This window comes from Arthrobacter sp. 05N429 (genome assembly GCF_056397045.1).
In genome coordinates this window covers 449,994-563,149 of the sequence record NZ_JBFTMQ010000002.1, presented here as the reverse complement: position 1 = coordinate 563,149, position 113,156 = coordinate 449,994, and the positions used below count along the sequence as shown (strand labels likewise).

General features: G+C 66.4%; 107 protein-coding genes, 2 tRNA genes and 1 pseudogene (1 of these 110 only partly in view). 44 read left to right on the top strand and 66 right to left on the bottom strand.

What is annotated here, in order from left to right:
- Nucleotides 1-6: 6 nt before the first annotated feature.
- The 8 genes and pseudogenes from AC1DF4_RS06555 to AC1DF4_RS06520 form a co-directional block, all read right to left on the bottom strand.
- Nucleotides 7-225 (bottom strand): annotated as a pseudogene (locus AC1DF4_RS06555) (VanZ family protein); the annotation flags it as partial.
- A gap of 173 nt (nt 226-398) precedes the next feature.
- On the bottom strand, nt 399-1,496 hold the full coding sequence (locus AC1DF4_RS06550; RefSeq protein WP_476912109.1) for a DegT/DnrJ/EryC1/StrS family aminotransferase: 1,098 nt from the start codon (nt 1,494-1,496) through the stop codon (nt 399-401).
- 32 nt (nt 1,497-1,528) lie between these two features.
- A complete protein-coding gene (locus AC1DF4_RS06545; protein ID WP_476912108.1) occupies nt 1,529-2,188 on the bottom strand; it encodes an acetyltransferase in 660 nt (219 codons plus the stop codon).
- Nucleotides 2,181-3,311 carry a DegT/DnrJ/EryC1/StrS family aminotransferase gene (locus tag AC1DF4_RS06540; protein WP_476912194.1) on the bottom strand — a complete coding sequence of 377 codons (1,131 nt, stop codon included), beginning with the start codon at nt 3,309-3,311 and terminating at the stop codon, nt 2,181-2,183. Before AC1DF4_RS06540 ends, AC1DF4_RS06545 begins: the two co-directional genes overlap by 8 nt.
- Nucleotides 3,312-3,349: 38 nt before the next feature.
- The gene (locus tag AC1DF4_RS06535) at nt 3,350-4,345 is read right to left on the bottom strand and encodes an NAD-dependent epimerase/dehydratase family protein (protein WP_476912107.1); all 996 of its coding nucleotides are present in this window, start codon (nt 4,343-4,345) and stop codon (nt 3,350-3,352) included.
- Entirely contained in the window at nt 4,342-5,454 is a 1,113-nt protein-coding gene (locus AC1DF4_RS06530; protein ID WP_476912106.1) for a Gfo/Idh/MocA family protein, read from the bottom strand. The genes AC1DF4_RS06535 and AC1DF4_RS06530 overlap by 4 nt, the downstream gene beginning before the upstream one ends.
- A gap of 17 nt (nt 5,455-5,471) precedes the next feature.
- On the bottom strand, nt 5,472-7,067 hold the full coding sequence (locus tag AC1DF4_RS06525; protein ID WP_476912105.1) for a sugar transferase: 1,596 nt from the start codon (nt 7,065-7,067) through the stop codon (nt 5,472-5,474).
- Nucleotides 7,068-7,527: 460 nt separating this feature from the next.
- Nucleotides 7,528-8,502, bottom strand: a complete 975-nt coding sequence (locus AC1DF4_RS06520; RefSeq protein ID WP_476912104.1) for a diacylglycerol/lipid kinase family protein — start codon at nt 8,500-8,502, stop codon at nt 7,528-7,530.
- Between the two features lie 221 nt (nt 8,503-8,723).
- Between AC1DF4_RS06520 and AC1DF4_RS06515 the strand changes: the two genes are divergently transcribed.
- Nucleotides 8,724-8,963, top strand: a complete 240-nt coding sequence (locus AC1DF4_RS06515) for a hypothetical protein (RefSeq protein ID WP_476912103.1) — start codon at nt 8,724-8,726, stop codon at nt 8,961-8,963.
- 6 nt (nt 8,964-8,969) lie between these two features.
- On the opposite strand, the gene AC1DF4_RS06510 is transcribed toward AC1DF4_RS06515, so the two are convergent.
- The 12 genes from AC1DF4_RS06510 to AC1DF4_RS06455 form a co-directional block, all read right to left on the bottom strand.
- A complete protein-coding gene (locus AC1DF4_RS06510; protein ID WP_476912102.1) occupies nt 8,970-9,785 on the bottom strand; it encodes an IclR family transcriptional regulator domain-containing protein in 816 nt (271 codons plus the stop codon).
- Between the two features lie 47 nt (nt 9,786-9,832).
- Nucleotides 9,833-10,513 (bottom strand): 3-oxoacid CoA-transferase subunit B, encoded by a 681-nt coding sequence (locus AC1DF4_RS06505; protein ID WP_476912101.1) that lies wholly within the window; start codon nt 10,511-10,513, stop codon nt 9,833-9,835.
- Between the two features lies 1 nt (nt 10,514).
- Complete coding sequence (locus AC1DF4_RS06500) at nt 10,515-11,174, bottom strand: 3-oxoacid CoA-transferase subunit A (protein ID WP_476912100.1); 660 nt, start codon at nt 11,172-11,174, stop codon at nt 10,515-10,517.
- An 11-nt stretch (nt 11,175-11,185) separates the two neighbouring features.
- Nucleotides 11,186-12,409 carry a thiolase family protein gene (locus tag AC1DF4_RS06495; RefSeq protein ID WP_476912099.1) on the bottom strand — a complete coding sequence of 408 codons (1,224 nt, stop codon included), beginning with the start codon at nt 12,407-12,409 and terminating at the stop codon, nt 11,186-11,188.
- Nucleotides 12,406-12,846 carry a 4-carboxymuconolactone decarboxylase gene (gene pcaC / locus AC1DF4_RS06490; protein WP_476912098.1) on the bottom strand — a complete coding sequence of 147 codons (441 nt, stop codon included), beginning with the start codon at nt 12,844-12,846 and terminating at the stop codon, nt 12,406-12,408. The genes AC1DF4_RS06495 and pcaC overlap by 4 nt, the downstream gene beginning before the upstream one ends.
- Nucleotides 12,843-13,661, bottom strand: coding sequence for an alpha/beta fold hydrolase (locus tag AC1DF4_RS06485; RefSeq protein WP_476912097.1), 819 nt, complete (start codon nt 13,659-13,661; stop codon nt 12,843-12,845). The genes pcaC and AC1DF4_RS06485 overlap by 4 nt, the downstream gene beginning before the upstream one ends.
- Complete coding sequence (locus AC1DF4_RS06480; protein WP_476912193.1) at nt 13,654-15,144, bottom strand: lyase family protein; 1,491 nt, start codon at nt 15,142-15,144, stop codon at nt 13,654-13,656. Before AC1DF4_RS06480 ends, AC1DF4_RS06485 begins: the two co-directional genes overlap by 8 nt.
- A 59-nt stretch (nt 15,145-15,203) precedes the next feature.
- A complete protein-coding gene (pcaG, locus tag AC1DF4_RS06475) occupies nt 15,204-15,785 on the bottom strand; it encodes a protocatechuate 3,4-dioxygenase subunit alpha (protein WP_476912096.1) in 582 nt (193 codons plus the stop codon).
- Nucleotides 15,778-16,674: a protocatechuate 3,4-dioxygenase subunit beta gene (gene pcaH, locus AC1DF4_RS06470; protein WP_476912095.1), complete on the bottom strand. Its 897-nt coding sequence runs from the start codon at nt 16,672-16,674 to the stop codon at nt 15,778-15,780. The genes pcaG and pcaH overlap by 8 nt, the downstream gene beginning before the upstream one ends.
- 49 nt (nt 16,675-16,723) lie before the next feature.
- Complete coding sequence (locus AC1DF4_RS06465; RefSeq protein WP_476912094.1) at nt 16,724-18,637, bottom strand: bifunctional sugar phosphate isomerase/epimerase/4-hydroxyphenylpyruvate dioxygenase family protein; 1,914 nt, start codon at nt 18,635-18,637, stop codon at nt 16,724-16,726.
- On the bottom strand, nt 18,637-19,518 hold the full coding sequence (locus AC1DF4_RS06460) for a shikimate dehydrogenase (protein ID WP_476912093.1): 882 nt from the start codon (nt 19,516-19,518) through the stop codon (nt 18,637-18,639). The genes AC1DF4_RS06465 and AC1DF4_RS06460 overlap by 1 nt, the downstream gene beginning before the upstream one ends.
- Nucleotides 19,519-19,666: 148 nt before the next feature.
- Entirely contained in the window at nt 19,667-20,524 is an 858-nt protein-coding gene (locus AC1DF4_RS06455; RefSeq protein ID WP_476912092.1) for an IclR family transcriptional regulator, read from the bottom strand.
- Nucleotides 20,525-20,749: 225 nt separating this feature from the next.
- On the opposite strand from AC1DF4_RS06455, the gene AC1DF4_RS06450 reads away from it, so the two are divergent.
- Nucleotides 20,750-22,069, top strand: coding sequence for an MFS transporter (locus AC1DF4_RS06450; RefSeq protein WP_476912091.1), 1,320 nt, complete (start codon nt 20,750-20,752; stop codon nt 22,067-22,069).
- A 147-nt stretch (nt 22,070-22,216) separates the two neighbouring features.
- On the opposite strand, the gene AC1DF4_RS06445 is transcribed toward AC1DF4_RS06450, so the two are convergent.
- A complete protein-coding gene (locus AC1DF4_RS06445; RefSeq protein ID WP_476912090.1) occupies nt 22,217-23,293 on the bottom strand; it encodes an ATP-dependent DNA ligase in 1,077 nt (358 codons plus the stop codon).
- Between the two features lie 105 nt (nt 23,294-23,398).
- Here AC1DF4_RS06445 and AC1DF4_RS06440 point away from each other — a divergent pair, with 105 nt between their 5' ends.
- The 3 genes from AC1DF4_RS06440 to AC1DF4_RS06430 all read left to right on the top strand — a co-directional run bounded on the left by AC1DF4_RS06440 (nt 23,399) and on the right by AC1DF4_RS06430 (nt 26,510).
- Nucleotides 23,399-24,394, top strand: a complete 996-nt coding sequence (locus AC1DF4_RS06440; RefSeq protein WP_476912089.1) for a TIGR03885 family FMN-dependent LLM class oxidoreductase — start codon at nt 23,399-23,401, stop codon at nt 24,392-24,394.
- The gene (locus AC1DF4_RS06435) at nt 24,391-26,085 is read left to right on the top strand and encodes an alpha-amylase family protein (protein WP_476912088.1); all 1,695 of its coding nucleotides are present in this window, start codon (nt 24,391-24,393) and stop codon (nt 26,083-26,085) included. The genes AC1DF4_RS06440 and AC1DF4_RS06435 overlap by 4 nt, the downstream gene beginning before the upstream one ends.
- Nucleotides 26,086-26,273: 188 nt before the next feature.
- Nucleotides 26,274-26,510 carry a hypothetical protein gene (locus tag AC1DF4_RS06430; protein WP_441405268.1) on the top strand — a complete coding sequence of 79 codons (237 nt, stop codon included), beginning with the start codon at nt 26,274-26,276 and terminating at the stop codon, nt 26,508-26,510.
- A gap of 5 nt (nt 26,511-26,515) precedes the next feature.
- On the opposite strand, the gene AC1DF4_RS06425 is transcribed toward AC1DF4_RS06430, so the two are convergent.
- The 4 genes from AC1DF4_RS06425 to AC1DF4_RS06410 form a co-directional block, all read right to left on the bottom strand.
- Nucleotides 26,516-26,803, bottom strand: a complete 288-nt coding sequence (locus tag AC1DF4_RS06425) for a MoaD/ThiS family protein (RefSeq protein WP_476912087.1) — start codon at nt 26,801-26,803, stop codon at nt 26,516-26,518.
- 6 nt (nt 26,804-26,809) lie between these two features.
- Nucleotides 26,810-27,958, bottom strand: a complete 1,149-nt coding sequence (locus AC1DF4_RS06420; protein WP_476912086.1) for a WD40/YVTN/BNR-like repeat-containing protein — start codon at nt 27,956-27,958, stop codon at nt 26,810-26,812.
- A 62-nt stretch (nt 27,959-28,020) separates the two neighbouring features.
- Nucleotides 28,021-28,221, bottom strand: a complete 201-nt coding sequence (locus AC1DF4_RS06415) for a hypothetical protein (protein ID WP_476912085.1) — start codon at nt 28,219-28,221, stop codon at nt 28,021-28,023.
- Nucleotides 28,222-28,296: 75 nt separating this feature from the next.
- On the bottom strand, nt 28,297-28,647 hold the full coding sequence (locus tag AC1DF4_RS06410; protein ID WP_476912084.1) for an ArsR/SmtB family transcription factor: 351 nt from the start codon (nt 28,645-28,647) through the stop codon (nt 28,297-28,299).
- 138 nt (nt 28,648-28,785) lie between these two features.
- Between AC1DF4_RS06410 and AC1DF4_RS06405 the strand changes: the two genes are divergently transcribed.
- The 5 genes from AC1DF4_RS06405 to AC1DF4_RS06385 all read left to right on the top strand — a co-directional run bounded on the left by AC1DF4_RS06405 (nt 28,786) and on the right by AC1DF4_RS06385 (nt 33,326).
- A complete protein-coding gene (locus tag AC1DF4_RS06405; protein ID WP_476912083.1) occupies nt 28,786-29,295 on the top strand; it encodes a universal stress protein in 510 nt (169 codons plus the stop codon).
- Between the two features lie 24 nt (nt 29,296-29,319).
- Nucleotides 29,320-29,886, top strand: coding sequence for a DinB family protein (locus AC1DF4_RS06400; RefSeq protein WP_476912082.1), 567 nt, complete (start codon nt 29,320-29,322; stop codon nt 29,884-29,886).
- 256 nt (nt 29,887-30,142) lie between these two features.
- The gene (locus tag AC1DF4_RS06395) at nt 30,143-30,466 is read left to right on the top strand and encodes a metal-sensitive transcriptional regulator (protein ID WP_476912192.1); all 324 of its coding nucleotides are present in this window, start codon (nt 30,143-30,145) and stop codon (nt 30,464-30,466) included.
- A 64-nt stretch (nt 30,467-30,530) separates the two neighbouring features.
- A complete protein-coding gene (locus AC1DF4_RS06390) occupies nt 30,531-30,761 on the top strand; it encodes a heavy-metal-associated domain-containing protein (protein WP_476912081.1) in 231 nt (76 codons plus the stop codon).
- A 66-nt stretch (nt 30,762-30,827) separates the two neighbouring features.
- Nucleotides 30,828-33,326, top strand: a complete 2,499-nt coding sequence (locus AC1DF4_RS06385; RefSeq protein ID WP_476912080.1) for a heavy metal translocating P-type ATPase — start codon at nt 30,828-30,830, stop codon at nt 33,324-33,326.
- Nucleotides 33,327-33,347: 21 nt separating this feature from the next.
- Here AC1DF4_RS06385 and AC1DF4_RS06380 read toward each other — a convergent pair whose 3' ends face one another.
- On the bottom strand, nt 33,348-33,620 hold the full coding sequence (locus AC1DF4_RS06380; RefSeq protein ID WP_441405277.1) for a DUF2277 domain-containing protein: 273 nt from the start codon (nt 33,618-33,620) through the stop codon (nt 33,348-33,350).
- Nucleotides 33,621-33,796: 176 nt separating this feature from the next.
- On the opposite strand from AC1DF4_RS06380, the gene AC1DF4_RS06375 reads away from it, so the two are divergent.
- Entirely contained in the window at nt 33,797-34,060 is a 264-nt protein-coding gene (locus AC1DF4_RS06375; RefSeq protein ID WP_056432770.1) for a hypothetical protein, read from the top strand.
- A 60-nt stretch (nt 34,061-34,120) separates the two neighbouring features.
- Here AC1DF4_RS06375 and AC1DF4_RS06370 read toward each other — a convergent pair whose 3' ends face one another.
- Nucleotides 34,121-35,152: an EamA family transporter gene (locus AC1DF4_RS06370; protein ID WP_476912191.1), complete on the bottom strand. Its 1,032-nt coding sequence runs from the start codon at nt 35,150-35,152 to the stop codon at nt 34,121-34,123.
- A gap of 111 nt (nt 35,153-35,263) precedes the next feature.
- On the opposite strand from AC1DF4_RS06370, the gene AC1DF4_RS06365 reads away from it, so the two are divergent.
- Complete coding sequence (locus tag AC1DF4_RS06365) at nt 35,264-35,806, top strand: CGNR zinc finger domain-containing protein (RefSeq protein WP_476912079.1); 543 nt, start codon at nt 35,264-35,266, stop codon at nt 35,804-35,806.
- 58 nt (nt 35,807-35,864) lie between these two features.
- Here the strand turns inward: AC1DF4_RS06365 and AC1DF4_RS06360 are convergent, their stop codons facing one another.
- From AC1DF4_RS06360 to AC1DF4_RS06350, 3 genes are all read right to left on the bottom strand, one after another.
- Entirely contained in the window at nt 35,865-36,245 is a 381-nt protein-coding gene (locus AC1DF4_RS06360; protein ID WP_476912078.1) for a hypothetical protein, read from the bottom strand.
- An 84-nt stretch (nt 36,246-36,329) separates the two neighbouring features.
- Nucleotides 36,330-36,923, bottom strand: coding sequence for a hypothetical protein (locus AC1DF4_RS06355; protein WP_476912077.1), 594 nt, complete (start codon nt 36,921-36,923; stop codon nt 36,330-36,332).
- Between the two features lie 17 nt (nt 36,924-36,940).
- Complete coding sequence (locus AC1DF4_RS06350; RefSeq protein ID WP_476912076.1) at nt 36,941-38,296, bottom strand: MATE family efflux transporter; 1,356 nt, start codon at nt 38,294-38,296, stop codon at nt 36,941-36,943.
- A gap of 147 nt (nt 38,297-38,443) precedes the next feature.
- Between AC1DF4_RS06350 and AC1DF4_RS06345 the strand changes: the two genes are divergently transcribed.
- Complete coding sequence (locus AC1DF4_RS06345; RefSeq protein ID WP_476912075.1) at nt 38,444-38,878, top strand: DoxX family protein; 435 nt, start codon at nt 38,444-38,446, stop codon at nt 38,876-38,878.
- 160 nt (nt 38,879-39,038) lie between these two features.
- Nucleotides 39,039-40,013, top strand: coding sequence for an acyl-CoA thioesterase (locus AC1DF4_RS06340; protein ID WP_476912074.1), 975 nt, complete (start codon nt 39,039-39,041; stop codon nt 40,011-40,013).
- A 10-nt stretch (nt 40,014-40,023) separates the two neighbouring features.
- Here AC1DF4_RS06340 and dnaB read toward each other — a convergent pair whose 3' ends face one another.
- The gene (dnaB, locus tag AC1DF4_RS06335) at nt 40,024-41,406 is read right to left on the bottom strand and encodes a replicative DNA helicase (protein WP_224048010.1); all 1,383 of its coding nucleotides are present in this window, start codon (nt 41,404-41,406) and stop codon (nt 40,024-40,026) included.
- Between the two features lie 647 nt (nt 41,407-42,053).
- On the opposite strand from dnaB, the gene AC1DF4_RS06330 reads away from it, so the two are divergent.
- Both AC1DF4_RS06330 and AC1DF4_RS06325 read left to right on the top strand, forming a co-directional pair.
- Nucleotides 42,054-42,521 (top strand): hypothetical protein, encoded by a 468-nt coding sequence (locus AC1DF4_RS06330; RefSeq protein ID WP_476912073.1) that lies wholly within the window; start codon nt 42,054-42,056, stop codon nt 42,519-42,521.
- Between the two features lie 4 nt (nt 42,522-42,525).
- Nucleotides 42,526-43,098 carry a hypothetical protein gene (locus AC1DF4_RS06325; RefSeq protein WP_476912072.1) on the top strand — a complete coding sequence of 191 codons (573 nt, stop codon included), beginning with the start codon at nt 42,526-42,528 and terminating at the stop codon, nt 43,096-43,098.
- Between the two features lie 18 nt (nt 43,099-43,116).
- On the opposite strand, the gene AC1DF4_RS06320 is transcribed toward AC1DF4_RS06325, so the two are convergent.
- The 3 genes from AC1DF4_RS06320 to AC1DF4_RS06310 form a co-directional block, all read right to left on the bottom strand.
- Nucleotides 43,117-43,497 carry a TFIIB-type zinc ribbon-containing protein gene (locus tag AC1DF4_RS06320; RefSeq protein WP_476912071.1) on the bottom strand — a complete coding sequence of 127 codons (381 nt, stop codon included), beginning with the start codon at nt 43,495-43,497 and terminating at the stop codon, nt 43,117-43,119.
- A 67-nt stretch (nt 43,498-43,564) separates the two neighbouring features.
- Nucleotides 43,565-44,191, bottom strand: coding sequence for a CE1759 family FMN reductase (locus AC1DF4_RS06315; protein WP_476912070.1), 627 nt, complete (start codon nt 44,189-44,191; stop codon nt 43,565-43,567).
- A gap of 165 nt (nt 44,192-44,356) precedes the next feature.
- The gene (locus tag AC1DF4_RS06310; protein ID WP_476912069.1) at nt 44,357-45,217 is read right to left on the bottom strand and encodes a PhzF family phenazine biosynthesis protein; all 861 of its coding nucleotides are present in this window, start codon (nt 45,215-45,217) and stop codon (nt 44,357-44,359) included.
- Between the two features lie 65 nt (nt 45,218-45,282).
- Between AC1DF4_RS06310 and AC1DF4_RS06305 the strand changes: the two genes are divergently transcribed.
- Nucleotides 45,283-45,741, top strand: a complete 459-nt coding sequence (locus AC1DF4_RS06305) for a DUF1801 domain-containing protein (protein ID WP_476912068.1) — start codon at nt 45,283-45,285, stop codon at nt 45,739-45,741.
- A gap of 92 nt (nt 45,742-45,833) precedes the next feature.
- Here AC1DF4_RS06305 and rplI read toward each other — a convergent pair whose 3' ends face one another.
- From rplI to rpsF, 4 genes are all read right to left on the bottom strand, one after another.
- Nucleotides 45,834-46,286: a 50S ribosomal protein L9 gene (rplI, locus tag AC1DF4_RS06300; protein WP_476912067.1), complete on the bottom strand. Its 453-nt coding sequence runs from the start codon at nt 46,284-46,286 to the stop codon at nt 45,834-45,836.
- A 17-nt stretch (nt 46,287-46,303) separates the two neighbouring features.
- Nucleotides 46,304-46,543, bottom strand: coding sequence for a 30S ribosomal protein S18 (gene rpsR / locus AC1DF4_RS06295; RefSeq protein ID WP_003800144.1), 240 nt, complete (start codon nt 46,541-46,543; stop codon nt 46,304-46,306).
- 125 nt (nt 46,544-46,668) lie between these two features.
- Nucleotides 46,669-47,259: a single-stranded DNA-binding protein gene (locus tag AC1DF4_RS06290; protein WP_224048018.1), complete on the bottom strand. Its 591-nt coding sequence runs from the start codon at nt 47,257-47,259 to the stop codon at nt 46,669-46,671.
- 56 nt (nt 47,260-47,315) lie between these two features.
- Complete coding sequence (gene rpsF / locus AC1DF4_RS06285) at nt 47,316-47,621, bottom strand: 30S ribosomal protein S6 (protein WP_056428835.1); 306 nt, start codon at nt 47,619-47,621, stop codon at nt 47,316-47,318.
- A gap of 240 nt (nt 47,622-47,861) precedes the next feature.
- Here rpsF and AC1DF4_RS06280 point away from each other — a divergent pair, with 240 nt between their 5' ends.
- The 5 genes from AC1DF4_RS06280 (at nt 47,862) to AC1DF4_RS06260 (ending at nt 53,680) form a co-directional block, all read left to right on the top strand.
- The gene (locus tag AC1DF4_RS06280; RefSeq protein WP_476912066.1) at nt 47,862-48,536 is read left to right on the top strand and encodes a DUF1345 domain-containing protein; all 675 of its coding nucleotides are present in this window, start codon (nt 47,862-47,864) and stop codon (nt 48,534-48,536) included.
- A gap of 335 nt (nt 48,537-48,871) precedes the next feature.
- The gene (locus tag AC1DF4_RS06275; RefSeq protein ID WP_476912065.1) at nt 48,872-50,335 is read left to right on the top strand and encodes an oligosaccharide flippase family protein; all 1,464 of its coding nucleotides are present in this window, start codon (nt 48,872-48,874) and stop codon (nt 50,333-50,335) included.
- Nucleotides 50,332-51,612, top strand: a complete 1,281-nt coding sequence (locus AC1DF4_RS06270; RefSeq protein WP_476912064.1) for a glycosyltransferase — start codon at nt 50,332-50,334, stop codon at nt 51,610-51,612. The genes AC1DF4_RS06275 and AC1DF4_RS06270 overlap by 4 nt, the downstream gene beginning before the upstream one ends.
- Nucleotides 51,609-52,757, top strand: a complete 1,149-nt coding sequence (locus tag AC1DF4_RS06265) for a glycosyltransferase (protein ID WP_476912063.1) — start codon at nt 51,609-51,611, stop codon at nt 52,755-52,757. Before AC1DF4_RS06270 ends, AC1DF4_RS06265 begins: the two co-directional genes overlap by 4 nt.
- The gene (locus AC1DF4_RS06260) at nt 52,754-53,680 is read left to right on the top strand and encodes a glycosyltransferase (protein ID WP_476912062.1); all 927 of its coding nucleotides are present in this window, start codon (nt 52,754-52,756) and stop codon (nt 53,678-53,680) included. Before AC1DF4_RS06265 ends, AC1DF4_RS06260 begins: the two co-directional genes overlap by 4 nt.
- Nucleotides 53,681-53,782: 102 nt before the next feature.
- On the opposite strand, the gene AC1DF4_RS06255 is transcribed toward AC1DF4_RS06260, so the two are convergent.
- The 8 genes from AC1DF4_RS06255 to AC1DF4_RS06220 form a co-directional block, all read right to left on the bottom strand.
- Nucleotides 53,783-55,099, bottom strand: a complete 1,317-nt coding sequence (locus AC1DF4_RS06255) for a M18 family aminopeptidase (protein ID WP_476912061.1) — start codon at nt 55,097-55,099, stop codon at nt 53,783-53,785.
- 39 nt (nt 55,100-55,138) lie between these two features.
- Nucleotides 55,139-56,047 carry an intradiol ring-cleavage dioxygenase gene (locus AC1DF4_RS06250; RefSeq protein ID WP_476912060.1) on the bottom strand — a complete coding sequence of 303 codons (909 nt, stop codon included), beginning with the start codon at nt 56,045-56,047 and terminating at the stop codon, nt 55,139-55,141.
- 200 nt (nt 56,048-56,247) lie between these two features.
- Nucleotides 56,248-57,684, bottom strand: coding sequence for an amino acid permease (locus AC1DF4_RS06245; protein WP_476912059.1), 1,437 nt, complete (start codon nt 57,682-57,684; stop codon nt 56,248-56,250).
- 266 nt (nt 57,685-57,950) lie between these two features.
- Nucleotides 57,951-58,706: a response regulator gene (locus AC1DF4_RS06240; protein WP_476912058.1), complete on the bottom strand. Its 756-nt coding sequence runs from the start codon at nt 58,704-58,706 to the stop codon at nt 57,951-57,953.
- Nucleotides 58,703-60,031, bottom strand: a complete 1,329-nt coding sequence (locus tag AC1DF4_RS06235) for a sensor histidine kinase (protein WP_476912057.1) — start codon at nt 60,029-60,031, stop codon at nt 58,703-58,705. The genes AC1DF4_RS06240 and AC1DF4_RS06235 overlap by 4 nt, the downstream gene beginning before the upstream one ends.
- 31 nt (nt 60,032-60,062) lie before the next feature.
- Nucleotides 60,063-60,944, bottom strand: coding sequence for an ABC transporter permease (locus AC1DF4_RS06230; RefSeq protein WP_476912056.1), 882 nt, complete (start codon nt 60,942-60,944; stop codon nt 60,063-60,065).
- A gap of 2 nt (nt 60,945-60,946) precedes the next feature.
- Nucleotides 60,947-61,891, bottom strand: a complete 945-nt coding sequence (locus tag AC1DF4_RS06225; RefSeq protein WP_476912055.1) for an ABC transporter ATP-binding protein — start codon at nt 61,889-61,891, stop codon at nt 60,947-60,949.
- Between the two features lie 130 nt (nt 61,892-62,021).
- Nucleotides 62,022-63,518, bottom strand: coding sequence for a phosphatase PAP2 family protein (locus AC1DF4_RS06220; RefSeq protein ID WP_476912054.1), 1,497 nt, complete (start codon nt 63,516-63,518; stop codon nt 62,022-62,024).
- A 110-nt stretch (nt 63,519-63,628) separates the two neighbouring features.
- Between AC1DF4_RS06220 and AC1DF4_RS06215 the strand changes: the two genes are divergently transcribed.
- Nucleotides 63,629-64,342, top strand: coding sequence for a phosphatase PAP2 family protein (locus AC1DF4_RS06215; protein WP_476912053.1), 714 nt, complete (start codon nt 63,629-63,631; stop codon nt 64,340-64,342).
- On the opposite strand, the gene AC1DF4_RS06210 is transcribed toward AC1DF4_RS06215, so the two are convergent.
- The 6 genes from AC1DF4_RS06210 to AC1DF4_RS06185 form a co-directional block, all read right to left on the bottom strand.
- On the bottom strand, nt 64,278-65,465 hold the full coding sequence (locus AC1DF4_RS06210) for an MFS transporter (protein ID WP_476912052.1): 1,188 nt from the start codon (nt 65,463-65,465) through the stop codon (nt 64,278-64,280). The two genes, AC1DF4_RS06215 and AC1DF4_RS06210, sit on opposite strands and share 65 nt — an antisense overlap.
- Complete coding sequence (locus AC1DF4_RS06205) at nt 65,462-66,235, bottom strand: DeoR/GlpR family DNA-binding transcription regulator (protein WP_476912051.1); 774 nt, start codon at nt 66,233-66,235, stop codon at nt 65,462-65,464. The genes AC1DF4_RS06210 and AC1DF4_RS06205 overlap by 4 nt, the downstream gene beginning before the upstream one ends.
- A gap of 191 nt (nt 66,236-66,426) precedes the next feature.
- Nucleotides 66,427-68,109 carry an ABC-F family ATP-binding cassette domain-containing protein gene (locus AC1DF4_RS06200; RefSeq protein WP_476912050.1) on the bottom strand — a complete coding sequence of 561 codons (1,683 nt, stop codon included), beginning with the start codon at nt 68,107-68,109 and terminating at the stop codon, nt 66,427-66,429.
- A 49-nt stretch (nt 68,110-68,158) separates the two neighbouring features.
- A complete protein-coding gene (locus tag AC1DF4_RS06195; protein ID WP_476912049.1) occupies nt 68,159-70,168 on the bottom strand; it encodes a penicillin-binding transpeptidase domain-containing protein in 2,010 nt (669 codons plus the stop codon).
- A 115-nt stretch (nt 70,169-70,283) separates the two neighbouring features.
- The gene (locus AC1DF4_RS06190) at nt 70,284-70,940 is read right to left on the bottom strand and encodes a response regulator (protein WP_476912048.1); all 657 of its coding nucleotides are present in this window, start codon (nt 70,938-70,940) and stop codon (nt 70,284-70,286) included.
- Nucleotides 70,937-72,283, bottom strand: coding sequence for a sensor histidine kinase (locus AC1DF4_RS06185; RefSeq protein WP_476912190.1), 1,347 nt, complete (start codon nt 72,281-72,283; stop codon nt 70,937-70,939). Before AC1DF4_RS06185 ends, AC1DF4_RS06190 begins: the two co-directional genes overlap by 4 nt.
- Nucleotides 72,284-72,469: 186 nt before the next feature.
- On the opposite strand from AC1DF4_RS06185, the gene AC1DF4_RS06180 reads away from it, so the two are divergent.
- Both AC1DF4_RS06180 and AC1DF4_RS06175 read left to right on the top strand, forming a co-directional pair.
- A complete protein-coding gene (locus tag AC1DF4_RS06180; protein WP_476912047.1) occupies nt 72,470-73,582 on the top strand; it encodes an ABC transporter permease in 1,113 nt (370 codons plus the stop codon).
- Nucleotides 73,583-73,623: 41 nt separating this feature from the next.
- Nucleotides 73,624-74,325: an ABC transporter ATP-binding protein gene (locus AC1DF4_RS06175; RefSeq protein WP_476912046.1), complete on the top strand. Its 702-nt coding sequence runs from the start codon at nt 73,624-73,626 to the stop codon at nt 74,323-74,325.
- 30 nt (nt 74,326-74,355) lie between these two features.
- Here AC1DF4_RS06175 and AC1DF4_RS06170 read toward each other — a convergent pair whose 3' ends face one another.
- The 5 genes from AC1DF4_RS06170 to AC1DF4_RS06150 all read right to left on the bottom strand — a co-directional run bounded on the left by AC1DF4_RS06170 (nt 74,356) and on the right by AC1DF4_RS06150 (nt 80,274).
- Nucleotides 74,356-75,795: a phytoene desaturase family protein gene (locus tag AC1DF4_RS06170; protein ID WP_476912045.1), complete on the bottom strand. Its 1,440-nt coding sequence runs from the start codon at nt 75,793-75,795 to the stop codon at nt 74,356-74,358.
- A complete protein-coding gene (locus AC1DF4_RS06165; protein WP_476912044.1) occupies nt 75,788-77,257 on the bottom strand; it encodes a glycosyltransferase family 87 protein in 1,470 nt (489 codons plus the stop codon). Before AC1DF4_RS06165 ends, AC1DF4_RS06170 begins: the two co-directional genes overlap by 8 nt.
- Nucleotides 77,258-77,429: 172 nt before the next feature.
- Nucleotides 77,430-77,570: a hypothetical protein gene (locus AC1DF4_RS06160; RefSeq protein WP_346925904.1), complete on the bottom strand. Its 141-nt coding sequence runs from the start codon at nt 77,568-77,570 to the stop codon at nt 77,430-77,432.
- 652 nt (nt 77,571-78,222) lie between these two features.
- Complete coding sequence (locus AC1DF4_RS06155; RefSeq protein WP_476912043.1) at nt 78,223-78,807, bottom strand: histidine phosphatase family protein; 585 nt, start codon at nt 78,805-78,807, stop codon at nt 78,223-78,225.
- Nucleotides 78,808-80,274, bottom strand: coding sequence for a CCA tRNA nucleotidyltransferase (locus tag AC1DF4_RS06150; protein ID WP_476912042.1), 1,467 nt, complete (start codon nt 80,272-80,274; stop codon nt 78,808-78,810).
- 170 nt (nt 80,275-80,444) lie between these two features.
- Between AC1DF4_RS06150 and AC1DF4_RS06145 the strand changes: the two genes are divergently transcribed.
- The 5 genes from AC1DF4_RS06145 to trxA all read left to right on the top strand — a co-directional run bounded on the left by AC1DF4_RS06145 (nt 80,445) and on the right by trxA (nt 86,374).
- Nucleotides 80,445-80,993: an NUDIX hydrolase gene (locus tag AC1DF4_RS06145; RefSeq protein ID WP_476912041.1), complete on the top strand. Its 549-nt coding sequence runs from the start codon at nt 80,445-80,447 to the stop codon at nt 80,991-80,993.
- Between the two features lie 69 nt (nt 80,994-81,062).
- Nucleotides 81,063-83,111, top strand: coding sequence for a murein biosynthesis integral membrane protein MurJ (gene murJ / locus AC1DF4_RS06140; protein WP_476912040.1), 2,049 nt, complete (start codon nt 81,063-81,065; stop codon nt 83,109-83,111).
- A gap of 171 nt (nt 83,112-83,282) precedes the next feature.
- Nucleotides 83,283-84,875 carry an ABC transporter substrate-binding protein gene (locus AC1DF4_RS06135; RefSeq protein WP_476912039.1) on the top strand — a complete coding sequence of 531 codons (1,593 nt, stop codon included), beginning with the start codon at nt 83,283-83,285 and terminating at the stop codon, nt 84,873-84,875.
- Between the two features lie 176 nt (nt 84,876-85,051).
- Nucleotides 85,052-86,008, top strand: a complete 957-nt coding sequence (gene trxB, locus AC1DF4_RS06130) for a thioredoxin-disulfide reductase (RefSeq protein WP_476912038.1) — start codon at nt 85,052-85,054, stop codon at nt 86,006-86,008.
- A 39-nt stretch (nt 86,009-86,047) separates the two neighbouring features.
- Nucleotides 86,048-86,374: a thioredoxin gene (trxA, locus tag AC1DF4_RS06125; RefSeq protein WP_224048054.1), complete on the top strand. Its 327-nt coding sequence runs from the start codon at nt 86,048-86,050 to the stop codon at nt 86,372-86,374.
- A 5,200-nt stretch (nt 86,375-91,574) separates the two neighbouring features.
- Here trxA and AC1DF4_RS06120 read toward each other — a convergent pair.
- From AC1DF4_RS06120 to rpmH, 8 genes are all read right to left on the bottom strand, one after another.
- On the bottom strand, nt 91,575-92,801 hold the full coding sequence (locus AC1DF4_RS06120) for a ParB/RepB/Spo0J family partition protein (protein ID WP_476912037.1): 1,227 nt from the start codon (nt 92,799-92,801) through the stop codon (nt 91,575-91,577).
- Nucleotides 92,802-92,869: 68 nt separating this feature from the next.
- Nucleotides 92,870-93,937 carry a ParA family protein gene (locus AC1DF4_RS06115; protein ID WP_441404739.1) on the bottom strand — a complete coding sequence of 356 codons (1,068 nt, stop codon included), beginning with the start codon at nt 93,935-93,937 and terminating at the stop codon, nt 92,870-92,872.
- A gap of 86 nt (nt 93,938-94,023) precedes the next feature.
- Nucleotides 94,024-94,674: a 16S rRNA (guanine(527)-N(7))-methyltransferase RsmG gene (rsmG, locus tag AC1DF4_RS06110; protein ID WP_476912036.1), complete on the bottom strand. Its 651-nt coding sequence runs from the start codon at nt 94,672-94,674 to the stop codon at nt 94,024-94,026.
- A gap of 16 nt (nt 94,675-94,690) precedes the next feature.
- A complete protein-coding gene (locus AC1DF4_RS06105; RefSeq protein ID WP_476912035.1) occupies nt 94,691-95,293 on the bottom strand; it encodes a Jag family protein in 603 nt (200 codons plus the stop codon).
- The gene (yidC, locus tag AC1DF4_RS06100; protein ID WP_476912034.1) at nt 95,293-96,273 is read right to left on the bottom strand and encodes a membrane protein insertase YidC; all 981 of its coding nucleotides are present in this window, start codon (nt 96,271-96,273) and stop codon (nt 95,293-95,295) included. The genes AC1DF4_RS06105 and yidC overlap by 1 nt, the downstream gene beginning before the upstream one ends.
- Nucleotides 96,274-96,289: 16 nt before the next feature.
- Nucleotides 96,290-96,685: a membrane protein insertion efficiency factor YidD gene (gene yidD / locus AC1DF4_RS06095; protein WP_476912033.1), complete on the bottom strand. Its 396-nt coding sequence runs from the start codon at nt 96,683-96,685 to the stop codon at nt 96,290-96,292.
- Complete coding sequence (rnpA, locus tag AC1DF4_RS06090) at nt 96,678-97,088, bottom strand: ribonuclease P protein component (RefSeq protein ID WP_476912032.1); 411 nt, start codon at nt 97,086-97,088, stop codon at nt 96,678-96,680. Before rnpA ends, yidD begins: the two co-directional genes overlap by 8 nt.
- Before the next feature lie 40 nt (nt 97,089-97,128).
- Entirely contained in the window at nt 97,129-97,266 is a 138-nt protein-coding gene (rpmH, locus tag AC1DF4_RS06085; RefSeq protein ID WP_003800212.1) for a 50S ribosomal protein L34, read from the bottom strand.
- A gap of 460 nt (nt 97,267-97,726) precedes the next feature.
- Here rpmH and dnaA point away from each other — a divergent pair, with 460 nt between their 5' ends.
- From dnaA to AC1DF4_RS06025, 12 genes are all read left to right on the top strand, one after another.
- On the top strand, nt 97,727-99,148 hold the full coding sequence (dnaA, locus tag AC1DF4_RS06080) for a chromosomal replication initiator protein DnaA (RefSeq protein ID WP_056428740.1): 1,422 nt from the start codon (nt 97,727-97,729) through the stop codon (nt 99,146-99,148).
- Between the two features lie 530 nt (nt 99,149-99,678).
- A complete protein-coding gene (gene dnaN, locus AC1DF4_RS06075) occupies nt 99,679-100,803 on the top strand; it encodes a DNA polymerase III subunit beta (protein ID WP_476912031.1) in 1,125 nt (374 codons plus the stop codon).
- Between the two features lie 123 nt (nt 100,804-100,926).
- Complete coding sequence (gene gnd, locus AC1DF4_RS06070) at nt 100,927-101,811, top strand: phosphogluconate dehydrogenase (NAD(+)-dependent, decarboxylating) (protein ID WP_476912030.1); 885 nt, start codon at nt 100,927-100,929, stop codon at nt 101,809-101,811.
- A gap of 26 nt (nt 101,812-101,837) precedes the next feature.
- Nucleotides 101,838-103,055, top strand: coding sequence for a DNA replication/repair protein RecF (gene recF / locus AC1DF4_RS06065; protein ID WP_476912029.1), 1,218 nt, complete (start codon nt 101,838-101,840; stop codon nt 103,053-103,055).
- Nucleotides 103,048-103,611, top strand: coding sequence for a DciA family protein (locus AC1DF4_RS06060; protein ID WP_476912028.1), 564 nt, complete (start codon nt 103,048-103,050; stop codon nt 103,609-103,611). Before recF ends, AC1DF4_RS06060 begins: the two co-directional genes overlap by 8 nt.
- A gap of 412 nt (nt 103,612-104,023) precedes the next feature.
- Entirely contained in the window at nt 104,024-106,108 is a 2,085-nt protein-coding gene (gyrB, locus tag AC1DF4_RS06055; protein ID WP_476912027.1) for a DNA topoisomerase (ATP-hydrolyzing) subunit B, read from the top strand.
- 61 nt (nt 106,109-106,169) lie between these two features.
- Complete coding sequence (gene gyrA, locus AC1DF4_RS06050) at nt 106,170-108,881, top strand: DNA gyrase subunit A (protein WP_476912026.1); 2,712 nt, start codon at nt 106,170-106,172, stop codon at nt 108,879-108,881.
- Nucleotides 108,878-109,528, top strand: a complete 651-nt coding sequence (locus AC1DF4_RS06045) for a DUF3566 domain-containing protein (protein ID WP_476912025.1) — start codon at nt 108,878-108,880, stop codon at nt 109,526-109,528. The genes gyrA and AC1DF4_RS06045 overlap by 4 nt, the downstream gene beginning before the upstream one ends.
- 98 nt (nt 109,529-109,626) lie before the next feature.
- Nucleotides 109,627-109,700 (top strand) — tRNA-Ile (locus AC1DF4_RS06040).
- Between the two features lie 64 nt (nt 109,701-109,764).
- Entirely contained in the window at nt 109,765-109,887 is a 123-nt protein-coding gene (locus AC1DF4_RS06035; RefSeq protein ID WP_442853887.1) for a DLW-39 family protein, read from the top strand.
- A 72-nt stretch (nt 109,888-109,959) separates the two neighbouring features.
- A tRNA-Ala gene (locus tag AC1DF4_RS06030) sits at nt 109,960-110,035 on the top strand.
- Nucleotides 110,036-111,023: 988 nt separating this feature from the next.
- Nucleotides 111,024-111,992 (top strand): hypothetical protein, encoded by a 969-nt coding sequence (locus AC1DF4_RS06025; RefSeq protein ID WP_476912024.1) that lies wholly within the window; start codon nt 111,024-111,026, stop codon nt 111,990-111,992.
- Between the two features lie 146 nt (nt 111,993-112,138).
- Here the strand turns inward: AC1DF4_RS06025 and AC1DF4_RS06020 are convergent, their stop codons facing one another.
- The gene (locus AC1DF4_RS06020; protein ID WP_476912023.1) at nt 112,139-112,375 is read right to left on the bottom strand and encodes a type II toxin-antitoxin system Phd/YefM family antitoxin; all 237 of its coding nucleotides are present in this window, start codon (nt 112,373-112,375) and stop codon (nt 112,139-112,141) included.
- A 331-nt stretch (nt 112,376-112,706) separates the two neighbouring features.
- Between AC1DF4_RS06020 and AC1DF4_RS06015 the strand changes: the two genes are divergently transcribed.
- Nucleotides 112,707-112,991 carry a hypothetical protein gene (locus AC1DF4_RS06015; RefSeq protein ID WP_476912022.1) on the top strand — a complete coding sequence of 95 codons (285 nt, stop codon included), beginning with the start codon at nt 112,707-112,709 and terminating at the stop codon, nt 112,989-112,991.
- A 69-nt stretch (nt 112,992-113,060) separates the two neighbouring features.
- Nucleotides 113,061-113,156, top strand: the beginning of a protein-coding gene (locus AC1DF4_RS06010) for a toll/interleukin-1 receptor domain-containing protein (protein WP_476912021.1). 609 nt of this gene lie beyond the right edge of the window; only the first 96 of its 705 coding nucleotides appear in the window; the start codon lies at nt 113,061-113,063; the stop codon falls past the right edge of the window.

Sequence of the window (113,156 nt, the reverse complement as noted above, 5' to 3'; positions counted from 1 at the left end):
CCGAATGGCCGCTGCCCCCAGCAGGGCGCCCAGTGTGTTGTTCAGAACGTCCCCCAGACTCGCCGTGCGCTGGCTCAAGGCCAGGTACTGGACGGTTTCTATTCCGGCTGAGGTCAGCGCGCCGGCGACCGCCGCGAGCCACCACCGGCGGGTCGGCAGCAGCAGGGCGACGATCAGCCCAAACGGAACAAAGAGCAGGACGTTGGCTGCCCCCTCGACGTGCATGTACGTGATGCCGGCCGTCAGGGGGTAACCCCGCACCGCGTCAATGACCTGCCGCAGGAGGCCTGCCAGGGGGCGGTCCACCGGCGTCGGCCAGCCGCCGACAAACGCCAGGCCAACCAGGTACAGGGCCAAGGCGGCGAGGAGGATCCCCCGGCGTGTCTTCGGGCTCATCGTCACGGCCGGCCCAGGGCTGCCCGCAACTGGTCCGCCACGTACTGCTGTTGCGCTTCGCTGATGTGCGGAAAGATCGGCAGCGACAAGATTGCCCCGGCGGCCTGCTCTGCGACAGGGAAGGACCCGGGGCCAAGCCCCAGTCCCCGGTAGGCGCCGCTGAGGTGTACCGGAACCGGGTAGTGGATTCCGGCGCCGATGCCGGCGTCGTTCAAGGCCGCAAGCACGCGGTCCCGTTCCGCGACGCGGATGACGTACAAATGCCAGACGTCGATGTTTCCCTCGGCGCTGCGCGGAAGCACGACGCCGGGCAGGTCCGCGAGGAGTTCCTGGTAGCGGTCCGCGGCCTGCCGCCGTCGTTCGTTCCAGCCGGCCAGCCGGCGCAGTTTGGCGTTGAGCACCACCGCCTGGATGGTGTCGAGGCGCGAGTTCATGCCGACCGCGTCGTGCTGGTACTTCTGTTCGCTGCCGTGGGCGCCGAACATCCGCACCCGGGCCGCAATGTCCTCGTCGTCCGTCATTACCGCTCCTGCGTCCCCGGCGGCACCGAGGTTCTTGCCCGGATAGAAGCTCGTGCCGGCCACCGACCCCAGCGTGCCGGCGAAGCGGCCATTGCGGGTGGCGCCCTGGGACTGGGCGGCATCTTCGACTATGACGGCGCCGCAGGATGCCGCAATCGGCACCAGCCGCTCAACAAAAGCCGTTTGACCGAACAAGTGGACGGGCATGATGGCCTGGGTCCGGGATGTCACAGCCGCAGCCACACGGCCGGGATCGATCAGCAGGTGCTCCGGGTCGACGTCGACGGGCACCGGAACCGCGCCGATCCGGCTCACTGCCTCGGCGGTGGCGATGAAGGTGTTGGCGGGGAGGATGACTTCCCCGCCCGCCGTGACCCCGGAAGCCCGCAGTGCCAGTTCGAGGGCATCGGTTCCGTTGGCCACCCCCACGCAACTGCCGGCGCCGAGGAACCGGGCATAGGACTGCTCGAATTCGGCCACGGCGGGGCCTCCAATGAACGAGGCCTGCGTGAAGACGTCCTTCAGCCCCGCCTCGACTTCATCCGCAATCTCGTCCTGCTGGGCTCCCAGGTCAACCATCGGGACGGAAACTTTGACGCTCAGGGGCCGGGTCATCGCGCACCGCCGGCCACGGCCGCTGCGGGCTCCAGCACCCGTGCCGGGACACCGGCCCAGGTCTCACCGTCGGGCACGTCGCCCAGAACGGCGGCTCCCATGCCGATCCTGCTTCGGGCCCCCACCCGGGTGCCTTCCCGCACGGACGAGTTCATGCCCAGATACGCCGCGCGCCCGATCCGGACGCCGCCGCCCAGCGACACACCGGCAGCGAGGGTGGCGAAGTCCTCCACGACGTCGTCATGGGTCAGCGTCACACCCGGCATCATCACAACATGGCTCCCCACCGTGATTCCGGTGGTCAGTGTGACATTGCCGAGCAGAATGCTCCCGGGACCGATGTCGCAGCAGGACGGGATCCGGACCGAAGGTTCGACCACCGTCGCGTAGCGGTGGCTCGGAAAACCCAGGCCGGCGAGTCTGGCGACAACCCGTTCGCGGCCCCTCCCCGCACCGATGCAGACGACCACCCGCGCTTCCGGGTAGCGCAGGGCGTGGCTGGCGGGACCAAGGATCGGGGCGCCGTCCAGGGTTGACCCCGCCCTGGATTCGTCGTCGTCGAGGACGCCGACGACGTCGAATTGGCCGTTTTCGCGCACACAGGCCAGCACCTCGCGGGCCAGGCCGCTGGCGCCGATCAGCAGCAGCTCAGTCATAGGATTTCCCCGCAGCCTTCAGAATCGAATGGATGACCCTGGACTGCTCGTCCAGGGTCAACTGGTGGTAGACCGGCAGGATCACGGTGTGGTCCGTGAGCCGTTCCGTCACGGACAGGTCCGCCCCGCCCGTGTCCCGCCCTGCGTAGGCGGGTTGCCGGTGTGCGGCCATGATGCCGCGCCGGGCAGAGATCCCGTCCAGCGCCAGCCGTTCCAGCAGTCCCTCCCGTCCGAGGCCGAAGTCCGGCAGGACTTCCACCCAGAAGGACTGGAAGTTGCTGGTGCCGTAGAGCGGATCCTGGCTGAAGCGCAGGCCTTCCACGCCGGCGAGTGCCTTCCGGTACGCGGCGGCGATTGCCCGGCGGCGGGACACCGCCTCCCCCAGCCGGTCCAGTTGCACGAGTCCGACGGCGGCCTGCATGTCCGTCATCCGGTAGTTGAACCCGATCTCCGCGTATTCCTCGGCCGGGGCCAGGACCGCGGCGTGCCGGTCGTTGGCCGAGACGCTCATGGCGTGTTCGCGGAGCTTCCGTGCACGGTCCGCCCAGGCCGGGTTGCGGGTGGTCAGCATTCCGCCTTCCCCGGTGGTGAGGATTTTGCGCGGGTGGAATGACCAGGCAGCGAGCTCGGCACCAGCTCCGACGGGCCGGCCCCGATAGGTGGAGCCCGCGGCGCAGGCCGCGTCCTCGATGACGGTGATGCCCAGACCGTCGCAGAGCGCCCGGATCGGGTCCAGGTCCACCGGCATGCCGCCCTGGTCCACCACGATCACGGCGCGGGTGGCAGGCGTCAGGGCCGCGGCGAGTGTCCGCACGGACACGTTCCCGCTGTCCGCCTCGACGTCGGCGAAGACCGGCCGGGCACCCACGTAGGTGACGGCGTTGGCGGTGGCAATGAAGGACAGGGAAGGCACCACGACGTCGTCACGGGGTCCGATGCCGGCGACTTTCAGGGCCAGGTGCAGGGCAGTGGTGCAGTTGGAGACCGCGACGGCGTGGCTGGCCTGCTGAGCGGCGGAGAAGGCTTCCTCGAAGCGCACCACGCGGGGTCCCTGGGCCACCCAGCCGGAGGCGATCACTTCGGCCACCGCCGCGGCTTCCTCCGGCCCGAGCCACGGCTTCATCACGTTGATCCGGCTCAGGGCCTGGTCCTGGTTGACGGTCACCGCGCACCGCCGACCCGGGCGTCCGCGATCTCAGCGCGCAGCGGCCGCCACCATTCGACGAGTTCGCGCAGGCCTTCCTCGAGTCCGGTTTCGGCACTGAAGCCGAGGTCGTTCCGGGCCGCGGAGGTATCCGCCTGGCGCCTGACGACGCCGTTGACGGCCCGCTCCGGGCCGTGCTCCACGGGCAGTTCCGAATCCATGGCCCGCAGCAGCGCCCGGGCGAGTTCCAGCAGGCTGGTCTCTGCACCGCTGGCGACGTTGTACACGCCCTCGTCCACCCCGCTGCCCGCGGCCAGGATGTTGGCCCGGGCCACGTCCCTGGTGTGGACGAAATCCATGGTCTGCAGTCCGTCGCCCAGGATCAGCGGCGGCAGCCCGTCCTCGATCCGCTCCATCCAGCGCACCAGCACCTCGGTGTAGAGGCCATGGACGTCCATCCGCGGCCCGTACACGTTGAAGTAGCGCAGCAGAACATAGTCCAGGCCGGACATGGCCCGGAAGCTGCGTGCCATGGCTTCGTTGAACGATTTGGCCGCGCCGTAGAACGTGTCGTTGTTGTGGTGGTGGTGGCGTTCCGGCGTCGGAAACGTCTCCGCCATGCCATAGACCGAAGCGCTGGATGCCGCCACGAGTTTGCCGACCCGATGGGCCGCCGCGGCTTCGAGCACGGTGAACGTTCCGTCCACGAGTACCTCGAGGGCGAGCCGGGGTTCTTCGGCACACTGCGTGATCCGGATCGCCGCCTGGTGGAAGACGATGTCCTTGCCCCGGGTCAGGTCGTGGACCAGGTCCCGGTCCTGGAGGTCCCCTTCGACGAGTTCGACCCGCCCGCTGGCGATCGCCGCGTCGAGGTTGGCGCGCCGGCCACGGACCAGGTTGTCGAGCACGTCGACCCTGCCGGCGCCGGCGTCGAGCAGGTGGTCCACGACCGTGGACCCGATGGTTCCCGCCCCGCCCGTGACCAGGACCTGCGCGCCCTGCAGGATGCTCATCTGCTTGCCTCCAGCTGGGGTTCATTTCCGACGACGATGCTGGCTTTCCCGTCAGCGCTGAGGCTGTCGCTGACGGCCTCCAGCACGGACAGCACGCGGAGGCCGGAAGCTCCGCTGGTCCGGGCGGGCCGCTGCTGCCAGATGCTGTTGGCAAACTCGGCCACCATCTCGCCAAGCGCCTCGTGTTCGGGCAGTGCCGGCGACCACGTGTCACCCAGCCGGTAGGAAATGGCGGACTTCTTTCGGTCCGCCGCCGACGGCGACTGCCGGTCAAGGCTGACCCCGCGGTCGTAGACGCTGAGCCGCTGCTGCGGATTCAGGTCATCCCAGACCAGGGTGCGCCGGGAGCCGCCCACCACGAGCTGACGGATCTTGGTGGGGCTCAGCCAGTTGACGTGGACGTGGGCCATGGCGTCGTTGGCGAGGGCGAACGTCAAGTGCCCGACGCAGGCCTGACCCGTTCCCAGAGGGTCCGCTCCGTGCGCTGTCACCTCCACCGGCCGCAGCCCGTCGGGAAGAATGAAGTCGAGAATGGACAGATCATGCGGGGCGAGGTCCCAAAAGACGTCCACGTCCGGCTGCACGAGGCCCAGGTTAATCCTGACGGAGTCGATGAACAGGATGTCGCCGAGGGACCCGTCGGCGATCAGCTCCCGGATCTTCAGCACGGCCGGCGTGTAGCAGTAGGTATGGTCCGCCATCAGGACCAGACCGCGTCCCTCCGCTTCCTCGACCATCTCCAGCCCCTTGGTCCGGCTGTCCGCGAGGGGCTTCTCGACCAGCACATGCTTCCCTGCCTTCAGTGCAGTCAGGGCAATGCCGTGGTGCGTGTGGGCCGGCGTCGCAATCGCAACGGCGTCGACGTCGGCCATGTCCAGCAGCTCGTCAATGGACCTGAAGACGGGAACGCCGCCCTGGGCGGCGGCGAGCTTGGCGGCACGTCGCTGGTCCAGGTCCACGATTCCGGCCAGCTCCCAGTCAGGGCTGGCCGTGAAATTCCGTGCCAGGTTGGGTCCCCAGTAGCCGGCGCCGATCACGGCCACCTTCAGCTGCATCTCGGATGCCACCGGGTCCAGGCCGCGGGAGTACCCCGAGCGTGATTCAGTCATTTTGTATCCTTACTCAGTCAGTACGCGCCCGCGGGCGCGCACATAGCCCTGAAGGTGCGCCACATGATGATGACGTCGCCCATGATCGACCAGTTTTCGACGTAATAGAGATCCAGCCGCACGGCCTCATCCCACGGCAGGTCCGAGCGGCCATTGACCTGCCACAGCCCGGTGATTCCCGGTTTGATCAGCAGCCGGCGGTGCGTGTGCCGTTCATAGCCGCCCACCTCGCGCTGCAGCGGCGGGCGGGGCCCGACCAGGCTCATCTCGCCGGTCAAGACGTTCCAGAACTGCGGCAGTTCGTCCAGCGAGTAGCGGCGCATCCAGCGTCCGCAGCCGGTGACCCGGGGATCGTTGTGCATTTTGAACAGCACACCAGCGCCCTCGTTCTGTGCTCCCAGCCCGGCCAGCGCAGCTTCGGCGTTGACCACCATGGACCGGAATTTGAGCATCCGGAAAGGACTCCCGGCTTTGCCGACGCGCTCCTGCCGGAACAGGACCGGCCCCGGGCTGTCGCGTTTGACGATGATCGCGAGGGTGAGGAGCACTGGCGAAAGCAGGACCAGCGCTGTCCCGGCCACCGCGATGTCCAGCAGCCGCTTGCAGGCATGCTTGGCGCCCTCGTAGCGGGGCACATCCACGTGCATCAACGGCAGTCCTTCCACCGGACGCCAGTGGATCCGGGGACCGGCAACATTGGTCAGGGACGAGGCCAGCACAAGCTCCGCTTGGTGCTCTTCCAGCCCCCAGCCCAGTTCGCGGATGTATTGGTTGCCGCCGGGCACCGGGCCGGCCACGATGACCGCCTCCGCCCCGCAGCGGCCAACCGTCCGTACGACGTCATCCGTGGAGGAGAGCACCGGGACGCGGCGGCCCTCGACGTCCAGCGTCGTCCCCCTCCGCCCGCCGGGCATCGACACGCCGAGGATTTCGTAGAAGGCGCCGGACTTGCGGGCGATTCGCTTGAGCACGTACCGCACATCCTCGGCCTGGCCAATCACAATCGCCTTGACGAGGAACTGCCCCTGGGCCTGCCGTGCGTTGTACCAGCGGCGGGCAATCCAACGGCTGCCCGGCAGGAGGATGAGACCCAGCGGGAGGGACACGAGGTAAAACGCCGACGCCGGCTGGATGCGGAACGCCACGATCAGGACGGCAAGCAGCCCGAAGACCGCACCGCTGGCGGCTGCCACCCGCTTGTATTCGCTGCTCCCGGCGCCCAGGATCTTCGCGTCCCTCGTACGGTAGAGGTCCAGGGCTGCAACCCACATCACGCCAAGGACGGCCGCGATGAAGGACCCGGTAACGTCTGCGGACGTTCCGGCGAAGGGCTGGCCGCCCTCGACGTGGATGAGGAACCCAGCCATGACCGAGACGATGACCAGCAGGGAATCCGTGCCGCGCAGGAGGCGGCGCAGGAACTGCGCCCATTCCCGTCCGGAGAGCCTCGCCCGAGTGGACTGCGCAGCGGCTGGTACGCCGGCCGGCGTGCCGGAGGCGGCCGCAGGGGGTCGCGCGGCGGAGGGCCACCGCTGGGGCGCCAGCGTTGCGGTGGCGCTGTGGGCGGCAAGGGGCGTGCGAAGGGTGTGCGACGCGTAAGCGAGGTCGGCCACCGTGCCCCCCGGAGGGACGGCACGAGGGACGACACTAGGGACGGCACGAGGGACGGCACTGAGGCCGGCACCATGGAGGGCGAGCTTAAGCGGTGTGCCCCCGGCCCGCGGTGTCACTGGGGCCGCCCGCAAAAGTCCGTGAGCCGCGGTCCGGCCGACGTTTCGACCGCACAAAAAAAGGCTGTTCGGTCAATTGACCGAACCTCCATGACGACAGGGAACATGCGTGCCATTGCGACTCCCTCCAAAAGGCAATTGGCTGCATCATTTGATGCCTGAGCCAATCCAAGTTGGTGGGAGCGCCCCGGTCACGAGTGGTGGATACCCGGGTTGATACTTGCCTTTGCGAACTAGCCTTCGGCGTCGGTGTCCGGGTAGTACTCACTACCCGGACACGCCCCCGTGCGCTGGCGCCGGATATCGGCAGACAAGTATCGCCCGGCGCCGGCGGCGGGTCTTCCTAGGCGGCCATCCGGATTTTCAGGGCGTCGCGCTCGACGGCGACGGCGAGGTGCGTTCCGGTGCCGAGGTGGTCACCGTCCAGCTGGAATTCCTGCTTGTGCTCCAGGGTGATCTCGGCCGATTTTCCCTGGAAGTACTCCACGGATTCGGTCTCGTTCTTGTTCCGGCCGAAGATCCCGGCAACGACTCCCAGCCAGCCCAGCCGGCCGCGCGGGGCCAGGACCAGCAGGTCCAGCACGCCGTCGTCGATCTTGGCGTCCGGGAAGATCTCGACGCCGCCCATGATCCGGCCGCAGTTGCCGATCATGACGCTGCGGATCTTGCGGCGGACGGGCTCCCCGCCGTCGACGCTGATCTTGGCTTTGACCGGCTTGCCGGGGAGCTTGCGGATGCCCGCCTCAACGTACGCGAGCCACCCCATCCGGTCCTTCAGCACATCCACCGTGTCGGCCATAATGGCGGCGTCGTACCCGAGTCCGGCCATGACCAGGAACACCTGTTCGTCGTCCGAGTGGTCCAGCCGGGCCTTGACGACATCGATGGCCTTTTCGCTGCCGTTGAGCACGTCGTAGCAGGCTGACACCGGATCGGTGATGTCCACGCCGAGATTGCGGGCCAGAAGGTTTCCGGTTCCCAGCGGCACCAGGCCCATGGGCGTTCCGGTGCCGGCGAGCACTTCCGCGACGCAGCGCACGGTGCCGTCGCCGCCGGCGGCAATCACGACGTCGACCCCTGCTTCCAGCGCCTCGCGTGCCTGCCCGGTTCCAGGATCTTCAACGGTGGTTTCGAGCCAGAGCGGCTCGGCCCAGCCTTGCGTTTCGCACAGGCGGTAGATCGCGCCCTTGAGCGCGGAACCAACTGACTTGGCGGGGTTGATGACGACGGCGGCGCGCCTGGGCTGTGTTGTGCTGTCGGGCGCGGTTTTGCTCTCAGATACGGTGTTGCTGTCAAGCGCGTTGGTGTTCTCTGGCATGGCGTCCTTCGAAGGCAAGGGGGCGTGGTGTGTCCCGGTTTGAAATCCTAGCGGGGTTCCGCGCTTTGCACCGGCAGCCGGGCGCGATCCGTGGACGCTCGTGCGCCGGGTCACTAGACTGGGGATGCTCAAGTACTGGAGCCTGCCGGCCCAAGCCATCTGCCGGGGCCTGTCCGGATCAGCCTGACGGGCAGCACTCCAGGGGCGGGAAGCAGGAGCTCATGTCCGAACCACAGGAGAACTACTCGGCCGAGGCCGAGGCGTCCAGCATGGATCCCCACGACTGGGGCCGGGCCATGGCGCTGGCGGTCACACGGCTGGCAGAGCAGCTCGCCCCGGCGGACAGCGACGACATCCATGCCTCGCTGGTGGGCAAGGACCTGCACCTCAAGATCCGTGACGACGCCGCGGGCGTCACCATCACGGTCTCCACGGCACCGGTTTCGGGGCCTTCCAGCTAGCCGGCGTCAGTGTCCGGAGGACAGGTCGGCTGAAATGAGTCCGGCGGCGGCCACGGTTGCCGCCCGCACGACGTCCAGGTAGGCCTCCGGGTCCGGCCGGGCCGCAACCGACTGGGCCTGCAGTGACACGTTGATGGCTGCGACGGTCTTGGGCCCGTCATGGACCGGCGCGGCGACAGACATCAGGCCGAGCTCGAGTTCCTGGTTGAGCAGGCACCAGCCCTGGGTCCTGACGGTGGCCAGTTCCGCGAGCAGGCCCTCCCGCGTTCCGATGGCGTGCGGGGTCAGGGGCCGGATGTCAGCGCGGGCGAGGTATTCCTCCAGCTGGGCGGGCGGCAGGGCCGCCAGCAGTACCCTGCCCATCGACGTGGCGTAAGCCGGGAAGCGGGTGCCGACGGTGATGCCGACGGTCATGATGCGGCGCGTCGCCACCCGGGCGATGTAGGCGATGTCCGTGCCTTCCAAAACCGCGGCCGACGTCGACTCCCCCAACTGCAGGGACAGCTCCTCGAGGTGGGGCTGGGCGAGCTGCGGCAGCGACAGCCCCGACAGGTAGGCGAAGCCCAGCTGCAGCACCTTGGCGGTCAGGGCGAAGATCTTGCCGTCGGTGCGGACGTAGCCCAACTCCACGAGCGTGTACAGGAACCGCCGGGCGGTGGCGCGGGTGAGGTCCGTCCGGGCCGCCACCTCGGTCAGCGTCATCTTCGGATGGTCCGTGTCGAAGGCGCGGATCACCGCCAGCCCGCGCGCCAGCGACTGTACGTATTGGTCACTGGCCGCGGGCGCGCCATCGGCCCGGGCGCCCTTTGCTGCGTCAATCATTTCCATGCCTTCCGGTCCCGCATCACTTTATCCGGGCGAGCGGCCAGTCAGCTTCCGGCGGCGGGCGCGGCCTTGAGCGGCACCGGGACCATTTCCTGGAGTTCCTCGAGCGTGCAGCCGAAGGTTTCCCGCACCTGCACGCCGCCCGGGCCGGTCAGGAAGACGGCCTTGTCCGTGTAGATCCGCGTCACGCAGCCGATGCCGGTCAGCGGGTAGGTGCACGAATCGACGAGTTTGGAGACTCCCTCACGGGTCAGGAGGGTCATCATGACGAAGACGTCCTTGGCCCCGGTGGCAAGGTCCATGGCGCCGCCGACGGCCGGGATCGCGTCCGGCGCGCCGGTGTGCCAGTTGGCGAGGTCACCGGTAGCGGAGACCTGGAAGGCCCCCAACACGCAGATGTCCAGATGCCCGCCGCGCATGATCGCGAAGGAATCGGCATGGTGGAAGTAGGAGGCCCCGGGCAGCTCGGTCACCGGGATCTTGCCGGCGTTGATGAGGTCGCCGTCGATCTGGTCTCCGGTGGCCTCCGGGCCCATGCCGAGCATGCCGTTTTCGGTGTGGAGCGTGATGTTCTGCTCCGGCTCGAGGTAGTTGGAGACCAGCGTGGGCTGGCCGATGCCGAGGTTCACGAAGGAGCCGGGCTGGATGTCACGGGCCACCAGGCTGGCCAGGTCGTCGCGGCCCAGCGGCTTTTCCGAGGTCTGGATACCGGTCTGGATACTCATCTCAGGCCACCTTCACAATGCTGTTGACGTAGATTCCGGGGGTCACGATGTTCTCCGGGTCGAGCCCTCCGGCGGGGACGATTTCGGCGACCTGGACCACGGTGTGCCTGGCCGCGGCAGCCATGATGGGGCCGAAGTTCCGGGCCGTCTTGCGGTAGACGAGGTTGCCCTTGGCGTCGGCCGTGAGCGCCTTGATGAGCGCGACGTCGGCGTGGATGGGGGTCTCGAAGACCTGGCCGCGTCCGTCGAGGATGCGGGTCTCCTTGCCTTCGGCCAGCATGGTGCCGTAGCCGGTGGGGGTGAAGAAGCCGCCGATCCCGGCGCCGGCGGCGCGGATCCGCTCGGCCAGGTTGCCCTGCGGGACGAGTTCGAGTTCGATCTCGCCGGCGCGGAACTTGGTGTCGAAGTGCCAGGAGTCGGACTGCCGCGGGAAGGAGCAGATCATCTTCTTCACGCGGCCTTCCTTGATCAGCAGGGCCAGGCCCTGGTCGCCCTGGCCGGCGTTGTTGTTGACCACGGTGAGGTCCCTGGCGCCGCAGTCCATCAGGGCGTCGATCAGTTCGAACGGCTGCCCGGCGTTGCCGAAACCGCCGATCATCACGGTGGAGCCGTCCTTGATGCCGGCGACGGCCTCGTTGACGTTGTCTACGAAGTTCAGCATGTCCTGGCCCTTTACTGGTTTGCCGACGGTGTTTTTGCCGGGGCGGCGGATGCGGTGACGTTTTCGAGGACGACGGCGAGGCCCTGGCCGACGCCGATGCAGATCGCGGCGACGCCCCAGCGCTGCCCGGAGGCCTGCAGGGACCGGGCGAGGGTGCCGAGGATCCGGGCCCCGGAGGCGCCGAGGGGGTGGCCCATGGCGATCGCGCCGCCGTGCCGGTTCACGATGGCCGGGTCGATGCCCCAGGCGTTGATGCAGGCCAGGGACTGCGCGGCGAAGGCCTCGTTGAGTTCGACGGCGCCGACCTGGTCCCAGCCGATGCCGGCCTTCGCGAGGGCCTTGTTCGCGGCCTCGACCGGGGCGTAGCCGAAGTACTGCGGGTCGTTGGCGTGCGCGCCGCGCCCGGCGATGCGGGCCAGCGGGTCCAGCCCGAGGATGCCGGCGGCGTTCTCGGAGCCGAGCCAGGCCGCGGAGGCGCCGTCGGAGAGCGGGGAGGCGTTCCCGGCGGTGACGGTGCCGTCCCCGGTCCGGAACACGGTCTGGAGCCCGGCGAGCTTCTCCGCGGAGGACCCGGGCCGGATGCCCTCGTCGCGGACCAGGTCCGTGCCCGGGACCGGGGTGACGAGCCGGTCGTAGAAGCCCTCGTCCCAGGCCGCGGCGGCCAGGTTGTGGGAGTTGGCGGCGAACTCGTCCTGCGCCTGACGGGTGATCCCGTACTTCTCCGCCAGCCGTTCGGTGGCTTCGCCCAGCGACACGGTCCAGTCCGGGCGCATCGCCTTGTTGACCAGCCGCCAGCCCAGCGTGGTGGAGACCAGGGCCATGTCCCCGGCCGGGTAGGGCTTCTCGGTCTTGGGCAGCACCCACGGGGCGCGGGACATCGATTCGGCGCCGCCGACCAGCATCAGCTCCGCATCGCCGGTGTTGACCTGGCGGGAGGCGATGATCGCGGCATCCAGGGACGAGCCGCAAAGCCGGTTGACCGTGGTGCCGGGAACCGAGACCGGCAGCCCGGCCAGGAGGGTGCCCATCCGGGCGATGTTGCGGTTCTCCTCGCCCGCGCCGTTCGCGTTGCCGAACACCACCTCATCGATCCGCTCGGCGTCGAGCTTCGGGGCACGCCGGACCATCTCACCGATCACGTGCGCGGCGAGATCATCCGGGCGGACCCCGGCAAGACCGCCGCCGAACTTCCCGAAGGGGGTGCGCACCGCATCGTAAAGATAAGCCTGGTTCATGCTGTCGTGTCCATTTCTGCAAAGACCTGCTGCGCGGTCTTGAACGCTGTGTTGGCGGAGGGGACCCCGCAGTAGATGGCGGTCTGCAGCAGGATTTCCTTGATGTCGTCCCGGCTCAGGCCGTTGGTGAGGGCGGCACGGAGATGCATGGCAAGCTCTTCCCAGTGCCCGTGGGCCACCATCGCGGTGATGGTGACGGCTGAGCGCATCTGCCGGCTCAGGCCCGGCCGGGTCCAGATGCCGCCCCAGGCAATCCGGGTGATCATGTCCTGGAAGTCCTCGGTGAAGGAATCCTTGTTGGCGTTGGCGCGGTCCACGTGCGCGGCGCCGAGCACCTCGCGGCGGACCACCATGCCGCCGTCGTAGATTTCCTGGCTGGTGGCGTCCGGCTGGACTACACCGTGCCGCGCTGCGCCGCTGAGCTCTGCCCCCGTCACTTTGCTGCTCCGGTGGATTCGGTCCAGTTGATGAGGCTCCGCATCAGCCCGGCGACGTGGCCGGGCGCCTCGAACGGTGCCAGATGTGCCACGCCTTCGAGGGTGGCGGCACTGGCAGTGCCGCCACCGGCGGTGATTCCTTCGACGATCTCCGCGGCCAACGCCGGCGGGGCCACGCCGTCCTGGGCGCCGGCGATGGCCTGCGTGGGGACGCCGATGCTGCCGAGTTCGTCCCGGACGTCGTAGGCGGCAAGGGCTTCGCAGCAGAACGCGTAGCTGAAGCGGTCGGCGTCGCGCAGGCTGTGCAGCAGCCTGCCGCTGAGCTCCGGCTGGTGCTCCATGAAGCCGGGCGCAAACCAGCGCTGCGCCGAACCCTGGATCATCACCGGGGTTCCCTGGGTGCGCACGGTCTCGGCGCGTTCCAGCCAGCCCTCCGGTGTGCCCAGCTTGGCGCCGGTGCACTGCACGGACAGGCTCTTGAGGCGTTCGCCGTGCTTGATGCCCAGCTGCAGCCCGGTGGCGCCGCCGAGGGAGACACCCGCGTAATGGAACCGCGCGCCGGGGGCGATCGAATCGACCAGTTCGACAACGGCGTCGGCGAGTTCGGCGACGGTGAAGGCCTCCGTGGCGGCCGGTGAGATGCCGTGGCCCGGCAGGTCCCAGGCGACGACGTCGACGTCGTCCCCCAGCAGGGCGCCCGCCTGGCTCCACAGCAGCGTGGACGTCCCCAGGGACGGGCCCGCCACGAGGAGGGGTTTGTCCCCCAGCGGACGCTGGGGCGACAGCAGTACTGCCTTGACTGTTGGTCTAGCCACGGGAGGCTCCGTTCAGCTCGGGGGTCGGTGATGGCGCGGAAATTGATGGCTCGGAGACGCTGTATTCCGGGTAGGCCGCGAGGATGCGGCGGGAAATTTCGGCGGCCTGCCCGAGGTAGCTGGACGGATCCAGAAGCCCCTCAAGCCGGGCATCGGAAAGCATCTCCGTCGGGACGGCGGCGCGGAGCAGCCGCCGGTAGGTGGCGGCCTGGTCTTGGACCGGGACCCGGAGAGTCTGGTCCACGACGGACTGCAGCCGCTGCTTGCCGTCCGCAGCCGAGGCGCCGGCGGCGGCTTGTCCGGCGGACGGTCCAGCAAGGAGCGGTGCGACGGCGGCCGTGACGGCTTCGCTGAGCAGCAGCGGTCCGGAGAGTTCCAGGTTGCGCCGCATGGCGTCGGGAAAGACCTGCAGGCCTTCGGCAAGTTCCCGGAGCTGCACGGCGGCGCCGAGGCCGAGCCGGAGAAGCTGGCGGAGCGCCGGCCATTCGCTGTGCCAGGCGCCGTCGGGGCGTTCATCGTTGAAGTTGGCGGCGGCCAGGTGCAGCTGGGCGGCCTGGCCGGGTGCCTGCAGGGCTGCGCTGCGGACCAGCACGGACAGCACTGGGTTCTGCTTCTGCGGCATGGCCGAGGACCCTCCGCGTCCCGCGGCCCGGGGTTCGGCGAGCTCGGCGACCTCCGGGCGGCTCAGGAAGAGCACGTCGGACGCGACCTTGCCTGCCGCGTCGGTCACGGCTGCCAGTGCGTCGCCGAGGGAGGTCACTGCCAGCCGGTTCGTGTGCCAGGGCGCCGGGACGGCGGCGAGGCCGAGTTGTGCGGCGAGCCGGTCGGAGAGCTCAAACGGGCTGACACCCGAGTCCGCCGTCAGCACCGTGGCGGCCGCGAGGGTTCCCGCCGCTCCCCCGGTCTGCACCGGGAACTCGAGGGCCTCGAGGCGGCGCGCGGACGCGGCGAGTCCGTGGAACCACTGGGCCGCCTTGAGCCCGAAGCTGAACGGCAGGGAGTGCTGGGTGAGGCTGCGTCCCACGCAGAGCGTGTCCGCGTGCTGTTCCGCGAGGGCGGCCAGCGCCGCCATCGTGGCCTTCAGCTCGGTAAGCAGTCCGCGGACAGCGTCCCTGGCCAGCAGGATCAGGGCGGAATCGAGCACGTCCTGGCTGGTCAGCGAGGTGTGCACGGCCTTCGACGCACCGATCCCCGCCGAATCGAGGGCCATGACCTGCCGGCGGAGGTCCGCCAGCAGCGGGATCACCGGATTGGCGCCGCCCTGGGCGCGCACGGCAATGCCGGCGAGGTCGTAGCGGCCCACCTCGGCGGCCGCGGAGACCACCGCCGCGGACCCGGCGGGAGCCAGGGAGGCACCTTCCAGGACTGCGGCCCAGGCGGCCTCCACCCGGAGAATGGCGGCCAGCACGGCCCGGTCCCCGGTCAGCGACGCCACGAGGGGCGACGCCGACACGGGACTGAGCAGGCCCACGTCACCCTGCAGACCAACCTCACCCTGGCTGCCGGCGTCGCCATCATTGGCTCCGCTGGTTTCATAAGAGGTCACTTCGGGGCGCCCTCGAAGTCAAGGAACACGGTTTCGCCCTCGCCCTGGAGCCGGAGGTCCCAGGTCAGGCCGCCGTCGGGACCGCGGCGTGCGATCAGGGTCTTGCGGCGTTCCGGATCCAGCGAGGACAGCAGCGGATCGGCGGCCAGCGCGGCCTCGTCCTCCGGCAGGTAGATCCGGGTGAAGAGCCGGTTCATCAGGCCGCGGGCGAAGACCGCCACGGCGATGAACGGCGCCGCGCCGTCCTCGGTGGGGCCCGGGTTCACCGTGGTGAAGGTGAACACGCCGGTGTTGCCGACAGCACTGCGGCCGAAACCGGTAAAGGTGTAGCCGTCGCGGACCAGGGAACCGGTGCGCTGCGGGACCTGGCCCGCGGCGTCGGCCTGCCAGATCTCCAGGATCGCGTCCGGGATGGGGTGCCCCGCGCCGTCGTACACGGTGCCCTGCAGCCGGATGGAGCCCGGGGAGCCGGGGGCCAGCAGTTCGCGGTCCTTGGTGTAGGGAAGCGCGTAGCCGTAGAAGGGGCCCACGGTCTGGCCGGGGGTCGGGGTGAGTTTACTCAAGCTGGTCTTATTCATTGTCGTCTCCTGCTGCGCCCAATGCCTCGTTCTCGGTCCAGGTCCGCTTGGACCCGGTCAGGATGATGTCCCAGGTGTAGGCCAGGGCCCACTCGGGCCTGGTCTGCTCGTGGTCGTAGGTGGCGACGAGCCGGTCGCGGGCGTCCTGGTCCACGATCGACTGGTAGATCGGGTCCAGCGGGAAGAGCTGGTCGCCGGGGAAGTACATCTGGGTGACGATCCGCTGGGTGAACTCCTGGCCGAACAGGGAGAAGTGGATGTGGGCCGGGCGCCAGGCGTTGAGGTGGTTCTTCCACGGGTAGGCGCCGGGCTTGACGGTGGTGAAGCTGTAGGAACCGTCGGCGCCCGTGATGCAGCGGCCGACGCCGGTGAAATTGGGATCCAAAGGGGCGGGGTGCTGGTCCCGTTTGTGGATGTAGCGGCCGGCGGAGTTCGCCTGCCAGATTTCGACGAGCTGGCCGGCGACGGGGCGGCCGTCGCCGTCGAGGACCCGGCCGGAGACGACGATGCGTTCGCCCAGCGGTTCCCCGTTGTGGGCGATGGTGAGGTCCGCTTCCAGCGCGTGCACGTCCATGTGCCCGAATGCGGGAGAGTGCAGCTCGATGGTTTCCGGATCCGCGTGGTGCAGGTCCTTGGTGGGGTGCCGCAGGACGCTGCTGCGGTATGGGGCGTAGTCCAGCCGTGGCTGGATCTCGGCCGGGGCGCCGTTCCTGAGGGCCTGGGCGTAGGCATCGCCAAGGGCCTTCATCTCGGCGCTGAGGTCCGCCTGGGACTCTGCGGCTGCATCGAGGGGCGCGTACGTCTTCGGTGCGGCCTCCGTGGATTCGTCGGACACGTCCTCGGTGAGCGGATCCGCGTTGTAGGTCTCAAGGTTCACTTCTTCAGGCACAGCAGCCTCCTTTCGTTGGGGTGTTGGTGTTGCCGGGTCGGTCAGCGAGTCAGGGGGTGGCAGTCAGCTGGTGCAGGTGGTCGTACTGGACGGCGTGCCGCACCGGGGCGTTGGGCGCCCCGTAGCCGTCGTATGCACCGCGGCGCTCGACCATTTCAAAGAACACGCTGCCCACGGTGGCGGTATAGAAGTGCAGGAACTCGCCGTCGGCGTCGCGGTCATAGAGGAGGTTGAGCTCCCGGAGGGTCGCCAGGAAGGCCGGTTCCAGGCCGAACCGGGCGTCGAGGTCCTCGTAGTAGTTTTCCGGGATCCGGAGGAAATCAAGGCCACGCGCCTTGGCCGCCCGGGCAGTCGCGACGAGGTCATCCACCGCAAAGGCGATGTGTTCCGCACCGTCGCGCTGGATCAGCGGGGCCAGGTTCAGCACGAGGCGGACGCAGCGGTCGCGGGTGGCCATCACCTGGGACCGGACCAGGCCGGTGGGGCTGGCGACTTCCGCGTACGGCTGGGGTTCCAGGGCCAGGGCGCTGGTGTAAAAAAGCACGGCTTCGTCGAAGTGCTGCCAGGGCTGCGCGAGGTTGACGTGGTCGATCACGGCACCCGGCACCCGTGCCCGGCCAGCGGGCGGGGCGTCGGGTCCTTCGCCGAATTCCCGGGTCCACACGGCAGTGCCGTCGGGGCTGCCCTGGCACAGGAAGATCTCGGTGGAGTCCGGGGCGGCGAAGCCCTGGAAGATTTCCTCGTTGGCCTGGCTCTTGCGCGGCACGGCCGGGGCCTTGAGCTGCTGGGCCCGGGCCGCGGCAATCACGGGGGAATCGACGTCAAAGCCGAGGGCGGAAATTGCGGGGGCGGTGGCGGCACCGGAGGTGCGGGATTCCTGGGGGGATTCCTCGTTGATGATCACCCGGGCGTGGCCCATGGTCCACAACTGCACGTTCTTGGTCCGGTGGCGCCCGTTGAACGCGAAACCCAGCTGGCCGAGAAGGGTTTCCAGGCCCGCGGTGTCCGCGGCCCCGACCTCGGCGAAGTTGAAGCCGGCGGGCTCGGCCACCTGCGGAAGCGTGGCCAGCTCCATCGGGTACCGGCGGCGGCCTGTCGCGGCAGTGCCGGCACCTGCGGTGCCGGTTTCCGCGGCCGGATTCGCGTCCAGCCACTTGGCGCCCTGTTCCTCGAGCCAGATCAGCGACCGCATGGCGTCCACGGCGGTGCGTTCGACGTCGGATTGGCGGAAGACGTCGTTGAAAACCTCCAGCGATACCGGTCCGGTGTAGCCGGCCCGGACCACGTGGCCGAGGAACTTGGCGAGTTCAAACTGGCCTTCGCCCGGGAACACCCGGTAGTGCCGGCTCCAGGACAGCACGTCCATGGAGAGCTTGGGAGCATCGGCCACCTGGACGAAGAAGATCTTCTCCGGGGCAAAGGTCTCGATCGGGGCAGTGTCCCAGTCGCGGGAGAGGATGTGGAACGAGTCCAGGCAGGTGCCCAGGTTGGGGTGGTCCACCGCTGCGACCAGCCGGTGGGCGTGCTCGTAGTCGTTGACGTACTTCCCCCACGCCAGCGCCTCATAGGCCACTTTGACGCCATGGTCCTGGGCGAGGGCGGCGAGGGCGGCGAGCTGTTCGGACCGGAGACCGTCGTCGTCGATGCTGGCGGTGGCCACGTTGGAGCAGACCAGGATGGTGTCCATGCCGAGGCGGGACATCAGCCGGAACTTGGCGTCCGCGCGGCGGAGGTTGGCGGCGAGCAGGTCCGCGGACACGCTGTCGAAATCCCGGAACGGCTGGTACAGATCGAGGCTCAGGCCCAGGTCCGCTGCCATCTTCCGGACGTCCTCCGGGCTCAGCGGTGAGGTGACGAGGTCCTGTTCGAAGATTTCGATTCCGTCGAAGCCCGCGGCGGCACAGGCCTGCATCTTTTCCCGCAGGGTGCCGGAGAGGCAGACGGTGGCGATTCCGGTGCGCATCAGGCGGCCACCTCTTCGGCGGCAACGAGTTCCAGGAAGTGGGCCCGCATCCGGTCCGCGTCGGCCTCACGGCCGGTGAAGATCCGGAAGGCGTCGGCGGCCTGCCCCACGGCCATCCGGCCGCCGTCGAGCACGTCGCAGCCCTTGGCGCGGGCTTCACGGACAAGTTCGGTCTCGATCGGCCGGTACACAATGTCCGCGACCCAGTGCCGGGGGGTCACGAGGGACATGTCCAGCGGGACGCCGGGGTGGGCGGCCATGCCTACCGGGGTGCAGTGCACCAGGCCGTCGGCCAGCGGCATCAGGTGCGGGAGCTCCGCCGTCGTCCGCGCGGTGACCAGCTGGTCCGGGAAGAAGCCGGCAAGTTCAGCGGCGCGTGCGGCGCAGCGGGCGGGATCGGTGTCCACCAGGTCCAGTTCGCGGAGACCGGCGGTCAGCAGGGCGTAGGCGACTGCGGAGCCGGCACCGCCGGCCCCCAGCTGCACCACGCGGTTCAGCTTGGCTCCCGGCAGGCCGGAGGCGAGGGCGGCGGCGAAGCCGGAGAAGTCGGTGTTGTGGCCGATGAAGCGGCCATCCCGGATGGTCACCGTATTGACCGCGCCGAGCCGCCGGGCGTCGGGGGTGACCTCGTCCAGGTAATCCAGGACCAGCTGCTTGCACGGGTGGGTGATGTTCAGCCCGTTGAAGCCGAGGCGGTACGCGCCGGTCAGGAGTTCGCCGACGCTCTGGCCGGGAAGCCCCAGTTCCGTGAGGTCGATGGGGCGGTAGAGGTACCGGAGGCCCTGCACGTCGCCTTCGCGTTCGTGCATGGGGGGCGTGAGGGACGGCATAACGCCATCGCCTATCAGGCCCACGAGGAAGGACTCTGCTCGATTGCTCATCCGTATAGCTCCTTTGACAACGGCACTGGGCGGGCGGAGAGGCGCTGGGCGCCGGCCGCGGGCCGGGTGTTGGGAATTACATTACCGCAATTGTTCATATGTTGCACCATTGTTCTACTAGCGAACAATGAATGCCTTATCGGCTGGTTCACTGCTGGGGCAGCCGGGCGGAAAGCTCGGCTGCCGCCGACTGGAGCAGCGGAACCAGGGCCACGAGGGCCTCGACGCTCATCCTGAAGACCGGGACCGCGGTGGCCAGCGAGGCGAAGGCGTGGCCCTGGGAGTTGAACACCGGGACGGCGACGGCCCGCATGCCCAGCTCGTTCTCCTGGTCCATAACGGCGAAGCCGCGCTTGCGGACCAGTTCGATCTCGGCCCGGAAGGCTTCCCGGTCCGTGATGGAAAATTCGGTCAGCGGCTCCAGCTCCAGACCATCCACAAGCTGGGCGCGGGTGTCCTCGTCGGCGAAGGCGACGAGCGCCTTGCCGACGGAGGTGGTGTGCAGGGCGCCCAGATGTCCCGGGTCGCTCGTTACGCGGAATGTCTGGGGTCCGTCCACTTTGTTGACGGTGAGGTGGTGGTTTCCGTCGCGCACGGACAGGATGGTGGCCTCCCCCGTCTCGTCCGTGACCCGCCGCAGGATCGGCAGCGCGGTGGCAGCGAATCCGTGATGGTTGGATACGCGCTGCCCGAGCTGGAAGATGCGCAGGCCAAGGTGGTAGCGGCGCCCGTCCGGCTCGTAGTCCACGAAGCCGTCCCGGGTCAGGGATCCCAGCAGGCGGTAGGTTGTGCTGAACGGCAGCTCGGCCCGGCGGGACAGCTCGGCGGCACTCGCGCCCCGCGGCTCGTCGCCGAGCAGGACCAGCAGGCCCAGGGCCTTGCCGACCATGTCCGTCCGGGAATCCTCCTTGGATTCCCCCTTGGAGGGGGCTTTTGCGCCCTTGGCGGCAGGGACTGGAGGGGTGGCGGCGACGGCGACCACGTCTGTGTCTTGATTCACACTCATGACTCCATGCTCTCACATGGTGAGAGCTATTTCTAGATGGTGATTATTTTTGTTGACAAGTGACCGCCCTCACAGTCATGATTGCTACATCGCACAAGTAGCTCCCACCATGTGGCTACTCGTCCGGGTCTTTCCACGAACCTTCTGCTGCCGCACACTTAAAGCCAGCGGCGGCCGAGACCTTCCTGATCCATCCGCGACAATGTCGTCACACAAAGGAACACCATGAGCCAGACACTCCCGTCTACGACTCCGGGCACTGACGCACCGGCCGGGACGCCGAAGAAGGCAGCCCTCGCCAGTTTCCTGGGCAGCGCCGTCGAGTACTACGACTTCTTTATTTTCGGATCCGCCGCCGCGCTGATCTTCCCCACGGTCTTCTTCCCCGACGCCGGCGCCAATGCGGCGATCATGTCCTTCGCGACCTTCGGCTTCGCCTACGTCGCCCGGCCGGTCGGCGCGGTCATCCTGGGCCACTTCGGTGACCGGGTGGGCCGCCGCAAGGTCCTGATGTTCACCCTCCTGCTCATGGGCGCCTCGACGTTCGCGATCGGCTGCCTGCCGGACTTCAACACCATCGGCTGGTGGGCCCCGGCCCTGCTGGTGCTGGCACGGCTCTGCCAGGGCCTCTCCGCCGCCGGCGAGCAGGCCGGCGCCTCGTCCATGACACTGGAACACGCCCCGGACAACCGCCGCGCGTTCTTCACCTCCTGGACGCTCACCGGCACCCAGGGCGGCCAGATCCTCGCGGCCCTCGTCTTCATCCCCGTCCTGGCCCTGCCGGACGAGATCAAGTACGGCATCGGCTGGCGCATCCCGTTCTGGCTCAGCGCCGTTGTGGTGATCGTTGCGTTCTTCATCCGCCGCACCCTGCACGAACCGCCGGCGTTCGAGGAAGCCCAGAAGAACGCCCAGATCTCCAAGCTCCCCGTCGCGGACCTGCTCAAGCACCACTGGCGCGATGTGCTCCGCGTCGTCGCCTGCGCCTTCATCGCCGCCGTCTCCACCGTGTTCGGCACGCTGGCCATCGCCTACGCCAAGAACGTCGCCGGCGTGGACGGCACCACCACCCTCTGGCTCGTCGTCGGCGCGAACTTCCTGGCCCTCGGCACCCAGCCGCTCTTCGGCATGCTCGCGGACCGGATCGGCCGCAAGCCTGTCTTTATCTACGGCGCCGTCGCCAGCGCCATCCTGACGCCGGTGTTCCTGCTCAGCCTCGAGTCCGGCAGTGTCCCGCTGATGTTCCTGGCCGCCATCGGTTTCTTCTCCTTCGGCTACGCGGCCGCCAACTCCGTCTGGCCCTCCTTCTACGCCGAAATGTTCAGCACCAAGGTCCGATTCTCCGGCCTGGCCATCGGCACCCAGCTCGGCTTCCTGATGGCAGGCTTCGCCCCGGCGATCGTCGCAGCCATGGGAGGCACCAAGCCCGGCGGCTGGGTCCAGATCAGCATCTTCACCGCCGTCATCTGCCTGATCTCGGCCGTCTCGGCCATGACCGCCAAGGAATCCTTCAAGATTCCCACCAAGCAGCTCGGGCTGAAGTAACCCGGCCGCAGCGCTCCTGCCCGGTTGCCGCGGGCCGCATCACCGAAAAGCCCGGCGTGTTCACGCGACACGCCGGGCTTTTGGCGTGTCCCGTCTTTTTGCGTGTCCCGCGCCTCCCGGAAAAGCAACCGGGCAGGAGCGCCGGAGTCAGGCCTTGCCGGCGCCCAGCACCGCGCCCAGATCGTACTTGACCGGTTCCTCGAGCTGCCCGTAGGTGCACGAACGCGGGTCCCGGTCCGGGCGCCAGCGGACAAACTGCGTCGTGTGGCGGAACCGTTCGCCTTCCATGTGGTCGTATTTCACTTCCACCACACGCTCCGGCCGGAGCGGGGTGAAGGAGAGGTCCTTGCCCCCGCTCCACCGGCTGCCTTGGGCATTGCGCGGCGTCCGGGTCCCTTCCTCCTGCCGGGCCCAGTCCCAGGGGTGGTCCTCGAAACTGGTCACGAGCGGCTGGAGTTCCTCGAAGAGTTCCTTGCGGCGCTGCAGCGGGAAGGCCCCCACCACACCCACGTTGGCGAGTTCGCCGCCGTCGTCATAGAGGCCCAGCAGCAGTGAACCGATCCGGTCCGGACCGGAAGTGTGCACGCGGTACCCCGCGAGGACGCAGTCGGCGGTGCGTTCGTGCTTAACCTTGAACATGGAGCGCTTGTCGGGCAGGTACGGCCCGTCCAGCGGCTTGGCCACGATCCCGTCGAGGCCGGCCCCCTCGAACTGGTGGAACCATTTCTCGGCCGTTCCCCTGTCCCGGGTCGCGGCGGTGAGGTGGATCGGCGCAGCACTCCCGGCGAGCACGCGTTCCAACTCCCCGCGCCGCTCGGCGAAGGGCCGCCCGGTGAGGTCCTCGTCGTCGAGGGCCAGCAGATCGAATGCGACAAACCTGGCCGGGGTCTGTTCGGCCAAGAGCCGGACCCTGCTCGCCGCGGGATGGATCCGCTGCTGCAGCGCATCAAAGTCGAGACGGTCGCCCGAGGCGCCGACCAGGATGATCTCGCCGTCGAGCACGCACCGCGGCGGGAGGTTGGCCTTCATCGCCTCGACGAGTTCAGGGAAGTAGCGGGTCAGGGGTTTGCCGTTGCGGCTGCCGATCTCCACGTCCCCGCCGTCGCGGAAGATGATGGACCGGAACCCGTCCCACTTCGGCTCGAACATCACCTCGCCCTCGGGCAGGCCTTTGACGGGCTTCGCCAGCATGGGCGCGATCGGGGGCATCAGCGGCAGTCGCATAGGCCCCATTCTGGTCCCCCGTCGCGCCGCCCGCCAGAGGGCGGGCAGCGGATGGCGCGCAGGGCTTTCCTCGACAACCGGCTGACCCGACGGTAGACATGGACGATGGCTACCCTCGGTTTCCACGCGTCGCACGAACAGATCAGTCCCGGCCGGCTGCTGAAGGACGTCCAGCTGGCGGAGCAGGCGGGCTTCGACGCCGCGATGTGCTCGGACCACATCGAGCCATGGTCCGCCCGGCAGGGTCATTCCGGCTTCGCCTGGTCCTGGCTGGGGGCCGCGCTTGCCACCACCAGGCTACGCTTCGGCGTCGTGACGGCGCCTGGCCAGCGCTACCACCCGGCCATCATCGCGCACGCTTCGGCCACGCTGGCGGACATGTTTCCCGGCCGGTTCTGGCTGGCGCCGGGCAGCGGCGAGTACATGAACGAACACGTCACCGGGGACGCCTGGCCGGACAAAGCGACCCGGCAGCAGCGCCTCGAGGAATCCGTGCAGATCATCCGCGAACTCCACGACGGCAAGGAGGTGACCCGGGACGGCCTGGTCACCGTCCAGCAGGCAAGGATCTGGGATGTGCCGGAGATCAAGCCGCCACTGATCGCACCGGCAGTCAGCGTGGAAACAGCGCGCCGCGGGGCTGTATGGGCGGACGGGCTGGTCACGGTGAACCAGCCCCATGCCAAACTGAGGGACATGCTCGCCGCCTACCGCGATGCCGGCGGCAGGGGCCAGGCCGTGCTGCAGGTCCACGTGTCCTGGGCGCCGACGGAGCAGGAAGCCGTCGCGGTTGCCATGGACCAGTGGCGCGGCAACGTCTTTGCCCCGCCCATCCCCTGGGACCTCCCGACGGCGGCACACTTCGACGGCGTCAGCGCCGACGTCGGCGAGGAACAGGTCCGGAACGTCGTGAACATCTCTGCGGACACCGGACAGCACGCGCAGTGGCTGGCCGAATACATCGACCTCGGCTTCGACGAGCTGTACCTGCACTATGTCGGGCAGGAGCAGGCGCCGTTCATCCAGGCCTTCGCCGACCGCGTCCTGCCGCAGCTCCGCGGGTCAGGGCACCCGCGGCAGGACCGGGAGGTGCTGCCGTGAGAATCGCCGAGACCTCGGACCTCTGGTGGAAGAATGCCGTCATCTACTGCCTTGACCCGGAGACATTCTTCGACGACGACGGCGACGGCACCGGGGACTTCGGCGGCCTGATCCAGCGTGTGGACTACCTGGCCGCCCTGGGCGTGACCTGCATCTGGCTGATGCCGTTCTACCCCACCCCGGACCGGGACGACGGCTACGACGTCACGGACCTGTACGGCGTGGACCGGCGGCTGGGGAACCTGGGCGACGTCGTGGAGTTCATCCGGACCGCCAAGGACCGGGGGATGCGCGTGATCGCGGACTTCGTCCTCAACCACACCTCGGACAAGCACCCCTGGTTCGTGGAGTCCCGCAAGTCGGTGGACAACCCTTTTCGCGACTACTACGTCTGGCGCAAGGACACACCCCCGGACACCTCAGAGCAGGTGGTGTTCCCCGGTGAGGAGACGTCCATCTGGACCCAGGACAAGGCAACCGGCGAGTGGTACCTGCACATGTTCGCGAAGCACCAGCCGGACCTGAACGTCGCGAACCCGTTGGTGCGGGACGAGATCGCGAAGTCCATGGGCTTCTGGCTGCAGCTGGGACTGGACGGCTTCCGGCTCGACGCCGTCCCGTTCTTCCTGGAGCTGCAGGGCACGTCCAAGGAAGACGCGGCAAAGGTCGATCCGCACGACTACCTCAGCGCACTCCGCAGCTTCCTAAACCGGCGCAACGGCAGCGGCCTGCTGCTGGGCGAGGTCAACGTCCCGTACAAGGACCAGCTGAAGTACTTCGGCGGGGCGGAGGGGAACGAGCTGAACATGCAGTTCGACTTCCTGTCCATGCAGAACCTGTATTTATCCCTCGCCCGCGAAGACGCCCGGCCGCTGGCCAAGTCGCTCTCCTCCCGCCCCAAGATCCACCCGGACAACCAGTGGGCCATGTTTGTCCGCAACCACGACGAGCTGACCCTGGACAAACTCAGCGACACCGAACGCGAGGAAGTTTTTGCCGCGTTCGGATCGGACGAGGACATGCAAATGTACGGCCGCGGCCTGCGCCGCCGGCTGCCCACCATGCTCAACGGCGATCCCGCCCGGATCCGGATGGTTTACTCGCTGATGTTCGCGCTGCCCGGCACCCCGGTGCTGTTCTATGGCGAGGAGATCGGCATGGGCGAGGACCTTTCGGCGAAGGGGCGCTCGGCGGTGCGGTCCCCCATGCAGTGGAATGACAGCGAAAACGGCGGCTTTTCCACGGCCCCGGCGAAGGACCTGGTGGCACAGGTCGTGGACGGCTACTTCGGGCCGAAGAACGTCAACGCGGCGGCGGCGAAGAGGGATCCGGAGTCGCTGTGGAACTTCATGGCCACCCTGATCCAGCGCTACCGGGAGAGCCCTGAACTGGGATGGGGCGACTTCGAACTCATCAAGCACTCCGCCGCTAAAGTGCTCCTGCACAGCTGTACCTGGGCCGGCTCCACGGTGGTCCTGGCCCACAATTTCGGGGCGGAACCAGCCTCGGTGGCCGCGAGCCTGGCCGCGGCCGGGGATCCGAAGGCCGGGTTCGAGGGCGCTTACCTGCGGGACCTGCTGGACGGCGGTGATGTTGAACTGGCGGACGACGGCGGTTTCGAGCTGGAGCTGGGCCGCTACGGCTACCGCTGGTTCCGCGTCCAGCGCCCGGGGGAACGCCACATTCCCTGAGTCCCCCAGCCGGGACGTAAGAGTGGCGAATACCGGGGCGGCCTTGCCAGGGGCCGACGCCGGTAACGGCCGCGGCGCCGAACGCTTACCCAGCCCTTACCGGGCCGAAACGCGGCGGCAACATTGGCGCAGGACACTGGAAGTGCCGGCAAGAGCAGGCACCACTCTCCCGTCCAGGAGGCCCCGCCATGTTGAAGGAAGCCAAAGCCCATGTAATCCGTATCCGCGCCCTGGATCAGCTGCACCGCGGCGACGAGATCGAGGCGCGGCTGAAGGTCGGCCCGAACTACGACGACGTCGTGATCCGCCGCGGCAGCGTCCAGGAAACCGCGCCCGGGATCGGCGTCGTATGGATCATGGACCGGCAGTCCGGCACCCGGAAAGCCATCAACACGGACGAATGCAGCCTCTGGCGGGTCGCCTGAGGCTGCTAGCCTCCCGCGACGGACTGGATGATCAGGACCTCCCCGCCGGGTAGAACCTCGGTGGCCAGACCCTGCAGCCGGCGGATCTCATTCCCGTTGACGTATATATTCACGTAGCGGCGGACCGCCCCGGTTTCATCCCGCAACCGCCTCGACAACGCCGGGTACTCCCCGGCCACCGAGTCCAGCACCCCCTCCACCGTCACCGCCGTTTCTGCGGGCGCAGTCAGGAAGGACTGCCCGCCGGCGAGCGGCTGGAGCACGCTGGGCAACACCACACTGACCCCGGCCACGGGGCCTCAGACATTCACGGTGACGCCGGGCGCCGTCGAAGCGGGCACAAGGGCCGCGGACACGGCCGAGGCCCGCACACACAAGACGTCCGGCAGGTGCGAGGCCACCTCGGTGAAGTGTTCGCCCTCGTCGGCGCTGGCGTAGACGCTGCCGCCGCGGGTGCCGAAGTACACGCCGGCCGGCTCTGCCGCGTCGACGCAGGCGGCGTCCCGGAGCACGGAGTTGAATTCGGACTCGGGCAGTCCGTCGTCCAGGCGCTTCCAGCTCGCGCCGGCGTCGTCGGTCCGGTGGACGGCCAACTTACCCTCCGGCGGGATCCTCTCGCCGTCGGCCTTGAGCGGGATCACCCAGGCGGTGCCGGCCCGGCGGGGATGCGTGAGCATAACGAAGCCGAAGTCCGCCGGCAGGCCTTCCGCGATCGATTCCCAGTTCTCGGCGTCGTCGTCACTGCGGTAGACGCCGTGGTGGTTCTGCGCGTACAGGCGGCCGTCGACGGCGGCATCGGCCGCGATCTTGTGCACGCACTGGCCGAATTCCGGGTTGGGGTCGGGCATGAAGTAGGCCGAGATTCCCTTGTTCCGCGGCTCCCAGGAGCTGCCGCCGTCGCGCGAGCGGTAGACGCCGCCGGTGCTCATGGCAACGTGGACTTTCTCCCCGGTGTGGTCGAGAACGATCGAGTGCGCCGCGGCGCCGCCGTAGCCGGCCCCCCATTCACCGCGGTGGGGATGGTCCCAGAGGCCGCGGTTGAGCTCGAAGTGTTCGCCGCCGTCGGTGGATTTCCAGACCGAGATCGGCTCGCAGCCGGCCCAGACGACGCCCGGGCGGGACTCGGCGTCGGGGTGGATCTGCCAGACGCGCTCCAGGGCGGCGTCGGTGCCCTCCGGAAAACGGATGGCGCCTTCTTCGGGCTCGCTCCACGTTTCGCCCAAATCATCGGAGTGGAAGACGGTGGGGCCCCAGTGCTCGGAACGGACGCCGACCAGGATCCGGGTCCGGCCGTCCCGCGTGTCGATGCCGATGCTGGGGACTTCGCTCATCAGGAAATGCGGGCCGGAAAGGGACCAGTCTTTGCGGTCCGGGCTCGTCGCCAGCCAGAGACCTTTCTTGGTGCCGATCGCCAGGACATAACTCTCTGCGGTAGCCATGCCCCCCATGCAACCACCCCGGGGAGATCGCCGCAATGGTTCCTTCCGCTGATTTGGTGCCTGAAAGAGTGTCAGTCCACGAATTCGGACTGCGTCTCGATGAAGTCCCAGTCGGCACCGGTCAGCACACCGGCAACGTCATCCGGGTGGGGGCCACCGGCTCCGGCGATGCCCTGCAGCACTGGCAGCGGCAACTCGGCGGCGCGCAGGTTTTCCCGTAACCACTCCTTGCTCGCCAGATCCAGATCCAGCCACCACATGAAGATTTCCACGGCGGTCACCCTTTCGTCGGTTCTTCAACGTTAGGCCCCGCACTGGAGGTGTTCAAGAGCCGCCCGGCTCTGGCGCTACAGGTCCGCGAGCAGGCCCGCGGTCCGCTCGAGTGCGCCGGGCACGAGCGAGTAGTAGGCCCAGGTGCCGCGCTTTTCGCGGTGCAGCAGGCCGGCCTCGACGAGGATCTTGAGGTGATGGGAAACTGTGGGCTGCCCGAGGTCCAGCGGCTCGGTGAGGTCGCAGACGCAGGCCTCGCCTCCGTCGGACGACTTGACGATGGACAACAGCCGCAGCCGGTTCGGGTCGGCGAGGGCCTTGAACAGCTGGGCTTTGTCCTGGGCCTCTTCCGCGCCCAGCACGGGCAGGCCGGATGGGGTGCAGCAAGCATCCGCCGCCGCCGACTCAACAATCTGGAGTGCTGTCATACAGCCATTATGCCTCAATATTGACGGGCGTCGATATGCACCCGCGGCGCCCGCCGGCCGCCTGGGCGGTGCACGCGGCGAACTGGGGCCGGGGAGTAAGCCCCTGTTCAGGCCGGGGAGACGGGAACACAATTGAGTATGTCCGCCGAGAGCAGTGTTACGCCGCCCCTCGTGGCCGGCGTGCTGCCAGGACAAAGCCCCGAGGTGCTGCAGGCTGCCGGCGCGCTGGCGAAGGCCCTCGCCGCCCGGCTGGTCTGCGCCTACGTGGATGAGGCGAGCTATCTGGTGGAGTGGGATCCGGCGCGGTCCGCGCACCGGCTGTCCCTCCATCCCGAGACCGACAACGCTGAAATCCGCGCCGTGACCCAGGAGCTGCGGAGCAGTATCGCCTCGTCCTGCAGTCCCCTTGGTATCGACTGGACCCTCCAGTTGCTGGCCGGAGACCCAGCCCGGGCGCTGGGCAGGCTGGCCGGCGAGGTCGGTGCCGCGATGATCATCGTGGGCACGCCCGAGCCTGGCCTGGGCCACCGCATTTCCGCTGCCCTCAACGGTTCGGTGGCGGCGTGGCTGAGCCACCACCAGGACCGTCCGATCCTGATCGTTCCGGTACGACCGCCAGTCCACCACCGGACAAAACATGGTTCCTGACAGGGCAGCGGGCGGGAGGGCACCGTGACCGCGCCGCCCGAGCCGCTTGACCGGGCCGCCGTCGTTGCCGGATACCGGCGCAATTGCGCAGAGCTCGAGGCGGTCCTGGCGGCCGCCCCATCCGAAGCGCTGCGCCGCCGCAGTTCAGGCACCCGCTGGAGCAACGAGGAGCTCCTTTACCACATGGTGTTCGGCTACATCGTGGTGCTGGCCCTGCTTCCGCTGGTGCGGCTCTTCGGGCGACTGCCGGTATCGGTCAACCGCGGTTTCGCGCGACTTCTCAATGCCGGTACGGCGCCGTTCGACGTCGTCAACTACTGGGGGTCCAGAGGCGGGGCCCTGATATTCAACCGACGGCGGATGGCAGCCAAGCTGCGCCGGCTGACCTCCGCGCTGGAACGGAAGCTGCACCGGGAGACGGACTCCGGGCTGGGCCGGCGGATGTACTTCCCGACCCGCTGGGACCCGTTCTTCAAGGAGACCATGACGCTGGCGGACGTCTACTCCTACCCCGTGGCACACTTCGATTTCCATGCGGCCCAGCTGTCCCTCGACAGGCCACCGGGCGCCACGCCAGGGCCCAGAAAGTAAAGCGAAAGTAGTTATTCGAGGTGCTGGCTTTCCCTGGCTACTGCCAAGTAAGCTTGAATCCGTAGGCCAGAGATCGACCGCCTGCCCAAAGTCCGCTCCGGAGTGCGTATCCCCCAATAACGCACTCCGGAGCTTTTTTGTGCCCCGACTTTCACCCGCGGCGCCCTGCCGCAAATACCCCCGCAGGGTACTTGCGGCATACCCCCATGGGGTATATGTTGTGCTTATGAACGAGCCTGAAGTCCCGGTCCCCGTGATGGAATCCGCCGACGCCGGACCGCACCAGCAGCACGGCTACTCCCCGCACAAGGAGGCCTACCTCCTCCGCCTCAAACGGATCGAGGGCCAGGTGCGGGGCATCGCCCGGATGGTTGACGAGGACAAATACTGCATCGATATCCTCACCCAGGTCGCCGCCGTAACCAAGGCCCTGCACGCCGTCAGCCTAGGACTGGTGGAGGAGCACATCGGCCACTGCGTCGTCGGGGCGGCTTCCGAACCGGACCCGGCACTGCGGGCTGAAGCCATCGATTTCAAGGTCAAGGAGGCCACCGATGCCATCGGGCGCCTGCTGCGGTAGCGGCAACACCACTCACCACACCATCGGGCTGATGAACCAGCCGTCCACTCACCAGGAGCAAGCCATGAGCACCGTTTCCACTACCGTCAACGTTTCCGGCATGACCTGCGGCCACTGTGTGTCCTCCGTCAGCGAAGAACTCGAGACCCTCGCCGGAGTCGAGAAGGTCGACGTCGACCTCAACTCCGGCGGCATTTCCACGGTCACCATCACCTCGACCGACCCCCTGTCCACCTCCGAGATCGGCGAAGCCGTGGCCGAGGCGGGCTACCTGGTCGTGGCCAACGAGGCCTGAGCACCGCCGGCCGGACCACCACCGCGCAACGGACGGGCGCGCAGCACCAGAACAGACAGGAACACCGTGAGTACAGAGCAACTGCTGGACCAGCCCGGAACCCGGGTAATTGAGCTCGACATCGACGGCATGACCTGCGCCTCCTGCGTCAGCCGCGTCGAACGCAAGCTCGGAAAGCTCGACGGCGTCACGGCCACGGTCAACCTGCCTCTGGAATCGGCCCGCGTCACAGTCCCCGCAGCCATCACGGACACCCAAATCACCGCCACAGTAGCGGCAGCCGGCTACAAAGCCACAGTGCGCGCCCCCAGGTATCCAGCCACAGTGAGTGAACACGCCGACGACGAAGGCCACAGGGGCGCCGCTCTGCGAGGAACAACCGAGCAAGCGGAGCATGTGGCCGATGGCGCCGCGCCCGGCGAGGTTGACAACAGCGGCGCCGCCGGGGGCATGCGGAAGCGTGCGTCTAAGCGAGGAACGAGCGAGCACGCGGAGCATGTGGCCGGTGGCGTCGCGCAAGGTGAACACCCCGAAGACCACCCGGCGTCGGCCGCAGCAGCCAGGCTCCGCCCGCGCCTGATCGTCGCGGCCATCCTCACCATCCCGGTGTTCCTGATTTCGATGTTCCCGGCCTTCCAGTTCGCCGGCTGGGGCTGGGTGGCAGGACTTCTGGCCCTGCCCGTGGTCACGTGGGCGGCGTGGCCGTTCCACCGGGCCGCGGCCATCAACGCCCGGCACTTCGCCTCCACAATGGACACGCTGGTCTCCATCGGCGTGACTGCGGCCTACACCTTCTCGGCGTGGCAGCTTTTGGTGGACCCGGGGATGACGGACCACCCGGGTATGGAGGGGATGGACTCCGGCGGGCTCTACTTCGAGGTTGCCGCGGTTGTCACCACCTTCCTGCTGCTGGGCCGGTACCTGGAGGCCAACGCCAAGCAGAAGGCCGGAGACGCCCTCAAGGCTTTGCTGAACCTGGGCGCCAAGGATGCCACGGTTATTAGGGACGGCCGGGAACAGCAGCTGCCGGCCGATCAGCTGGCCGTGGGTGACGTCATCGTGGTCCGCCCCGGCGAGAAAATCGCGACCGACGGCGTCGTCGTCGAAGGGTCCTCCGCCGTCGACGCCTCGCTGGTCACCGGCGAATCCGTGCCGGTGGAAGTCGGCCCGGACAGTCCGGTCACGGGCGCCACCATCAACACTTCCGGCCGGCTGCTGGTCCGGGCCACACGCGTCGGCGCCGAAACGACCCTGGCGCAGATGGGCCGCCTGGTCTCCCAGGCGCAGACCGGCAAGGCGCCCATTGCCCGCCTCGCGGACCGGATCAGCTCGGTGTTCGTCCCCGTGGTCCTGGCCATCGCCGTGCTGACCTTCGGCGCCTGGCTGCTGGCGGCCGGACCGGCGATCAGCGACGCCGGACTTCGTGCCGCCTTCACGGCCGCCGTCGCCGTGCTGGTCATCGCCTGCCCCTGCGCCCTGGGCCTGGCCACCCCGGTCGGGCTGCTCACCGGAACCGGCCGGGGGGCGCAGCTGGGCATCCTCATCAAGGGCCCGCAGGTCCTCGAGGACACGCGGACCGTTGACACCATCCTGCTGGACAAAACCGGAACCGTGACCACCGGCCACCTGGCCGTCAGTGGCACCGCAGCGTTCGAAACACTCACCCCGGCGGAGATTCTGCGGCTGGCCGGAGCGGTCGAAGACGCCTCAGAGCACCCGATCGCCCGCGCCGTGGCCGCTGCCGCCCTTTCGGCGGAACGCGAATTCGGCAACGGATTCGGCAACTCGGGAGACCGCGCCGGGGCGCTGCCCGCCGTCGTCGACTTCCGCTCCGCGCCCGGCGGCGGAGTCCAGGGAACCGTCGAGGGCCGGCTCGTCACGGCCGGCCGGACGGGCTGGCTGCAGGAGAACGGCATCGCCCCCACTCCCGCGCAGCTGGACGCCTTCAGCCAGGCCGAAGGCTCCGGGGCCACCGCCGTCTGGCTCGCCGTGGATGGAGAGCCGGCCGGTATCATCAGCCTGCGCGACACCGTCAAGCCGGGCTCGGCTGCCGCCATCTCGCGGCTCCGCGGCCTCGGGCTCCGGCCGATCCTCCTGACCGGGGACAACGCCGCGGTGGCCGCGCAGGTGGCCGCCGCCGTCGGCATCGCTCCGGAGGACGTATTCGCCGGGGTACTGCCGGAGGGCAAGGTCGAGGCCGTGCGGAGGCTGCAGGCCGCCGGCGCCACTGTCGCCATGGCGGGCGACGGCGTGAACGACGCCGCGGCGCTGGCGCAGGCAGACCTCGGCATCGCGATGGGCTCCGGCACCGATGTGGCGATCGAGGCGGCCGACCTGACGGTCATGGGCAACGATCTCGGCCAGGTCGCGCTGGCGATCGAGTTGTCCCGCCGGACCCTGGCGACCATCAAGACGAACCTCTTCTGGGCCTTCTTCTACAACGCGGTCGGGATCCCGGTGGCGGCCCTGGGTCTGCTCAACCCGATGATCGCCGGAGCGGCGATGGCCGCCAGCTCCGTGCTGGTGGTGGCCAACTCGTTGCGGCTGCGCAGCTTCGGCAAGTAGGCGTCCCTTCGCGGGACGCCCTCAGGCCGCGCCGAAGCGGACAGCAGCCCTGGCTTTCGCCTTGGCAGCTTCCTCCCCGCGGTCCTTGGCCGGGGCATGGGTCACCAGCGCGTCGAGCAGATGCTCGGTGGCGTGGGCGATCTCCTGCACGGCGCGGTTGAAGGCCTCTTCGTTGGCCTTGGAGGGCTTGGTGCTGCCACTGATTTTGCGCACGTATTGCAGCGCCGCGGCTTGCACCTCGGCGGACGTGGCGTGGGGTTCAAAATTGTGGAGGGTCCGGATGTTTCGGCACATATCTCCATGCTAGGTGTCCTTGCGCCCGGGATCGAGGGCATGGGGAGGGCTGCCCATCGACACTTTTTCGGCGGGCAGGATAGTTTGGGGTCACTGGATCTTCCGGAGCAGCCGGGATCCGAGGGGGACGCCGGCAGGGTCCGCGTCCGTTTTCTATCACTTGAGGAGAATTTCGAATGGCTATTTGGGGTGCAGACATTGCTCAGCTCAAGACTCTTGGGACGAAGCTGCAGGCCGGTTCGTCCGAGATCGACAAGCAGAAGTCGCTGCTGACCAAGGTGCTCGAGGGCACCGACTGGAAGGGCCCGGACGCCGACAAGTTCCGCAGCGAGTGGAACGGCCAGCACGTTGCCGCCCTGGCCAAGGTTTCCCAGGCGCTGCAGGAGGCCGGCAAGCAGGCCAGCCGCAACGCCACCGAGCAGGAAAGCGCTTCACGCTAGGCAACAAACACTCAACCGGCCCGGACGCAGCGGCGTCCGGGCCGGTTTGCGTCAGACCGCTTACGGCACGGGTTCGACGTCGTTCGCATGGTCGAGCGCTGCCGGCACCGCCGCACCACCGGCGCCGGACGGTGTCCGGAGCTCGTCCAGCCGGACCAGCACGACGCCGCCGACAATCAGCAGCCCGCCCAGGAGCTGGATGGGACCGGGCAGTTCACCCAGCAACAGCCACGCCCAGATGACGGCGAACAGCACTTCGGTCAGCGACACGAAGGACGCCACCTTGGAACCGAGCGCCCGCGCCGCCACAATTCCGGAGACGTAGGCCAGCACCGTGGCCAGCACGATGAGACCGCCCAAAGCCACCCACCAGGGGGTGACCCAGGGGCCCAGGCGGGTGTCGGAGGTGCTGAAGGCCATCGGCAGGAGCCCGGTCGCGGCGGCGAGCCACATGCTGACGGCACCGACCATGAGCCCGCCGGAGGCAAGGACAATCGGCGGGAGGGTGTCGTTCTCCTTGGCGGTGATGAAGAAGTAGATGGCCAGGCAGACGGCGGCCGCGATCCCCCACAACACGCCGATGACGTCGACCTTGACGGCTCCTGCAAGGTCCAGGACCAAGACCAACCCGCCCAGTGACAGCAGGGTTCCGGCGATGGTCAGGGGCCGCGGACGCCTGCGGCTGGCGGCCCAGAGCCACAGCACAATGATCACGGGGGCAAGGTATTCCAGCAGCAGGGCAACCCCTACCGACAGCCGGGACACCGCGTTGAAATAGAACAGCTGGCAGGCGGCGACGCCGATGAATCCGAAGAGCATGATCGTCAGCCAGTTGTCTCTGAGCTGATGCCAGCGTCCGCGCAGCGCCACAATGGCGGGAACGGCAAGGATGAGCGCGGCCCCTGTGAGGCGGGCGGTGACGGCCGCGCCGGGGGTCCAGCCGGTCTCCAGCAGCGCCTTGGCAAAGGAGCCGGAGAGGCCAAAAACCGCCGAGGAAAACAAGGCAACCCCAAGGCCTGAAGCCAGGAAGCCCGTTGCCGCGCCGGGCTTTCCGGCGTCGGGTTTCCCGGCGGACTGCGTTCCGGAATCCATCGTGGCCGGTGCTTCGGCGGTACGGCGTGCGGCAGACACGGGCTGCCTCCTGTCAGGAGTAAAGTAGGGTTATGCTCATGACAGTACGCCAGGCTAACGTAAGGAGTCAAGATGCTTTTTGCCCCTGACACAGAAGTTGCCCTGCGTTCCGTGGTGAACCTGATAAACACCGCGGCCAATGGGGATGAACAACTCGCCACCACCCAGGACCTGGACCGGTTCCTGGCGGCCGAGGAATTCACCGGCCCACGAACCCGGGACGCGGCCGAGTTGGCCGGCGTGCACCGCCTCCGCGGGGAGCTTGCCGCCCTCTGGCTCGCGGACGAATCCGCCGCGGTGGACACCCTGAACCGGCTGCTGCGGGAGGCGCAGGCACTCCCCCAACTGGTCAAGCACGATCAATGGGACTGGCACCTGCACGCCACCACACCGGAGGCGCCGCTGGCGGACCGGATGGGCACGGAGGCCGCGATGGCCCTGGTGGACGTCATCCGCGGCAAAGAGATGGACCGCATGCTGGTGTGCGCCGCCGAAGACTGCGACGCCGTCGTGCTGGACCTCAGCCGGAACCGCTCCAAGCGCTACTGCGATACCGGAAACTGCGCGAACCGCGCCCACGTGGCAGCGTATCGGGCACGGAAAGCGGCGACCTGAGCCCGCACCTCACGGACGGGTCCGGGCGCGGAGACGGGACGACGGCGCGCCGCACTTCCTAGCGGGAGTCGCCGCCGGAGGTGTCACGGGGAGCGTTCTCGGGGCCGGCGCCCGGGGCGTCGGCTTCCGCCCGGGACTGGGCCGGATGGCCGCCGTGGCCGGAGTTCCTGGAACTCAGGTTGACGCCGGATCCCTTGCCGAGATATTCGGCATTGGGCTTGTGGCCCATCGAAAGCATCGCCAGCACCACCAGGATCACGATGAAGGCGATGCCTGCGGCAATGAACGCGAGGTCAAAGCGGGGCGCCTTCGCGGTGCCGCCGGAGGCGAAGATCAGCGTGGCAATGAAAGCCAGCACAGCCCAAAAAGCGGAGAACATGAGCGGCCCCTTGACCGATGTCCGCATCTTGCGCGGTTCTCCAGATTTCTGCTGTGCCAAGATGCTTTCCTCCTGCAGCCGACGCCGCCAGGCGTGGCAGTTGTGATGCCGCAATCGTTCTACGCAAGGTAGAACCTGTCCCTACTAGTTTACGGCCTCCGCGGAATCGGCCCGTGCATCGTGCCGAAGGGTCAGGCCGGCCAGCACCCAGAGCACTCCACTGATGATGGCGCCGCCGCCGGCGACCCCGAGGAGGGCGTGCGGACCGAGGTCGATGAAGAACGGCAGCAGGCCCGCCGTGCCCAGCGCGACGGCGCCGGAGGCCATCCAGTCCCGCGCGAGCACGGACCGGCCGCGGTGGGTGATGCCGAGATAGAGCTCTGCAGCGCCGGCAAGGCCAAGGCCCAGGGCCGCAAGCAGTCCGAAAACGAGGTTTCCTGGGATGAGCGCGACCGCGGCGCCAGTCCCTGCCAGGACGGCACCTGCGGCGGCAAGCATCTTGCTTGGTGCGGACCCGGCCCTAAGGCCCGCCCTGTTCACGGTCCAGAGCAGCACCACGCCGGTGGCCAGCAGGTAGAGGCCCCCGGCCCACCCCATGGCCTCCGGTGACGGCGACGCCCAGAACACGGTCACTGCACCGAAGACGAGCGCTATGGCGGCCCGGACCAGCACAGGTTTCCAAAGGTCCGCCGCGGCGGGAAGGGCGGCGGATGCGTCAGGGGCTGCGTGGAGAGTCACCCGCCCAGTTTAGTGCGTCACCGCGGGCCGAGGACCATCCACCGGTCCGTTCGGGCGCGGAGGCTCAGAGTCACGGCCCTGGCCGCCATGTAGCCCAGCGAGAACGCCGCCCACAGCCAGAGCAGGCCCGCGCCGCCGGCGGCCCCGGACTGCCCAACGGCCAGCAGCAGCGGCAGGTACACGGCGAGATTCACGACGCCGGCAATCGCCAGGTATTTCGCGTCCCCCGCACCGATCAGCACGCCGTCCAGGACAAAGACATAGCCGGCGATCGGCTGGCCGGCGGCAAGCACCCACAGGGCCAGCGTGAGTGCGGCCTTGACGTCGGCGTCGGACGTAAAGAGCAGCCCTGCCCACGGCGCCGCGACGGCCAGCAGGATTCCGGTGAGCACACCGAAGCCGAGACCCCAGCGGACCATGGTCCCAGTGAGGTCCCGCGCCGCCGACGGGCGGGACGCCCCGAGCTCCTTACCGATCATCGCCTGCGCAGCAATCGCGAGGGCGTCCAGGGCGAACGCCAGGAGGGTAAAGACTGTCATCGCCAGCTGGTGGGCGGCCAGGTTCACCGGCCCCTGCGCCGTGACCACCACCACTGTGGCGAGGATCGCGACGCGCAGGCTGAGCGTCCGCAGCATCAGCCACGAGCCCACCTTGGTCAGGGCACGGACGCCGCGCCAATCGGGCAGCAGGGACACCCCGTGGTTGCGGGCGTTTCGCTGGACCATCACCACGTAGACCAGGGCCATGGCCCATTGGGCGATGCTGGTGCCGATCGCCGAGCCGGCGACGGACCACTGCAGCCCGTAGACCAGGAAGAGATTGAGCACGACGTTCAACGTGAAACCGGCGGCCGCCACAAGGAGCGGGGTGCGGGTGTCCTGCAGGCCCCGCAGCACGCCGGTGCCGGCGAAGATGAGCAGCATCGCCACGAGTCCGGGCATCGACCAGCGCAGATACTCCACTGCGAAAATCCGCACCTCTGCGCCGGCGCCCATCAGGTCAACGAGAGGTTCTGCGGCCAGGAAGCCGGCCGCGGCCAGGACGATTCCGAGGAGCAGTGCGAGCCAGACGCCGTCCCGACCGGCCGCGAGGGCCCGGGGCAGCTGGCCGTTGCCGACGGCCCGCGCCACGGCCGGCGTGGTCGAGTAGGCGAGGAACACCATCAGGCCCACAACCGTGTGCAGCACCGCCGACGCGAGTCCGACGCCGGCCAGCTGGGCCACGCCGAGATGTCCGACGATCGCGGCATCGGCAAGGAGGAACAGCGGTTCGGCGATCAGCGCACCGAAGGCCGGCACCGCGAGACGCAGGATCTCCCGCCGCCGGACCGCCGCGGACGGCAGCGTGGCGGGGGTCTGGGCAGAGGCAGGCACGGAACCACCCTAACGGCACTTCCGGCGTCGCACGGCTTCGCATTAGTTGACATTTCAAGTACGCGCCGGAACACTAGAAGTTGAATCTTCAAGTAAATCCGTGGCGGCCTGCAGCCGCCACCCCTTCCTACGTCAGAACGGCACCCTATGAACCAGTCGACACTCACCACCTCGGCCCGCACCATCCTTCGTATCGTCGCGGGATTCCTCTTCGCCGCCCACGGCTGGCAGAAATTCAATGAGTTCACCATTGCCGGCACCCAGGCCGCCTTCGCGCAGATGGGTGTCCCGGCTGCCAACGTCGCGGCCCCGGTCATCGCCACGCTGGAACTCGTCGGCGGCGTCGCGCTGATCCTCGGCGTCCTCACCCGCGTGTTCGCTGCCCTGCTCGCCGTGAACATGCTCGGCGCCCTGTTCCTGGTCCATGCCCCGGCCGGAATCTATGCCGAAACGGGCGGCTACGAACTGGTGCTGATCCTGGCTGCCGCCGCCCTGGCAGTGGCCCTCGTCGGCGCAGGAAAGGTCTCCGTGGACAAGGTCCTGTTCGGCCGCGGCGGCTCCAGGCTCAGCGTCCTGGCCTAAGGAAACCACCGGCGCCCCTGCGGCGCGCGGCAGCGGGCGGTCACCTCCGGGTGGCCGCCCGCCGTCGTATCCGCTCCCGACCGCCGGCACGTGTGGCGTCCCGGCCCGCATTTGTGTCCTCGCCCGCGACGCAGCCCCTGCCGGTCAGTAAACTCTGACCATGAGTGAGAACGCCGCCAACTCCGTGACCCTGCGCTTCCTTGCGGCCCCCACGGACGTCGGCCACAGCGGTTCGGTCGACGCCGGAACCGTGCTCGAGTGGGTGGACAAGGCGGCCTATGCCGCCGCGGTGGGCTGGGCCAAGTCCTATTGCGTGACGGCGTATGTGGGCAACATCCACTTTGCGGATCCGGTCAACAGCGGGGACATGGTCGACGTCGAGGCGACGATTGTCTACACGGGCCGGTCCTCCATGCACATCCGCACCGTCGTGTCCTCGGGGGATCCGAAGGGCGGCCCGGCCTCGATGCGCAGCCAGTGCATGGTGATCTTCGTGGCCGTCGGCGCGGACGGCAAGCCCATCCCGGTGCCGCAGTTCGAGCCGGTGACGCCGGAAGAAATCGAGCAGCGGGACCATGCGCTGGCGCGGATCAAGGTCCGTGAGGACATCGTCCAGGCGATGAGCGGACAGGAATATACCGACGCCGGAACCGCCGAGAACGTGGTCCTGCGCTTTGTGGCGGCCCCCACGGATGTGAACTGGGGCGGCAAGGTGCACGGCGGCATCGTCATGAAATGGATCGACGAAGCGGCCTACGTCTGCGCCTCGCGGTACTGCGGGATGGACACGGTGGCGGTGTTCTCCGGCGGGGTGCGCTTCTACCGGCCGCTGCTGATTGGCCACGTGGTGGAAGTCGAGGCCCGGCTGGTCTACACAGGAACCAAAGGCATGCACATCGCGGTCCATGTCCGCTCGGGCGATCCGAAGGGGCGCGAACTGGAGCTCACCACGTACTGCCTGACCGTCATGGTGGCGCGCGACGAGCACGGCACGTCCGTCCCGGTCCCGCCCTGGGTGCCGGTGTCCGAGGAGGACAAGCGGCTGCACGCCCATGCCCGCGAACTGTTGGAGATCCGGGGCCGGGCGCCAGGGAACCGGCTGCCCAACCACCTGCTGCGGGCCGGCGGCGCTTAGCCGGATACGGCTAGAAGCCGCCGCCGCCGGCGTCGGCCGCCATGTTGGCGAACCGCGAGTAGTGGCCCTGGAAGGCGACCACGATGTCCTTGGTGGGGCCGTTGCGGTGCTTGGCGATGAGGATGTCCGCCTCGCCGGCGCGCGGCGATTCCTTGTCGTAGACGTCCTCGCGGTGCAGCAGGATGACCATGTCGGCATCCTGCTCAATGGAACCGGATTCACGGAGGTCCGAGACCATCGGACGCTTGTCCTGGCGCTGTTCGGAGCCACGGTTCAGCTGCGACAGGGCAATGACGGGTACCTGCAGTTCCTTGGCCAGCAGCTTCAGCGCACGGGAGAATTCGGAGACTTCCTGCTGGCGGGACTCCACCTTCTTGCCGGAGCTCATCAGCTGGAGGTAGTCAAGGATGACGAGTTTGAGATCGTGCTGCTGCTTCAGGCGGCGGCACTTGGCCCGGATTTCCATCAGGGACATGTTGGGGCTGTCATCGATGAAGAGCGGGGCCTCATTCATCCGGCCCATGGTGGTGGCGATCTTGGACCACTGCTCATCCTTGATGGTGCCCTTGCGCAGGTCCTGGAGGCCGATAGTGGCCTCCGCGGACAGCAGGCGCATTGCGATCTCGTTCCGGCCCATTTCCAGCGAGAACATCACGGTGGCGAGGTTGTTCTTGATGGCTGCGGAGCGGGCGAAGTCCAATGCGAAAGTTGACTTGCCGACGGCGGGGCGGGCGGCGATGACGATCATCTGACCGGGGTGCAGGCCGTGCGTGAGCTCGTCGAGTTCGTAGAAGCCGGTGGGGACGCCGGTCATTCCCTCCTCGCGGTGGCCGGACGCTTCGATCTCGTCCACGGTGGACTCCATGACGTCCTTGAGGACCACGTAGTCCTCCGCGGTGCGGCGCTCCGCCACGGCATAGATTTCCGCCTGGGCCTGGTTGACCAGGTCTTCAACCTCGCCGTCCTGGCCGTAGCCGAGCTGGACGATCTTGGTGCCGGCATTGACCAGGCGGCGCAGGACCGCGCGTTCACCCACGATTTCGGCGTAGTAGCCGGCGTTGGCGGCAGTGGGAACGGTCTGGATGAGCTCGTGAAGGTAGGCGGGGCCGCCGATCCGGTTGATCTCACCCCGCTTGGTCAGTTCATCCGAGACGGTGACGGCGTCGGCAGGTTCGCCGCGGCCGTAGAGGTCGATGATCGCTTCGTAGATCGTCTCGTGCGCGGGACGGTAGAAATCCACGCCCCGCAGGATCTCGACGACATCGGCAATGGCGTCCTTGGACAGCATCATGCCGCCCAGGACGGACTGCTCGGCGGGAATGTCCTGCGGCGGCTTGCGGCTGCCTTCGGCTCCCCGGGTCCCCTCGACTGAGTCCAGATGCGTAACTGACAAAACTGCCGTCCTCCATTGTGTGCCGCGGCGGATGTCCGCGCCGGCGGCGCGTATGCCATGGGCCTTGGTGCCCCGTGGCGTCGACCCGGCGGATCTCCGACGGGTTAAGTCCTATCAGCCGGCTCCGACACTTTGTCCGCCTTCCGGCACTGCCGGTTTTCCACAGTCCGTCCTGGCCCTGCGGGGGCCAGAGGTTGAAGGAAGGCGTCGTGCAGCCAGCACCGGATTTCGGTATCCAAGGCTCGATCTCCAGCAACGGTATCCCCCGATCCGGCAGGCACCAACCCGACCGGCCGACGCACCTGTGGATAAGCTGTGCACTAGTGCCTCCTGCTTGTGCACAGCCTGTGGGAACAACTGTGGATAGAAAATTTATTGTTGCTGTAATGTGCCGCTGACCTGCGGAAACGCAGTGTTCACGGTGTGGACACAAAAGAATTTTCGGCAAAGCTCATCCACAGCCCGCGGGTTGCGGCTGGGGATAGCTGGCGCCATATGAGGCCACACTTGGCCGGAAATATGCACATTAAGTGATGGTCCTCACGGGAGCTCCTGAGGATGGGCTGCGATCGGCGGGACCAGCGGCGCCCCGCATGCCCTTCGCGGCATGTGCTGTGGATAACTGCGATCTGGCATAAGCTCTTCACATGGGCGATGTATTGCTGGTCATACTGCCTGCCCTCATTCTGGCAGCAGTCCTCTGGGCGTTTGTCACGGCCCTCAAGCCGCGCAACTTCGGCATGTCCGACGCGGAACGCTACCAGCACGAACTGGCAGTCCGTTCGCAGGAGCACTACGCCGCACAGGTGCAGGCCGCCACCGCAGCCCGCGCCCGCGTGGACGCGGTCACCAGGCCCAGCCAGAACGAACAGCAGCAGTCCCAGCAAGCAGATCACGCCCGCCAGGCGCTGCGCGCCCAGACGGGATCCGCGCCCGCCGTCGGGCAGCCCGGCTACCAGGGACCTGTACTGCCCGGGGGCCAGCTCAATCCCCAGTTCGCCCTGCAGCTCCAGTCGCTGGCCCGGAACGGCAAGAAGATCCAGGCCATCAAGCTGCTGCGGCAGGCAACCCATTCAGATCTTTTGACCGCCAAGAATTTTGTAGATCGGCTGTAGCTTCATGGAATCCCTGCTAGTCCCCCTCCTGATTCTGGCCTTCGTCGGTGCCGGGGTCTTGATCGGCGCCCGCGCCCTCGGCCGCCGCCGCGCCCGGCCCCAGCCGGATACTGCGCCCCGGCCCGCACGCGACCCACTTGAACTCGCCCGCACAGCCGCGGCCAAGCTCAGCCAGGACCAACACCGCCGCCTCTACGCGCTGATCGCCCAGGGGCAGGCCATGGCTGCGATCAAGCTGTACTTCGAGGCCACAGGAGACGGCCTGCGGGCCTCCCGGGACGCAGTGGGCGCCCTGGCGGCGCATCCGCAGCCCTTCCGGCCCGAGGCCCCCGATGAGGCGCCGGCCGAGGACGACGACGACGCGCCGCAGCGGTTCGCGTACCGGTACCGGGCGATCGCCAGCAAGGGCGATGTCACGCGTGAGGTCAGCAGCAACATGCTCAACGACGAGATCTACGGCAGGATCCGCACCCTGGCCAGAAGCGGCGATACCGAGGCCGCCGCCGAGGCCCTCACCCGCCACTCGGACATCTCCATCAAGCAGGCGCGCGAATTCATCGCCCTGCTCGAGGACTGACCCTTCGGCCCCAGGCGGCTAGAAGTCGAACAGTTCCCCGAGCCAGCCTTCCTTCTTCTTGGGGCGGCGGCGCTCCTCATAGCGCGGCTGGTCATAGCGCGGCCGGTCCCGCCGCTCGTCGTACCGGCCGTCATCATAGCGGCGGTCATCCGGCCGCCGGTCGTCCCTGCGCGGGTCCAGGTTGTAGAGCGGCGGCGGGATGTGGCCGGGCGGCACCGATGCCGGTGGAGCCGGCGGCGGCACCGGAACTGCGGGACCCATGGTCTCCGCAGCACGGTCAAGGATCTTGTCCAGCTCGCCCCGGTCCAGCCATACGCCGCGGCACTGGGGGCAGTAATCGATCTCGACGCCACTGCGTTCGCTCATGATCAGGTCAATTGAATCCACGGGACATTTCATGTCCCGCACAACGACCCGGAGTGAGTAATAGTTCGCCGTGCCTAGTTCGCCGTGCCTGCCGGCGGCATCAGCGCCGGCCCGAAATGCCGGCGAGCAGTTGTTCGAACGGCAATGACTCCAGGGCGGCCTGCGTGGGCTGGGGCTGCGTGCCCTGGAGCAGCCCGACGAACTCCCCCGCCGCCCGGTCGATCCGCGTGGACAGGGCCGAGCCGCCGTCGTCGTTGTTGCCCCAGTCCTGGGGACCGGCAAAGACGGCCGTGGGGGCGGTGCGGGTGCGCAGGTACGTTAACAGGGGCCGCATAGCGAAGTCCAGGACCATTTGGTGCCGGTCGGTTCCGGCGGTGGCGCCGAGCAGTACAGCCTTTCCCGCCAGGGATTTGGGGTCCAGGACGTCGATGAAGGACTTGAAGAGGCCGCTGTAGGAGGCACTGAAAACGGGGCTGACGGCAATAATGCCGTCCGACGCCTCGACGCCGGCAATCACCCCCGCCAGCTTCGGTGCCGCATAGCCGGTCACGAAGTTGTTCGCGATATCCACCGCGAGGTCCCGCAGCTCCACAACTTCGACGTCGGCGGCGTATCCGGCCGCAGCGAGCTGGCGTTCTGCGGCCGCGGCCAGCTGGTCGGCCAGCAGGCGGCTCGACGACGGGACGCCGAGTCCGGCGGAAAGGACGGTGATGCGGCGGGTTTCCACGGAGTGCTCCTGGTGTGAGGCGGGGGCCGAAGCCCGGATGCATGCGTTTGCATCTACCTGTAGAAGCGGGGCACGGCGCCGTTTATTCCCGCGGTCGTTGCGCTATCACTTTTGGCCCCAAAACGGCCGGAATGGCAACCAGGACTGACAGAGCAAAGGAGGGGGTCAGAGCAGGACGAAGCCTTCGATGCAGCTCACCGAGCTGCCGCCGACCCAGATGTCGTCCCCTGCCGCGTCGATGTGGACCCTGCCTGCCCGGCCCAGCACTGTCCCCTGCGCCGCAATGTACGACTCCGGGGCCCTGCCGCTGCGGATCAGCCACTGGGCCGCCCCGGCGTTGAAGCTGCCGGTGACGGGATCTTCCGCCGCGGCGTCGCCCGGTATGAAGGTGCGCACCTCGAAGCCGGCCTCGGATCCGGCGGGATGGGGGCCGATTACGCCCACCTTGAGCCCGGCCATGGCCGCGTAGTCAGGCCGGATCCCCAGCACCAGCTCCGCCGACGCCAGCAGCACGCCGATCCAGTCCGGGCCGTTGACCAGCCAGGAGGCATCCAGCAGCGCCTCCCGCGGGATCCCCAGGCCGGCGGCGATGCGGGCCAGGTCCTCCTCGGCCACGGGCCCCGAGCGGGTCAGGGGCGGGGCAGCGAATGCCAGCCGGCCGCCGTCGCGCCGTACCCTGACAAGCCCGGCCCCGCACTCCTGGACCAGCACTCCGTCCTGCCGGGGGATCCCGCCGGCCTCAAGCCAGGCATGCGCCGAGCCCAGGGTGGGGTGGCCGGCAAAGGGGAACTCTTCGCTGCCCGTGAAGATCCTGACCCGGTAGTCCGCGCCGGGGTCCGTGGGCGGCAGCAGGAATGTGGTCTCGGAGAGGTTGGTCCAGTTGGCGAACTGCTGCATGGTCTCCGCCGAAAGGCCCTCGGCGTCGACGACAACCGCCAGCGGGTTGCCGCGGTAGGGCTCGGACGAGAAGACGTCCACCTGCCCGAAGGGCCGCAGACGTGGCGCAGGTGCAGGATTCAAAGTCACCGCAGCAGGCTATCACCGGCGGCGTTGCGGCTGACAAGCCTGCCCCGGTCTGCGAGACTGCCCACATGGCTGTGAACAGGACCCGCGACGATACCCAGAACAAGGCTCAGAACAAGACTGTGGCAACCGGTGCGTCCGTCGAGGAGTTCCTGGCCGCCGTTGAGCATCCCGTACGCAGGGATGACGGCTTCCGGCTGCTAGAACTGATGTCCGGGATCACGGGGCAGCCGGCAGAGATGTGGGGCCCGACGATTGTCGGCTTCGGCACGTACCACTACAAGTACGAGACCGGGCGCGAAGGCGACGCTGCCGCCGTCGGCTTCTCGCCGCGGAAGGCCAGCCTGTCGCTCTACGGGCTGACGTACGGCCCCGGGGCGGCTGACCTGCTGGGAAGGCTGGGGAAACACAAGACGGGCGCGGGCTGCCTGTACGTCAACAAACTCCAGGACGTGGACGAGTCGGTGCTGGCCGAGCTGATCCGGCAGGGGTACCGGCACGCCACCACGGTGCTGCACCACGGCTGAGTGTCCCGCCGGAGCAACAGAAAGCCCCCACGTCCGGTTCCCAGGGGAATCCGGAGGCGGGGGCTTTCCAGCAGTTCAGTCAGTCGGAACGACTACTTGCCTGCGACTACGTCGAGTTCGATCACAGCGGCAACGTCGTTGTGCAGACGGACGTTGGCCTGGTAGGAACCAACCGACTTGATGTGCGTCGGCAGTTCAACCTTGCGCTTGTCGATGCGGCCAAGGCCAGCGGCCTCAACAGCGTCGGCAACGTCGGCCTGCTTGACGGTGCCGAACAGGCGTCCGGTCTCGCCAGCCTTGACGACGAGCTTGACCGGCTTGGCGGAGAGTGCAGCGGCCTGCTTCTGAGCGTCTTCCAGGGAAGCGTGCTCGCGGGCGGCGCGGGCAGCCTTGATGGACTCAACCTGCTTCTCGCCACCCTTGGACCAGGTCAGGGCGAAGTTGCGGGGCAGCAGGTAGTTACGTGCGTAACCGTCCTTGACCTCGACAACATCGCCCGCAGCACCGAGACCGGTTACTTCGTGGGTCAGAATGAGCTTTGCCATGTTAGTTAATCCCTTCCTTAGCCGCGGCCAGCGCCGGAGTAAGGCAGCAGAGCAACTTCGCGGGCGTTCTTGATTGCCTGTGCGATCTTGCGCTGTTCCTGCACCGTGACGCCAGTGACGCGACGGGCGCGGATCTTTCCGCGGTCGGAGATGAACTTGCGCAGCAATGCTACGTCCTTGTAGTCGATGACAGTGATGTCAGCGGCCTTCAAGGGGTTGGACTTTGGTTTGGGCTTACGGAGTTCAGCCTTAGCCATCGTGGAGCTCCTATTCGATGGAGCCCGTGGATATTGATCCACGGGATGGTGGTGATCCGACGGCGGTCAGCCCCCGTCCGCCTCGCGGCGTCCGGCGGGGTCCGTCGTCGAACCTTAGATGTTGTTTAGAAGGGAGGTTCGGAATCCGGGCCGTTGCCCCAGCCGCCGCCTGCATTGCTGACCCCGGGCGTGGCCCACGGGTCATCCTGCTGCTGTGCGGGCTGGTTGCCGCCCCAGGTTCCACCCGAGTTGCCGCCCTGGTTTCCACCAGAACCGCCACCGAAGCCGCCGCCGCTGTTGCCGCCGCCGAAGCCACCCTGGGCGCCGTTGCCGGCACCCCCACCGCCGGAGCGCTGGGTGCGGTTGACCTTGGCGTTGGCGTAGCGCAGGCTGGGGCCGATTTCATCGACCTCAAGCTCGATAACGGTGCGCTTCTCGCCTTCTTTGGTTTCGTAGGAACGGCTCTTCAGCCGGCCGGAAACGATCACGCGCATGCCCTTGGTCAGGGACTCGGCGACGTTTTCGGCGGCTTCACGCCATACCGACGCGCGGAGGAACAGGGTTTCCCCGTCCTTCCACTCATTGGACTGGCGGTCGAAGGTGCGGGGAGTAGACGCGATGGTGAAGTTCGCTACTGCCGAACCTGACGGTGTGAACCTCAGCTCGGGGTCATTGGTGAGATTGCCAATAACCGTAATAGTGGTTTCGCCTGCCATCTACTGCCTCCTTGTTCGTTCCTGCGGGGGTGAAGAGTGAAAATTTGAAGCTGAGATTACTCAGCAACAACCTTCTGCTCTTCGGGGCGGGTGATCTTGGTGCGCATGATGGTCTCATTGAGGCTCAGCTGGCGATCAAGTTCCTTGGCGGTAGCCGGCTCAGCGGTGAAGTTCACCACGGCGTAGATACCTTCAGACTTCTTCTGGATTTCGTAAGCCAGGCGACGACGGCCCCAGATGTCAACCTTTTCGATGGTTCCACCATCGGTCGTGATGACGTTCAGGAACTTCTGAAGCGTTGGCTCAACGGTACGCTCTTCGACCTCGGGGTCGATGATTACCATCAATTCGTAAGGACGCATATGTGAACCCACCTCCTTTGGGCTAAGCGGTTACGGCATTTCCGTAACAGGAGGTTCATTTGCGGTGCCATGTGCCCGCATTCCCCCAGGAACGGGGGCAGGGCGCAGCACAGACTTCAATAGCTTAGTGCATTGGGACCGGATTCCGCGATTCCACGCCTGTCCAGGGTAGGCGCTGGCGGCCAGGTCCCGGAAGCAGCGCCGACTTCTATGTGGACAACCCTGTGCCATGATCGGGGAATGACCACCGGATTCCAATCCACCAGCCCTGTCCGACGCAGCCGGCTGCGTTTTGCGGCGATGCTTGTCGCAGGCGCCACCGCAGCCGCGGTCACCGGACTGACCGGGCACTGGGTGGCTGCTCCCGCCGCGGGCTGGGGTGTCGCCGCACTGACCTACGTCGTGTGGGTCTGGCTTGCAATCGGCCGCTTCGACCCCGACGAAACCCGCGCGCATGCAACAACAGAGGACCCGTCCCGCAGTATCACCGACCTGCTGATTCTGGCAGCCAACGTCGCCAGCCTCGGCGCGGTGGCCGCCGTCGTCGTAGATTCCCATAGCGGCGAGGGCAGGTCCGGCCTCGGCGGCGCGCTGCTGGCGCTGGCGTCAGTGGCCCTGTCCTGGCTGCTGGTGCAGACGCTGTTCACGCTGCGGTACGCCGAGCTGTACTACAGCACGGACGGGAAATCCGGGACGGCGGTGGGCGGCATCGACTTCAACCAGGAGGGACCGCCGCGGTACACCGACTTCGCCTACCTCGCCTCAAGCCTGGGCATGACCTACCAGGTCTCGGACACTGCCCTCCAGAACCACGGCATCCGTGCGGAGGCGCTCAAGCACAGCCTCCTGTCCTACCTGTTTGGCACCGTCATCCTCGCCACGACCATCAGCCTGGTGATCAGTCTCGCCTTCTGAGCCCGGGGGGCGAGCGCCCAATCGTCGTCGTCCGGGCTCTGGTCTTTGGCGGCCTCCAAGACAAAAACCGAGTACTTGACGCGAAAACTACTCGACTTCAGCCGATGCCCTACTCGACTATTTAGGCGGCCTAGGCCCCCGGGAGGGCCCCGGCTATATTGGCATCAGCACAGCCATTTGGTCGGGATTTTCGCTCCACCCGGGGCGTAATCCCGTCCTTCATCCTGCAGCCCGCACTGGCGTCGCACGGAACCTGGCTGAATGGTCTCGTGGGGATGAATGGGGGCACCCGTGGTTTCGTTCGGCCGAAATATGGCGGCTCTACCGGGACGGCTATGAAGCCGGCCGTCCGGGTACGTCGGACAACGGGCGCCTCGAATGCTTTCGCCTGGGGGCTGCTCAATACGGTCATCTCCCGACTCGGGACGCTAGGCATAGGAATCGTCCTCGCGCGCGTGTTAGGCCCCGAATCCTTCGGCACTTTCGCCGTCGCCATGGTGGCCCTCATGGCCGTACTGAGCTTCAACGAACTAGGCGTCTCCCTCGCCATTGTCCGGTGGCCCGAAGACCCGGCCAGGATCGTGCCCACGGTCAACACCATCTCCGTCGTCGGCAGCACGCTGTTTTGCACTGCCGCGATCCTCGCCGCGCCGGTGTTCACGACGGCAATGGGAGACCCCGGCGCCACAGACGTAGTGCGGATCCTGATTCTGAGTGTCTTCGTCAGCGGGATTGTTGCCTCGCCGGCGGCCCTGTTGCAGCGCGACTTCAGGGAGAAGGAACGGCTTGGGATCGACCAGGCCAATGTCTGGATCGGCGCAGTCCTGTCCGTGGTCCTTGCCCTCGCCGGCATGGGTGCCATGGCCCTGGCGGTCGGCCGGCTGGCCGGCAGCCTGGTTTCCGGCGTGATGTTCCTGGTGGCCTCGCCGTTGCCGTACCGCTTTGGGCTGGACCGTTCGCTGCTGGGGCCCCTATTGCGCTTCGGGCTGCCTCTGGCGGGGACCAGCATCATATTCTTCATTGTCGGGAACGCGGACCAACTCACGGCCGGGGCAGTTCTCGGGTCGACCGTCCTGGCGTTCTACGTGCTGGCTTTCAACCTCTCCAACTGGCCTGCGAGTATCCTCTCCCAACCGCTCCGCAGGGTCGCGCCCGCTGCCTTCTCCGCGTTGCAGGGTGACCGGCCCCGCATGAATGCAGCCATGGAATCCCTCGTGGTGGTGGTGGCAGCAGCAACACTCCCGACCATTCTCTTCTTGGCCGGAATCGCAGTGCCCCTGGTGGAATTCGTCTATGGCGAGGCCTGGGTGACCGCAGCGGCCGCCATATCCTGGCTTGTCATCGCCGCGTCCTGCCGCGTATTTTGCGACCTCGCCTACGACTACCTCGTGGTCCTGGGCAAATCCGGGACCGTGTTCACAGTGCAGGCCGGAAGCCTGCTGGTCTTGGTGCCCGCGCTGGCGGCCGGGGCTTCCTGGGGAGGGCTCAGTGGGCTCGCGGCGGCACAGGCGGCCGTGACAGGATGCGTGGTCCTTCCCCTGTACCTATGGAAGCTGAGGGTGCATGGGCTGGCCCTCAGGGGCATCCTGACAAAGTTCCGTTTACCTCTGGCAGCAGGACTGGCGACAGGGGTCGCCGCCCGCATCCTGTCCGTCACCGTGACAGACCACTTCGCGGCGCTTTTCGCCGCCGGAACCATAGCGGCACTGGTCACCGCCGGTTTGCTGTACCTGCAGCGGGACCACATCAGGGAGCTCCAGTCCATCGGAAAAGCGGCCACCGTGGAGGCGCCGGTATGAGAATCCTCGTCTTCCCGCATGATCTGGCGATCGGCGGCAGCCAACTGAACGCCATCGAACTCGCGGCCGCCGTGCAGCGGCTGGGCCACGAGGTCCTCGTCTTCGGGCGTCCAGGGCCGCTCAACCAGCGCATCGAGGAATTGGGGCTGGAGTTCGTCCCTTCTCCGAAGCCGCACCGCAGGCCGACCCCGTCGGTGGTGAAGGCACTGGCCAGGCTGGCCAGGGAACGAAGGATCGACATCATCCACGGCTACGAATGGCCGCCGGCGCTGGAAAGCCTCATGGCGTCCCGAATGTCATCGGGCACGGCCGCCGTTGCGACGGTGATGTCGATGGCCGTGGCGCCGTTCATTCCCAAGTCAATGCCGATTCTTGTTGGCACTCAGGAGATCCTGAAGGCGGAGCAAGAGTTTGGCCGGACCCTGGCCGCGCTCCTGGAACCGCCGGTGGACCTTGACGCAAACAATCCATCGGTGGACGTCGCCGAGGAGGAATTCCGGGCCACGTGGGGCCTCGAGCCAGGGGCCTACACGGTGGTTCTTGTCTCCCGGCTGGCAAAGGAGCTAAAACTCGAAGGCATCCTGGCCGCGATCGACTGCGTGGGGCAGCTGTCGCAAGAACTCCGCATCCAACTTGTCATCGCCGGCGACGGCCCGACCCGGCGGCTCGTCGAAAACCGCGCCCGGACAGTCAATGAAGCAATCGGCCGGCAGGTCATCGTGCTCGTTGGGGAGCTTGAGGATCCCCGGGCGGCCTATGCAGTGGCTGATGTTGCCCTGGGAATGGGCGGGTCGGCGCTGCGGGCGCTGGCCTTTGCGAAACCACTCATCGTGCAAGGCGAAGATGGGTTCTGGGAACTTCTGACGCCGGACAGTCTTCCACTTTTCCTGGAGCAGGGCTGGTACGGAGTCGGACCCGGAGCCCAGGGCGGGGCTGAGCGGCTGGCGCAGCTGCTGCGCGGCCTGCTTCCGGACGAGTCCCGCCGCGGGTCGCTTGGCAGGTTCGGGCTGTCAACGGTCCGGGAACGGTTCTCTTTGACGCGCGGCGCCCTCGTGCTGGAGGACTTCTACGCCCGGGCCATCGAAGCGGCCGGAGACGTCACCATCATCCAGGACGCGGAAGCTATTGCCAGGTTTGCCGGCCACATACTGGCGGCGAAGGTGCGCAGGGCCCTGGGGCCAACTCCCGCTGACGACTTCAATTCCCGGCCCGTCGCGGCGCGCCGTCAGGCGGGCCCTGCACTTGATGCACGCACCTCACGGCAGGCATCCCCATGAAGCCGCGGCAGACGGTGGCGCGGGAGACTCTCCTGTACATCCCGGGGTGCCGCTGGGATGACGTGCACGGAACCGACTACCGGCTCGCCATGGCCTTGGCGGCCCACGTCCCGGTCCTGTGGATCGATCCGCCGCTTCCCTTTCACCGGGCCAATCAGAACGGGTGGGCGCCGGGCCGACGAACTGTCGAAGTCATGGAGGTGGCACCGGGTATCACCCGGGTGCGTTCCCTGTCGGTCCCCGGATTTGCCCGTCTTGGGTACTCCTCCGTCGCAAATGTCCTTCTGGCCCGCGCCATCAAGACGGCACTCCGACGGCGCCGGTTGCGCCCCTTCGCGACTATTCTCTCCTCGCCGATCAGCAGGTTTCCCGCGGGAGTCACAGGAACAAAGCTCTTGTACGTCACCGACGACTGGGTTGCGGGAGCCGAACTCATGAACCTGTCCCGCCGGTTGGTGCAACGCCGGCTGCGGGACAACCTGCGAACCGCCGACGTGTGTGCCACGGTCTCCCCACCCCTTGCTTCGGTCCTGGCGGGGACCGCCGGCGCGGCCGCTTCCGTCGTCGTGATCCCGAATGGATGCGACCTTCCGGACCGCTGGGACCATGGCACGCCGCGCCGCCGGAATGCCGGCCTCATCGGACAGCTGAATGAGCGCTTGGATATGCAGCTTCTTGAAGCCGTCCAGAACGCCGGGATCCCGCTCTTGGTGATCGGCCCCCGCACCGAGCACGACGAGGCAACAGCGAGGCGGCTCGATGCCTTCCTTGCCGCACCCAACGTGACCTGGCTGGGCGAACTCCCTTCCCGGGAACTGGCTCAGCACCTGGCTGAGATCGGTGTGGGATTGACGCCCTACGCGGACACTGCATTCAACCGCTCGAGCTTTCCGCTCAAGACGCTGGAGTACCTCGCATCCGGAATGCCCGTCGTTGCGAGCGACCTGCCCGCAGTCCGCTGGCTCAACACCGAACATGTCGCCATCGGATCCGACCCTGTCGATTTCGCCAACCAGGTCCAGAGGATCCTCGACAGCCCGGGTGAAGCAGCCCTCGGGCTCCAGCGGCGCGACGTCGCCGCCCTGCATACCTGGCACGTCAGGGCGGCCCAGATTCTCGGGACACTACAAGGAGGCAAACCATGAGCCAACCCAGGACCTTCCGGCCGCCGGCAGAAGATCAAAGCAGCGCCGGCGTCGATCACGTTCTGTTGACCCGGTTCAACCTCCCGTCGGCAGGTGCCGAGAGTATTGTGCGGGCGAAAGACGGCTGGCTGCGTACACGGATCGAGTTGTTCCGCCGGTTTTGCCTGCCCTCGGTGCTTGAACAGACCCGCCAGGATTTCAAGTGGATCATCTATCTCGACCCGCAAAGCCCCGACTGGCTGGTCAGCGCCATGGACGACCTCAACCAGCGTGGGACTTTCACCCCCATCTACCGGGCCGAGGTCGGACGCAGCGAACTCCTCGAGGACCTGCGCTCAGTTTCCGGAGCGAATCACCGGGAGCTCCTGACCACCAACCTGGACAATGACGACGGCCTGGCAGCGGACTTCGTCGAACGTCTGCAGGCCGCCGGAAGCGACGGAATCCGTTCGGCGCTCTACCTGACCAACGGTCTGATCACGAGTGGCAGTGCCCTTTACCTCCGCAGGGACCGGACAAATGCCTTCTGCTCGGTCCGGGAAGAATGGGGGGCCGCCCGGACGTGCTGGTCCGATTGGCACAACCTGCTGGGACAGTCGATGCACGTCCGCGAGCTCACCGGCGCCCCGGCATGGCTTCAGGTTGTTCACGACTCCAATGTCAGCAACAGGATCCGCGGGAAGCGTGTATCGCCGGCCCCGTATCGCGCCGCGTTCGGAAGCCTGCTCGACGGTGTCGACGACGTCGGCCGACTCGACCTCATGAGGGACTTGACGCTGGAGAGGCCGCGCCGGGTCGCGCTGGACTCGGGCCGATCCCTGCTGAAGCAGGCGGCCATGACCGTGGTGGGCAAGGAAGGCCTCGACCGGTTAAAAGCGCAGTGGGCATTTCGCACGGCGCAGCAACGGAAGGCCGAACCGTGAGCACCGACGACGACATGCCCGTCATTCGCCGCGGTCGCCAAGGCCGAGGGTCGTCCTTCGGCTGATCACCCGTGGGCCCGCATACCCGCAGTCGGGCGACTGCTATTTCCCCGACGCCGTCCGGAAGAACAGTTCGGTCACCTTCGCGAGCCGGTAGGGGTCCTCTACGCCGCAAAGTTCGCGGGCGGAGTGCATCGAGAGCAGGGGCACGCCGACGTCGACCGTCCGGATGCCGAGCCGGGTCGCGGTGAGCGGCCCGATCGTCGAGCCGCAGGGCATCACGTTGTTGGAAACGAACTCCTGGTACGGGATGCCGGCGTCCGCGCACAGCCGGGCCCAGAGGGCGGCGCCGGTGGCGTCCGTGGCGTAGCGCTGGTTGGCGTTGATCTTCAGCAGGGGGCCGCCGTTCAACGCCGGCCGGTTGGCCGGATCGTGCCGCTCGGCGTAGTTGGGGTGGACGGCGTGGCCGGCGTCGGCGGAGACACAGAACGACGCTGCGAACGCCTGCCGCCGCTGGCTCGCCGAGGCGCCCAGGCCGTCGGAAATTCGCACCAGCATGTCCTCGAGGATGGGTCCGCTCGCGCCGGAACGGGAGCCCGAGCCGATCTCCTCATGGTCGAACGCGGCCAGCACGGCGATCGGAGCCCCGGCCGGCAAGGGCCTGGCGGCATGGTTGATCAGCGCGGCAAGCCCGGCGTGGGTTGCCGAAAGGTTGTCCAGCCGGCCGGAGGCGAAGAACTCGCCCTTCGCGCCGAACACGGCGGGGGCCTGGGTGTCCGCGATGACGACGTCGTAGCCGCCGATCTGCGCAGCGTCCACGTCCGCGCCCGCAACCCGGTCCGCCAGCAGCCCCAGCAGGTCTTCGCCCGCCGGATCCCCGAGCCCGTAAACCGGGTTCATGTGCTGCTGCTTGTCCAGGGCCAGCCCCTCGTTCACGGCGCGGTCCAGGTGGATGGCCAGCTGCGGGAACCGCAGCAGCGGACCCGTGGCGGTCAGGTGCTGGGTGCCGTCCCGCATCACCAGCCGCCCGGCGAGCTGCAGTTCGCGGTCCAGCCAGGAGTTGAGCAGCGGACCGCCGTACACCTCGACGCCGGCCTGCAGCCAGCCGAACTTGCCGGTGGTGGGTTTGGGTTTGAGCTTGAACGACGGCGAATCCGTGTGAGCGCCCAGGATGTGGAACCCGGTGGTGGGACCGGCCGACGGCGGCGTCACCCAGGCGATGATCGCGCCGTCGCGGATCACGTAGAACTTCCCGCCGCCGTCGGCCGTGTCCCAGGGCTGCAGTTCATCGAGGGAGGTAAATCCTGCCCCGTCGAGCCGGCGGGCGGCCTCGTGGACCGCATGGAAGCTCGACGGCGACGCGGTGACGTACGCGCTGAGGTCCTGGATGTGGGCTGCGGCGCTGGGCTGTGAAGGCATGGCTCCGAGTCTAGCGCCGTGCCGCTGGCCGGAAGATCCCTACACGGTGACGTTGAGTCCGGCCGTGTACCCGCCGGACACCGATCCGGTCATCGTGGCGAGCTGGTGGATGCCGCCGTCGTCGCGGAACACATTGTCCGACTTCAGCGTGGTCCGGGGGAAGTTCCGGGCGCTGGCTTCGTATCCGGCCGAGGCGTAGACGTCTTTGCAGGCGGCGTCCGTCAGCGCGATCTGGGACACCGCGAGGACCTGGCCGGCCGCCGTCGCGTTGTCCATCGACTCGAAGACCTCGAAGTGGATGTGCGGCCAGCGCCCGCTGTACGCGCCGGGGAAGACCGTCCGGAAGGTGACTTGGCCGTTGGCGTCGGCCTCCTGCACACCGCGGAGGTAGTTCTCGTTCCTCAGTCCGGCGTCGTACATGGAGTATTTGCCGTCCTTGTCGCAGTGCCAGGCATACACGGCGGCCCCGGCCAGGGGTGCACAGCCATCGGCGTTGTCGAGCAGGGTCAGCGTGACGGCGAGCGGCACGCCGTCGGCCGTCGTGGTGGAGGTTCCGAAGCTGGAGGTGATGTCCTGCCGGACCACGCCCGAGGCGGCCAGCACATTGGGGCCGTTGGAGCCGTCGCCGGGATACGGGCCGGCGGTCTCCTGGGGGATTTCCACGCCGCACTCGGCGATCGCGCGGGTCAACGTGGGCGAGGCGGAGGGTGTGCCCGCAGCCGCCGCGCTGCCGGATGCTGCCGGCGTCGATCCCGCCGTGGCCGCGGACGTCGCGGACGCGGCGCCCGTGGACGAGCCGCCCGGGGTGCAGGCGGCGAGGGCGGCGGCCGTGCCGGCACCGAGGAACATGCCCAGCGAGCGGCGGCTCATGAGGGTGGAGAGGTCGAATTCGAGGCCGCGGTCGTGGTTGGGGTGCGGTTCTTGCGGCGGCTGCGGAGTAGAGGTCATGCGTCCATGGAACCGCGGCGCACTATGCCCTGGCTAGGGCCTTCCTGTGAGGGCGCTGTGGTTGGAGCGGGAGCAGTCCCGCCTGCCCGCGGGACATGCCCTCCCCTGGCAGCGGCGAACGGACATTGTGGCATTCTGTCCAACGCTCCGCGGCAGGAATGGGCATGTCCCGTGGTGGGCCGGACCGGTGCCTCCGGAAGCTACGACGCCGGCCCGGCACCCACGGTGGCGTCCTCGGCCGGTGCTTCCGCGGGGGACCCGGCCGGCGCCCCGGCCGCGCCGGTCTTGGTCCCGTTCTTGCGGTACCGCCAGAGGCCGACACCCACGACGACGGCGGCGAGGGCCAGCGAGAGCAGCAGCGATTCGCGGGTGGAATCCAGGACCACCATGCCGACCAGCAGCGCGACGATGCTGACGATCGACACCCAGGTCAGGTAGGGGAAGAGCCACATCTTGAGCTGGAGGTCCTTGGCCGCGGCGCCCATGCGGCGGCGCAGAATCAGCTGCGAGCTGGCGATCACGAGCCACACGAACAGGGCGATGGCCCCTGAGGTGTTTACCAGGAACAGGAACACCGTGTCCGGGGCGATGTAGTTCAGGCCGACCGTAATGAAGCCCACCACGGTGGAGGCCAGAACGGCGGCAGCCGGAACGCCCCGCTTGGAGATCCGCATCCAGGACTTCGGCGCGTCACCGCGGCGGGAGAGGGAGAACAGCATCCGGCTGGCGGTGTACAGGCCCGAGTTGAGGCAGGACAGCACGGAGGTCAGCACCACGATGTCCATGATGGTGCCGGCGCCGGGGATGCCGTAGAGCTCGATCACGGCAACGTACGGGCTCTTGGCCACGGAAGCGGAGTTCCAGGGCAGGAGGGTGACCACGATCGCGATGGAGCCGATGTAGAAGACGAGGATGCGCCAGACGGTCGACTTTACGGCCTTCTTGACAGCGTCAACGGGGTTCTCGGATTCCCCGGCGGCGATGGTGGCGATCTCGGCACCAAAGAAGGAGAAGACAACTACGAGGATGCCCGCCAGTACCGCGCCCGGACCGTTGGGCATGAACCCGCCGTTTTCCAGCAGGTTGCTCACTCCAGGGGCAGGAACGCCCGGGATGAAGCCCAGGATTGCGGCGACGCCGAAGAGCAGGAACAACACGATCGCCGCGACCTTGATGGAGGCGAACCAGAACTCGAACTCACCAAACGACTTCACCGAGCCCAGGTTGGTCAGGGTCAGCAGCACCATCAGGAGCAACGCCCAGACCCATTGGTCGATCCCCGGAACCCAGCGGTGCATGATCGCCGCCCCCGCGGTGGCCTCGATGCCCAGCACGATGATCCAGAACCAGGCGTACAGCCAGCCGATGCTGAACCCCGCCCAGCGGCCCAGGGCCTTGTCCGCGTAGGTCGAGAACGATCCTGTTTCCGGGTTGGCCGCGGCCATCTCACCCAGCATCCGCATGACCAGAATGACGACGAGTCCCGCCGCCGTGTACGCGACCAGGATGCCCGGGCCCGCCTGCTGGATCGCCGCGCCGGAGCCGACGAACAGTCCGGCGCCAATCACGCCGGCGATGGCGATCATGGACAGATGCCGGGGTTTCAGGGATTTGGAGAGCTGTGGGTCAGCCTGCATGAAGCGCCGTCCTTCGTGGATTGTTCGGCCCGCGGTGGAACGTGGAAAAGTTGTGCGGCGGACCACATTGACGTTTCACACTAGACCGGGCCGGGAAGCGCCCGTTCTGTGCAATCCCACAAATGACGGACGGGCTATCCGGGCACAGCTCCAGGAACAGGCACTATGAGGCAATAGAAGTTGCCTCATAGGCAATTCGGCAATGTGCCTGAAACCACTCTTTCAGGCTCCCCGCCGTGGCACGCCGGCCTCGACCGGCCCTCAAATCAGTAGTCCGGATTGCTGGGCACCACCAGGCCGGTCTCGTACGCGTACACCACGGCCTGGACCCGGTCGCGCAGATGCAGTTTATTGAGGATCCGGCGCACGTGCGTCTTCACCGTGGCTTCGGAGAGGAAGTAGCGGTGCGCGATCTCGGCGTTGGAGAGCCCCTCGGCCATCGCTCCGAGCATCTCGGTTTCGCGCGGGGTCAGGTCCTCCAGCAACGGATCCCCTGCCGGGCGGGCCCCGCCGTGCGATGTTGGCGATCCCTGGCCCGCGGCGCCGCCGGGCGCTGCCCCTCCACCGCCGCTCCGGACGTACGTTTCCAGCAGCCGCCGGGTGATCCGGGGCGCCACCACCGCGTCGCCGCTCGCCACCACCCTGACGGCGTTGATCAGTTCGGCAGGCGCCACATCTTTGAGCAGGAACGCCGAGGCGCCGGCCTGGAGCCCGGCGAAAGCGTATTCGTCGAGGTCAAAGGTGGTCAGGATAATGACCTTTGCTCGGGCACCGGAGGCGGTGAGGGCGCGCGTGGCCTCGATCCCGTCCAGCACCGGCATCCGCACATCCATCAGGACGACGTCGGGCGCGAGGAGCCGGACCTGGCGCACCGCCTCGGCACCGTCGGACGCCTCGCCCACAATCTCCAGATCATCCTCGCCCTCCAGGATCAGGCGGAAGCCCATCCTCAGCAGCGGCTGGTCATCCACCAGCAGGATACGGACCGGTCCGGTCCCGCTCAGCGGTTCCGCCTGACTCATGTGCCCTCGCTTTCGTTGTCGCCGTTCCAGTGCAGGACGGCGTGGACGCGCCAGCCGCGGTCGGAGCTTCGTCCGGCCTCGACGGTGCCCGCGTAGATCCGGGCCCGCTCCAGCATTCCGGCCAGGCCCCGGCCGGAGCCCACGGACCCGGAGGAATCCCGCACTGGCGCCGCCGTCGAGCCGCCCGAGTCTACCGAGCCCCTGCCGTCGTCGACGACGTCGATGGTGACTGTGGACCCTTCCCGGGCAACGGCCACATCCACCCGGCCCAGGGAACGTCCGTAGCGCAGCACGTTCGTCAACGACTCCTGCAGTATCCGGTACACCGTCAGCTGGAACGCGGCGTCGTCCGGCAGCGACGGTCCGGTGTGGGTGTAATGCAGCGGCAGCCCCGCGGCACGGAAGCCTTCCAGCAGTTTGCCCAGATTGTCCCCGGCCACGAGTGGTTCGCGCGGGGCCTGGCCGGGAGCCGCGTCGTCGCGCAGCACGCCGAGGACGCGCCGCATGTCCGCCAGCGCCGCGCGGCCGGTGCGGGAGAGTTCCCCGAGGACTTCCGCTGCCCGCGCCGGGTCCTTCTTGACCACGACGGCGGCCCCGTCCGAAAGGCTGACCATCACCGTCAGTGAATGCGACACGATGTCGTGCATTTCCCGGGCGATTCGGTTGCGTTCCGTGACCGAGCCGAGTTGCGCGGCCCTCGCGGCCCAGGCGGCAATCTCATGCTCATGCTCGCGCCGCTGCCGGACCGAGATACCAATCCCGGTGGCAATGACGTTGGAGAGGGTGATGCTCACGGCGGCCGCAATGCTGCTGATGAGCTGGAAGTTCTCCGGCGTGCTCACTCCCATGTCCGGCAGCCGGCCATCCAGCGGACCAACAGCCAGCTGGAGATACAGAAACAACAGCGGGGCCGTGGCCGCGGCCAGGGTCACCAGCGCGAAACGCCGGCTGCGCACCACCGCAACGGCGTAGAGCGCAAACCACAACCCGGCGGAGACGTTGGAGCCCCACGGGTGAAGCAGCGTCACGCCCACCTCGAGCAGCGTCACCACGGCCACCACGGACACGGGATGGCTCCGCCGGAACCACAGCGCCGCCGCGGCCGCCACGAGCAGCACGGCGACCAGCCAGACGCCGTCGCGCATTGATTCCGCCGCGGTGGGGGTGACCAGCAGCAGGTAGCCGGCCACGACGACGGCGTCCATGGCCCGCGGGTGCTGGAACAGGTAGCGCCGGATCCGGCCCCGGTGCCGGGCGGTGATTTCAGCGAAGGACGCGTCAGCCTGGCCGGCTGGCGCGTCCTTCACTGCAACTGCATCGGTCATACTCTGAGCCTAGACGTTGGGCCCGACGGGCTTAGACGTCCCGCTTCTTCAGCAGCACGGCGGCCAGGACCACCGGAATGACGACCCAGGCGCCCAGCACGAGGGCGGCCTGCCAGGCCTCCAGCGTGTCCGGCACGTGCTGCACGGCCGTCATCGGTTCGACCGTGTTCCCGGGCAGGTACTTGCGGGCCTCGACGAAGAAGTCGCCGGGGATCAGCTGGAAGGCGATCGGCGCCACGAAGAACAGCCCGACCAGGCTCATGATGCCGCCGGCGGAGTTGCGGATCAGCGAGCCCAGAGCCATGCCGATGGCGGCAACGGCGGCGACGTAGAGGCTGTTGACCAGCAGCATCTTCACCGACTGCGAACTGGCCAGGTCCAGGTTCAGGTTGTAGTTGTCCAGAATCGGCAGCGACACAAGGCCGGCCAGGTACACGGAGGCCGCCGTGAGGACAAACGCCGTCACCATGACCACGAGCAGCTTGGCGGCGAACGCCGGAATCCGCTTGGGGACGGCCGCGAAGGTGGAGCGGGCCATACCCGTGGTGAACTCGGAACTCATCAGCAGTACGCCCAGGGATCCCAAGATCAGCTGGGCGAACGCGATGCCGGACGTGGGGACGCCGACGGCGAGGTCCCCGCCCTGCGCGGCGAACGCGGCGGCGGCCTGCGGGTCGGATGCCGCGGCTTCGGCGAACTGTCCCGTGCCCCAGGCCGAGAGGGCACCGAAGCCCACAACGACCAGGACGGTGCAGCCGAGCAGAATCAGCGTGGACAGAAGCGTGCGGAACTTGATGAATTCCGAGTTCAGCACCCGCAGGAAGCTGGGTCCCGGGCCGGTGCTGAGGGTGTCGCCGGCAGGGGTGCCGGCGTGGGCGCCGCGGCGGGAGGGTTCGAGGGTGGTGGAGCTCATGGCTAGTTGCCTCCGGTCTGGGCGGGGGCGGCTGCGCCCGTGGTGATCAGCGAGTGGTATTCGACCTCATCCTTGGTGAGTTCCATGTAGGCCTCCTCGAGGCTGGCCTGGAGCGGGGTGAGTTCGTAGAGCATGACGTGGCTGTCCAGGGCCGCGCGGGCGATCTGGCGCGGATCCAGGCCGGTGACCTCGAGAAGTTCGTGCTCCTGGAGCTCCACGGAAACGCCGTCGCCGGCGAGCAGGTGCATCAGCTGGTCCGGCTGGTCGGTGCGGACGCGGGTACGGATCCGGCCCTTGCCGTTGATGATGTCCTGGATCGGCGCATCGGCGATGATCCTGCCGCGGCCGATCACAATCAGGTGGTCCGCGGTCACGGCCATCTCGCTCATCAGGTGGCTGGAGAGGAACACCGTGCGCCCCTCGGAGGCCAGATACTTGACGAGGTTGCGGACCCAGACAACGCCCTCCGGGTCCAGGCCGTTGACGGGCTCGTCCAGGATGACGGTCTGCGGGTCGCCGAGCAGTGCCGCGGCGATCCCGAGCCGTTGTCCCATGCCGAGCGAGAAGCCGCCGACCTTCTTCCTGGCCACATCGGCCAGGCCCGTCATCTCGATGACTTCGTGCACGCGCTTCTTGGGAATGCTGTGCGTGGCGGCCATCGCCAGGAGGTGGTTGTACGCCGAGCGGCTGGTGTGGACGGCCTTGGCGTCGAGCAGCGCGCCGACGTCGCGCAGCGGCGCCGCGTGCCGGGCGAACGGTGCGCCGTTGACGGTCACGGTTCCCGACGTCGGCCGGTCCAGTCCCATGATCATGCGCATGGTCGTGGACTTGCCAGCCCCGTTCGGGCCCAGGAAGCCGGTGACCCGGCCGGCTTCGACAGTGAAGTTGACTCCGGCGACGGCGGTCTTTTCGCCGTAAATCTTGGTCAGGCCTCGTGCTTCGATCATGGAAGCGTTCCTTTACCTAGCAGTGGGGTGTGTACACACCACGCTACCGAGGCGAAGGGCGGATTTCGCCGGTCTCAGGGATGATTCAGGGTCGAATCAGGGTAGTCCGGGAGGATGACGGCGCCGGCCGTCAGGATGCCGGCGAGTAGTACGTCAGGGCGCCGGGCATGACCGAGAACTCGACGCCGCGGACCCCCGGCATGACCTCGCCGTCCACCGCGAGGACCATAGTGGTATCCCCCGGTTCCACCCGGATGCTGCTGCTTTCGCTGAGGTGGGTGATCCGGGAAGTGGCTACGGTTCCGGTCAGCACGGACCAGAGCAGCCGGAGCCGGGCGAAGGATTCGTCGGCGGTGATCAGCCGGAGGTCGAAAACACCGTCGTCCAGGACCGGGCGGAACAGCGGGGCATGGTCTCGGGGGTAGTACCTTCCGCGGCCGACGTACAGGATCCAGAGTTTGTGCCGCACCCCGTCGACGATCAGGGTGGTGGGTGTTCCGGCGGCAAAGGTCCGGAACATCGCGACGACGCCGGCCACGGGTTTGCCCAGGGACGGCTGCAGCAGTTCGCGCCGGCGCACCAGGTTCGGGTAGAGGCCGATGCTGGCGGTGTTGAGCATGGTCAAATGCAGCAGCTCGGGGCTGTCGGGGAGTCCGCGCTCCACGGCCACCAGGCCAAGATCCGCCCGCGCCGCTTCGCCGCGGGACGCGGCAGCAACAGCGGCCGTGAGGCTGGAGGTCCCGGCGTCCCGCGCGAAATGGTTCAGTGTCCCGCCCGGTAGGACCAGCAGCGGGAGGGAATGCTCGACGGCGGTCGCAGCGGCGGTGCCAACGGTGCCGTCCCCTCCCCAGACACCCAGGGCCACAACACCGGGCCGGGTGGCAACCCGGGAGATCTCCTCCGCGAGGTCCTCGTTATGGCCCACTTCTTTTATATACGCTTTGGGGAATACTTTCTGGAGGGCGGCGACAGTCTCCTCCGCGTAGGAGCCGCCGAGGGTGTTGACCACGATGGCCAGGCCTTCGCCTTCCGGAAGCTCTGCGGCTTTCACGGCGGTCCGCCTGACTTCGGGGAAGGGCGGCCGCACGGGCCACCACTTGCGTGTCACCATGGCGGCACCCGCGCCGATTGCCGATCCAAAGAACACATCAGAGGGCCAGTGGGCGCCGGTGTGGACACGCGAGTACGCGACGCCCGCCGCGAGGGGGGCCAACGCTGCGCCGAGGGCCGGCCGCACCAGCCCGACGCCGAGGGCGAACGCGACGGCGGAGGCGGAGTGGCCCGAGGGCATGGAGGAGCTGGTGGGTTGGGGATGGACGAACCTGAACGCCGGGAGGTGTTCCGGCAGCGGGCGCGCCCGCGGCAGCAGGGTCTTGAAACCGACGTTCGTGACCGCGGAGGCCACGGCCTGGGCCAGCAACCCGTGAACGGCGGCACGCCGCGTCCTCCCCGGGAAGAGCGCCATGATGGCGGCGATCCCGATCCAGAGCTTGCCCTTGTTCGCCGCGGCGGACAGCCGCCGGAAGAACTCGTCGTGGCCGCCGCCGGGGAGGCCGGACACGGCGCGCACTAGTTTCCTGTCGAGTCTCCCGAACCGGCCCGGCGCCTTCTTCAGCATGCTTCGCATCCGACCACCATACTGCCGGAGCGGGCGGGCGCGCTGTCACATGAGCGGAGGGAGATGGTGCGGCGGCAGGGTCCGGCCGGCCCGGCGGACCGGTTGGCTAGGATGGGGCGATGACCCGAGTGCTGGACCCTCAGCGATTGTCAACGGGCCGCGTCCTCGCGGCCAGCACCGTACTGCTCACTCTGGGCGTGGTCCTCGGCGGCCTTCTGGTGGCGGACGTGAGGCTGCCTCCCTTCCAGGGCCTGGACGAAGGCTGGTCCCGCTGGATCACTTCGCTGCGCGGCCCGTTCTGGGACGGAATCAACGGCTTCCTCAACGTGGCCGGCTACCGGGGTGTCCTGGTGGTCCACGGGCTGCTGGTCGTGGCGCTGCTGCTGCGGAGGCGCCCGCAGACGGCCATCTTCGCCGCTGCCGCCGGCGTCGCCGTCCTGGTTTTTACGCAGATCCTCAAGGCCGGGATTCTCCGGGACCGGCCGGACAACACGATTGTCCTGACCGATACCGGTTCCTTCCCCTCGGGGCATGTGGCCAGCACCGCGGCATTCCTGGTGGTGGTGGCCCTTCTCGTGGGGCGCGCCTGGGTATGGGTCCTTGCGGGACTTGGTGTGCTCGTGATGATGGTCAGCCGCACGTACCTGTCCGCGCACTGGCTGGTGGACACGGTTGGCAGCGTATGCCTTGCCGTTCCGGTGGTGCTCCTGCTCTGGCTGTTTTTCCAGAACATATGCATCCAGGAGAATGCAGACGCCCGGCGGCTGCTTACCTGGCGGGCAAGGGCTTCGCGGCGCCGGCGAGCAGCAGCGCACCCAGAATCGGGATCATGATGGCCAGCAGCGCCAGCCGGATTCCGATCAGGTCACCGAGGTAGCCCAGCAGCGGCGGGCCGGCCAGGAATGCGATGTATCCGATCGTGGAGACCACCGACACGCGGGCGGCCGCGTATCTCGGGTCATCGGCTGCCGCCGACATCCCCATCGGAAATGCGAGGGCAGCCCCTGCTCCCCAGAGCACCGCGCCGGCCGTGGCCACCCAGAGGTCACCGGCCAGGACGAAGAGCCCCAGCCCTGCGGCCGCGGCGGCCATGCTGGCGCGCAGCACAGCCACCCGGCCGTAGGCGTCGATTGCCCGGCCGCCGAAGAAGCGCACTGCGGTCATTGCCAGGACAAAGGCGGCAAACAGCAGCGCGCCGGTGGACTCCGTGGCGTCCAGTCCGTCCACCGCGGCCTTGGCGATCCAGTCGTTGCCGGCACCTTCGGTGAGGGTCGCACCCAGTACTACGACGCCGATCAGCAGCGTGCGTCCGTCCGTCCAGGCCGAGCGGCCCTTGGTTTCCTTCGTTTCCCCGGCCACTAGGGCGGGGGCCGGAGTGTGCGGCAGGAAGTAGCGCGGAGCGATCATCGTCAGAACCGCTACGATGGCGGCGATGACCAGCAGGTGCGCCGGGAGCCCGACGCCGAGTCCCGCCAGGCCCGCGCCGATCAGGGCGCCAAGGAACGCGCCGCCGCTGAAGGCGGCATGGAACTGCGGCATGATGGTGCGCCCGAGTTTGTGTTCCACGTCAGCGCCCTCGATATTCTGGGACACGTCCCAGAGCCCGATCCCCATGCCGAAGAAGAACAGTGCGACGCCGGTCCCGGGAACGGACTCCGCCAGCAGCGCCAGCGCCACACCGACGCCGGCAACGGCGGCGACCAGGCCGGCGGCCCGGACGGTATTCGCCGTCCCGATGCGGCCCACCACGTGGCCGGCGGTGGGCAGGGCTATCAGTGAGCCCCCCGCCACGCACAGCAGCAAGGTACCCATCTGCCCCGAGGAGATATGCAGGATCTCCGTCACGGCAGGGATCCGGGCGGCCCAACTGGCGAACACGAGCCCGTTGATTCCGAATATCAGGAAGGTCGCCGCGGCGGCGGCATTAAGTTGCGGGCGGGTTGCTGTCTTGGTCATACGATCACTGCTTCCACCGAGTGTTGGGCGAGCTGGGCAAGTTCTTCGGCACTGAGGTGCTTGTCCGTGACGAGGACGTCCACCGCGGCCAAGGGGGCCACGAGCGCAACGGCGCTGGCGTTCCATTTGCCTGCGGAGCAGGCAACGATCACCCTGCCCGAGGATTCCAGGCCCGCACGTTTGACGGCCGCATCGTCGAGGTCGTGGGCCAACAGTCCGTCCCGGAGATCGAGCGCGCAGGGCGTCACAACAGCCGTGTCAAACCGCAGCGAACGGATGTTGGATTCCGTCATGGGCCCGCGGAAGGACAGTTCCCCGGGGGTCAGGGTCCCGCCCGGCAACAGCAGGTCGGGACGCCGGCCGGCAGCCGGGCCGCCGTCGGCAATCGCGTTGACGGCCCGCAGCGACATCGGCATCAGGGTCATTTCCCGTTGCCGCAACTGGCGGGCGACCTCGGTGGCCGTGGTGCCGCTGTCCAGCCAGACATGGGAGCGGTCCTTGAGCAGAGCGGCGACGCCGGCCGCAATCCGGACCTTGACGGCATGGTCCTCGAGTTCGCGCTGGCCGTACTCGGGATTCCCGCCACGCAGCACCAGGCTCCGGGCGCCGCCATGGACGCGGCGGAGAACGCCGTGGAGCTCCAGTACGTCCAGATCACGCCGGATCGTGGCACCCGAGGCGCCACATTCCGTCATGAGCTCATCGACGCTCACGTGCTCCCGGTGACGCAGCAGCTCACCGATGCGGCGGTGGCGCTCTTCAGTACTCATGAACAAATGCTAACGCAGGATGCTCATTTAATCATGTTGCTGCGCATCAAACTCCTGGGCAGCACCGGGACCAAGCGGAAAGCCGCCGAACGGCCCGATCCTCCCGCACATTTCGCACGAAAAACGCCAACGCTCCCTCACCAAATGAGGAAGCGTCGGCGTCAAACATGCCGGATGCGAGGGAGGGCCGGTTAGCGCACCCGTTCTACGCGCTTCTCGTCCCAGACCGGCTCGGCCGATTCGTAGACCTTGCCGTCCGAGCCGAAAATCAGGAACCGGTCGAAGGTCCGGGCGAACCAGCGGTCGTGTGTGACGGCCAGGACCGTTCCTTCGAAGTGGTCGATGGCCCGTTCCAGCGCCTCGGCCGAGTGCAGGTCCAGGTTGTCCGTGGGCTCGTCGAGCAGCAGCAACGTGGCGCCGGAGAGCTGAAGGAGCAGGATCTGGAACCTGGCCTGCTGGCCGCCGGAGAGGGATTCGTACTTCTGCTCCGACTGCGGGGCCAAACCGTACCCGTCCAGGGCCCCGGCCGCAGCCTCGCGTCCCAGCCCGGAGCGGTGTTCGTCGCCTCGGTGCAGGATTTCCAGGAGGGTCTTGCCGAGCAGGTCGGGCCGGACATGGGTCTGGGCGAAGAAGCCGGGCCGGATGCGGGCGCCGAGTTTCACGGTGCCTTCGTGCGGCACCTCGGCGATCTCGACGTCGGACACCGGCAGGTGCTCACGTTCCGGGTCGGTGCCGCCAGTGGCGAGCAGCCGCAGGAAGTGGCTCTTGCCGGAGCCGTTGGAGCCGAGCACGCCGACGCGGTCGCCGAACCAGACCTCGGTGGAGAACGGCTTCATCAGCCCGGTGAGCTCCAGCTTCTCAGCCACGACGGCGCGCTTGGCCGTCCGTCCGCCCTTGAGCCGCATCTGCACGTTCTGCTCGAGCGGCAGCGCCTCGGGCGGCCCGGCCTCGAGGAACTTCGCCAGGCGCGTCTGCGCCGCGTGGTACCGGTTGGCCATGTCGGAGCGGAACGCGGCCTTGTTCTTGTACATGTTGACGAGTTCCTTGAGCTTCACGTGCTCCTCGTCCCAGCGCTTGCGGAGCTCCTCGAAGCGGGCGTTCCGGTCCGCGCGGGCGTCCACGTAGGAGCCGAAGCCGCCGCCGTGGATCCATGCGCCGGCGCCGTTGATGCCCGGCTCGAGGGTGACGATGCGTCCCGCGGCGTTGTTGAGCAGCTCGCGGTCGTGGCTGATGAAGAACACGGTCTTCTTAGACTCATTGAGCTTGGCTTCGAGCCAGCGCTTGCCCGGCACGTCGAGGTAGTTGTCCGGCTCGTCGAGGAGCAGGAGCTGATCGGGGCCGGCGAACAGCGCCTCGAGCACCAGGCGCTTCTGCTCGCCGCCGGAGAGGCTCGACGCCGGGCGGTGCTGCGCGCGGTCGAAGGGCAGGCCCAGGGCGGCCATGCAAACCTCGTCCCACACGGTCTCGACGTCGTAGCCGCCGGCGTCGCCCCAGTCGACGATCGCCTGCGCGTACTTCATCTGGGTGGGCTCGTCGTCGTGCTCCATCATGGCCAGTTCGGCCTCGTCCACGGCGCGGGCGGCGGCGGCGAGGGCGGGCGGCGCCGCGGAAACGAGGAGGTCACGGACGGTCGACTCGTCCCGGACCTGGCCGACGAACTGGCGCATGATGCCCATGTTGCCGGAGCGCCCGATGACTCCTTCGTCCGCGATGAGGTCGCCCGAAATGATCCGGAACAGAGTTGTCTTGCCGGTTCCGTTGGGTCCAATCAGTGCTGTTTTGGTGCCGTCCGGGACCTTAAAGGTCACGCCGTTGAGCAGCTGGGTGCCGTCGGAGAGGAAGTAATCAATATTGGAAACGTCAATATGAGCCACACTTCCATCCTCCCACGGCGGGGCCGCCCGGCCGTGGGAGGAGGTGGTGTCAGCCCGCTGCGGTGAGGAATTCCTTCAGCAGCGGCCCGGACACGGTGGCGCCGAGCCCGCCTTCCTCGACGAACACGGCGACCGCCAGGTCCCCGTGCACGGCCACGATCCAGGCGTGCGTCTTGGGCGGGTTGTCGGAACCGAACTCGGCCGTTCCGGTCTTCGCGGCCACCGGGGCGCCCGGGACGGAGGCAAGGAATCCGGTGTGGCCGGACGTCACCACGGCGCGCATCATGTCCGCCAGGGCGGCGGCCTCCGCTGCGGTGACCGGCGTGCCGGAGGTCGCCGCCGGGGCGGGGGCGGCCGACGACGGCGAACCGGCTGGCGCGGCAGACGAAGGCGGCGAACCCGCCGACGGGGTGGCTGCGGCGCCGGCGGCTGCCCCCTCACCGGCCACGGGGTTCAGGACGAGCTGCGGCGACACGGGCGAGCCTTTGGCGACGGAGCCGGCCATGACGGCGGCGGCCAGCGGGGACATGAGCACCTTGCCCTGGCCGATCATCGAGGCGGCGTGCTCGGTCCCTGACGCATCGCCCGGAACCGAGCCGAGGAACGCGCCTGCCCCCAGGGCGGGGGCCTCCACGGCGACACCAAGGGACGTGGCAGCCGATTCCAGCTGGGCCTGGCTGACCTTGTCCCGTGCATTGATGAAGGCGGTGTTGCAGGAGTGCGCGAAGGCATCGCGCAGCGTCACGGAGCCCAGCGAGGAGGCCGGGTAGCCTTCGGCGTTCTTGAAGGTCCGGCCGTCGACGGCCAGGGTTGCGGGGCAGTCCACCGTGGCATCCGGGGTCATGCCGTTGCGGATCATGGCCAGAGAGTCCACGATCTTGAAGATGGAACCGGGGGCGTACTGGCCCAACAGTGCCGTGTCGTAGCCGTTGCTGCCCGGTCCCGAGGCGGCGGCCAGGACGGCTCCGCTGGAGGGCCTGAGCGCGACGATGGCAGAGGCCGGGCCCACCTTGGCGAGAATGTCCTCGGCCAGCTGCTGGAGGTTGGGATCCAGGGTGGTCTCCAGCGGAGTTCCGACCTTCATGTCAACCTGGAAGAGGACCCGGCGTCCGCCGTTGAGCAGGGCCTGCCGTTCCTCGACGGTGAGGCCGGCCTTTTCGGCGAAGACCTGGGTTCCGTCGCTGCCGCGCAGCTGCGCATCGTATTGCTGCTGGAGCCCGCCGCTGCCCGTCGTGTCCCCGGCCCTCAACGCTCCGCCGGATTTCTCGATCTGTTCGGCGCTGGCCTCGGCTGCGGTGCCCAGCAGGGCGCGGGCGAAGGTGCGGGTCGGGGCCAGGGGGAGGAAGTCGCGGATGGCGCGGGCTCCGGGAATCTCGCCGATCTGGTTGTCGGAGATGGTCCTGCCGTCCTCGCGCAGCGTGATGGCGGTTACAAAAGCCTCAGGACCGGCCGCCTGGACCTGCTGGGCGTAGGCTGCGGGGTCCACGCCCACGAGTTCGGCGAGCTGCGTAGCGGACGCCGCCGGGTCGGCGGCAGCCAGGAGCGGTTTGTCGATGCCGACGTTCACGACAGGCCGGTAGGTGACCAGCTCGGCGCCACCGGCACCCAGGATCTCCGCCCGCGCCGGGGACTGGGACAAGGTGCCGAGGATTTCACCCTCGGCCAGCCCCGGAACCAGCGTCGCCGGGTTCCAGATAGTCAGCCACTTGTCGCCGGACTTCTTCAGCTCGGCGTAGGTGGTGTATTTCCACTCGCCGGACCCGATCTTCCAGCTGTAGTTCAGCGGGACCGTGGCGGTGTCCTTCTCCAGTGTCAGTTCGCCGCTTTCGACCGCGGGTTTGACCGGGTCCAGTGCCTTAAAAACCTCTTTGAGTTGCTCATTGGCCGCTCCGGAGTCCTTGCCTTCGAACGCGACGGAGCCGACGTCAACCGCCGCGACAGCGGACGCCAGCTGCTTCGCCGCATCCTGCGCGCCGGCGCGGCCGTCGGAGCAGCCCACCAACGAGCCGCCAATGATGAGCCCAACCAGGGCAAGTGAAAGTTTTGATGAGTTCCCCATCGCGCCATTATGCACCGGCCGCCGGACAATTCCGTTGTCACAAATGGTCAGCAGGCTGCACGGCTGGCACCGGGTAACTGGGAAGGAGCGCGGCCGCCCGGGTCAGGGAGGCGGCTCAGAAGCGCCGGATGATCCTGCGCTGGGTGGCCACGGAGATGGCGGCGGTGCGGTTGTCCACCCCGAGCTTGCCGTAGATATGCACGAGGTGGGTCTTCACCGTCGCCTCGGAGATGAACAGTTGCTTGGCGATGGCCCGGTTCCCCAGGCCGGTGGCGAGTAGCTCCAGCAGCTGAATCTCGCGGGCGGACAGGGCCGGTTCCGGATTGCGGATCCGGCCCATCAGACGGGCGGCCACCTCCGGGGCCAGCGCGGTCTGGCCTGCCGCGGCGGAGAGCACCGCCTGGCGGATCTGTTCCGGCGGCGCGTCCTTGAGCATGTAGCCGCTGGCCCCGGCTTCCACCGCGGCGAGGATGTCAGCGTCGGAATCAAAGGTGGTGAGGATGAGCACCGGCGGGGCGGGCTGTCCGGCCTCGCCGGCTTTGATCCTGCCTGTCGCCGTGACGCCGTCAATGCCGGTGCCCATCTGCAGGTCCATGAGCACGACGTCGGCCGGCTCGCCGAGGGCATGGAGCCGGGAGAGCTCGGCGATGGCCGCGCCGCCGTCGGACGCCTCGGCGGCGACCGTGATGCCCTCGAAGTCGCCCAGCATGGCCCGCAGTCCGGCCCGGACCACCGGGTGGTCATCGACAAGGAGCACGCGGATGTCGTTCATGGTTCGTTCCTTGCCGCTGGATCCCCGAGCGGGAGCCGGATAGCCACTACCGTTCCCTCGCCGGGGGCGGATTCGATGTCCAAACTGCCGGCCAGCGCCGCGACCCGTTCCTGGAGCGACTTGAGCCCGTAGCCCGTGCCGTCGGGGCGGCCGGCAGGGGCCGTGACCGCCGCGGGATTGAACCCGGCGCCGTCGTCGTAGATATCCATCGCCACTTCGGTGCCGAGGAAGGACAGGGTTACGACGGCGGTGTCAGCCTTGGCGTGCACCCACACGTTGGCAAGGCTTGCCTGTGCGGCCCGCAGCAGGGTGGTCCGGTACGGGTTGGGCAGTTCCACCGGGATCCCCTCCAGGTCGAAGCGGCACCGCAGCCGGGCGCCGCGGGCGGCTGCTTCCGTTTCGGTCTTTTCACAGAGCCGGCGCAGGCTGTTCACCAGCGGGTCCTCCGGTGAGGTGCCTTCTGGATTCTCCGCTGCGTTTTCTGAAAGGGCGGGCGGCTGCAGGCCGCGGACGAAGCTGCGGGCCTCGGCCAGGTTGGCCGACGCCGTCTCCTGGACGGTCCGGAGCCGGTGGCGGGCCGTGGCGGTGTCCCCGTCGTCGAGCGCTTTCTCCGCCGAACGGCCCATCAGCACGATGCTGGAGAAGCCCTGGGCCAGCGTGTCGTGGATCTCGCGGGCCAGCCTTGCCCGCTCGGCGAGGGTCCCGGCGTCGTGCTGGCTGCGGGCAAGTTCGGCGCGGGTACGGCGAAGTTCCTCGGCCGCGAGCCGTTGGCTTTCGGCTTCCAGATAGAGCGCCCGGTACGCCAGCCCCGTGATCACGGCAAAGGCTGCCCCGAATGCCGGTCCCAGCACCATGGGCAGCTGCAGGGCTCCCCCGTCCGCTCCGGTGTTGTGGAACCACAGGGCAACGATGACCAGCACGGTGCTCAGCGTGATCGCCGGCAGCGCCAGCCGCAGCGGCAATATGTGCAGCTGCAGGAAGAAGATCGGGAACGCCAGCCACACGAAGTCGGCGCTGGCCCAGATCAACAGCAGCCAGAGCAGGCAGACGGCCCCCAGCCACAGCGGCGAGTACGGCCGGGGGTCGAAGCGGGATGGATCCGTGGAGTGGCGTTTCTCCAGGACGGTGCCCAGCAGGTAGACAGCGGCGAGAACCAGCGCGAGTCCCAGGCTGAGCCAGTCCGCGCCCCGGAGTCCCGGGCCGGCCAGGCGCGCAACAGCGACGAGCAGGAGCACGGCGAAGCCGCTGTGAAGGCACACCCGGAGGACGCGCAAAATCACGGCAGCATTCGTCGTGCCGCCCTGGCCGGCCCCTGCCGGCGCGCTGTGAGCCTTGTCCTCCATGCCTTCAGCGTAGTGCCGGGCCGGGCCGGCACCGCCGGAAATCCCCGCCGCGGCGCCACTATCAACCATTTGATTGACCCGCCCGTCAACCACTCCACCCGGAAGTCCCAGCCATGCGGCCGATGCCTGCCCCGCGCCGCGGCGGAAGGCTTGAAGCAAGGCCACAACCCGTTGAAAAGGACTCTTATGTATCTCGCTCTCCGCGACCTCCGCTTCGCCAAAGGACGCTTCCTTCTGATGGGCGGTGTCGTCGCGCTCATCACCCTGCTGCTGGTGCTGCTCTCCGGACTCACCGCAGGTCTGGGCAACCAGTCGACGTCGGCCCTCTCCGCGCTGCCGGCGGACCAAATCGTCTTCGGGGCTCCCGCCGGGGACAGCGCCAAGGCATCGTTCACCGAGTCCGAGGTCACCCGCGGTCAGTTTTCGGAGTGGGCCGCCCGCGACGGTGTTGCACACGCAGAACTGCTCGGCATCAGCCAAAGCCGTTTCCAGGCGGTTGGCCCCGACGGCGCCCCGTCCGGGACGGCCAGCGTGGCAGTCTTCGGCACCGACAGCACCGAGGGGTCCGGTGCGGCCGGCCTGGCGCCCCGTCCCGTGGCCGACGGAACGGTGGTGATCGGCGCCAGCCTCGCCGAGGACCTCGACCTGCACCCCGGCAGCCGGGCCACCGTGGGCGGAACCGAACTGACGGTGTCCGGCGTCGTCCCGGACCAGTGGTATTCCCATACCGGCGTTGTCTGGACCACACTCGGCGACTGGCGGAAGCTTGCGCATATCAGCGGGAACGACGCCGCCGCCACCGTCATCGCGGTGACCTTCGACGGCGGGCACACTCTCGACGCCGACGCCGCCAACGCAGCCGCCGGGACGGTCAGCACCACCCGGGACGGGTCGTTTCAGGCCCTCGGCTCCTACAAGAGCGAAAACGGCTCCCTGTTGCTGATGCAGGCGTTCCTGTACGGGATCTCGGCCCTGGTCATCGTGGCCTTCCTGACGGTGTGGACCGTACAGCGCACCCGGGACGTCGCCGTCCTGAAAGCCCTCGGCGGCTCCTCCGGGTACGTCCTCAAGGACGCCATGGTGCAGGCGGCGATTGTGCTCCTCGCCGGGGCGCTGGCCGGGGGCGCGGCCGGCATGGCCGGCGGCGCCCTCGCCGGCGGCGCCGTCCCGTTCCTACTGACCCCGCAGACCACGCTCCTGCCGGTCGGGGGCATCGTCGTCCTGGGCCTGGCCGGGGCTGCTCTGGCGGTCCGGAGCATCACCCGGGTGGATCCGCTCCTGGCCCTCGGCGGCAACTAGCGCCCTGCACCCCCATCAACATTCCTGGAAAGGCATACACAATGAACCCTGCCCTCAACCTCGTCAACGTCACCCTCGAATACCCGGACGGCGACGGCAGCCTCAAGGCGCTCGACGACGTCAACCTCAGACTCGCCGCGGGGGAATTCCTGTCCCTTGTCGGGCCGTCCGGTTCGGGAAAATCCTCCCTCCTGGCTGTCGCGTCCACTCTCGTCAGGCCCACCGCAGGCCTTGTGCTGATCGGCGGGACCGATGCCGGCGGGCTGTCCGAGGCGGACCGCACTTCTCTGCGCCGGGACAGGATCGGCATCATCTTCCAGCAGCCCAACCTGCTGCCGTCCCTCACAGCACTGGAACAACTGGTGATAGGAGACCATCTGCGCGGCAAACCTGCGCGGGAGGCCGCCAGCCGCGCCGCAGCGCTCCTGGACCTCGTTGGCCTGGCCCCGGCGGCCGGCAAACGGCCCCACCAGCTCTCCGGAGGCCAGCGGCAGCGGGTCAATATTGCCCGTGCCCTGATGGGGGACCCTGCAGTGTTGCTGGTGGACGAACCAACGGCCGCCCTCGACCAGGAACGCAGCGGGGCCATCGTGCGGCTGCTGCGCCAGGTCACGGACGAGTTCAGGATGGCGACGGTCATGGTCACCCACGACACCGGCTTCGTCCCGCTCACCGACACGGTGGCCAGCATGCGCGACGGCAGGCTCTCCGCGCTGCAGCCGGTCGGCCCTGCCTTGGCCTGAAGGCGGGCCTGTCGCGGTGCTGTGAAGCCCCTACATTCCGAGGTGCGGCACCGCGAGGCCGAATATGTCCTTCAAGGCATATCTTGCGGCGTGGAATCCCGGCATGCCGGTCACGCCGGGGCCCGGCGGTGTAGAGGAGGAACACAGGTACACGCCGGGCAGGGGAGTCCGCCAGGGGACCGGACCCAGTACAGGCCGCCGGATGATCCCCCGCAAGTCCATCAGGCCCGCGCTGAAGTCCCCGCCGACGTAGTTTTCGTTGTACTCGCCCAGTTCAGCGGCCGTCGTGACGCGATGACTGACGACCAAGTCCCGGAACCCCGGGGCGAAGCGCTCCAGCTGGGCGGTCACGGCCCCGGCCATGTCCACGGTGGACCCGGCCGGTACGTGGCAGTAGCTCCAGAGGATATGCCGGCCCCCGGGCGCCCGTCCGGCATCGAAGCGCGAAGGCTGGGAGACCAGGACGTAGGGCCGGTCCGGATGCATGCCCGCGGCAACGAGGTTTTCCGCCGCAGCCATCTCCGCCCGGGTGCCGCCCACGTGGACCGTGCCGGCGTCGGCCAGTCCGGACGCCGCCCACGGGACCGGCCCGGAAAGGATGAAGTCGACCTTGCAGGCCGCGTTTCCGAAGCGGAACGACTCGAGCGCGCGGCGGTAGCGGCCGGGGAGCGTGCCGCCTGCCAGTCTCAACAGGCCGGGTGGTGCCACGTCCAGCAGCGTGGCGCGGACCGGGGGCAGCTCGGCCAGGGATCCGATCCGGGCCCCGGTTTCCACGGCCCCGCCGTGCGCTTCAATGTCCGCCACCATTGCCTCGGCGATCGCCGTGGAGCCGCCTGCCGGGACGGGCCAGCCGACAGTGTGGGCCAGCGTCCCCAGCATGAGGCCGGCTCCGGCCGCCGCGGGGGCCGGCAGTTGCGACACGGCGTGCGCGGCGACCCCGGCCAGCAGCGCGGGCGCCAGCTCCTCCCGGAACCTCAGCCCCCACAGCGGTGAGCCCTGCTCCAGGACCCGGGCACCGAACAGGGCGGCCGCCACCGGGTCCTGCGGAATGCGCAGGAGCTGGTTCAGCGTCAGGTCAGCGATGCCGTCCGCGCGCTGCACGAGGGGGGCCATCAGCCGTCCGAAGGCTCCGCCGTCGCGCCCGAGACCCGCAACCGTCCGGTCGAGGGAACGGTACGCCAGCGCCGCCCGGCCGCCGTCGAGCGGTGTGCCGTAGGAGACCTCGGGAACCTCCAGCCTGATCCGCCGGGACAGTTCGAACTGCCGGAAGAACGGCGAGGCCAGGGCCATCGGGTGGACCGCCGAGCACACATCGTGGAAGTGGCCGGGCTCGATGAGTTCGGCGGTACGGAGCCCGCCGCCGGGGGTGGGCGCCGCCTCGTAGACGTGCACCTTCAGTCCGGCGCGGGCCAGGGTCACCGCCGCGGCGAGCCCGTTCGGTCCTGATCCGACGACGGCGACATCAGGCATCCGCGGCCGCCCGACGCCAGGGCAGCACGGAAGCCGAGGGGCGCCGCAGGTCCACCCGCAACCGGTCCGGAACGCCTTCGAACGGCCCGCCCTGGGGATCATCCATCCCGTGCCGGCGGACCACGTCATAGGTGGGGTCCCAGATGTCCCAGACCACCCGGGCCATCAGGTAGCCGGTGGCGATCATGTGGAAGACCACGGCGAGGACGTAGTAGGGCATATCAATATTGTGCTGGGCCACCCCGCCGCTCGTCACCTGCCCGAGGTACATCCAGACGGCCGCCCAGTGCAGCGCTTCGAAGGTCTGCCAGACCAGGAAGTCCCGCCAGCGTGGGCGGGCCAAAGCAAGCAGCGGAATGAGCCAGATGACGAACTGCGGTGAGTAGACCTTGTTCGTCAGGATGAACGCGGCGACGATCAGGAAGGCGAGCTGCGCAAGCCGCGGCCGCCGGGGCGCTGCCAGGGCCAGCACCCCGATCAGTACGCAGGCCAGCACGAACAGGTTCATTGCCAGGGTGTTGATCGATTCGGGCTGCAAAGGGAACCAGCCCAGCCGGCCGGCGACGAGGTTGTAGGCAAACCAGGGTGAGCTGTAGCCGGCGGGTCGGTCCTCGGTGAACTGGTAAAAGTACTTCCAGCCCTCAGGATTCGTGGCGGCAACTGGGAGGTTGACGGCCAGCCATGCGGCGGCGGCGGCACCGGCGGTGACCAGGATGCCCCGGATCCGTCCGGTGCGCAGGGCAAGAAGCAGGACCGCACCAAGGACCAGCACCGGGTAGAGCTTGGTTGCGGTGCCCAGCCCGATGAAGATCCCGGCCAGCACGAGTTTGTTGCGGGAGAAGCAGTACATGCCCAGCGCCAGCAGCCCGACCGCCCACATGTCCCAGTTGATGGTGCCTGCCAGGATGATGCCGGGGGCCAAGGCCACCATGGCCGCGTCCCACGTCCGGCGCCGGGCCATCCGAGCCGTGGCAAGCACTGTGACGATCCAGACGGCAAGGATCAGGGCGGCGTTGATGTCGAAGTAGGCCAGGATGCGGGTGGCCGAGACGCCCTCACCGGGAACCAGCAAGGCCGTCGCGCCGGCAATGAACCCCATGAGGACGGGATATTCGAAGAACGTCCCCGGCGTAATGAAGGGGAAGGCGCCCTCACCGAGGCCACGGTTCTTGAACAGCTCCGGGAAGTCCGAATAGCACGTCGCATAGAACTGACCCGGGGTTTCCCAGCCCTTCGTGCGGCAATAGGACTTGAGGAGGATTCCGATCACGGAGGCCAGGACGGTGAGCAGGATCAGGACGCGTTCCACGGTGAAAAATCCCGGGGCGACGACGCCGGGGGCCGAGCGGTGGCCCAAGGGTCCGCCAATCAGCTCTGTGAAGTTCCTCAACAAGGGGTCGCTGCGGCTCGGGATGACCAGTCGGACGCGTCTGCGGTGCTCCGGCGGCTTTGTCTCCTGCATGTCCCCGAGCTTACCGGGGCAGCTGCGGCCAGCCGTGCCGCGCCGGACCAGCGGCTCAGCAGGCGCTGGAACCGGCGCTTAAACGGGGGAGCCCACGCGTCGCCGCGTGGGCTCCTTGCGGATCAATTCCGGGATCAGTCATCAGTACTTCCTTCGATGGCCGGGACGTGCCTCAGCGGATGAGGCCCATCTGGTGCATAACGACGTAGACGTCTTCACGCTTCTGGTCGAGGAGTTGTCCGTTGAACAGCGTCGTGTGCCGTGGAGCCGGCTTGAGGCTCAGGCGCAGGAGCGATTGCAGTTTCTGCTTCATGGTGGTCACCTCCCGCCGGCGTCTCGTGCCGCGTGCTCGGGCTGTGGTGCTGGCAATAGTCACAATGGACCTTTCGTTGGTGCTAATGGGAACGGGAGTAATTGGGCATGCCAATTAAGGCCTCTGTGAATTGAGGAAGAAAAGGCCAAAATTGGGCATAAGAATGCCCGACGCTAATTAAACGATTTCGCAAAAGCGAAAGGATGGCCCCTGGACGCGAGAGTGCCGCAACCCCAACAAGAAGCTGGGTTCCGAACTTTGGGGATGCTGCGCAACCGCGTGGTTCCGCTTGGGTCAGTCCGCTGTTACGGAACTCCCGGGAAGGGGAGCGCCGGTATCGCCGTGGCTCCGGGTCTTAGGTTAGAAAACCAGGACGCGGGCCGAAGGGTCAGGAGGCAGTCGGACCGAAATTTGGGCGCGGTTCAGCGACAGAGGCCGGGGTGGCGGCGGTGCTATACATCCATCCGCTAGTCAAAGTAATCATTTTTCCCAACCTCCTTTTCTGTTTTGACGTGGCTCCGGCTGACTGGCCGGGCGACGCGCGCCTCGACCCCGGCAGGACGCTCTGGGGTCAGAAATAAAAATACACCACAAATGCCGCACTTGACTACAGCATTCATAAACTTTCTTGAAGTTATTTTCTAAACCGCATTCACAGGCCCCAGCGGACAACTGCGGGGGTCTTCTTATCCCAGCCCAGCGTGCACACTTTCGCGGTTCCCAGAATGAAATGCCGGCCCTCGCGGGGATCGAGCCCCAGCCACCGGGCGGTGAGGATCCGGGAGAAGTGGCCATGGGCCACGACCAGCACGTTGTCCAGGCCCGATTCCAGCACACGTGCCACGATCTTGTCCGCGCGCGCGGCGACGTCGTCAAGGGCTTCGCCGTTTGGCACGCCGTGGGTCCAGATCAGGTATTCCGGGTTGTCCTTCCGGATGAGGTCCGAGCTGATGCCCTCGTAGTCGCCGTAGTCCCACTCGACCGCGAGCGGCTCCAGTTGGGCGTCGGGGAAGCCGGCCAGTTCCGCAGTCCGGCGGGCCCGCCGCAGCGGGGACGTCAGCACGAGGTCAAAGTCGACGGCGTCGAGCACCTTGCGTGCCTCCACGGACTGCTGCTCTCCCTCCACGGTGAGGGGGAGGTCTGTGAGGCCGGTGTACTGGCCGCTCTTGGACCATTCGGTTTCGCCGTGCCGCAGGATCCACAGCTGCGGGCGGGGGCCGTTGGAAGGTGCAATCACTTAGGACTCCTCAGTTGAGAGCGGAGCGGCGGACTCGGGCTGTGCCGCCCACCATTCGTGCAGTTTGGCTTCGGCCTGGGCGGGATCCAGCGGGCCATGCTCCATCCGTTCCTCCAGGAGGAACTTGTAGGCACGTCCGACGACGGGTCCGGGCTTGAGGCCCAGGAGTTCCATGATCCGGCCGCCGTCGAGGTCCGGGCGGACGGCCTCCAGGGATTCCTGCTCACGCAGGGCCGCGATCCGCGCCTCGAGGTCGTCGTAGGCGAAGGCGAGCCGCTCGGCCTTGCGCTGGTTCCGGGTGGTCACGTCCGAGCGGGTCAGCCGGTGCAGCCGCTCCAGCAGCGGGCCGGCGTCGGTGACATAGCGGCGGACGGCGGAATCGCTCCAGCCCGCGTCGCCGTAGCCGTAGAAGCGCATGTGCAGCTCCACCAGCTTGGCCACGGCCTTGGTGGTGTCGTTGTCGAAGCGCAGCGCCTTCATCCGTTTGGACGTCAGCTTCGACCCGACCATGTCATGGTGCCGGAAGCTCACGGCGCCGCCCGGTTCGAAGCGGCGCGTGGCGGGCTTCCCGACGTCGTGCATCAACGCCGCGAACCGCAGCACGAAGTCCGGTCCCGGCACGGCGCCGTCGGCATCCGTTTCGAGGGCGGCGGCCTGCTCCAGGACCTGGAGCGAGTGCTGGTAGACATCCTTGTGACGGTGGTGTTCATCCGATTCAAGGCGCAGGGCGGAGACCTCGGGCAGCACGAAGTCGGCCAGCCCGGTGTCCACGAGCAGGTCCACGCCGGCGCGGGGGTGCGCCGCGCAGATGAGCTTGACCAGCTCCTCGCGGACGCGCTCCGCGGAGATCATGGTGATCCGTTCCGCCATCCGGGACATCGCGGCGCGGACGTCCTCGTGCACCGTGATGCCCAGCTGGGCGGCGAAGCGGGCAGCGCGCATCATCCGCAGCGGATCGTCGGAGAACGAGGATTCCGGGGCGCCAGGGGTGGCCAGGACGGAAGCGTGCAGGTCGCGGACACCGCCGAACGGATCCACGAGCTCCAGCGCGGGGAGCCGCAGTGCCATGGCGTTGATCGTGAAGTCGCGGCGCAGCAGGTCATCCGTCAGCGACTTCCCAAACGCAACCACCGGTTTACGGGAGTCGGGATCGTACGCCTCGGCGCGATAGGTGGTGATTTCGATCTGGAAACCGGCCTTGCGCATCCCGATGGTGCCAAAGGCGCGCCCGATCTCCCAGTAGTTGTCAGCCCACTTCCTGATCAGGGCAACCGTCTGGTCCGGTGTGGCGTCGGTGGTGAAGTCCAGATCGGGGGATACCCGGCCCAGGAAGAGATCACGCACCGGCCCGCCCACAAGGGAGAGTTCATGGCCGGCGTCGACGAACCGCTGTCCCAGCTCCAGAACCACAGGGTCTACCTGGAAATCAACGGTGTGCGAGTCAGTCTCGTGATGTACGTGCGCCATAGTTTCTTAAGCTTGTCAGAAATCCCGGCCAGCACCACACCGAATCCCCCTAAGTCCGGCCGTTGTCGTCCGAACGCGGGGGCGGCGCGGGCGATCCACTTTCCCGGCCGTCCACTTTCCTGCCATGTTTAGGTCATCAAGTGCAGACAAGAGTCGTTAGAGTGGACTTCATGGCCCATCCCGTACCGAGCGCTCCCGGCAGGAGGACAAACGCACCGTTGCCGTCGGCAATAGGTGCCAATGTCGCGCCGGTGCAGCACTCCGGACAGGCCTCCCTCCCCACCGTGGAGGAAGTCTCCGCCGGCGGCGTCGTGGTTGACACGTCCGACGCCGAGCTCCGGGTTGCGATCATCGCCCGCCTCAATCGCGGCGGACGACTCGAATGGTGCCTGCCAAAGGGCCATCCGGAGGGAAAAGAAAGCAACGAGGAAGCCGCCGTCCGCGAAATCGCGGAGGAAACCGGCATCGAAGGCAAGATCCTCGCGCCGCTGGGAAGCATCGATTACTGGTTTACGGTCAGCGGACACCGCGTCCACAAGACCGTCCACCACTACCTGCTCCAGGCCACCGGCGGGGAACTGACGATCGAGAATGATCCCGACAAGGAAGCTGTGGACGTCGCCTGGATTCCCATCCATGAGCTGGCCCGTAAGCTCTCCTTCCCGAATGAGCGCCGCATTGCCGACCTCGCCAAGGAAGTCCTGCCCGACCACCGCTAGGGCCACGCAGGCCCCCTTAACGGACCCCGATGGCGCCTTAAGCAGTGCCCGGGTGAGACGATGAAGACGATGTCATCAGCCAAACCCACCCCAGCGCACTCCGGCCCCGCCGATTCCAAAGCTGTCCAATCCGGAGAGGTCCGTTCCAGCGCCATCATGGCCGCGGGAACGATGGTCTCGCGTTTCCTGGGATTCGCCAAGACCTGGATGCTGGCGGCCGCGCTCGGGTTGGGCTCCACCGTCAACGACACGTTCATCAACGCGAACAACCTGCCGAACCTGATCTTCCTGCTCGTGGCGGGCGGAGTCTTCAACGCCGTCCTGGTGCCCCAGATCATCAAGGCAAGCAAGGCTCCGGATAAGGGAGCGGACTACATCAGCCGGCTGCTGACGCTTGCGGTGCTGGTGCTGCTGACCCTGACGCTGGCGGTGACGCTGCTGGCGCCGTGGGTCATCGAGCTGACGACGCAGGGCTACTCCCCGGAGCAGAAGGCCCTCGCGGTGTCCTTCGCGTTCTGGTGCCTTCCGCAGATCTTCTTCTACGGGCTGTATGCCCTGCTGACCCAGGTGCTCAACGCCCACGGCGCGTTCGGGCCCGCGATGTGGGCGCCGATCCTGAATAACATTGTTGCCATCGCCGGCCTCGGCATGTTCATCTGGGCCTTCGGTGCCAACGCGACCAACCCCCACACGCTGGACACCTGGGGTTCGACCCAGACCTTCCTGGTGGCCGGATTCTCGACCATCGGTGTGATTGCCCAGACCGCGATCCTGCTGGTCCCGGTGTTCCGGCTCCGGCTCGGCCTGCGCCCACGCTTCGGCTGGCGCGGGGTCGGACTGGGCCAGGCCGCCAGGCTGAGCGTCTGGACCCTGGCGACGGCCGCCGTCGGACAGTTGGCATTCCTTTATGTCATGCGCATCGCCACGATTCCCGGCGCGGAGCGGCTCCGCCTGGAACAGGCGGGGGACCCGGCCGCGGACACGATGCCGGGCAACGCCGTGCTGGAGGTCGCGAGCCAGCTTTACCTGCTCCCGCACTCCATCATTGCGCTGTCGCTGGCCACGGTGTTGTTCAACCGGATGACCCGGGCCTCGCAGGATGGGGACCGGGCTGCGCTGCGCAGCGCGCTGTCCCACGGGCTGCGGACCATGGCTGTGGCCACGGTGTTCGGGGCACTGGCCTTGTTTGCGCTGGCCGGGCCGCTGGGCATGTTCTTCTCCGGCGGGGTGAAGCAGGACGGCGCCATGCTGGCCCAGACCCTCACCATCCTGGCCCTCAGCACCCCGTTTATGAGCGCCAACTTCATGATGTCCCGCGTGTTCTACGCCAACGAGGATGCCAGGACACCGTTCTTCATCCAGCTGGTGCTGGCCATGGTGAATGTGGTTGCCGCCTTCACCATCCAGTTCCTGCCGTTCGACCAGATCATCTTCGCCATCGCCATCCTTTACACCGGCGGCAATATCCTCTCGGTGATTGTCAGTGCGGTCTTCCTGCGCCGGCTCCTGGGACACCTGGACGGCCCGCGGATCGCCAATTCCTATATCCGGATGGGTTACGCCGCGCTGGGTTCGGCCCTGGCCGGGGCGGGGGCTCTGTGGCTGCTGGGAAGCTACAGCCCGGACGGCTTTGCCTGGAGCACGCCCGTCGCCGCTCTGGTGACGATCGTCGTCGTCGGGCCCGTCATGCTGGCGGCGTACCTGCTCCTGCTCAAGCTGTTCCGGGTGACCGAACTGAGCGACCTGCTGCAGCCGCTGCTGGGCCGCCTACGCCGTCGGGCGGCTGCGGAACCCACGGCAGGGGACCGTCCGGAAGGTCCCGCCGTAGCCCGCACAAGGCCGGAACGCGCCACAGTTTCGGTGGACACCGGACTCATTCCAAGAATTTCGGGAGAATTCGACGCCGCCTCCTTCCGTGCCGGGCCGGACCTTAGCGAACAGGATGAACGGGCCGGACGCGTCGGACCGGAGGGTGGCTACCTGCCCGCCGAGGATCTGCCCAGCACCGCTGAGGGCGGCTTGGGCCGGGGGGATGTCCCGCTGCCCGGGCGCCGGACGTACCAAGGACCAGCGGGGCACAATCCCCATTTTCCGTTTGGCGGCAAGAAGAAAAAATAGCATCCGGCAGGGTTAGCAGCGCCGTGTTTCCGCGGCGCGGACACTGCATCGGCTAGGATCGAAGACTAACAAGGGGAGTTGCAGACCAGGGGTCCACCGGCTTACCGGAGGACCTGTGGTCACTGATGAAGTGATCAGTTCGGCAACTCCCGGACAGTCTAGGAGGAGCCCGTGTCCCACCCGATCGATGTCGGATCAGTACTAGGTGGCCGTTACAAGGTCACTGCCACTGTACTGACCTCACATGACCAGGATCTGGTGCTGGACGGTGTGGACCAGGTACTGAACCGTGCCGTGAGCATCCTCGTGGCCGGACCCGGCAACGCGGATCAAGTGGCGCAGAGTGCCCGGGAAGTCGCTACCGGTGAACGTCCCGGCAACGTGCAGATCCTCGACCTCGGGGTCAGTGAGGCGACCACTTACCTCATCACTAACCACACCTCGGCCGCTGACCTGCTGGACCTCGTTGTGTCCTCCAACCCGCCCTATGTTGAACCGTTCTTCACGGACACGCTGGGCAGCGAAATCTTCGGTCAGCCGCGATCCCAGGAACCCGAAACCTACGACGGCCTCTACGACGAAGAAGAAGTAGATGCCGACTACATCAACTACGGTCGGAACCACCCGGCCGCCCCTGCATCCGGAGCCGCTCCGGCCACACAGCCGGCTTCGCCCGCACGCGTGCCTTCACGTCCGGGGACCTCACCCGCGGTCGGCGCGGCTGGCGTTGCTGCCGCCGCTGCCGCTGGTGCCGGTGGTGCCGCAGCGGCGGCATCCTCGAAAGCAAAGTCCCCCGAGACTGCACCCCAGGAGGCCACCCCCCATGTAACGGCGCCCCAGCCCGTGCAGGGAGGTACGTCCGGTTCCGGTGCAGCCGTTTCCGGGCCGCCTGCTCCCGCCGAATCGCCCAAGGTTTCACTGTGGTCCGACGACGACTACGATCACACGGACGACGACGACCGGCAGACCGCGCACCAGGGCCACACCACGAAGTCCGCCGCCCTGGCCGGCGGCGGCGCCGCGGACCGGGCCCCGGGATTCTTCCCTGGTTCGGCCCGGAGCGGCGACTCCGAGGAGGATGACGAGTACTACGGCAAGGATGACGAGCCCCGGCGCGAGCCCCGCTCCATGCGCTGGCTGGTGGGCGGTCTCCTGGCGGCGGTCCTCGTGGTGGGCCTGGTTCTTGCTGTCACCAATCTTGGCAGCCTCTTCAAGGCCACGCCGCAGCCCAACGCCGGCGGCAACACCTCCTCCAGTACGCCCGGTGCGACTTCGGCAGAGCCGTCCGCAACAGGCAGCCCTGCACCGGTCACCGGTCCGCCCGCCATTGAGGGCGTCACGCGGCTGGGCGACTTCGATTTTGCCGGAACTTACGACGGCGACCTGGTCAAGACCTTCGACGGCAACGCCGCCAGCTACTGGTCGGACATGGAATTCGCCAATGAAAACTGGGGTGGCTTTGCCCCCGAGGGTGTCCCCCTTGTGGTCAAACTGAAGACACCGGCCGAGATCTCCTCGGTGACCCTGAGCCAGTTGGGGGCCTCAGGCGGCAGCATCAGTGTCTTCACCAACGACCGTCCGTCCCTGGACGGCGCCAAGCAAGTGGGCAGCAACAGCTTCACCTCACCGGATCTGACGCTGCCCCTGCAGGAGCCCGCCAATGCGCAGTATGTCATCGTCCAGATCAAGAGCCTGCCCAAGCTGGCGGCGCCGAAGACGCGCTTCGGATATGGCTTGCGTCTGGCCGAGATCAAGGTCCAGTAGCGGGCCGGTAACCAAGGCAGTAACCCCGCGGTCCTCGGTGCCAAGACGGTACCCTGAGTGATGGCGTCCTCCCGTGGCGCCCGGTCCGACCGGAATATTCAGCGCCGTACAGTAGTTGTGCCATGTGGCCGGCTACCCAGGCGGGCGCATCGACAAAGGAAGAGGTTCACCGTTCAGTGAGCAACGCAGAAAACACCGCGTCCGAAGTGCGTGATGTCATCATCGTCGGCTCCGGCCCCGCGGGCTACACGGCCGCGGTGTACACGGCACGCGCCAACCTGAAGCCGCTGCTGCTGGCCGGATCGGTAACCGCCGGCGGCGAGCTGATGAACACGACCGACGTCGAGAACTACCCGGGATTCCCGGATGGCATCATGGGCCCGGACCTGATGGAGAACTTCGAGAAGCAGGCCGCCCGGTTCGGCACGGAAATCCAGTTTGAGGACGTCACCGACCTGGATCTCGACGGCGACATCAAGACGGTCACCATCGGCTCGGGGGAGACCTTCCAGGCCCGGTCCATCATTCTGTCGACGGGTTCTGCCTACCGCGAGCTCGGCCTGCCCAACGAGAAGCGACTCTCCGGCCACGGCGTCAGCTGGTGCGCAACCTGCGACGGTTTCTTCTTCAAGGATCAGGACATCGCCGTGATCGGCGGCGGTGACTCCGCGATGGAGGAGGCACTGTTCCTCACCAAGTTCGCGAAGAGTGTCACCGTCGTCCACCGCCGCGATTCCCTTCGTGCCTCCAAGATCATGGCCGACCGCGCCCTGGCGCACGAGAAGATCAACTTCATCTGGAACAGCGGCGTCGAGGATGTCCTTGGACAGGACAAGGTCACGGGACTCCGGCTGAAGAACCTGGTGGACGGCACCGAGACCGAACTCGCCGTCACGGGCGTCTTCGTGGCGATCGGCAACGATCCCCGCACCGAACTTGTCAAGGGCAAGCTGGACTTGACCCCTGAGGGGACCATCGCCGTCGACGGCCGTACTTCGAAAACCAGCGTGCAGGGTGTCTTCGCCGCCGGTGACGTTATCGATCCCACCTACCGCCAGGCCATCACCGCGTCGGGCTCCGGCTGTGTAGCCGCCCTTGATGTTGAGCACTACCTCGCAGATTTCCACGCCTGAATCGGCGCGCAGCAACCAACCGAAGAGAGAGACAGGGCTATGAGCAACGCAAAAGACGTAACAGACGCTAGTTTCAGCACGGATGTTCTGGCATCCGCCAAGCCGGTCATCGTGGACTTCTGGGCCGAATGGTGCGGACCGTGCCGCAAGCTCGGGCCGATCCTCGACGAGATCTCCGTGGAGTACAGCGAGAAGGTGGACGTCGTCAAGGTAAACGTTGACGACAACCCCGCGATCGCGGCCCAGTACGGCATCACCTCCATCCCCGCCGTCTACCTGTTCGAAGGCGGAGAAGTGAAGGGCACCGTCATCGGCGCCCGCCCCAAGCAGTTCTTCGAGAAGGAATTCGCGGACGTCCTGTCCTAAGCGCCTCTGTAGGTCAGCGGGCAACGCTGAATCCGACTTTGGGTGGCCTCACTTCCGGACCAGGAAGTGGGGCCACCTTTTTCGTGCATGGCGTTCTGTCGGCTGGCACGCGGAGGACCAGTCGGTCATACGAGTCGAGGAGCGGGCCACGAAGTGTTGTTCTCAGATGAACAAAGTTGTTTTAGGCACATGAATTGCTCTCTCCGGGTCTGGTTGCATCGGCCAACCCACGATCGCACTGGCAGGGGAGTCCTAGCGCGGAACACGCGCAGCGCCCGGCTTGCTTGAGATCTGCGATGGCAGACACCCCTAGCGGCGGTTGCGGTTTCACGGGGTGCCGGCCGATCTATGTGCCTGTTTCACGTGAAACATCACTGCCGCTTCTGTGGCGTCGCCTGACTTGGCCGGAATGCCAGGCACATCGGCGGTTCATTCTGTTTCACGTGAAACATCGCCGTCAATGTTTGCCTCAGCGGACCAGCGCAGAGGCCAAGTCTTAGCAGACATGCACGCATGGAGGCCACCAGAGCATTTTTGTCATTGAACTGGAACTCGTCAATCATTGGCTGCATATTGCATTTATGGGTCGCCCGCCGAAAATTTGGAAGTCAACACCGAGTCCATCAACCGAAAATGGCACTATTTTTGCGAAGTCCATTCGGCGCTGAAATGGGATTTAGGAGATCGCAAGGACCTCCAACGGTGGACAACCAAATTTCACACGCAAAATGTCGCGTCCAGCTCCAGAGTCACCTCGCACGGCTGATCGCAACGTCGCGTGCCCCCAGAAGTTGCCAATTGTGGGAGCTGCAATCCCAGTAGGCCCAGCATCTGAACGGTGGGCCAATATTCGCCGCCACAGCCCTTTGGCCCGCAACGGACTGTCTAGGAAGCGATGCACTAGCCCCCAAGCCGCTACCAACATGAGATTGGATCACTGACACCATCTGCACCAGTGGCGTCGTCTGCGATGACTCAAATGCACACGTGATGTTTCACGTGAAACGCCCACTCACGTCCTTGGGAAAGTACGAGACCCAGGAGCATTGGATTCTGGAGAAGTTCGAATCTCGGCTCGAACGATGGACCTTCGAACCGTCGCCGCCGGGCACATCAGCCCAACCGCTCAGTCTTGTTTCACGTGAAACATTACTACGACCGAATAGATGCTCCGGAACGCGGGGTCGGTATAGCGAATTCTCAATTACACTGTAGTGATTCGATATTGAACTCTCAGATATGGGTTGCTTTCCTTCCATGTTGGGTTATCCGGAGGCGGCGCTGCGCCCAATCCGATGGCGTCGGCCACGAAACGCTAGTTACCGCAGATGCGAACTGTACAAGGTCCAAGCGTCCGCAGACCGTCGTACTTCCGAGACTTCCCGCCGTCCACTAGGCCCCTATGCATATCCCTCGAAAGTGTCAGTGTTTCACGTGAAACACAACCGGAAGCCCGCAGGGGATCGCGCCTGCGTACAAGGACAACTAGTTCCTGTTTTGGTCCAGGAACCAAGCAGTTCCCCAACTCACCGCATCGACGCCGCGATAGCCCTTTGCGCCCGATAGCCCTTGGCGGCACTACGCTGCGACCAGCCAACCTGACCCTCCAAACGAAGCAGTGAGGTTTGGGGTCACGCGGAGGCGACGGGCAACCAGCACGGAGATTCCACACCCTATACCGACAGATGGCGCCTGCTACCCGGCCCAGCTGGCCCCAGCCGGGCCCACCGCACACGAGTAGCCGCCCTGACGGACAACGCGGCACCGCTGTCGTTGGCCCTACAATGCGGCGCAACAAGGACGTCTCCCGCGGTCGGGCACTCCAGAACACCGCCCGCTAGTCGGGCGCCCCGAACAGACGCGAAATCCAACTCGAGACGGAAAGTGCACCTGCGTGGTCTTCTCCACAATTGGTGGGCGGCCTGAGGGGCGTTGTCTGCCACCGCCCCGAAGGCAGATCACAGAGGCTGCATCAACAGCTCCTACGCGCAGTACCGCGAGGCGTCATCGCAGCCTGAGGGGTCGGCCAGGTAGGGGACCAGGCGGGTGCCCTTCCTGAAGTCGGGCCGCGGCTGTTCAAAGCACTGCCTTACGATCAACGTGCTAGCGACCTTCCGCAGATTGTGCCGGCCACCAGGGTCGATAGCGCTGTCCCCAGAACGCGGTTCGCCCACCAGCAGCAGAAAACAGCCTCGCCTCAAGATCGAACTCCCGGCGCCTGGTGCCGAACCTCAGCAGCCCACGCCCCCGGGTCCAGTCGGTCGAGTGCTGCCGCCGAGAGTGCTGATTCCACAGCACCGGCCGGCCCTTTCACACGTGATGGACTGCAAAGAGCAAATGGGCGCACCCTACAGTTGGAACGAATGACGCCCGGGCGTTGTCGCTGCCATTTCGCAAGCGTCGACTCCGGCTCTTTTGTCACTGAACGTCGGCCATTCTGATGACCAACATCGGCGACCATTGGTCGGACCGAAAGCTCCCTCTCCCGTACCAGCGCGACAATTTCCACAGGGTTCTCCACAGAACTTATTCACATAGTTATCCACAGGAAGTGAGGGATTTCTCACAGCCGATTTCTTCGGTCGGGCGACGCGTCCAGGGGAGGGTCTTCGTACTGGCCCCGATGCACAGCTCAAGTCCGTCACTGACTTCAGTGTCCACGACTTGAGCCCGTGCACGGCTGCACCAGTATTGCTTCCCGATTTCTGCGATTTTCCGCGCTAAATTAACCGGCATCGGGGGATTTAGTCAGCACGGGCGGGTGTGAATCAGTTCACTGATGGAGCATCGGAATTGTTCCACGTGAAACAGTGTGGGCGTGAACGGCAGGACAGTCGCCGGCGCCACCATCACTGCGGCGACATCGTCTGAGGTCAGTGCCGCACGCGGTGTCCATCCACAAAGTAATCCACATAGTTATCCACAGCAATATCCACCGGTCTATCCACCGCCGGTCATGACATCCTGCTGATGCCGGATCGGGTGCCAGCAGACGAATCGGGTCCTGGCAGCACCCCGATTTAGGGCGGACTTCGAACCACGAATCCCAAGTTGGCGGAAGAAGACCTTGGTTCAATCCTCGATCTCGGAAACTCGCACCAGGTACAGTCCCTGGGCAATCAAACGCAGCACCGGGTTCTACTGGCGACGGGGGAGTCCAGCTTCCTCCCGGGTTCCCAGCCGGAGGTGCCACCCGGACAACCCCGATGTCTGGGTGCGGGGAGCACCTCGGGAGCACCATTCTCGCCGGCGCGACTATTGCCAAGCTCGGCCGGTGTGTGACTGGTTCCAGCCTCGATGACCTGCCTCCGAATGAGCGCCCGCTACCGCAGCCCGAGTCGGAGCCGCGGGTCCAAGTACAGGTGCAGGTGCAGGTGCAGGTATACGTGCCACTTTCGATCGCCAATAGCTGGGCATGGAGACGGGGGTTCTGCTGCTTCCTGGAACGGGAGGAAGGTTCCGCTGCTTCCCGGAATGGACGGGGGCGTATTCAGTCTTCTCCAACATCCCATCACTGCTTGGATGTCGACGCCGCATCGGCCGCCGCGGTAGTTCTGCCGTGTGGGGGGCTGCAGCCGAGACCCTCCACATGTTGCTAGCAGAACCAGCGCTAGGCACCGTGCAGCCTAGTCCACTGACGGGCCGGCAGGCCGGCAGCACAGGGCTGACTACTCGTCCTCACTGCACGGGCGTTCTGCCGGCAGCACCCGGTCCGAAGCAGCTGATGTCCCTCGTCACCGGAACAGTTGGAGTGCCCAATGTCCTCATCTCTACTTCGGGCCAAGTCCGCCAACAGTAGGAATAGGACTCATTGGACACACGCTATGCCCGGTGCCTGCGCTTTGGTGTTCTCTGGTCCATATTCCGAAACCCCACGGAAGTTGGCACCGCGGGCGTTCGAAGCGTTGGTTGCCGTACCTAGCCACTTACTGCCTAGAGTCGACCACGAGTGACCACGCGGTTCAGGCTCCTGGGCCCTGTCCCGTATACCGGCTTGGCTCCCAACGACATCTTGCACGGGAGATTCCGTAGCCTGCAGGCGTTCTGTCAGGCCCCGGGTGGCCCCGACGGCTCCTGACCACCTCCTGGCGCCCATAGCTGGCAGGCTAGGAGCCTCTACGGCGTGACGCCCGTTGCGGGCCCGGAACGGGCTGCTGCGCTGCCCGTGGGCGTCCCATTTGGGGCGTCGACGCTGTTTGAACCCGGAAATCAGAAGACAGGAGGCCGTGGAACGGGCGGAATTTCTCCCACCGAGGTCCCTGAATGTTTCACGTGAAACCGCACGTTCTTTAGTAGAGGAGTCGTGACCCCCTCGGTCGCCGGGGGACAGCAACGCTAACGCGCGGATAACACCTACTCAGATCCATTCCCGCGGCAGCTCACGTCCGCACGTCGACGCTCATTAGCCGTTGCACCACGATGAGGAATGACGTAGGAACTCCGTGAGTCGGGGCAGTGGGGACTTTGGACCTGGTGCCATGTGCCCGCAGTTTGCGCCCGCGTAGGCATCTTTAACGGAAAGACATCCGACTCAGGTGTTTTGCTGTACCTGCCCGCTCATTCCACACTTTTCATGTCTGAACCGGGCGACATGGGTTTCACGTGAAACATTCAATCTACGCCCGTCCGGCAACGGTTGGCCTCTTGTAGGCCCGAGCCAGCCCAAGCGCAAGACCAAGACCCACGGGCCAGTTGACCCGATTGTCCCGGGACTTCGGTATAGACGGCCCTAAACGTCGCCTTGGGCGCCGTCGGTGGCCTCGAATAGCGTCCAACAGAGGCACTCTGACTTGAGCCTTACCAGTTGGGCGACAGGACGGGTTCAAATACGCCGCACCCGGCCAGCGCCGTGTTCACCCTGAATGTTGCCCGCTTGGTCCTCAGGGAGAGCACCTGGCGACCCATTTTCGGTCCCTTTACACGCCAATTGCTGCCGAAAGCCCACCGAGTGCTGCGCTCGTACGGTGTCAGCAGAGCCGCCAGGAGGGTCCGAGAAGGCACCGCAGCTGCAGTTCACCGGTGCACGAGGCAATCGGCGTCCTCAATCCGTGCGAATCGGACAACGGATGGAGTCACTGATGTCTGATGCAGCTCATGCAATGGGCTGTAAACCAGGAATGTCAGCCAGCTCCCGAGCGGAAAACAACAAAGGAAGGGGCCCGTTTCACGTGAAACGGGCCCCTTCTGAGTTCTGGTGACGCTAGTTGGACGACCCGGGCGTCAGCACATCCATGATCCGGTTAAGATCTTCCACGCTGGCGAACTCGATACTCACACGTCCCTTGCGCGCGCCAAGTGAAATCTTGACGTTGGTATCGAGCCGGTCGGAGAGGGATGATGCCAGGTAATCCAGGCGTTCGTGCCGTGCACCGGGCCGCGGGATGTTGTTCTTCTGCGCTGCGGCCGGGTTCTGGTAAAGCGTTACTGCTTCTTCTGTCGCCCGAACTGACATGCCTTCCGCCACAATCTTCTGGGCCAGGCGTTCCATGGCAGCGGCGTCCGGGAGTGCCAGTAGCGCACGGGCGTGGCCGGCAGAGATGACACTGGCAGCGACGCGGCGCTGGACCAGCGGCGGCAGCTTGAGCAGCCGAAGGGTGTTGGACACCTGGGGACGCGAGCGTCCGATACGGTCAGCCAGCTGTTCGTGGGTGGTGCCGAAGTCCTCCAGCAGCTGCTGGTAGGCGGCGGCCTCTTCGAGGGGATTCAGCTGGCTCCGGTGCAGGTTTTCCAGCAGCGCGTCACGAAGGAGGTCATCATCGGTGGTGTCACGGACGATTGCGGGGATGGTTTCGAGGCCGGCGGCCTGTACCGCGCGCCACCGACGCTCGCCCATGACGAGCTCGTAAGGTTCGCCACCCTTTTCAGTTGAAGTACGGACCACAATTGGCTGGAGGACACCGATTTCGCGCACCGAGTGAACCAGCTCTGCCATGTCGTCCTCATCGAAGACTGAACGCGGCTGTTTGCGGTTGGGGTGAATGTCCGTGACCAAAATTTCCGCGAAACGGACGCCCGGCACCTCGACGAGTTCAACTCCCTGATCGTCCGCGTCGGCAACAGCCACGGGTTCTACTTCGGACACCGTGCCGGACGCAGGCTTGGGCGCGGGAGCCGGGGGCACGGCCTTGGCGGCAGGAGCCTTTCTCGCCGGAGCCTTCTTCGCCCCAAGAGCACTCTTGGAGTCCGGGGCCTCTGCTGACGCAGCCGTCATCGCCGACGGCGTCTGCGACTCTGCAGCTGCATCCTTGTCACGGGCGACAACGGTCTCTTCCATTTCAGGCATCTCGGCAGCAGGTGTCCGCTTCCGGGCTTCAGGGAAGAACAGATCCACGGGACGGGACGGCGCTGAACCGTTGCCGGACGCCGCGGCGGAACTTGGAATGAGTGCCCCAAGTCCACGGCCGAGGCCGCGTCGCTTATCGCTCATGGATAAATCCCTCCATTGGAAGAGCCTGGCATCACCGGACTCTAGCTAGTGCAATTCTTGAAAAGATTCTAACGTTCCGCGATTTCGGCTGCGGCTTCCAGGTAGGACAGCGCCCCACTGGATGAGGGATCGTAGGTCATCACCGTCTGCTGGTAGCTGGGAGCCTCGGAAATGCGGACCGAACGGGGGACCACCGCTCCGAGGACCTGCTCCGGGAAGTGTTCACGTACTTCGGCGGCCACCTGGGCGGCAAGGTTGGTGCGACCGTCGTACATGGTGAGGAGGATGGTGGAGACGACCAGATCAGCATTCAAGTGCTTCTGGATCATTTCGATGTTCTTGAGCAGCTGGCTCAGTCCTTCGAGGGCGTAGTACTCGCACTGGATCGGAATGAGCACCTCGTTGGCCGCGCAGAACGCATTGACGGTCAGCAGACCCAGACTCGGAGGGCAATCGATGAAGATGTAGTCCAGCCGCTCTTCACCGTTCTTCGCGCGCTCTTTGGCATACACGTCGATGGCGCGGCGGAGACGCTGCTCGCGGGCGACGAGACTGACCAGTTCAATCTCCGCACCGGCGAGGTGGATTGTGGCCGGCGCGCAGATCAGGTTGTCGATGTCCGGGCACGGTGCCACAACATCCTGCAACGGAATGTCGTTGATGAGCACGTCATAAATGCTGTCAACGTCGGCGTGGTGTTCGATTCCGAGGGCCGTCGAGGCATTGCCCTGCGGGTCGATGTCGATGACCAGCACGTTCAGGCCGGCGGCCGCCAGGGCAGCGGCAATGTTGACCGTTGTGGTTGTCTTGCCGACTCCGCCCTTCTGGTTGGAGACAGTGAAGATGCGGGTCTTCTCCGGTTTCGGCAATTCACGCCCCAGGAGCCGTTCGCGCCGCTTATTCTCATGGGCGAGCTCGCGGGCAATGGGACTGGAATCGTCGATGGAGTCCAGAACATTTCCGCTGGAGACAACAGATGTTTCACGTGAAACGCTGGCCATACCAGTCGTCTTCGCAACCGCAGCCGTGTGATTTCCGGAGTATTCGTGAGCGATGACAGGCGCAACAAAGGCCCGCGCGGACCCCAGGGACACAAACGGGGGGATCCGTTGTGTGGAGGCTTCGCTACTGGTCACTGTGACACACTCACTCTCGTTCGGCTCTTGCTGCCGGTTACTAGCCTAACCTCTTACCCTTGGACTCCGAGGGCACCGGGCTGTTGCTAGGCAATCTTTTGAGGCTTATTCACAACGATTCGGACTACGGTGGTGGGTTCTTCGAGGAGGTCCTCGCCCACCAGCACGACAGACGTCTGGGTGCCGCCAAGCTTGCGGATAACCTTGGCCGCTTTTTCGATTTCCTCGCCTGCGCTGCGTCCCTTGATCGCGACGACTTCACCCTTGCCCGCCAGGAGCGGAATGGTCAGTCCGGCGAGGTTGGAAAGTGCTGACACGGCACGTGCCGTCACGACGTCGGCGTTGACCATACCAACCGCGAGCTCAGCGCGGGTGCGCATGATCGTCACATTCTCGAGTCCGAGGTCGTCCACGACTTCCTGGAGCCAGATGACCCGGCGTTCCAGCGGTTCGATCAGGGTCAGTTCCAGATCGGGCCGGGCAATGGCCAGACACAGGCCGGGGAGTCCGGCGCCGCTGCCGACGTCGGCCACGTGGCTTCCCTCGGCAATCTGGCTCTCGATCACGGCGCAGTTCAGGACGTGGCGGCTCCACAGCCGCGGAATTTCGCGGGGACCAATGAGGCCCCGCTCCGTTCCTGAGGTCGCCAGGTGCTCCACATAGCGCTTCGCAAGGTCCAGACGGTCCCCGAAGATCGTTTCTGCTGCCTGCAGTTCGGTAGCGGTGATTTCAACCATCAAGCTATCCGGCGGTTCAGTCTGCGGAAACGACGATGTGGCGGTCAGCGCCTTCGCCTTCGGACTCGCTGATGAGTCCCAGGTCAGCTACGGCGTCGTGCACGATTTTCCGCTCGTAGGCGCTCATCGGCGCCAGTGCCACAGCCTCGCCGGATTCCTTGACGGAAGCGACGGCGCCTTCTGCGATCTTCTGCAGTTCGCCGGCCCGCTCTGAGCGGTAGCCGTTGATGTCCAGCACCAGCCGGGAGCGGTTTTCCGTTGCGGACAGCACGGCCAGGCGGGTCAGCTCCTGGAGCGCTTCGAGGACCTCGCCGTCCTTGCCCACCAGGTTCTCGAGACCAGCTGCTTCTTCCTCAGCGACGATCGAGATGTAGGTGCGGCCGTTGCGGACCTCAATGTCGATGTCGCCGTCGATGTCGGCAATGTCCAGAAGTTCTTCGAGGTAGTCGGCAGCGACGTCGCCCTCCTCTTCCAGGCGGCTGGCTGACGTGCCCTTGCCCTCCGAGTCCTCGGAGCCTTCTTCAGGGTCCTGGCCGGATTCCTGGACCGCCGTCAAGGCGCCGTCCTGGTCCTCGATGGCTTCGGCGGAAATAGCGTTTTCGGTGCTCTCGGCGGACATTACTTCCTCTTCCTGTTCTTACGTTGTGGCTGGACGCGCTGGCTCTTGGCCACGAGGGCGGCGGCAGCAGCAGCTTCGGCGGCTTCGGCTTCAGCCTTCTTGGCTCCCGTCAGGGGCAGGGCCGGCAGGCCTTTCGCGGCGCGGCGCTCAGCCAGGGCCTTGGCAGCGGGGGATCCCGGCGTCGGCATGCGGCGGATGACAAAGAACTGCTGCGCCATGGTCCAGAGGTTGGTGGTGGTCCAGTAAATCAGAACACCGATCGGGAAGTTGATGCCACCCACACCGAAGACGATCGGCAGGATGTAGAGCATCATCTTTTGCTGGCGCATGAACGGGCTGGCCATGGCCTCTTCAGACATGTTCTTGGCCATGATCTGCTTCTGCGTGATGAACTGCGAGGCCGTCATGGCCAGGATCATCACAATCGACAGGATCCACACGGCCACCACGTTGCCGCCGGGAGGCGTGCCGTGCAGCAGGGTCGCGGAGAGCGGGGCACCGAAGATGCTCGACTCGTCAAACTGCACCACCTGCTCGTGGCTCATCGCACCGATGCTCTTGCCGCTGGTGGCCGCCGTCGTAATGCCGGAGAGGACCTGGAAGAGGGCGAAGAAGAACGGCATCTGGATCAGCATGGGCAAACACGCCGAGAACGGGTTGGTGCCGTGCTTCTTGTACATGGCCATCTGTTCCTGCGCCATGGCCTGGCGGGACAGCTGGTCGGTCTTTCCCTTGTACTTGTCCTGAAGCTTCTTCAAATCAGGCTGCAGGAGCTGCATGCCGCGCTGGGCCTTGATCTGCTTGACGAACACGGGAATCAGGGCGGCACGGATCACCAGCACCAGCCCGATGATGGACAGGGTCCACGTCCAGCCATTGGCGGCGGGCATGCCGATGGCGCTCAGGCCATCGTGGAAGACCACCATAATGGCGGACACAAGCCACTTGAACGGAAACATGATTGTTTCAAAGAAGTCCATACGATATCCCTATTCGTCAGGCCGCAGAGCGACCTTCTCCATCAGTCTGAGCAACCAGGTACTTGTCCGGGTTGTTCAGCACAACAATTGTGGGGGTGCGGTCCGCGGGCCACTCGCATTTGCCGGCGGGGACATGGTCCACACCACCGGCGTTCCAGGGATGGCAGCGCAGCAGGCGCCTGGCCGCCAGCCAGCTTCCTTTGACCGCGCCGTGGACCGTGATGGCCTCAAGCGCATAGGCGGAACAGCTGGGGAAGAAGCGGCAGACCTGGCCGTACAGCGGTGAGATCACCTTGCGGTACGCCAGGAGCAGCAGAATGAGGATATTGCGGGGCAAGTTCCAAACTGCCCGGCCCAACCAAACGGCTGCGGATCTTGCAGGAGGGACGACGGCGGCAGCAGAGTTATGCACGCGGGGTCCCTTCCTGTGTTGTCTCGTAAGAAACTGAAGAACCAGCCTTCGGAAGGCGGCTGCCCAGCCTTTTCATGTTGCTTTCCAGCGCGGCGTCGTAGTCAGATCGCAACTGATCAAAGCTGGCACCGGCCGAGGAGGGCAGGGCCCGGACCACGATCGCGAAGCCGCTGCCGTATTTCTGCAACGACAAGGCGCCGACTTCTCTCAGTCTCCTCTTAACGAGGTTCCTGACAACAGCGTTCCCGACACTCTTGGAAACGATGAATCCGATCCGGCTTGGTTCATCGGCAGCGAGAGCTGCCGTATATAACACTACGTTCCGGCGTCCATTGCGGACACCGGAACGTACAGTTGTTGAAAAATCGGTTGATGTCCTCAGACGGTTGCGGGTGGCCAGCACCTTTAAACTCGCACAGGGATGTGGACCGACGAGTCAGTATTTAAGCCGACAGTTCGGTGCGACCCTTGCCACGACGGGCTGCCAGGATGGCACGGCCGGCACGGGTACGCATACGAAGGCGGAAGCCGTGCTTCTTGGCTCGACGGCGGTTATTCGGCTGAAAAGTCCGCTTGCTCACGTTAGTTACTCCAGTGGGATCAAAGGGGCGCCCACCCGATCAAGGGGAAGAACTGGTCGACGCTAAGTTTTGTATGTGCCGCTTCCCTCGACTCGCACGACGCGGGGCATCGGGAGAGATTCAAATGAGGCGAAAAGCGTACACATGGGACTTCACAACGTTAGGGCTTGCCGCCCTCCTGAGTCAAACCGGGGGTCGCTCCACACACTTTCCCCAGCTGTGGCTAACTGCCGCCGCAGCCTGTGGATGAAGTGCGTCACGCGGCCCGATTCCGAACTACAACGGTGTGATTATCCACAGGACAGATCCCAGCTATCTTCTGCTCTTTTCATCCCCTAGAGTGTCCCAGTAGCCGATTATCCACGGACTGTGCATAACCCTGTGGATTAAGCCGGGGCCAGCACACTGGTTCAGGACTTCTGGCACGTAATGCAGGCAAGCAAGTTTGAGGAACTGATTGATGACAGTAGACGAAGCCAACCAAGCCAACACTGTCGGAAGTTCCTGGCGCCGGGTTGTGAGCCTGCTGGAGAACGACCACCGTGTATCACCGCGGCAGCGTGGCTTCGTCATCCTCGCCCAGGCCCAGGGCCTCATCGGTTCCACCCTGCTGGTGGCCGTGCCGAATGAACTCACCCGCGAAGTGCTGCAGACGCAGGTAAAGGAAGCCCTCGACGACGCCCTCCGGAACGTCTTCTCCGACGAAATCCGCTGCGCGATCGACGTCGACACCGATCTGGTGCCGCTCCACACGGAGCCGGAACCCGCCGTCGAACTGTCCCTCGTGGCCGATCCCTCGGTCGAACTGAAGCCGCAGCCGATGCTGCCGAGCACCTCCCACGAATTTGGCCGCCTGAATCCGAAGTACGTCTTCGACACTTTCGTGATCGGCTCCTCCAACCGCTTCGCCCACGCCGCCGCCGTCGCCGTGGCCGAAGCGCCGGCCAAGGCCTACAACCCCCTGTTCATCTACGGCGACTCGGGACTTGGCAAGACCCACCTGCTCCACGCGATCGGCCACTACGCCCGCCGGCTCTACAGCGGCATCCGGGTCCGCTACGTGAACTCCGAGGAATTCACCAACGACTTCATCAACTCCATCCGTGACGATGAAGGCACCAGCTTCAAGACGACGTACCGCAACGTCGACGTCCTGCTGATCGATGACATCCAGTTCCTGGCCGGCAAGGACCGGACACTGGAAGAGTTCTTCCACACCTTCAACGCCCTGCACAACAACAACAAGCAGGTGGTCATCACCTCCGATCAGCCGCCCAAGCTGCTCGCCGGCTTCGAGGACCGGATGAAGTCACGGTTCGAATGGGGCCTGCTGACCGATATCCAGCCGCCGGAACTTGAGACCCGGATCGCGATCCTCCGGAAGAAGGCCCTCAGCGAGGGCCTGTCCGCCCCTGATGACGCCCTCGAGTACATCGCGTCGAAGATCTCCAGCAACATCCGCGAACTCGAGGGTGCCCTGATCCGTGTCACCGCCTTCGCCAGCCTCAACCGCCAGCCGGTCGACGTCGCCCTGGCCGAGATGGTGCTCAAGGACCTCATCACCGATGACGGGGCCCAGGAGATCACCTCCGCGCAGATCCTGACCCAGACTGCCGACTACTTCAAGCTCAGCATGGAAGAGCTCTGCAGCAAGTCACGGACCAGGACCCTGGTGACTGCCCGGCAGATCGCCATGTACCTGTGCCGCGAGCTCACGGACATGTCCCTTCCCAAGATCGGGCAGGAACTCGGCGGCCGCGACCACACGACGGTCATCCACGCGGACCGCAAGATCCGTGAGCTGATGGCCGAACGCCGCGTGATCTACAACCAGGTGACCGAGCTGACCAACCGGATCAAGCAGCAGCAGCGCAATTCCTGAGCTGTTCCTGACCTGACCGGACGCGCACTCTTACCTTATTAACAGGCACCTGTGGACAAGCCTGTGGATAGTTAAGGGGACAACCGCGGTTAATGGGCTTAAAACCCTTAAGGCATCTGTGGATCGGCGGAACGGCCAAAAATGTTATCCCCATCCACACCCTGTTTAAAACCTCCTCCGCCCACAGTCCATGAACAGGGCTTAACCGCGGAATCGCACCGCCAAACAGGGTTATCCACAGTATCCACAGCAGTTATTAACACTACTAATCCCTAGAAAATGAAATTCCCTCAAATAACAACTTCCCTCCGCACTCCGCACACAGCCCAGGACCGTCCCGGCCCCGGCCGGAAAGCGGCACTGGGCCGGGCCGGCCGAACCACACGGATGTAAGCCGGGGATGGGAGAATCACACTTCTTGCGGCTAAGCTGTCTGCAGTGTGTCCGTCCTGGACACTTTTGTAATTCCTTGCCGGGCCGGTGGCCCGGCCACCAGCGATGACAGCAGCAATGAAAGGCGGCACCCTTCCGTGAAGTTCAGAGTCGAACGGGACGTCCTGGCAGAAGCCGTGACCTGGACCGCCCGGTCGTTGTCTCCGCGGCCGCCTGTACCCGTACTTTCCGGCCTGCTCCTCAAGGCTGAAGCCGGTACCGTCAGCCTCTCGAGCTTCGACTACGAGACCTCCGCCAGGCTCGAAATCCCTGCTGACATCACCACCGAAGGCACGATCCTGGTCTCCGGACGCCTGCTTGCCGACATCTGCCGCAGCCTGCCCTCCGCACCGGTCGACATCGAGACCGACGGCAACAAAGTCACCCTCACCTGCCGCCGAAGCAGCTTCCACCTGGCCACCATGCCGGAAGCCGAATACCCGCCCCTGCCCGCTTTGCCCCCCATCAGCGGAACCGTCCAGGGCGATTCCTTCGCACAGGCTGTTTCCCAGGTGATCATCGCGGCGAGCAAGGACGACACCCTGCCCATCCTCACCGGCGTGCGGATGGAGATCGAGGACGACCTCATCACGCTGCTGGCCACGGACCGTTACCGTCTGGCCATGCGCGAAGTCCCCTGGAAACCCGTCACTCCCGGCATCTCCACCAGCGCACTGGTCAAAGCCAAAACCCTCAACGAGGTCGCCAAGACCCTCGGCGGCAGCGGCGACATCAACCTTGCCCTCGCCGACGACGACAGCCGGCTCATCGGCTTCGAAAGCGGCGGCCGCACCACAACGTCGCTCCTGGTCGACGGCGACTACCCCAAGATCCGCTCGCTCTTCCCCGAGTCCACGCCGATCCACGCGACCGTGCAGACCTCCGAACTCGTCGAAGCAGTGCGCCGTGTCTCCCTCGTGGCCGAACGCAACACACCGGTCCGGCTCGCTTTCACCCAGGGCCAGCTGCACCTCGACGCCGGCACCGGCGAAGATGCCCAGGCTTCGGAAGAGCTCGAGGCCCAGCTCACCGGGGAGGACATCACTGTCGCCTTCAACCCGCACTACCTGATCGAGGGCCTGAGTGTCATCGAGACCAAGTTCGTGCGGTTCTCGTTCACCAGTGCACCGAAACCGGCAATGATCACGGCACAGAACGACGCCGACGGCGAGGACCAGGGCGACTACCGCTACCTGGTCATGCCTGTCCGCCTGCCCAACTAGTCCCCACCGCCACCCTCGCCTCGCAAGCTAGGCCAGGGAACCCGGGCGGCGTGGGCCCAGGCTGTTGTCGTTCTGGGCCCCAAAACGACAACCGACACCCAATGCAGAAAGAGAACCCGCACTATGCACATTGGACTGATCGGCCTTGGAAAAATGGGTTTCAACATGCGCGAGCGGCTGCGCAAGGGTGGAATCGAAGTCACCGGTTTCGACCGGAATCCGGACATCACCGACGTCGCGAGCGTGGACGAACTGATTGCCGCCGTGCCCTCGCCGCGGCTGATCTGGGTGATGGTCCCCTCTGGCGACATCACCGACGCCGTCATCACCGAGCTTGGTACCAAACTCGACGCCGGTGACCTCGTGATCGACGGCGGCAACTCCCGTTTCACAGAGGACCAGAAACACGGTGCCGCGCTGGCTGAAAAGAATATCCGTTTCGCCGACTGCGGTGTATCCGGCGGAGTCTGGGGCCTGCAGAACGGCTATGGGCTGATGGCCGGCGGGGATGCCGCCGACATTGAACGCGCCATGCCCGTCTTCGACGCGCTCCGTCCCGAGGGCGACCGTGCGGACAGCTTCGTCCACGTCGGCGGGATCGGCGCAGGCCACTACGCCAAGATGGTGCACAACGGCATCGAGTACGGACTCATGCAGGCCTACGCCGAAGGCTACGAACTCCTGGCCGCAAAGGACATTGTCACCGATCTTCCCGGCACCTTCCGCGCCTGGCAGAAGGGAACCGTGGTCCGGTCCTGGCTCCTGGACCTCATGGTCAAGGCCCTGGACGAGGATCCCGGACTGGAATCGATCGACGACTACGTCGAGGATTCCGGTGAAGGCCGGTGGACCGTCGAAGAGGCCATCGCCAACGCCGTGCCCGCTCCGGCCATCACGGCGGCACTTTTTGCCCGCTTCTCTTCCCGCGAGGACAATTCCCCGGCGATGAAGATGGTTTCCGCGTTGCGCCACCAGTTCGGCGGGCATGCGACCCGGCCGGCCAAATAGTCCTGCCCTGAAGTCCTGAACCCGGCGTGTACCTAGAACAACTTTCGCTCACTGATTTCCGCAGTTATGCCCAGGTGGAACTGAGTTTCGAGCCCGGCGTCACCGTGCTGGTCGGTTCCAACGGCATCGGCAAGACCAACCTGATGGAAGCCATCGGCTACCTGGCCTCTCTCAGCTCGCACCGGGTCAGCTCCGATGCCCCGCTGCTGCGCTTCGGTAGCGAACGGGCCCTGATCCGCGCCAAACTTGTCCGCGGCGAGCAGTCCACGGTGCTCGAACTCGAAATCAACAGCTCGCGCGCCAATCGCGCCCGGATCAACCGCAGCAACCCGGTCCGGGCCCGGGACATCCTTGGCATTTGCCAGACCGTACTGTTTGCCCCGGAGGACCTGGCCCTGGTCAAAGGCGATCCGTCCAGCCGGCGCCGTTTCCTCGACGAGCTCCTGGTCAGCCTCATGCCGCGGCACGCGGCCACCCGCAGCGACTACGACCGGGTGCTGAAGCAGCGCAATGCGCTGCTCAAATCCGCCCGCGCCGGCAAATTCACGAGCGGCCACGAGGCCACCCTGGACGTCTGGGACCAGCACATGGCACGGGCGGGGGCCGAGCTGCTGCATGCGCGGCTCGAACTGGTGGAACGACTCCGCCCCCACCTCAACAGCGCCTACACGCAGCTCACTGACGGTTCCAAGGAAGCGGGGGCCATCTACCGCTCCACGCTGCAGGGAGTGTTGGAGGACGACGGCGACATGCCGGCTGCCGCTTCAGCTCCAGGCGACGGACCGGCCGAGGACCTGCGCCAGCTTTCCGTTGACGAGCTCACCGAACGCTACGTGAAGGCCTTCGCAGTGTCACGCCGCAAGGAACTGGAACGCGGGATTTCCCTCGTCGGCCCGCACCGCGACGAACTGGAACTCATCCTCGGCACGGCCCCCGCGAAAGGGTATGCCTCGCACGGTGAAACCTGGTCCATGTGCCTGTCCCTGCGCCTGGCCTCGTACTACGTGATGCTCGATGATGCCCGGACCGGCGGATCGGCCCCCATCCTGATCCTGGACGACGTCTTTGCCGAGCTTGACGTCCAGCGGCGGCGTAAACTGGCGGCAATAGTATCCGGCGCCGAGCAGGTGCTCGTGACTGCCGCCGTCGAGGACGATATCCCGGCGGAACTGGCCGGGCGTCGGGTGAAGGTTATCCCCGGAGGGATCGACGAGGAATCGATGAGCGGGAAGGTCGATGAATAAGGATACCGACGGCGGCCTGCAACCGGGACGCGATCCCGACGACATCGATGCTGCCCAGTCGGCGCTGAACAGGATGCGTGAGGCGGCCGCATCCCGCGGCGAAATCCGGCGCAAGGCCCCGCCGCGTTCTGGCACCACTCCGCAGAAGACCAGCCGCAGTACCAGCAGTACCCGCGGCTTCGGACAGTTTCACGGCACCGGCCGGGACCCGATGGGTCTCGGCAAAGTGGTCGGACGACTCGTCGCGGAACGCGGCTGGAGCTCTCCCGTGGCAGTCGGCTCGGTGATGGCGGAATGGGCAGCACTCGTGGGACCGGAGATTTCCGCCCACTGCACGCCGGAAAGCTTCACTGACACCACCCTCCATGTCCGCTGTGATTCCACCGCCTGGGCAACGCAGCTCCGCCTGCTCAGCATCAGCCTGCTGGAGAAGTTCCGCACCGAACTCGGCGATGGCGTCGTGACCAAGATCCAGGTCCTCGGACCTGCGGCGCCGAGCTGGCGCAAGGGTGGCCGGACCGTCAACGGACGGGGACCGCGGGATACTTACGGATAACTCCGGCAGCCTCGGAATCACCGGATCTGAAGCACTCCTTGCAAAACTCTTGAAAAATCTGCGAACGGCATGTAGGGCGCTCAGACGGCCGGGAGCCGTATAGGAACCCCATCCCGGTACCCCCGGAGCCTTGCAGGCGGAGTCTGTGGCCTCCCAGCGGCACTTTCCTTCCCGTTTAGGCCTCCAGAATGCGGGTTTCGCCCCTATAGCACGGTAGAATCGTGGAAGATAACTGGGCGCCGGTGAAACGTTGACTGAGTCCGTTTCCGACGCAACATCCGCGTGCGGTAGACGGATCCTCGAGCCAGCAGCACCACCGGTGCCATCAGTGACGTGCCCGTTGGCAGTGGCTGTTTCCTCCGGGAAGTGGCAACGGCCGGCCTTTAGCGAAAAAGAGGAGTCGAAAGCGCCTGTGGCTAACGACAATGCAGAGATCCCGGCAGTGGACCCAGTAGCGGCTGAAGCGGAGGTCGCCCCGCCGGAGGCCGCGACTCCCCACGGCTATGGCGCCAGCGACATCACGGTGCTCGAAGGCCTGGAGGCTGTCCGGAAACGTCCCGGCATGTACATCGGCTCCACCGGTCCCCGTGGTTTGCACCACCTGGTCTATGAAGTGGTGGACAACTCGGTCGATGAGGCCCTTGCCGGGTACTGCACCCACATCGAGATCGTCTTGCAGGCCGACGGCGGGGTCAAGGTGGTCGACAACGGCCGCGGCATTCCGGTCGACATGCACCCGACGGAGCACAAGCCCACCGTGGAGGTCGTAATGACCATCCTGCACGCCGGCGGAAAGTTCGGCGGCGGCGGCTACGCCGTGTCCGGCGGCCTGCACGGCGTGGGCATCTCCGTGGTCAACGCGCTCTCGAGCCGGGTCGACACCGAGGTCCGCCGGCAGGGCCACGTCTGGCGGATGTCCTTCGCCGACGGCGGCAAGCCGCAGGGCAGCCTGGTCAAGGGCGAGGAGACCACCGAGACCGGCACCACCCAGACGTTCTACCCCGACGCCGGCATCTTCGAAGAGACGGATTTCGACTTCGAAACACTCCGCGCCCGCTTCCAGCAGATGGCCTTCCTGAACAAGGGCCTGCGCATCACGCTCACCGATGAAAGGCAAGCGGCGGAGGAACCGTCCGAGGACGGTGACCTCGATCTCGACGTCGTCCGCACCGAAGGTGAAGTCCCCGCAGAGTTCCACACGGTGGTTTACCAGTACGACAACGGGCTGCTGGACTACGTACAGCACCTGAACTCCGGCAAGAAGGTCGATGTGGTCCACGAGGACGTCATCGCTTTCGAAACCGAGGACACGGAACGGCACATTGCCCTGGAAATGGCGATGCAGTGGACCAACGCGTACTCCGAGAGCGTCCACACGTACGCCAACACCATCAACACCCACGAAGGCGGCACCCACGAAGAGGGTTTCCGCGCCGCGATGACCTCGCTCATCAACCGCTATGCGCGGGAGAAGAGCATCATCAAGGAAAAGGACGACAACCTCACCGGCGACGACATCCGTGAAGGCCTGACGGCCGTCATTTCAGTCAAGCTGTCCGAACCGCAGTTCGAGGGCCAGACCAAGACCAAGCTCGGCAACTCCGAGGTCAAGGGCTTCGTCCAGCGCGTCGTTACGGATGGACTCGGCGACTGGCTGGAGCGCAACCCGGGCCCGGCCCGTGACGTCATCCGCAAAGCCATCTCCGCCGCCCAGGCCCGGATGGCAGCACGGAAGGCCCGCGACAACGCGCGCCGCAAGAGCCCGCTGGAGTCCTTCGGGATGCCCGGCAAGCTCTCGGACTGCTCGTCGAAGAACCCGGAAAAGTGCGAGGTCTACATCGTGGAGGGCGACTCCGCCGGCGGTTCCGCCAAGCGCGGCCGCAACCCCGAAACGCAGGCCATCCTCCCGCTGCGCGGCAAGATCCTGAACGTGGAGCGGGCCCGGCTGGACAAGGCGCTGGGCAACGCCGAAGTCCAGTCCATGATTACCGCGTTCGGCACGGGAATCGGCGAGGACTTCGACCTGAGCAAGCTGCGATATCACAAGATCGTTCTGATGGCCGACGCCGACGTCGACGGCCAGCACATCACCACCCTCCTGATGACGCTGCTGTTCCGCTACATGCGCCCGCTGATCGAGAACGGCTACGTCTACCTCGCGCAGCCGCCGCTGTACCGGATCAAATGGTCCAACGCCCCGCACGATTACGTGTACAGCGACCGGGAACGCGATGCGCGGCTGATCTCCGGCCAGGCCGCCGGCCGCCGTATCCCGAAGGATAACGGCATCCAGCGCTACAAGGGACTCGGCGAAATGGACTACACCGAGCTGTGGGACACCACCATGGACCCGGATCACCGCACCCTGCTGCAAGTCACCATGGACGACGCCTTGGCCGCGGACCAGACCTTCTCCACCCTGATGGGCGAGGACGTTGAATCGCGCCGAAACTTCATTCAGCAGAACGCCAAGGACGTTCGGTTCCTGGATATCTGACAGCCGCATGACGGCTTAGTATTCCCGGACTGATATATACCTGAAACGGAAAATATAGACTATGAGTGACGAAACACCAGAAGTTCCGGCCGGACCGGCCGACGGCGAGACCGTGGTTGAGGGCACCGTACTGGAAACCGATGTGCTGGTTGACCGGGTGGAACAGGTTGACCTGCAGACGGAAATGCAGCGCTCCTACCTCGACTACGCGATGGCTGTCATCGTGGGCCGAGCCCTTCCGGATGTCCGCGATGGGCTCAAGCCTGTCCACCGCCGGGTGCTCTACGCGATGTTCGACGGCGGCTACCGCCCGGAGCGCTCCTTCAACAAGTGCGCCCGCGTGGTCGGCGAAGTCATGGGCCAGTACCACCCGCACGGTGACACCGCCATTTACGATGCGCTGGTCCGCCTGATCCAGGACTGGACCATGCGCTACCCGCTGGCGCTGGGCCAGGGCAACTTCGGCTCTCCCGGCAACGATGGGGCAGCAGCACCGCGGTACACCGAAACGAAGATGGCCCCGCTGGCCATGGAGATGGTCCGCGACATCGACGAGGAAACCGTCGATTTCCAGGACAACTACGACGGCAAGAACCAGGAACCCACCATCCTGCCGGCCCGCTTCCCGAACCTCCTGGTGAACGGGTCCTCCGGCATCGCCGTCGGCATGGCCACCAACATCCCGCCGCACAACCTCCGTGAGGTTGCCGACGGCGTTCAGTGGTACTTGGCCAACCCCACGGTCAGCCGCGAGGAATTGCTCGAAGAGCTGATCCTGCGCATCAAGGGGCCCGACTTCCCGACCGGCGCCACCATCCTGGGCCACAAGGGGATCGAGGACGCGTACCGCACCGGCCGCGGCTCGATCACCATGCGCGCCGTCGTTAATGTCGAGGAACTCCAGGGCCGCACGTGCCTGGTGGTCACCGAGCTGCCCTACCAGGCCAACCCGGACAACCTGGCGATCAAGATTGCCGAGCTGGTCAAGGACGGGAAGATCTCCGGTATCGCCGACCTGCGCGATGAAACCTCGGGACGCACCGGCCAGCGTCTGGTGATCGTGCTTAAGCGCGATGCCGTCGCCAAGGTGGTGCTGAACAACCTCTACAAGCACACCCAGCTGCAGGACAACTTCGCCGCGAACATGCTGGCAATCGTCGACGGCGTTCCCCGTACGCTGAGCCTGGATGCGTTCATCCGCCACTGGGTCACGCACCAGATGGACGTCATCGCGCGCCGGACCCGCTACCGCCTCCGCAAGGCCGAGGAAGAAGCGCACATCCTGCGCGCCCTCCTGAAGGCACTGGACGCCTTGGATGAAGTGATTGCGCTCATCCGCGCCTCGAACACCACCGAAGCCGCGCGCGACGGCCTGATGGAACTGCTGGACATCGACGATCTCCAGGCCCGCGCCATCCTCGATATGCAGCTGCGCCGCCTCGCTGCCCTGGAACGCCAGAAGATCCAGGACAAGCACGCCGAACTGGAAGCTGCGATTGCGGAATACAACTCGATCCTCGCCTCCGAGGAACGCCAGCGCCAGATCATCAGCACCGAACTGGCCGAGATTGTCGACAAGCACGGCGATGACCGCCGCACTAAGGTCCTGCTGGGCTTCGACGGTGACATGTCGATGGAGGACCTGATCCCAGAAGAGGAAATGGTCGTCACGATCACCCGCGGCGGCTACGTCAAGCGCACCCGCAGCGACAACTACCGCTCCCAGCAGCGCGGCGGCAAGGGCATCAAGGGCGCACAGCTGCGCGGCGACGACGTCGTCGAGCACTTCTTCGTGACCACCACCCACCACTGGCTGCTGTTTTTCACCAACCTTGGCCGGGTTTACCGCGCGAAGGCATACGAACTCGTGGAAGCCGGCCGCGACGCCAAGGGCCAGCACGTGGCGAACCTCCTCGCGTTCCAGCCGGACGAGCACATCGCCCAGGTGCTGGACCTGCGGGACTACCAGCAATCGCCGTACCTGGTGCTGGCCACCAAACGCGGCCTGGTGAAGAAGACCCGCCTGGAGGACTACGACACCAACCGCTCCGCGGGAGTCATCGCGATCAACCTTCGCGACAGCGACGAGCTGGTCTCCGCCCAGCTGGTCTCGGAGACGGATGACCTGATGCTTGTCTCCCGCATGGGCCAGTCGATCCGCTTCACGGCCACCGATGAGGCGCTGCGCCCGATGGGCAGGGCCACCTCCGGTGTCACGGGAATGAAGTTCCGCGAGGACGACGAACTGCTGGCTGCCGACGTCGTCACTGACGGCTCCTTCGTGTTTATCGTCACCGAGGGCGGCTATGCCAAGCGCACCGCCGTCGAGGAATACCGCCTCCAGGGCCGTGGCGGCCTCGGCATCAAGGTCGGCAAGTACCAGGAGGAGCGCGGCCACCTGGTGGGCGCGCTGATCGTCCAGGAAGAGGACGAGGTCCTGGTGGTCATGGAAGGCGGCAAGGTGGTCCGGTCCTCCGTGGCCGGAGTGCCGGCCAAGGGCCGCGACACTATGGGTGTCATCTTCGCCAAGCCGGACAAGAACGACCGCATCATCGAGGTGGCGCGCAACAGCGAACGCGGCCTCGAGACCGAAGAGGGTGCCGAAAGTGATGGTGCCGAAAGTGAGTCATCGGCGGCGGATGACGTAACGTTGGCTGAAGATAACGGATCCCTCGAGGGGTCCGCAGCGGAAGAATCAGCACCGGCCCCGGAGTCAGATGAGTCATCAGGCAATGCCGAGCTGGACGAAGACAACACCGGAGGTAACGCGTGAGTAATTCCGACTCATATCCCAAGCCGAACAGCGGCGTTCCCGGCGGAGTGCGGCAGCCTGCCGCCGCCCCGCGGGTCAGCGCCCCGTCCCGCCCCGAGCAGCGCCCGGGAGTAGCGGGCGGCGCCAACGGTGCGGCCCAGCGGCCCCAGGCGCCGGGGCAGCGTCCCACACAGGGACGCCCGCCGGCTCCGGGGCAGCGCCCGGCCGCACCCGGACAGCGTCCGGACCAGAGCCGTCCGGGCCAGAGCACGGCAGGGCTGATCAAGCCGGCACCCAAGGCCAAGGTCCGCCGCGCCCGCCTGCTGGTGAGCAAGGTTGACCCCTGGTCCGTCTTGAAGATGGCCTTCCTGCTCTCCGTGGCCCTGGGCATCGTGACCGTCGTGGCCGCGATTGTGCTGTGGACCGTTCTGGACCTGACCGGTATCTTCGATCAGGTCGACGGCCTCCTGGGGACACTGGCCGGTTCCGAAGGCGGCGGCTTCGAATTGAAGAAGGTCGCCTCGCTGGGACAGGTGGCATCCTTTGCCACCATCATCGCCGTTATCAACGTAGTTCTGCTGACGGCGTTGTCAATGCTCTCGGCGGTGCTGTACAACATCTCGGCCACCCTCGTGGGCGGCATCGGCGTCACCCTGACGGACGACTAAATCCCGTAGTTTTCCCGGAATTTTCCCGGGGAAATGCCTCGATTTGAGATCGGGCCGGGATGTGCTGTAAAGTCGTATCTCGGCCCGATGAGGCATCGGGGCGTATAGCTCAGGCGGTTAGAGCGCTTCGCTGATAACGAAGAGGTCCCAGGTTCAAGTCCTGGTACGCCCACGGAATCTGTACGGATTCAAGTGGAGGTTCGGTTGATATTTGTTTATCGCTGAACCGGAACGGGGTGCATGTGAAGAAGTTGCTCGTTGTTGCAGCTACGATCGCAGGCGTCCTGCTCTACAAGAAAGTGCAGGAATCCGAAGCCCGGAAAACGGTCTGGAGCGAATCAACCGATACGGTTGACTAGCCCGGATTCCCCGGATCGGGAGTTGGAAGACAGCTCGTCGAACTAGGGTATGATTGTCGGGTTGCTTCTTATGGGGGCATGGCGCAATTGGTAGCGCACCTGCTTTGCAAGCAGGGGGTTCGGGGTTCGAGTCCCCGTGCCTCCACCATAGGGAATAGTGAAAGAGCCAGGCGGCTAGGACGCCTGGCTCTTTTGTTTTGCCCGGCATGACGCGGATTTTGCCACTGCTCACGGATGTCTTGGCCTCCCAATGAAAGTCCGCGAGGACCCAGGGCTGTAGTATTTCGGTAAATTCTGGTAGTAATGCGTGTTGGGTTCGGTGTGCCCCGTGTGCCCAGTGATTAGGCGGAATCTGGTCCTTTAGCTCCCTAGGTGCGCCCGGCGTGCGTCCGGCACCGACCCGGGAGATGCCAGACCCAGATTTCGCCGAAGCTGCCGGCGACAGCGGATGCGAGTCGTCGTTCAGCCCTTGGCGGCTGAAGAACACTCTGCAATCATGAACGCAACATGCGGGGAGGGATGACTCAATGTCTCGTCTTGATGAGGAAGCCCGAGCGTACAGAGAAGAAACAGTTCTGCGTATACGGAGGGGCATCCGGGCGGCCCAACTCCGGGTCACCTTGGACCAGCTACGGGGACGTCAGACGCCCGACGCCGCGAAGCGCCCGGCTCAGCGAACGCTCCCGAAACTGCCGTCTCCATTCGATACTTTGCGAACGCCGGATGGGAAGCTTCGAATGCATCCGGCGTCACGGCTGGAATGGCTCTGCATTTGCGCCGTGGGATCAGGTCCGCTCAGTTGAGGGTCGCCCTGGACGAGCAGCGGGGCCGTCCGACTCCCGAGGCTGTGAGGAGACTGGCCAAGAGAAAGCATCCGACATGGTAAGTCGTGGGCTTGCCCTTAGCGTGGACGCTGTCCCCATGGAACAGATCGAGGTGTTGTCGTCTTTGTGGTCCTGCACGGGCTCACAGGATGCCCCCACCGCGAAATGCTCGTTTCGGGTCGTGTGCGAGGGTCGGTATTTAGGAGGCGCTTCGGGAGCGCCGGCAGCACACCGGAGGAACCTGGTTTCGTTATCGGTGAATCACTCCGCACCCATACCCGGGCCGACACCGGCCGGAGAATCGGACGGCTGGTGGTGACCACACGGACGGTGTTCTCGTTTCAGCTCGAGAAGGCCCTGGAAGACTACCTGGAGGCACATCTGTCGCTTCCCGGGCAGCGCCTGTTGATCATCGGAAGGCAGGTGAAGAGGGGAAAACAGATAAAGCGGGGAACGCAGGTTATAACGGTCGGAGCGCGAATCGATTTGCTCGCGATCGACTCGACTGGTGTCATCTACATCATCGAACTGAAGCTGGGCGAAGCCAGCCAAAGCATCATTGCCCAAATTCTCCGCTATCGCCGCAGGATTAAGCGGATGGACAGGGAGGAGCTCATTCGCGACGTAGAGGACGGCCGTCTCAAGATCAACTTGGTGAAGGCCTTCCAGCGGCGTTTCGGTCACCCGTTGCCAGAGACGGTAAACGAATCTCAGGTACTCGTCATCGTCGCAGCCTCTATCGACCCGAAAATCACTGACTCCATCCTGGATCTGCTGGAGACGTGCTATACGGTCGCAACATTCCGGTACGTCGTCCGGTCAGGCGCACTCAGTTTCATCCCGTGCTGTCGCAGCGACCAGGACGTGGCTGAAGGCTCACACCTGGAGCCAATCGCGTCGGCGCCTCCCAATCGCACCGTTGTGGCGCCAGGTCCAACCATTCGGGTGCCCGTTGACGAGAACGCTCGACGGTTCTGGTCGGCTCATGCTCAGGATTTCGCGTCCGTCGTGACCTTCAGATTCATCTACGAGCGCTACGAACACTGGGTTCACGCGCAAGATGCCGAAGCGCGCCCCCGACAAGACGGACTGTTCGGTCGCGATCTGTCTGCGATCGTCTCCGAGTCCAACGAGTGGACCCACGTCTTCGTCCCTCCTCCTGGCAATATGGCTGCAAACGACACTCTCATGGCCCCGCCGTCAGTTCGGACCTGCCGCGCTCAAGGTCATTCCCATTCGGCATACCAGCGGAACCCCATTCACCGCGCCCCGGAACTTTAACTACGGTCACGCCATCCCGCCCTCTTGCCTGGCATCGTTCGGACTTCCTGCGCCGGTCGTTCATGGACATAGTGCGGACGGTCGGTCCGGCAACGGGCCATCATGGACACAGAGGAACATGGGGATGTCATGGTTCGACGATGGGCCTACGATCCCTTAGCGGCATTAGCTCCACGGACGGACTCCAGCGCCGACATGAGGCGCTGAGCGTTCCTCGGTGACCGAAGCAGGTAGCTCGTTTCCACCAGGGCGTCGAACTCGTCCTTCGACATCAAGACCGCGGATCCCCGTTTGGACACGATCTCGATCTCGGTGCGGTCGAGGTTCACCCGCTCGATAAGGCGGACAAGGTCACGTCGAGCCTCGCCCGTGGTTATCGCCATCTCTGCCTCCTGGTTGTACGCGACATGCGAGTACGCGGACCTCCCGTCATGGATTCTATTTTTGGTACAGCCTCTACTGTTTCCGCAGAGTCGGTCCTCCAGCTTCGCTACAGCAACATCTTCCAAAATTCGTGCCCGGATGAGATCGGATCAGATTTCGGCGACGGGGCCAGAACATAATCACCGGCCGACTTCCGCACGCACCCACGGGGTGCACTTCCTTGGCGTTTCGAGGCATTGTCGTCGGTGGTCGGTGGCGCACGGATGGAATCGAATACATATCCACATGTGGAGAAGTCTGTGGAGAACATTTATTCGATAATATTGAGCCGTGATCAATGCAGGCTCTCCCGAGGACATGGACCGGATGATGGCGCGCCTGGACGCCGACAAGTGCCGCCCGATGGATGACAGCTCCCCGATCCGGGACTTTCCGAAGTACGGCCGTCCCCTGGTGCAGGTCGGCAGCATTTACGGCAAGGCCGTGGCCTGGTCGCACAGCTACGGCCTGATCGAGTGGCTGGATTCCTCCGGCACATACCACTTGGGCTGGGCCCAGTCGTCCAGCATCAAGCGCGTGACGGAGGAGGAGTGGAAGGGCGGCAGCGGGCTCTAGCTGGAAACCTGGGCGCCGCGACAGCCCATGTGACTCAGATGTGTCTGCCGCGGCTGTTAGGATCCGGTCATGAGCAGGTGTACAGCGCCCCGCCAGGGCCACAGATCAGCAGCCGCGAGGGCCAACTGCCCCGCGTGCGGAGGCAGGAGCCACGGCTACTCCTCC

What these genes read in the sequence shown, in the direction of transcription:
- AC1DF4_RS06550 (WP_476912109.1), bottom strand. Translation starts at nt 1,496, where the DNA reads ATGGTTGACCTGGGAGCCCAGCAGGACGAGATTGCGGATGAAGTCGAG.
- AC1DF4_RS06545 (WP_476912108.1), bottom strand. Translation starts at nt 2,188, where the DNA reads ATGACTGAGCTGCTGCTGATCGGCGCCAGCGGCCTGGCCCGCGAGGTG.
- AC1DF4_RS06540 (WP_476912194.1), bottom strand. Translation starts at nt 3,311, where the DNA reads ATGAAGCCGTGGCTCGGGCCGGAGGAAGCCGCGGCGGTGGCCGAAGTG.
- AC1DF4_RS06535 (WP_476912107.1), bottom strand. Translation starts at nt 4,345, where the DNA reads ATGAGCATCCTGCAGGGCGCGCAGGTCCTGGTCACGGGCGGGGCGGGA.
- AC1DF4_RS06530 (WP_476912106.1), bottom strand. Translation starts at nt 5,454, where the DNA reads ATGACTGAATCACGCTCGGGGTACTCCCGCGGCCTGGACCCGGTGGCA.
- AC1DF4_RS06520 (WP_476912104.1), bottom strand. Translation starts at nt 8,502, where the DNA reads ATGCCAGAGAACACCAACGCGCTTGACAGCAACACCGTATCTGAGAGC.
- AC1DF4_RS06515 (WP_476912103.1), top strand. Translation starts at nt 8,724, where the DNA reads ATGTCCGAACCACAGGAGAACTACTCGGCCGAGGCCGAGGCGTCCAGC.
- AC1DF4_RS06510 (WP_476912102.1), bottom strand. Translation starts at nt 9,785, where the DNA reads ATGATTGACGCAGCAAAGGGCGCCCGGGCCGATGGCGCGCCCGCGGCC.
- AC1DF4_RS06505 (WP_476912101.1), bottom strand. Translation starts at nt 10,513, where the DNA reads ATGAGTATCCAGACCGGTATCCAGACCTCGGAAAAGCCGCTGGGCCGC.
- AC1DF4_RS06500 (WP_476912100.1), bottom strand. Translation starts at nt 11,174, where the DNA reads ATGCTGAACTTCGTAGACAACGTCAACGAGGCCGTCGCCGGCATCAAG.
- AC1DF4_RS06495 (WP_476912099.1), bottom strand. Translation starts at nt 12,409, where the DNA reads ATGAACCAGGCTTATCTTTACGATGCGGTGCGCACCCCCTTCGGGAAG.
- pcaG (WP_476912096.1), bottom strand. Translation starts at nt 15,785, where the DNA reads ATGAATAAGACCAGCTTGAGTAAACTCACCCCGACCCCCGGCCAGACC.
- AC1DF4_RS06465 (WP_476912094.1), bottom strand. Translation starts at nt 18,637, where the DNA reads ATGCGCACCGGAATCGCCACCGTCTGCCTCTCCGGCACCCTGCGGGAA.
- AC1DF4_RS06460 (WP_476912093.1), bottom strand. Translation starts at nt 19,518, where the DNA reads ATGAGCAATCGAGCAGAGTCCTTCCTCGTGGGCCTGATAGGCGATGGC.
- AC1DF4_RS06455 (WP_476912092.1), bottom strand. Translation starts at nt 20,524, where the DNA reads ATGAGTGTGAATCAAGACACAGACGTGGTCGCCGTCGCCGCCACCCCT.
- AC1DF4_RS06450 (WP_476912091.1), top strand. Translation starts at nt 20,750, where the DNA reads ATGAGCCAGACACTCCCGTCTACGACTCCGGGCACTGACGCACCGGCC.
- AC1DF4_RS06445 (WP_476912090.1), bottom strand. Translation starts at nt 23,293, where the DNA reads ATGCGACTGCCGCTGATGCCCCCGATCGCGCCCATGCTGGCGAAGCCC.
- AC1DF4_RS06440 (WP_476912089.1), top strand. Translation starts at nt 23,399, where the DNA reads ATGGCTACCCTCGGTTTCCACGCGTCGCACGAACAGATCAGTCCCGGC.
- AC1DF4_RS06430 (WP_441405268.1), top strand. Translation starts at nt 26,274, where the DNA reads ATGTTGAAGGAAGCCAAAGCCCATGTAATCCGTATCCGCGCCCTGGAT.
- AC1DF4_RS06420 (WP_476912086.1), bottom strand. Translation starts at nt 27,958, where the DNA reads ATGGGGGGCATGGCTACCGCAGAGAGTTATGTCCTGGCGATCGGCACC.
- AC1DF4_RS06410 (WP_476912084.1), bottom strand. Translation starts at nt 28,647, where the DNA reads ATGACAGCACTCCAGATTGTTGAGTCGGCGGCGGCGGATGCTTGCTGC.
- AC1DF4_RS06405 (WP_476912083.1), top strand. Translation starts at nt 28,786, where the DNA reads ATGTCCGCCGAGAGCAGTGTTACGCCGCCCCTCGTGGCCGGCGTGCTG.
- AC1DF4_RS06395 (WP_476912192.1), top strand. Translation starts at nt 30,143, where the DNA reads ATGGAATCCGCCGACGCCGGACCGCACCAGCAGCACGGCTACTCCCCG.
- AC1DF4_RS06390 (WP_476912081.1), top strand. Translation starts at nt 30,531, where the DNA reads ATGAGCACCGTTTCCACTACCGTCAACGTTTCCGGCATGACCTGCGGC.
- AC1DF4_RS06380 (WP_441405277.1), bottom strand. Translation starts at nt 33,620, where the DNA reads ATGTGCCGAAACATCCGGACCCTCCACAATTTTGAACCCCACGCCACG.
- AC1DF4_RS06375 (WP_056432770.1), top strand. Translation starts at nt 33,797, where the DNA reads ATGGCTATTTGGGGTGCAGACATTGCTCAGCTCAAGACTCTTGGGACG.
- AC1DF4_RS06370 (WP_476912191.1), bottom strand. Translation starts at nt 35,152, where the DNA reads ATGGATTCCGGAACGCAGTCCGCCGGGAAACCCGACGCCGGAAAGCCC.
- AC1DF4_RS06365 (WP_476912079.1), top strand. Translation starts at nt 35,264, where the DNA reads ATGCTTTTTGCCCCTGACACAGAAGTTGCCCTGCGTTCCGTGGTGAAC.
- AC1DF4_RS06345 (WP_476912075.1), top strand. Translation starts at nt 38,444, where the DNA reads ATGAACCAGTCGACACTCACCACCTCGGCCCGCACCATCCTTCGTATC.
- AC1DF4_RS06340 (WP_476912074.1), top strand. Translation starts at nt 39,039, where the DNA reads ATGAGTGAGAACGCCGCCAACTCCGTGACCCTGCGCTTCCTTGCGGCC.
- AC1DF4_RS06330 (WP_476912073.1), top strand. Translation starts at nt 42,054, where the DNA reads ATGGGCGATGTATTGCTGGTCATACTGCCTGCCCTCATTCTGGCAGCA.
- AC1DF4_RS06325 (WP_476912072.1), top strand. Translation starts at nt 42,526, where the DNA reads ATGGAATCCCTGCTAGTCCCCCTCCTGATTCTGGCCTTCGTCGGTGCC.
- AC1DF4_RS06320 (WP_476912071.1), bottom strand. Translation starts at nt 43,497, where the DNA reads ATGAAATGTCCCGTGGATTCAATTGACCTGATCATGAGCGAACGCAGT.
- AC1DF4_RS06305 (WP_476912068.1), top strand. Translation starts at nt 45,283, where the DNA reads ATGGCTGTGAACAGGACCCGCGACGATACCCAGAACAAGGCTCAGAAC.
- rplI (WP_476912067.1), bottom strand. Translation starts at nt 46,286, where the DNA reads ATGGCAAAGCTCATTCTGACCCACGAAGTAACCGGTCTCGGTGCTGCG.
- rpsR (WP_003800144.1), bottom strand. Translation starts at nt 46,543, where the DNA reads ATGGCTAAGGCTGAACTCCGTAAGCCCAAACCAAAGTCCAACCCCTTG.
- AC1DF4_RS06290 (WP_224048018.1), bottom strand. Translation starts at nt 47,259, where the DNA reads ATGGCAGGCGAAACCACTATTACGGTTATTGGCAATCTCACCAATGAC.
- rpsF (WP_056428835.1), bottom strand. Translation starts at nt 47,621, where the DNA reads ATGCGTCCTTACGAATTGATGGTAATCATCGACCCCGAGGTCGAAGAG.
- AC1DF4_RS06280 (WP_476912066.1), top strand. Translation starts at nt 47,862, where the DNA reads ATGACCACCGGATTCCAATCCACCAGCCCTGTCCGACGCAGCCGGCTG.
- AC1DF4_RS06275 (WP_476912065.1), top strand. Translation starts at nt 48,872, where the DNA reads ATGAAGCCGGCCGTCCGGGTACGTCGGACAACGGGCGCCTCGAATGCT.
- AC1DF4_RS06270 (WP_476912064.1), top strand. Translation starts at nt 50,332, where the DNA reads ATGAGAATCCTCGTCTTCCCGCATGATCTGGCGATCGGCGGCAGCCAA.
- AC1DF4_RS06265 (WP_476912063.1), top strand. Translation starts at nt 51,609, where the DNA reads ATGAAGCCGCGGCAGACGGTGGCGCGGGAGACTCTCCTGTACATCCCG.
- AC1DF4_RS06260 (WP_476912062.1), top strand. Translation starts at nt 52,754, where the DNA reads ATGAGCCAACCCAGGACCTTCCGGCCGCCGGCAGAAGATCAAAGCAGC.
- AC1DF4_RS06255 (WP_476912061.1), bottom strand. Translation starts at nt 55,099, where the DNA reads ATGCCTTCACAGCCCAGCGCCGCAGCCCACATCCAGGACCTCAGCGCG.
- AC1DF4_RS06250 (WP_476912060.1), bottom strand. Translation starts at nt 56,047, where the DNA reads ATGACCTCTACTCCGCAGCCGCCGCAAGAACCGCACCCCAACCACGAC.
- AC1DF4_RS06245 (WP_476912059.1), bottom strand. Translation starts at nt 57,684, where the DNA reads ATGCAGGCTGACCCACAGCTCTCCAAATCCCTGAAACCCCGGCATCTG.
- AC1DF4_RS06240 (WP_476912058.1), bottom strand. Translation starts at nt 58,706, where the DNA reads ATGAGTCAGGCGGAACCGCTGAGCGGGACCGGACCGGTCCGTATCCTG.
- AC1DF4_RS06235 (WP_476912057.1), bottom strand. Translation starts at nt 60,031, where the DNA reads ATGACCGATGCAGTTGCAGTGAAGGACGCGCCAGCCGGCCAGGCTGAC.
- AC1DF4_RS06230 (WP_476912056.1), bottom strand. Translation starts at nt 60,944, where the DNA reads ATGAGCTCCACCACCCTCGAACCCTCCCGCCGCGGCGCCCACGCCGGC.
- AC1DF4_RS06225 (WP_476912055.1), bottom strand. Translation starts at nt 61,891, where the DNA reads ATGATCGAAGCACGAGGCCTGACCAAGATTTACGGCGAAAAGACCGCC.
- AC1DF4_RS06220 (WP_476912054.1), bottom strand. Translation starts at nt 63,518, where the DNA reads ATGCGAAGCATGCTGAAGAAGGCGCCGGGCCGGTTCGGGAGACTCGAC.
- AC1DF4_RS06215 (WP_476912053.1), top strand. Translation starts at nt 63,629, where the DNA reads ATGACCCGAGTGCTGGACCCTCAGCGATTGTCAACGGGCCGCGTCCTC.
- AC1DF4_RS06210 (WP_476912052.1), bottom strand. Translation starts at nt 65,465, where the DNA reads ATGACCAAGACAGCAACCCGCCCGCAACTTAATGCCGCCGCCGCGGCG.
- AC1DF4_RS06205 (WP_476912051.1), bottom strand. Translation starts at nt 66,235, where the DNA reads ATGAGTACTGAAGAGCGCCACCGCCGCATCGGTGAGCTGCTGCGTCAC.
- AC1DF4_RS06195 (WP_476912049.1), bottom strand. Translation starts at nt 70,168, where the DNA reads ATGGGGAACTCATCAAAACTTTCACTTGCCCTGGTTGGGCTCATCATT.
- AC1DF4_RS06190 (WP_476912048.1), bottom strand. Translation starts at nt 70,940, where the DNA reads ATGAACGACATCCGCGTGCTCCTTGTCGATGACCACCCGGTGGTCCGG.
- AC1DF4_RS06185 (WP_476912190.1), bottom strand. Translation starts at nt 72,283, where the DNA reads ATGGAGGACAAGGCTCACAGCGCGCCGGCAGGGGCCGGCCAGGGCGGC.
- AC1DF4_RS06180 (WP_476912047.1), top strand. Translation starts at nt 72,470, where the DNA reads ATGTATCTCGCTCTCCGCGACCTCCGCTTCGCCAAAGGACGCTTCCTT.
- AC1DF4_RS06175 (WP_476912046.1), top strand. Translation starts at nt 73,624, where the DNA reads ATGAACCCTGCCCTCAACCTCGTCAACGTCACCCTCGAATACCCGGAC.
- AC1DF4_RS06170 (WP_476912045.1), bottom strand. Translation starts at nt 75,795, where the DNA reads ATGCCTGATGTCGCCGTCGTCGGATCAGGACCGAACGGGCTCGCCGCG.
- AC1DF4_RS06165 (WP_476912044.1), bottom strand. Translation starts at nt 77,257, where the DNA reads ATGCAGGAGACAAAGCCGCCGGAGCACCGCAGACGCGTCCGACTGGTC.
- AC1DF4_RS06160 (WP_346925904.1), bottom strand. Translation starts at nt 77,570, where the DNA reads ATGAAGCAGAAACTGCAATCGCTCCTGCGCCTGAGCCTCAAGCCGGCT.
- AC1DF4_RS06150 (WP_476912042.1), bottom strand. Translation starts at nt 80,274, where the DNA reads ATGGCGCACGTACATCACGAGACTGACTCGCACACCGTTGATTTCCAG.
- AC1DF4_RS06145 (WP_476912041.1), top strand. Translation starts at nt 80,445, where the DNA reads ATGGCCCATCCCGTACCGAGCGCTCCCGGCAGGAGGACAAACGCACCG.
- murJ (WP_476912040.1), top strand. Translation starts at nt 81,063, where the DNA reads ATGTCATCAGCCAAACCCACCCCAGCGCACTCCGGCCCCGCCGATTCC.
- trxA (WP_224048054.1), top strand. Translation starts at nt 86,048, where the DNA reads ATGAGCAACGCAAAAGACGTAACAGACGCTAGTTTCAGCACGGATGTT.
- AC1DF4_RS06120 (WP_476912037.1), bottom strand. Translation starts at nt 92,801, where the DNA reads ATGAGCGATAAGCGACGCGGCCTCGGCCGTGGACTTGGGGCACTCATT.
- rsmG (WP_476912036.1), bottom strand. Translation starts at nt 94,674, where the DNA reads ATGGTTGAAATCACCGCTACCGAACTGCAGGCAGCAGAAACGATCTTC.
- AC1DF4_RS06105 (WP_476912035.1), bottom strand. Translation starts at nt 95,293, where the DNA reads ATGTCCGCCGAGAGCACCGAAAACGCTATTTCCGCCGAAGCCATCGAG.
- yidC (WP_476912034.1), bottom strand. Translation starts at nt 96,273, where the DNA reads ATGGACTTCTTTGAAACAATCATGTTTCCGTTCAAGTGGCTTGTGTCC.
- dnaA (WP_056428740.1), top strand. Translation starts at nt 97,727, where the DNA reads ATGACAGTAGACGAAGCCAACCAAGCCAACACTGTCGGAAGTTCCTGG.
- gnd (WP_476912030.1), top strand. Translation starts at nt 100,927, where the DNA reads ATGCACATTGGACTGATCGGCCTTGGAAAAATGGGTTTCAACATGCGC.
- AC1DF4_RS06060 (WP_476912028.1), top strand. Translation starts at nt 103,048, where the DNA reads ATGAATAAGGATACCGACGGCGGCCTGCAACCGGGACGCGATCCCGAC.
- gyrA (WP_476912026.1), top strand. Translation starts at nt 106,170, where the DNA reads ATGAGTGACGAAACACCAGAAGTTCCGGCCGGACCGGCCGACGGCGAG.
- AC1DF4_RS06020 (WP_476912023.1), bottom strand. Translation starts at nt 112,375, where the DNA reads ATGGCGATAACCACGGGCGAGGCTCGACGTGACCTTGTCCGCCTTATC.